The sequence below is a fragment of the Flagellimonas crocea genome (genome assembly GCF_033441595.1).
GTDB lineage: Bacteria > Bacteroidota > Bacteroidia > Flavobacteriales > Flavobacteriaceae > Flagellimonas > Flagellimonas crocea.
Map to the genome: position 1 here is coordinate 403,575 of NZ_JAUZVX010000002.1, position 115,343 is coordinate 518,917.

Here is a 115,343-nt window from a genome sequence, read left to right on the forward strand (position 1 = left end):
CAACCGGCAACAAAAATTGGCCAATAATCTTTTGGCGCTAAAGTCGCTCCGCACACAAATGAACCCCCACTTTATTTTTAACGCTCTCAATTCCGTGAATAATTTTATTGCCAAGAGCGATGAACGGAGCGCCAACCGGTTTTTGAGCGAGTTCTCCGTGTTGATGCGCAGCGTGCTCGAAAATTCTGAGGAAGACTTTATCCCGTTGGCCAAGGAATTGGAACTTTTGGAACTATATGTAAAACTGGAACATTCCCGGTTTTCGGATAAGTTTGATTATCAAATTGAGGTGGATGGCAAAATTGATATCGATGCATTCCAAATCCCACCGATGCTGTTACAGCCTTATATTGAAAACGCCATTTGGCACGGATTAAGGTATAAAGAAGAAAAAGGATTCTTGAAAATATTGGTGAGACAGGTCACCAACGACATGCTCGAGATACGTATTGAGGACAACGGTATTGGTAGAAAAAAATCGGCAACCTTGAAGACTGCCAATCAAAAGAAACAGAAATCAAAAGGAATGGGCAACATACAAAAAAGGATCCAGATCTTGAACGATATGTACAAGAACAGGGTCGAGGTATCCATTTCCGACCTCAATGGCGACCAAACAGGAACACGGGTATCCCTAAAACTCAAAAAACAATGATGAAACTTAAAGCGGTTATTGTAGAAGATGAAGCCAACAGTCGGGAAATCCTACGAAACTATTTGGCCAAATACTGCGAGAATGTCACATTGTTGGGAGAGGGAGCCACCATTCAAGAAGGGCTGGAGCAGATAAAAAAGCATGGCCCCGACTTGGTATTTTTGGATGTGGAGATGCCCTTCGGCAATGCGTTCGACCTGTTAGATCAAATCCCTGACCGCACTTTTGAGACGATTTTCGTGACAGCGTATAATCAATATGCGATGGATGCATTGAATCATCATGCGGCCTATTATTTGATGAAGCCTATCAATATTGATGAATTGATTAAGGCGGTTGACTACGTAAGAGCAATCAAAGAAAAGGAAAATGCCCTGGAAGGACAGGTGCTTCAAGCAAGGCCGATAAAGGCAGAGGGAAAAATAACTTTGCCCCAGCAGGATGGATTCCAAGTTTTGGATGTTGGGGAGATTTATTTTTGCAAGGCAGACGACAATTACACAGAAATCTATCTGGAAAAGAAAAAAATAGTGGTGAGCAAGACCTTAAAATATTTTGAGGAAGCACTGGAACCCTACTCTTTTGCCCGCATCCATAAATCCTATTTGGTGAACGTGGCCGAAGTAGTCAAGTACAAAAAGGGAAAGGGGGGCAGTGTGGTGCTCTCCAACGGCAAGGAACTTTCCGTATCCGCCTCCAAAAAAGCCGATCTATTGTCATATTTTCAATAAATTGACATTTAGACCAATTTGTAGGTCAGATTGATAAAATTTTCAAACTTCATCAACATGATTATAAAATCTGTCAGGGGCAAATCCCCCGAAATAGGAAAGGATTGTTATATAGCCGAGAACGCCACTATTGTGGGCGAGGTGACCATGGGCGATCAATGTAGTGTGTGGTTCAATGCCGTTATCCGGGGAGATGTCCACTTTATTAAAATGGGGAACAAGGTAAATGTCCAAGATGGTGCCGTAATCCACTGTACCTACGAAAAGTCCCCAACTACCATTGGCAACAATGTTTCCATTGGGCACAATGCCATTGTACACGGGTGCACCATTAACGATAATGTGCTCGTTGGAATGGGGAGCATCATCATGGACGATTGTTTGGTCGAAAGCAATTCCATTATCGCCGCTGGGGCGGTGGTTACCAAAGGAACCCATGTGCAGGCAGGAAGTATTTATGCCGGAATGCCCGCAAAAAAAATAAAGGATATCAGTCCAGAGCTTTCTTCGGGTGAAATAGATAGGATTGCCAACAATTATGTAAAGTATTCCAGTTGGTTCAAGGAAGACTAAAGATACAGTCTCCAAAAATCCAACAATTGAACTATCAAAAAACCCGCGAAATCCAACATTCCGACAATCCAACAACCCATAAATGCAATATTCCCTATTTTTGTCCCACTCAAAAAAACTAGATAACGATGAACGCATATATTTTTCCAGGACAAGGAGCACAATTTGTAGGAATGGGATTGGACCTTTACGAAAACCACTCCGAAGCACAGGAACTTTTTGAAGCCGCAAATGAGATCCTTGGCTTTTCCATTACCGACATTATGTTCGAGGGTACAGCGGAAGATTTAAAACAGACCAAGGTGACCCAACCCGCCATTTTTTTACATTCAGTGATCTTGAGCAAGGTCTTGGGCGATGGCTTTAAGCCCGATATGGTAGCTGGTCACTCTTTGGGGGAATTCTCCGCTTTGGTGGCCAATGGCACTTTAAATTTTAAAGATGGACTGAAGTTGGTCTCCCAACGTGCACTTGCCATGCAAAAAGCATGTGAGATACAGCCCAGTACCATGGCCGCAGTTTTAGGATTGGAAGACGAAACGGTGGAAAGAATTTGTGCGGAAGTGGACGGCATCGTGGTGCCTGCCAATTACAATTGTCCGGGTCAATTGGTGATTTCCGGGGAAGTGGATGCGGTAAACGTGGCCTGCGAAAAAATGAAGGAAGCCGGCGCAAGAAGAGCGTTGCTGTTGCCCGTGGGAGGGGCGTTTCATTCACCATTGATGGAACCTGCAAGGGAAGAACTTGCCGCAGCTATCGAATCCACGGCATTTAAAGTGCCGAGTTGTCCTATTTATCAAAATGTGACCACCACGGCAGTTTCGGATTCCGAGGAAATCAAAAGGAATTTGATATCGCAATTGACCGCACCTGTAAAATGGACGCAAAGTGTGCGCCAAATGGTCAAAGATGGGGCTGTATCCTTTGTGGAAGTAGGACCTGGCAAGGTATTGCAGGGCTTGGTGAAAAAAATCCATCCAGAGGTCGAAACCAGTTCTGCAACGGTTTCGTAGATTACAAAAACAGTTTATCCGAATAAACCTAGATTTAAACTAATTGGCAAGGAATGTTCCTTGCCTTTTTTGTAATATTGGTAGCCCCAAATCACCGACACCTACTTAGCTTCTAAACAAACTTGAAACTGATTGAATTGGTGATGTCAACCTTATCTCATAAATCCTCAAATAGCCATAGGATTTCCACAAATCGTGGAAATGTTTTTTTTGTTCTTTTCTTTTTGTTGGGGATTGGATTGGGGTTTGGGCAAACCATTAGCATAAACGACCCCGCTCCGGTTGCAGAGGGCGATGCCCTTACGGCGACGCTCACCTTCACGGTCAGTCTGGACGTTGCTGACCCTTTAAACGATACCACGGTCAACTATACCATAAGCGGCGGCAACGAGGATGGCACCACTGCGAACGTTGTGATCCCCGCGAACAGCACAAGTGCGACGATAGATGTCACCACCAACGGCGACACGGTGATAGAGGCCGACGAGACGGTGACGGTCACTCTGAACTCCACGGACAACGGTACCCTCAGTGCCACCGAAAATGTGGGCACGAGCAGTTTTACCGATGACGACTCGGTGGTAGTCTCGATAGACGACCCCGCTCCTGTCGGGGAGGGCGATGCCCTTACCGCGACCCTTACCTTCACGGTCAGTCTGGACGTTGCGGATCCTTTTAGCGATACCACGGTCAACTATACCATAAGCGGCGGCAACGAAGACGGCACTACCGCGAACGTTGTGATCCCCGCGAACAGCACAAGCGCGACGATAGATGTGACCACCAACGGCGACACGGTGATTGAGGCCGACGAGACGGTGACGGTCACTCTGAACTCTACGGACAACGGTACCCTCAGCGCCACCGAAAATGTGGGCACGAGCAGTTTTACCGATGACGACACGGCCTCAATAATCATCACCGAATCAGATGGAAATACAGCTACTTCGGAGGATGGAACCTCGGATACTTTTGATGTAGAGTTGGGAGCACAACCATTAACCGATGTTGTGATCAACGTGGTTTCCAGTGATACAGGGGAGGGCGATGTGAGCACTGGTCAGTTGACCTTTACCAACGCAAATTGGGATACCTCGCAGCAAATTACCGTCACGGGTATCGACGATGATATTATTGATGGTACACAACCTTATACTATTACAGTGAGTGTGGTTGATGCATCAAGTGATGATGAGTTTGATGGTCTTTCCGAAGTTGTATCCGCTCAAAATACGGACAATGATACAGCAGGCATAACCATATTGATATCAGATGGTAGCACCATAACCTCTGAAAATGGTGGCGCCGATACTTTTGATGTAGTATTGGATGCAGAACCGGCAACTGATGTGGTGCTTGATGTGGTATCGGATGATACAAATGAAGGTACTGTTTCTCCTGCAAGCTTGACATTTACTTCAGGAAATTGGGACGCTCCACAAACCGTTACGGTCACTGGGGTGGATGATGTAATTATTGATGGCAACCAACCCTATAATGTGAGCGTAACCGTGAACAATGGTTCCAGTGATGCCGACTTTAGCGGGCTTTCTGAAATAGTTTCCGTGGACAATACCGATAATGATTCCGCCAGCTTTACCATTGTTGAAAGCGACGGTTCCACCAATACTTCCGAGGATGAAACAACGGATATTTTTACGGTGGTGTTGAATGTTCAACCGAGTAGCAACGTAGTTTTTAATGTTGTTTCCCAAGATACAGGAGAGGCCACAGTGGCCCCATCTATTTTAACTTTTACACCAGCCGATTGGGATACCCCTCAACAGGTAACGGTAACCGGGGAAAACGACTTTATTATCGATGGCCCCCAAACTTTTGATATCAATGTAACCGTTGATGATGCCAACAGCGATGATGCTTTTGATACCTTGACAGATACCGTTTCCATAACCAATTCCGATGACGATGTAGCCGGGTTTACCGTTGCAGAATCCGATGGAAACACTTTGGTCTCTGAATCAGGAACAACGGACACTTTTACGGTTGTTTTAAATCGAGGAACCGTTTTTAATAATGTAATCATCGATGTTTCATCAGAAGATATTACGGAAGGAACAGTTTCTCCATCAACCTTGACATTTACCCCAGGAAACTGGAATGTTCCTCAAACTGTGACCGTAACTGGCGTTGATGACGTAGTTGTTGATGGACCAGTCGATTTTGATGTGGTTTTGGATGTGAATAACAGTAGCGCCGTCTCATATGTATTCCTTCCCGACCAAACTGTCAATGTGGAAAATACCGACAACGATAGTGCATCAGTAACTATCGCAAATGCAAATGGAAATGAAGATGATGGTCCTATAACGGTTTCAGCAACTTTGAATAACGCAGTAGATGGCGGTTTTTCCGTAAATGTTTTGTCCTCCAACGGTACGGCAACAACCGCAAGTTCCGATTACACCGCAGTCAACGAAATCTTGACGTTTGCAGGTACTGCTGGTGAAGTGCAGACTTTCGAGGTCCTTCCAACGGCCGATGCCCTTATTGAGACAAACGAGACAGTGATTATTTCCATGGGATCATTGTCCGGAACAACATTTACGGTCGATATTTCGGACACGGCAACCATTACCATTATTAATGACGATTCTTGTGCTGCAGGTGCGGCAACACCTATTTTAAATGATACGGGTAGGCAATTCTGTGTAGAAGTATTAGATGATTTTAGCCAAGAACTTGACGAATACGTGGATGGTGTCGCTCCATCTGGTTCACAATTGGTATGGAGTACCAGCTCCGATACCAGTCTATCGGGTGCTTATCTGAGCTCTAGTGTGGTCACGGGTACACAAGTGTCTGCTCAAGACACCTATTATGGATTTTACTACGATAGCCTTAACGATTGTGCAAGTCCAAACACAGTGGAAGTTGTCCTATCTGTAAACGAAGAACCCAATCCCGGAACCACTACGGCGGTCTCTCGTTGCTCTGATTCGGGAAGCGGAAACAACACGATTCTTGATCTTGACGATAGATTAACTGGTGAAGATGCCGGATTTTGGACGCTGACAAGCTCACAACCTGGGGCGTCAATAACCATTGATGACAGTAACATTGTAAATTTTGATGGACAGCCTTTGGGCAATTATACCTTCACCTATACCGCTACGGCCTCAGGAATTTGTGCCGATCAAACGGTGGATTTGATAGTTACCATAACCGACTGTTCCGGCCCTTGCGATGCTGGGGATTCTGCGCCCGTTTTTAATGGGGACGATACTACTATTGAATTTTGCGATGTAATCAGCACGGACTTGAATACCTATGTCAGCAGCACGCCCCCTGCCGGCACCTCCTTGATTTGGAGCACAAGCTCCGAACCTTCGGAAACCGGAGCTCATCTGAATAGCGGAAATGTGGTGGAACCAGGTACCTATTATGGGTTCTTTTACGATGAAACCAACGATTGTGGAAGTCCGGTATTGGCAATCACACTGGTACGTAATTTCACTCCAGTCATAGAAGGCACCGTTGGGGACACTTCCTGTGGGGCAAGTATTTTGAACTTAAGCGCGACCGCTTCGGTATCGGATGACAGCACTATTAGTTACAGATGGTACGATGCCCCTACGGGCGGAAACATTGTAGGTACCAGTGCTACGTATAACACCAACACGTTGAGCGAGACCACATCATTTTATGTAACGGCATCTGCCAATGGATGTGAATCCGAGAGGGTCGAAGTTGTAGCAACAATAAACGATACGCCTTCGGCCGGGACGGCTACAAATACAATAGCATGTAATGTTGCCGGAAATGGCGGGCCCAATGTAATAGATTTGGACAATACCCTCACCGGGGCAGACCCTGGATCATGGGCCATTGTTACGGACCCATCCGGTGGCACTTTGACCATTGGGGCTGAAAACAATGTAAACTTTGAAGGATTACCAGGCGGAAACTATGTTTTCGAATATACCACCACGGCGGAAGCACCTTGCAACCCGACCTCGGTTCAGGTAACCATTTCTGTGAGTGATTGTATCGTGGACACAGATGGTGACGGCCTTACGGACGGAGAGGAAACGAATCTGGGCACGGACCCCAACAATCCAGATTCCGATGGGGACGGGTTGACCGATGGAGAGGAAGTTTTGGTAGTGGATGATTCCAATACTGAAGCTGTTCCAGAGAATGCTACAGATCCATTGGATCCTTGCGATCCTTTCTTAACACCGGATTGTAATCCCTCGGATATTGATTTGGCCATTACCAAAGTGGTCGACGATGAAGAGGTCCTTCTAAATTCTGAGGTGACCTTTACCATCACCGTTCAAAATACTAGGACCATGGATAGGGTATTGGATATCGTGATTAGCGATGTATTGGAAAGTGGGTTTGTTTATGTGGACGATTTTGCTTCTAAGGGAGATTATGATGAAACCACAGGCGAATGGACCATTGCCGAATTGGATGCAGAAGAAACCGTTACCTTGGAAATTACCGTAATGGTCGTTGAGGCAGGAACCTTGCAGAATACGGCAAGTCTTTTATCATCCTTCCCCAATGATGAAATTCCCACTAACAACACTGCAACGGCAACGGTGTTGGTCAACCGTAGTGGATGCGAAGACCCAGGAACCATTTGTAACATATTTTCACCCAACGGAGACGGTGTCAATGATACCTTGAAATTGGTCGGTTCAGATGGTCTGTATGACCAAGCATCCTTGGAAATATTTGATCGCTACGGAAACAGTGTTTTCCAAATGGATGGCTACGATAGCTCATGGGACGGAACAGGCAAGAACGGGGATTTGCCCAAGGGCACCTATTTCTATATCCTGGACCTGAATGGCGATGGAACGGATGTGGTGAAAGGATGGATACAAATTGTAAGGAACAACTAAAAATGCCAAATAAAAAAGCTTTGCCTCTATACAGAATGTGGTTTCTAGGATTTTTGTTGACCGTGGGCCTTGTCCACGCGCAAAAGGAACCCCAGTATACCCAGTATATGTACAATATTGGAAGTTTTAACCCTGCCTACGTGGGCACTGTGGAGAGTCCTGAAATCATTGGTCTTTATCGCGCACAATGGGTGGATATCCCCGGAGCCCCCACCACCATACGCGCAGGGGCCAACATTCCTTTCACGAACAATAAAATGGGACTGGGCATCAATATTGTAAATGATGTCTTGGGACCATCTACACAGACTTATTTTGATATTGCATATTCTTATCAAATCCAGCTTTCCGAGGATACCAGACTATCCTTTGGGCTCAATGCCGGGGGATCATCCTTGAACATAGATTATTCCAAAGGTGATTTTGACGACCCTACCGACCCATCTATTTTGGGAGGGAACTATACCAATTTCTACCCAACTTTGGGAGCGGGACTTTTTATGTATCATGAAGAAGATTGGTATTTGGGAGTGTCCGCGCCCAATTTTTTGACCAATGCTTTGTACAATGACGAGGTGGCCACTATTGTGGAGGACAACATGCAGTTCAATGCCATCGGCGGTTATGTCTTTGAGTTGGGCGAGAAGACCAAATTTAAACCCGCATTTTTAGTTAACTATCTTCAGGGTTCTCCGGTTACAGTGAACCTATCGGCCAATTTTCAGTTTATAGATGCATTGACGATTGGGGCTTCTTACCGAATCGACAATGCCGTTAGTGGGTTGGCCGGATTTCAGATTTCCAATGGAATGTTCATTGGGTACTCCTACGATTACAATACCAATGGGCTGGGAGAATATAGCGGCGGTTCCCATGAGGCAATCCTAAAATTTTATATCGGAAGAGGCGGTTTTGGTTCCGGTAGTAAAAAATCAAAAGACAAAAAATCGATAAATAAAGGAAAACAGATTGATTCCCCAAGATTTTTCTAACATGAGCCATGTAAAAAAAATACAGCTGACACTATGTGCATTCCTTTTAGGGGTGGTGTTTTGTTTTGCACAAAAAAAGCGGTCGCAAGGCGATATCTTCTTCTTTCAGTATGAGTACCAAAAGGCAGTTGGTGCCTACGAAAGGCAACTTAATGAGGGTACCTTGACCAAACAGCAATTCCTGAATTTGGCGGATGCCTATTTCGAGACCAACAATTATAAAAAAGCATCGGAAGCCTATCAAAAAATATATGCCCAGGACAGCGTGATGGATGCCCACCATTACAATAAAATGCTGCAAAGTTTTTCCAAAACTACAGACGGTGTTGACGAAAGCGATTTCTTGAAAAACATGTCCTCCAGCTTTCCCAAGGAGCAAATGGAAAACATGGAATTCAACAACCAGTTGTTACAGGCCAACTCAACTGAGAGTCAATTGGATTACGAAATCTTCAACTTGGATATAAATAGTCCACAAACGGATTTTGCCCCAGGTTTCTACTCCGATAAACTGTTGTTTTCCAGTGGTAGGCAAGCAAACAAAAAATTGCGCTACGAACCCGGCAATGAAGGATATTTCAATATTTATGAATCAGGCATCCAACCTTCGGGGCAAGTCGGCACTTCAAAAATATTCGGTGCGTTACAGAAAACCGATTACCACAAGGCGACACCATCGTATTCGCCCGGCCTCAACAGTGTTTTTTATGTGCTGTCCAATACCCAAAACGGAGAATTGTCCTTTGATGGCAATGGAAAGAACGCACTGGCCATTGCAAAACAGGCTATTGGGGGGTCATATCAGTTGCTGTTAAAAGATTTGAGTACTTCTTTCTATTATCCTTTTTATGATGATGCTAGCGGTAAGCTTTATTTTTCGGCTGATTTTGAGGATAGTTATGGCGGTACAGATATCTATTATGTGTACACCAACGATGGACAGGTAATGTCCGCGCCCATTAATTTGGGACCGCGAATCAATTCATCTGGGAACGAGATTGCACCGTTTATTTTTGAGAACAGCTTTTATTTTTCCTCCGATGTGTTTTACGGTCTTGGGGGAATGGACATTTACAAATCCAATATAGAAAAAGAAGGATTTGGCATTCCGATCAATTTGGGTGCCCAGATCAATACCGAGTTCGACGATTTTGGGTTGATCATCAGAAATGAAGGTGATGGACTGCTGGGATATTTTACCTCCAATCGTCCAGGTGGCAAGGGAAAAGATGATATCTACGGCTTTAGGGTGGATCAGAAACCAGGTCTCAAGACCATTGTCTTTAAGGGTGAAATCGTAAATGCCCACAAAACCAACAACAGTGTTCCGAATACCACCATCGGCCTTTGGGATATGGAGGGCAATTTGTTGGCCAGGACCACCTCGGATGACGATGGCCAATATCGTTTGGAGATACCTTACGAAAAGGAATTGGTTTTGGAAGCTTCCAAAGAACGTTATTCGAGATTCATCAAGAAATTTACACAGGAGGAGTTGGATTCGCTTCAAAATAAATCGTTCGATGTTCCCATTTCCCTATATGATGACCTTGTGGAAGAGCGGGAAGGTCAAAAGGTGGTGAAAATGGATGATTTTTATTTTGCTACGGGCTCAACACAATTAACGGAAGAAATCAAAACGGAACTGGATAAAGTGGTCGATTTTGTGAAGGCATTCCCAGGGGCACAGCTTCGCATTGAAACTTATACGGACAGTAGGGGAGGCAGTAGCACCAATTTTAAACTTACACAAGGACGTTCCGATGCCATCAAAAAATATTTGGTAGCGAACGGTGTTCCGGCAAACGCCATTTTGTATACTATCGGATACGGAGAGGACAAAATCCTGAACAACTGTACCAATGGGGTATTCTGTCTGGAGACGCTCCACAGAAAAAACCAGCGCTCACTAATCGTGGTCCTTAATGATAATGTGCTGTTTGATTAAAGCTTATACCAACAGCATCCAGCAATAGTACAGGGCGAACAGCAATAAAAAAACCATTCCGCAATAGGTGAGCGCGCGTAAACCGATTTTTGGCCTGTGCCGTTCGGGCATGTCTTTTCCAGTAACTGCCTTCAGGTTCATCCATCCCAATAATGGGGCAAACACAAAGGAAACAAAAGTGGCAAGTGCGACCAGTTTTCCCATGTTGGCGCTAAATAGGGATATAACGATCCAATTGATCCACGCCATCAGGATAACCATCAATGCGAAGGCATGTTTTCTGTTATAGATATTTTTTTTCGGATACAGTTTTTGAAGCACATCCAAGCTTACCCTGGAGATGGCATCATGCGCGGTCATACAAGTACTGAACATGGTGGCAAATGCGGCAATAGCAATAAAAATATATGCCCAATTTCCGATATGTGCCGTGAAAATACTCACCAATTGGTCTGCAAAAACAACCGAGTTTACACTGAGTTCGGTGCCGGTCCCGTATAAGGTCATCCAGCCGATGATCATAAAGAAAACGGCCAATACCGCGGTAAGGATGTACCCTACGTTGAATTCTTGCAATGTGATCTTTAACGAAGGTTTTTGCTTCATCGTTTTCAGGTTTTCCATCCCCCAAAGGCTCACCCATCCCGAAGCTTCTACGGCGGTGGGCATCCATCCCACAAGTCCGATCAAAAACAAAATGCCCGCTTCATTGAAAATTTCAGGTCCTTGGTAGGATGCGCTGTCGGGGACAGGGCCTTTTTGCAACACCATTACGGTGGTTATCAACAGTGCAATAAAAAGTATGGCGATCACCGCCTTGAGCGAACGTTCCAAAAATTGATATTTCCCAATAATGAGGAGTAGACTGATGAAAACAAAGAGGCACAATGAGATGGCTCCTGCGCCTATGGAAGTTACATGGAACAGATTCATGAAAAGTCCCGCCGTTACCACATAGAGCGCTGCCAAAATGGTAAATGTGGAAATCAAGGTAACAAAGGCATAGATCCATAGATACCTTTTGCCCAAGTTCAGATAACCCTCGATCAGACTTTTCTCGGTAACCGTGGTGTAGCGAACGCCAAATTCAAAAAAAGGATACTTGAACAGATTGGCCAAAAGGATGGGAATTACCATGACCCATCCATATTGTGCCCCTGCTTTTGTGGAGAGGACCAAATGGGAGGTGCCAATGGCCATACTGGCGAACAAAAGTCCGGGACCCAGTGCTTTCAACAGTGCCTTCATGCAGCTTGTTTGTTAATTTTCAGGCAGGAAGATATGTTTTTTTGCTGAAAGATTTTTAGTTTCCTGCCTTGGTACCATCCGTTATTCCTTCCCTAAAAGTGATTTTTGGAACAGTTTGAAAATACGGGTGTATTCATCCGTCCAACTACTGGGCTCCACAAAGCCATGTCTCTCCACAGGGTAAACGGCCATTTCCCAATTTTCTTTGCCGAGTTCTATCAACCGTTGCGAAAGCCGTACCATATCCTGAAAATGGACATTGTCATCCACCATTCCGTGGAGGATCAAAAGGTCGCCCTTGAGTCCATCTGCAAAATAAATGGGGGAACTTCGTTTATAGGCCAAACTGTCGGTAGCGGGAGTATTTAGGATTCGCGCCGTGTAGCCATGGTTGTAAGCGGCCCAATCGCCCACAGAACGTATGGCCCCACCGGCACTAAAGGTATCCGGGGCATTGAACATGCCCATTAACGTGATGAATCCACCATACGACCCTCCATAAATTCCAATTTTGTCCGTGTCGATTCCATATTCATCTACCAATATTTTGGCGCCATCCACTTGGTCGGAAAGATCCTTGCCGCCCATGTGCCTATAAATACCGGTACGCCAATCCCTGCCGTACCCTGCACTGCCTCGGTAATCAATATCAAGAACCGTGTATCCATTGTCCACCAAAAGATTATGGAACATATATTCCCTAAAATAGGAGCTCCACCATTTGTGGGCATTTTGTAGATATCCGGCGCCATGGACAAAAATAACGGCAGCATTGTTTTTTACCGATGCGTCCGGTTGATAAAGTCTTGCATATACTTCTTCGCCATCGGAAGCTTTGAACGTGATGATCTCTGGGTCTTTCCAGTCGTAGGAATCAAAGGCATCCGTATTGGAACTGGTAATTTTTTCCGCTTGGACATTTTTACCGGATTCCACTGGATTGTTTTTAATGAAAAGCTCGGTGGGCTTGTTGGAATAGGAATATAATATGGCCATTTTTTCTTCATTGGGGGAGAGGACAACATCATTCCTGCCGACCATATTGGTCAATTGTTCCCATTTTCCTCCGTTGAGCGCCATAGTGTAAAACTGTCGGTCTCCCGGGTGCGTCTTATTTGAGGTAAAATACCAACGCTTCTTGTCCTTTGATAGGAATGCATCATAGATTTCAAAGGATCCAGAGGTCAGCGCCTTGGTTTTCTTGTTAGAGACATCCAGGGTGTATAAATGGGAATAGCCTGTTTTTTCGGACATGTACCAGATTTGGTCGCCGTTGGGCATCCAACCCAAATCACCACCGCCCCATCTGCCAATCCCTGGGCCGGCTATCCAGGCCTCATCATGCTGGCGGTCCAATTGTTCCACTTTTCCCGTTTTGGGATCTAGGAGAACGATCCACCGATCTTTATAATCGTTGGCCTGAATATCCAAAATGGCCTTGCTTCCATCAGATTTCCATGTAGGTCCATTAATATACCCGATACGATCTTTGTTTTCATAGGTTTTATCGGGGTAATCCTTGGTGTACTCGGGCACATAGTCCAGACCTTCCAAATTATCCAGTACCACCGGATAGTTTGTTCGGTTGTCCACATCATAAACGAACATTTCGTATTGCGTAGGTTCGTCCCCGACCTTGGAGCGCGTATTTTGATCTTCGGTGTACCCGGACTCTGTCACAAAATGGGGCACAATGGTTCCTTTGGAATTTGGACGGTCCATCAAAATGTAGGTGATGTAAGATCCTGTTGGGTCAATTTCAAGGCTAATTACCTGTTTTCCGTTGGTCTCGATTTCCAACGGTTCCATGGATTCCAATTTCTTGCTTATTTCTTCCCCTGCATCCCGTTTTGCTTTTCGTTCCTGCAGTACGTCAAAAATGTCCAATTGGTCCTGATAGAGCCATTCATCTTTGGAATCCCGTTTTGGTTCGGAATCTTTGGCCTTCACAAAATGGGTTTTCTGCTCCAATAGACCACTTGCAATGTTCCATGTAAAAAGTTCACCATCCTTTACAAAGGCCACACTTTTTCCATTATCGGTAAAATGTGGGCTGTTTTCGCGTTCTTGCGTCTTTGTGATGGGCTTTGATTTATAGTTTTTGATATCCAAAAGGAAGATATCCCCGTTCTTGGCATACACCCCTTGGCTTTTATCGTGATTGTATGTAATGTAGGATGATGGGAGGGCGTTCGCGGCCAAAAATCCTATCTTCTTGATTTCTTTGTTTGCAACGGAATAGGCATATATTGAGTCGCTCAAGGCGCCATCGGGATTCCAATCAAAATACAGTGTTTTTCCATCGGTTGACCAATACGGACTTGAAGGCCTGTGCCCGACAAAATCATCCCCTTGCATGATATCCTTAATTTTTAAGGAAGATATATTTCCTTTTTGGGCGAGGAGTGAATTACAGGTAATAAAAAGAATAAAGGCAATGGTAAAGAATCTTCCCATGATGGTTGAATGGTTTATGGTGGTTTGTTTTTCAAATATCGGGTATTTTGATGAGTTTTCCCCGAAGGTTTTAAAACCGAAAAAATTAAAAAAGTAGCTGCTTTTGTTGACAGAAAAAGTATCTTTAAAACGATTATAATTAAAAATGAATCATAAGTTCCCTCTTAATCGATTAGGTAATAAATTGATTCAAAACCATTTACAACTAAACCAAACCAAGATCAATGCAAATTATTGAAAATTCCACTGTTTATGATGCCATTATCGTGGGGTCTGGAGCAGGAGGAGGTATGTCCGCAAAGGTATTGTCGGAAGCAGGGCTAAAGGTTGCCGTGGTAGAGGCAGGACCTTTCTTTGATCCCGCTCAGCCTGAGTACCAAACCCAATTGAAATGGCCTTATGAAAGTCCCCGTAGGGGCGCCAGTACAAGGTTCCGACCCTTCGGGGATTTTGATGCTGCTTACGGTGGCTGGGATATTGAAGGGGAACCCTATACCCAAAAAGATGGAACAAAGTTCGAATGGTTCCGTTCGCGTATGTTGGGAGGTAGAACCAACCACTGGGGAAGGATTTCGTTAAGGTTTGGACCAAAGGACTTTAAGCACAAGGATGTGGATGGTCACGGCGAAAACTGGCCCATCAGCTATGATGATGTAAAGCCGTACTACGATAAGGTGGACAAGATGATCGGGGTGTTCGGTACCAATGAAGGGCTTCCCAACGATCCCGATGGCTTCTTTTTACCGCCCCCAAAACCAAGATTGCACGAACTTTTTTATATCAAAGGAGCAAGAAAGAGCAACATTCCCGTGTATCCATCGCGATTGTCCATGCTCACCAAAAAAATCAACGAGGACCGTGGGGTCTGTTTCTACTGTGGACAGTGTAACCGTGCATGTCAAGTATATGCCGATTTCTCCGCCGGGACTTGTTTGATCTTTCCTGCACAGAAAAATGGCGGACAGATAGACCTGTTTGTGAACTGTATGGTGCGCGAGGTGACCACGAACGATGAGGGAAGGGCCACTGGGGTATCCTACATCAACAAAGAAGATAGAAAAGAATATAAGCTCAAAGGAAAAGTGATCGTTCTAGGGGCTTCCGCCTGTAGTTCTGCAAGGATTTTATTGAACTCCAAGAGCAAACAGCACCCCAATGGATTGGGCAACAGCAGCGATATTGTGGGCAAGTACCTTCACGATTCTACTGGGGCCGATAGGGCCGCTTTTATTCCCGATCTTATGAACAGGAAAGTGTCCTACAATGAAGATGGCGTAGGGGGCATGCACGTATATTCCCCATGGTGGGGCGACAATTCCAAGCTGGACTTTCCCCGCGGCTATCATATTGAAGTATGGGGCGGTATGGGCATGCCCAGTTACGGATTCGGATTCAACGTCAATGAGTTCAATAAGTTCTTCGGTACCAAGGTCGGTGGTTATGGCGATATGCTGAGGAGCGATGCCAAGAAATACTACGGGGCCGTAGTGGGTATGGCCGGACGGGGCGAATCCATCGCAAGAAAGGAAAATTACTGCGAGATCGACCCGACCACCGTGGACGAATTTGGTATCCCAGTACTGAGGTTCCACTATAAATGGTCGCAGTACGAGATCAACCAGGCCAAACATATGCAGGATACCTTTGAGGAAATACTGATCAATATGGGAGGGGAGCCATTGGGCAAGAAACCGGATAAGGATACCAATTACGGATTGCACAACCCCGGTAATATTATCCACGAAGTGGGCACAACCCGAATGGGCGATGATCCAAAGACCTCCGTTACCAACAAATACCAACAGTTGCACGATGTGGACAATGTGTTCATCGTGGATGCCGGACCGTTTGTGTCACAGGCGGACAAGAACTGTACCTGGACCATTTTGGCACTCTCCATGAGGGCTTCGGAATATATTGTGGAGCAATTAAAACAACAAAATATTTAAGGACATGGACAGAAGAAAGAGTTTAAAATCGATTTTACTGGGTTCCGTGGCCGGTGGATTGGCCGTCCATGGCTGTAATCCTGCAACAGGGACGGATGAGTTGGTGGAGTCACCAAAAATCACCTATCCGGGAAGGGTTCCTTTGGAAACGGAATTGATCCAGGAACTCCAGGACGAACAATTTTTAAATCCGCACGAGGTTGAGACGCTTACCATTCTTTGCGACCTTATTTTACCGCCTTCGGAAGAATTCAAAGGTGCTTCGGATGCTGATGTGGTAGGTTTTATTGAATTTATGTCCAAGGACAATGAATCGTTTCAGCCGGATATTCGCGGGGGTATCATGTGGCTGGACCATAAGTGCAATACCGAGAACGGTGTGGAATTCAAAGCCGCTACCGAAGAGCAACAAAAGGCAATTCTGGACGGGATAGCATATTACGACCCCGAAGTGCCAAGCAATGAAAGACCTTTTGAAGTGAATTTCTTTTCTTTAGTCAGGAATTTGACAATGACCGGTTTTTACACCAGCAAAATAGGTATCGAGGAAATCGGTTATAAGGGGAATATGCCCAATGTATGGGACGGTGTGCCGGACGATGTGTTGGAACAACATGGGGTTTCCTATGATGAGGAGTGGCTCGCCAAGTGCGTGGACCAGAGCAAGAGGGGCATCATTGCCGAATGGGACGATGAGGGCAATTTGATCACATAATGATTCAATGAAGATTTAGAACAAAAAGGGCGGTGTCGAAACACCGCCCTTTTTTCATGATATTGGTCGTTATTGAAATTGGAACAGTTCAAAGAAAGGATATCCGTTTATCATCAATACGGTCGTCCAAGTCATCCAAAAACGCACAAGTAATATATTTGTATCAATGGACATCCAAGCACATCGACCCAATGCACATTTGCTGACCGTTTTCAGGGAATGCTATTATATCCACATGGACGGGAAAGGCGGTACGGGACAAATCCCAGTTATCGATGATTGTTGTTATGATATGGTTTTTTTTAAAGAAGCATCGGGAACATTCTATCATGGAAAGGGGCAGAAGGCCTCTCCCATTGCCCATACAGTTTTTACCATTCACAACGTAGAACCTCCCTACCGGATTGAAGCCAAGGAATCGCTTACCTTTTTTACCATAAAACTTCAGCCTTGGGCCAATTCCTATTTTTTTTCATCCTTGAAAAATAAGGGTGTGGTCGATATATTGGATTTTGATCCCAACTTGATCGGGTTTTACAATCGCGTTTTTGAAGAAAAGGCGATACCCCATTTGTTTGATATGGCGGAAGAACTTATGGCAAAACATATATTTCCGTTGACGCCCTCTATGGAATTGGTCCGGCGAATCTGTCATTATATTTATGATAGGCAGGGCAAGGTCACCGTGAACGAACTGAGCGAACACTTCAAGCGATCCAGACAATATTTGGGCAAAGTTTTTAAGAAAGAAGTGATGTACAGTTTAAAAAAATTCATTATCACCGTTCGCATTTTGGATTTGGTCAAGTTCAGAGCCAAGAACACTACGGTTTCTCTGACAGAGCTCAGTTACGAATATGGGTACTTTGATCAAGCGCATTTCATCAACGATTTTAAAAAGGTATGCGGGATAAGTCCATTGCAGTTTTTTAATGACCTGCCCGAATTTTTGCTGAGACACCGATGAGGTTTCCATTTTTACAATTTATTGGCTCCGTATTGTTGCTTCTTTGTACAAAAAAAGAACCCATGAGATCTTGTTTTCTTGTTTTTGTGCTGATACTCGGTTTTGGCTGCGCAAAAAATAATAAAGTTAGCGAAGGGACGCTTTCGCCCAAAATGCAATCCATAGGAGATTCCTTGAATACCTATTTTTCCAAACTCACCGAAATGGAAAAGTTCAACGGGGTGGTTTTGGCCTATAAAAACGATACCCTGCTTTTACAAAGGGCCTATAATCTGGACAATGATGTTAAAAGTTCCGCTTATGTAACGGATAGTACTCAGTTTGACATCCATTCCATCTCCAAATTGATGACGCTCTATCTGGTGGTCAAATTGGAGAACGAGGGAAAACTTTCGAGAAACCAAACCTTGGATGCCTTTTATGATGATTTTCCAAGGGGGGATCAAATCACTTTGAATATGTTATTGGAACATAGTTCGGGTCTGCCGAGGGAATTAATGGGTCTTGAGGGTGAAGAATATGAATTCACCTCGGACCAGATAGTGGAACTGGCCAAAAAACAAGAGGTCATATTCGAGCCCGGAACGGATGTGCAATATTCCAATGTGGGCTATGAGATTTTGTACAACATTGTATCCAAAGTGCACGGAAAGCCCTTTGCACAATGCGTGCTGGAAGAAGTTTTTGAGCCGATGGGAATGGAGGCTAGCGGCGCTCATTTTTTCACCGATGAAAACCGGGTCAGGAATCTGGCCAGAAACCATATTCTGAAAGATAGTCTGCTTACACAAGTGGATAATATCCAACGAGATGAATTCCGGACGGCACGCCTCTATTCCACAGTTGAAGATTTAAAAAAGTTTCTGGACCAGGTTTCCCGGGAACCATTTAAATCAGCCTTGGTAGATGAGAACGGCGTCATAGCCAAGGATGGTGGCTCCAAAGGAGCACGTGCCCAAGTGTACAGCGATTTGGAACATCATTTTCAATTTGTACTGTTGTCCAATTATGATGAAATGCCATTTTTTCAAACGATAGCGGATGTTGCCAAAATATTAAGATCGGAACCTGTGGAATTCCCTAAGGAAATCGACAGAAAATCCATGGCGCTGGATGTCGAAATCTTGAAACATTACGAAGGCTCGTACGCGTTTGCTGATTTTGATGGAATGGTTTTGGAAATTAGGGTCGAGGGCAATCAGCTTGCAATCTATCAGGAAAATCAGAAAATTGGCAAGCTAAAGGCGGAATCACCCACTGTTTTCTTTGAAAATCCCAAAGCGTCCGAATCCTTTGAGTTCATCAAAAATGACTCTGGAACCTATAATGCCCTCATGGGTTGGAAAGGGATTGCTGTAGAGGGGAAAAGGATTTCAAACTAGTAATCCACCTCTATATGAACCGACAGGTGACTAGTCGTCCAATTCGCTGTAAGGGACAAAAAGAATATTATAGGCTTTGGCGTAAACATAGGTGAACTGTGCCCCAAAGAAAAGAATTAGTGAAGAATAGGATACCCATAGCAGCACAAGCACAATGGTTCCGGCCGCCCCGTAGGTAGAACCTGGATTGGCCTCGCCAAAATAGAGCCCCAATAAAAATTTACCCAGAACAAAGAGTACTGCGGTAATGAATGCACCGAACCAAACGGCCCTCCATTTAATTTTCGCATCGGGCAAAAATTTGAACATGAGTGCGAACATCAAGGTGATAATTCCAATTGAAGAGAAAATATCCACAAAGTACGCAAAGTAAATGGCGACTTCTGTAATCAAGCTTTTAAGGTAATCGTTCAGGGCGGTAATGGCGGCGGTTACAATAAAACTGATCAGGAGCAAAAAACCGATGACCAATATAAAAGCCAGACTTTTGGCCCTTTCCGCTGCCAATTTCCACAAATTGAATCCCGGTTCTCCCTGTATGCGCCATATTTGGTTCAATGATATTTTTAATTGATGAAAGACCCCTGTGGCACCAAAAAGCAAGGTAGCGATTCCAATAATGGTGGAAATTAGGTTTTTATCCTTGTTTTGGGTATCCTGTATAATATCCTGAATCGTCTCGGCCGCATTAGGTCCAAGGGCAATCGAAAATTCGTTGGTCAACCGACCTTCAACAATGTCCACGCCCCAAATAGAGCCGACCACATTGATTATGATCACCAACAGAGCCGGAAGTGATAGAACGGCGTAGTAGGCGACCACAGCGCTCAATCGCCATGGGTTGGCTTTGCTCCAAGCTTTAAAGGTGTCCAGAAAAAGGTAGGGGAAATCTTTAAGTTTAAAGCTTTCGGAATATGTATGGCCCTCTTTCAAAATAATAGAATTCAATGAGTTTAAATGCTGATGAAAGAGGAATTTACTGGATAATCAAACTAAGAGTTGTTCGAAAAGCATTAATTGTTGACTGGATAGAAAACAAAAAACCCTATAAACAATGGGTTTACAGGGTTTTTCTGTACTCGAGGCGGGACTTGAACCCGCACGGGCATAATGCCCACAGGATTTTAAGTCCGGCGTGTCTACCAATTCCACCACTCGAGCTTGTCTGCCGTAGGCAGGGCAGGACTTAATTTTCAATATTTTTACTACTCTGGTTAAGGATCAAATTTTTTAGGAATTCCTTTCCGTACCCAGATTTTAATTTTTTCTCTTCAACTCTGGCCTCCAGTCTTGTTTTAAATTCTTTTTTAAAAATTAAAACAAATGGTCTATAAGGCTTAGTCGTTTTATTTTTGCCCAGATTGTGTTCTTTTATCCTTCGTTCAATATCGGAAGTAATTCCGACATAAATATAGTTTCTATCTAAACTATTCAAAGCATATGTATAGAACACAATCCTATTTTTACATGTTTGTCTACCAACCTGCCTGCCGGCAGGCCGGTTCCACCACTCGAGCAGGACTTGTATGTAAAAAAAAACTCCACCCGTGGTGACTGAGCGGAGTCGACGTTGAGCGAAAAACGGGATTCGAACCCGCGACCTCCACCTTGGCAAGGTGATGCTCTACCAACTGAGCTATTTTCGCAGTTTAAAAGAACGCTGCGCTTTTCCCAAGCGCGGATGCAAATTTATAATATTTCTATTAAAATGAAAGAATTTTTTTAGGAAGAAGCCTTTTTCTTTTTTCCCAGCAGTCTTTTGATCTCGTTCAATTTCATCAAAGCTTCCACAGGTGTCAGGGTATCAATGTCCAAATGCAAAATTTCCTCCTTGATTTCTTCCAGCAAAGGGTCGTCCAAATTGAAAAAACTCAATTGCATTTCGTTTTGGGAAGCCTGTAGCTTGTCGCTCACCTCTTCACTAGCATGCGATTTTTCCAGTTTTTTCAAGATTTTATTTGCTTTTTGGATGACCTGCTGTGGCATTCCGGCCATTTTGGCCACATGGATTCCGAAACTGTGTTCACTTCCACCGGGAACCAATTTCCGTAAGAAAAGCACATTGTCCTCCAATTCCTTTATGGAAACATTGTAGTTTTTGATGCGCGAAAACGTATTGGTCATGTCGTTGAGTTCGTGGTAGTGCGTAGCGAACAAGGTCTTTGCCTTGGCAGGGTGTTCGTGAAGGTATTCCGAAATGGCCCAGGCAATCGAAATCCCATCATACGTGCTGGTCCCACGCCCAATTTCGTCCAAAAGTACGAGACTGCGCTCCGAAAGGTTGTTGAGGATGGAGGCCGTCTCGTTCATCTCCACCATAAAGGTCGATTCGCCCATCGAAATGTTGTCGCTCGCTCCGACCCGTGTGAATATTTTGTCCACAACACCCAAATTGGCTTCTGTTGCAGGTACAAAACCGCCCATCTGCGCCAACAGGACAATCAATGCAGTTTGTCGCAAAAGAGCTGATTTACCGCTCATATTGGGTCCGGTGATCATAATGATCTGTTGCTCTTCCCGGTCCAAGAACACATCGTTCGTCACATAGGCATCACCAATCGGTAATTGCTTTTCGATAACCGGGTGCCTTCCTTCCTTTATATCGATATTGGTGGAATCGTTGATTACGGGTTCCACATAGTTGTTTTCTTTCGCCAGTTGGGCAAATCCGCAAAGGCAGTCCAATTGTGCGATCAAGTGTGCATTGAGCTGTACGGGGCTAATGTATTCCTGCATCCAGACGAGCAACTGTTCAAAAAGTTGCTGTTCCAATTGAAAAATGCGTTCCTCGGCACCCAAAATCTTGGATTCGTACTCCTTCAGTTCCTCTGTGATGTATCGCTCCGCATTGACCAAGGTCTGCTTGCGTATCCAAGTTTCCGGGACTTTATCTTTGTGTGTGTTCCGGACCTCAATGTAGTAACCGAACACATTGTTGGAAGCTATTTTTAAGGAGGTAATGCCTGTTTCTTTGGTCTCTCGCTCCAACATTTTGTCCAAATAGTCTTTACCGGAAAATGCGAGGCCACGGAGTTCGTCCAATTCTTCGGAATAGCCCTCTGCAATGGTGTTGCCTTTGGCAATGTTCACCGGAGCTTCTTCATTGAGGACTTCTTTTATTTTGGAACGGAGTGCATCACAATCGTTTAAGCGCTCGCCGATATTTTTTAGGGAGTCATTGGTGCTGTTTTGGGCCAATTGCTTGATGGGTACGACGGCCTCCAATGAATTTTTAAGTTGAACAACTTCTTTGGGATTGATTTTTCCTGTGGCCAATTTGGAAATCAATCGTTCCAAGTCGCCCATCTGTTTGATGTATCCCTGAATCTTGTTCAGCTGTTCACCTTCATTTTTTAAATGGGATACCACCTGATGCCTTTGTTGGATTTTTTCCACATTTTTCAGCGGAAGTGCCAGCCATCTTTTCAGCAAGCGTCCGCCCATGGGTGAAATGGTCTTGTCGATAATGTCCAACAAGGTCACCGCATTCGGGTGCGAGGAATGATAAAGCTCTAGGTTCCTGATGGTAAAACGGTCCATCCAAACATATTCCTCCTCGGCAATACGCTGTATTTTATTGATATGTTGTAGTCGGCTGTGCTGTGTTTCCGACAGGTAGTGCAGCACGGCGCCCGAGGCAATGATGCCATGGGTGAGATGTTCTATGCCAAAACCCTTTAGGGTTTTTGTCCCAAAATGATGGTTCAGACTCTCTTGTGCATAATCTTCCTGAAAAATCCAATCCTCTAAAAAGAAACTGTGGAACTGATTGCCAAAGCATTCCACAAAATCCTTTCGGTGACTTTTGGAGACCAAAACTTCATTAGGTGAAAAATTCTGGAGCAATTTGTCCACTTGTTCTGTTGACCCTTCTGAGGTTAAGTATTCCCCTGTGGAAATATCCAAAAAGGACACTCCCAATTTGTTGCGTCCAAAATGTACGGCACACAAAAAGTTGTTGCTCTTGGCAGAAAGGATGTCATCGTTTAGGGCAACGCCTGGGGTTACCAATTCGGTCACGCCCCGTTTTACAATGCTTTTCGTCTGCTTGGGGTCTTCCAACTGGTCGCAAATTGCCACGCGTTGCCCCGCCTTCACCAATTTGGGCAAATAGGTGTTCAACGAATGGTGTGGAAACCCGGCCAACTCCGTCTTATCGCCTCCATTGTTCCGGTGGGTAAGGATAATGCCCAATATTTTGGCTGCCTTCACCGCGTCTTCTCCAAAGGTCTCATAAAAGTCCCCTACGCGGAACAACAACAAAGCATCAGGATGTTTTACCTTGATGGCATTGTACTGTTGCATTAACGGGGTTACTTTCTTGTTCTTTTTATTGGCTGCCAAAGCGATTTAATTCTGTTACTTTTGCCCAAAATTGGGATGGAAACGAATATATTGTTTTCACCGACCATCAAAAATTTTTGTTGATATTTTTACCCCAATGTTTAAAAAATGAACCGAAAACTTGAAAATAGCGAGCTAGACCGATTGGATGTGGACAGTTTTAAGGAGGCTGAAAAATCATCCATCATCATTATTTTGGACAATGTTCGCAGTTTGAACAACATTGGCTCCGTATTCCGGACTGCTGATGCTTTTCTGATTCAAAAAATATATCTCTGCGGCATCACGGCCACTCCTCCGCATAAGGATATCCGTAAAACGGCTTTGGGTGCCACCGAAAGTGTGGAGTGGGAGTACCGAAAAGACACTTTGAAATTGGTTGAGGAATTAAAAGCCGATGGCGTGCAAATAGTCTCGGTGGAACAGGCTGAAAATGCCGTTATGTTGAATGACTATCAAGTGGATTCAGAGAAAACCGTGGCATTGATATTTGGAAATGAGGTGAAGGGAGTTTCTCAGGAAGTAGTATCGGCCAGCGATACCGTTTTGGAGATTCCGCAGTTCGGAACCAAGCATTCGTTGAACATTTCGGTAAGTGCAGGGGTAGTGGTTTGGGATATTTGGTCCAAAAAGAACGCGCTAAAATAAAAAAAAGCCCTGAAAAACAGGGCCGTATATAAAGTCTGAGTTAGTTAGTTTCTCTTTTAGAGGATGCTAATAAAATAAAACCATTCGTTATATCCAAACATTTTCCAAAAATTCTCTTAAATGTTTGATGAAAGCATATTCTCTTCGAGCCTTTGTAAAATGAATTCATAATCGGCCGGATTATTCACAAAATCGAGGTTTTCCATATCCAGGATCACACTGTTCTGACTGGGATGGCCCTTGATGAAGTCCATATATCCCCGGTTGATTTTCTCGAGGTAGGTCGGATCGATGTTCTGCTCATAATCGCGCCCCCTTTTTTTAATGTTGGCCAGTAATCGTTCCGTATTTTGATAGAGATAAAGGTAAATATCCGGCTTTTTTACCTCCTTGTACATAAAATTGAAAACCTTTCGGTATAGATTGAATTCTTCGTTTTGAAGGGTCACTTTGGCAAAAATGAGCGATTTGAAAATATCGTAGTCGCTCACCATAAAATTTTTAAAAAGATCGAATTGCGAGGTATCGTCCATAAATTGTTGGTACCTGTCCGCCAAAAACGACATTTCCAATGGAAATGCGTACCTCGACTGATCCTCATAAAACTTGGGAAGAAAAGGGTTGTCCGCAAAACGTTCCAATACCAATTTGGCATTAAAATCCTCGGAGATCATTTTGGACAAGGTGGTTTTTCCTGCGCCAATATTTCCTTCAATGGCAATGAACTGTAACTGCGAAAACAGTCCGGCCCTATCCTTGAAAAGCTGGTATTTGACCTTGGTGAGGCTCGTTTTGTCCCTGCATTCCTGTAACAGGTTTCTCGTGTCCTTATAAAGTACGGGGTGGTAAAATTGGGGCGCAATATCAGCCAAAGGCTTCAAAACAAAGTTCCTGTGCTGCATCTGCGGGTGGGGAACCACCAAATCTTCATTTTGGATGACTTCGTTTCCGTAGTAGATGATATCAATATCCAACGTTCGCGAACTATAACCGCCACCGACGGAACGTACTCTCCCAAAATCCTGCTCAATCTGTAGGAGGTTCTCCAACAATTCCTTTGGATGCAATGGAGTCAGTAGGGAAATTGCTATGTTCAGGAAATCATCGCCCTCAAATCCAATGGCCGGGTTCTCGTATACCGAAGATATGCCCAATATGGAACCCACCCTCTGTTGGATACGGAAAATGGCTTTTTGGAGGTTGGCATGGCGATTTCCCACGTTGCTTCCCAAAGAAAGATATACCTTTTGTTTTATGACCATAATCGAAAAAACAAAGTAAACAAAACAATACTACAATGGTTATATTTGATGCGTATTAAATTTTATTGAATGAAGTTTTTAAGAAACCTGTTGGCCTCAATTTTGGGGAGCTTGGTGGCATTTATGATCATTGTTGGAATGTTCTTCATATTTATGGCCCTGGTAGGAAGTGTGGATGATGGCGTTGTAGTGAAAAAAAACTCGGTTCTGGAGTTCAGTTTGGTCGCGCCCATCTTGGATTATACGGGAAAGGACGATACCGACCCCTTTGCTGGATTTTGGGGCGAAGAATTAGGTTTGGATGAAATCCTACATGCCATTAAGGTGGCCGAGGAAGATGAAAATATAGCCGGAATCAGTTTGACCACAGGATTTTTACAGGCGGGAATCGCACAGACCCGGGAAATCAGAAAAGCCTTATTGGATTTTAAATCCAGCGGTAAATTTGTTTTGGCCCATTACGATGTATATTCACAACGCGATTATTATCTGGCCAGTGCCGCTGATGAAATGTACATGAACCCGGTCGGGCTTTTGGATTTTAAAGGATTGGCCACGGAGGTGCTTTTTTATAAGGAGCTACAGGAAAAAACAGGAGTGAAAATGGAGGTTATTCGCCATGGGAAGTATAAAAGTGCCGTGGAACCTTTTCTGTCGGACACCATGAGCGATGAAAACCGTACACAGATCAAGGAACTGATCACTTCCATTTGGAGTGTAATCGTGGACGATATTTCGGAAACCAGAAACATAGCTCCCGAAAACTTGAACATCATAGCCGATACCCTTGGGGGAAAAACCCCGGAATATGCCGTTTCTTCAGGTCTGCTGGATGGTATCTTATACTATGATGAGTATGAGAATCTGCTCAAAGAAAGGGTAGGGGCGGAAGTGGATGACGAGTTAAATTATGTTGGACTTATGGACTATATACAAAAGGCGAACAAGCAAAAGATACGCACAGGGTCCGACCAAGTTGCGGTAATCTATGCTCAAGGCGAGATTTTATTTGGCGAAGGTGGCAAGGATTATATTGGACAGGGAATCATAGTCAATGCCTTGCAAAAAGCAGTGGACAACAAGAGTGTAAAAGCCATTGTTCTGCGTGTAGATTCCCCCGGGGGCAGTGCTTTGGTATCCGATATCATCTGGAGAGAGATACAATTGGCCAAAAAAGAAAAGCCCCTAGTGGTTTCCTTTGGAAATGTAGCCGCATCCGGCGGATACTACATTGGTGTGGCCGGCGATAAAATTTTTGCGGAGCCCACCACCATTACCGGCTCCATCGGAGTTTTTGGGACCATTCCCAACGTTCACGAATTTGCAGACAACATTGGTGTAAATGCCGAACAGGTGGGAACCAACAAAAACTCCGTGGATTATTCCTTTTTTGAACCTATGACGGACAGTTTTCGCAATGCCATGCAAGAAAGTATCAAGGAAACCTATCAAACTTTTCTCGATCGAGTGTCCAAGGGTCGCAATATGACCGTGGAACAGGTAAATGAAATTGCACAAGGCCGGGTTTGGAGCGGAGTGGATGCCAAGGCCCTTGGGTTGGTGGACGAGCTCGGTGATCTGGACGATGCCATTGCGGCAGCCGCCGAAATGGCCGACTTGGACTCCTACGGAATCCGGAAGTATCCCAAATACAAATCCGGTTTTGAAAAGTTCATGGAAAATTATGGTTCCGTAAAAACCAAAATAGGGGAATCCTTCATTAAGGAAGAAATAGGCTCGGAAGCCTATGACATCCTCAAGGAATTCAAACAATTTACCAAACAGGAAGGGGTTCAGGCCAAGATGCCGTTCCGTTTAAATATCAAATAAAAATCGGCCAAAACGATTCTGCAAAGAAGCATTGATGTAATATATGACGCTAAAGGATAAGAGACTTGCTTTTAAAATTTATCTGTATTTAGGGGCTTTGTTCATTACCTCTTTGGTGGTGTCCAACCTCATATTTCAAAAGTTCTTTTCTTGGAGTCCGTTCGGGGATGTTACCGTTTTTGGGGCACCTTTATTTGAGCTTTCGGTGGGCATTTTGCCCTATCCCATCACTTTTTTGATTACCGATCTGATCTCTGAGATATTCGGGCAAAAAAAGGCAAATCAAGTAGTGACCGCAGGTATTTTTGCTTCGTTTTTTTCCATGGGCATTATTTTATTGGCCAATTATTCCCCTGCCATACCCACGTCCCCAGTGGACGATGTAACATTTACCGCAGTTTTTGGATTGTCGCCGCTAGGCGTTTTGGCTTCCATGCTTGCCTATTTGGCCGCACAATATGTTGATATTACCATTTATCATTTTTGGAAAGGTGTGACCAAAGGAAAAATGCTCTGGTTGCGAAATAATTTTTCCACCTTCTCCTCACAGTTTTTGGACACCTTTACCGTGGTAGGGTTGTTGTGCATTTTTGGCGTTCTGCCATGGGACAAGTTCTATGGTCTGTTGATCAGTGGATTTATTTTTAAGGTGATGATTGCGCTGCTCGACACCCCTTTGCTCTATTTTTTCGTATATATCCTACGAAAAAGATTTAACTTAAAAATAGGAGAGGAAATTTCATTGGATTGATGCTTCTCCTTTAATTTGCTGTAAAACAAACATGTATGAAGAAAAAAGCCCTAAAAATTACCGGAATAACCCTACTTGTCCTACTAGCCATTATAATTGCGGTCCCATTGTTTCTTCAAGGGAAGATTGAAGAGATGATCAAAACAAAAGTCAATAACAGTATTAATGCCACTTTCGATTTTGAAGATGCAGACCTGAGCCTTTTGAAGAGCTTTCCATATGCGAACGTGGAGCTTACAAATCTATCTTTGGTAAATAAAGCCCCGTTTGAAGGGGATACCCTATTTGCTTCTTCAGAAATCGAACTTTCCATGTCGATAAAGGAATTGTTCAAATCTGCCGATGAGCCGATTGTGATCAAAACATTGAACATTGATAAAGCCAAGTTGCACATCAAAGCAGATGCAGAGGGCAATGCCAATTACGATATTGCCAAGGAGTCCAACGAACCCGCCTCCACATCATCGGAAGAATCGAGCAGCAACTTTACGCTGAATATGGATTCGTACGCCATTACCAATTCAAATATTACCTACGAGGATTTGGCGAGCGGCATGAAATTGGACATTTCCGAGATGAACCACTCTGGTACCGGGGACCTTTCCTTGGAAAAATCCGAGTTAAAGACTTTGACGGATGCCCTGGTATCCTTTGAAATGGATAGCACGCAATACTTGAACAGGAACAAGATCAATTTGGATGCCTTAATCGGAATCGACCTTACGGAAAACAAATACACCTTTTTGGAGAACAAGGCGCTCGTGAACCAATTGCCCTTGGTGTTCGATGGTTTTGTGAAGGTGAACGAGGACAATCAAGAAGTGGATATTACCTTTAAAACCCCATCTTCGGATTTTAAGAACTTTTTGGCGGTGATTCCCGAGGCCTATGCGGCCAATATCGAAAATGTACAGACCACTGGAAACTTTGAGGTGAACGGTGAGTTCAAGGGGATAGTGGACGACGAGCATATTCCAACCTTCAAAATTGCCATCAACTCGGAAAACGCTTCCTTCAAATATCCAGATTTGCCCAAATCGGTGCGCAATGTGTATATCGACACCGAAATCAACAACGAAACCGGTATCACGGAAGACACTTATGTGAACATCAACAGGCTATCTTTTCTTATTGATGAGGATAAATTTAACCTGAACGCTAAAATCCGGGAGCTTATGGGCAATACCAAAGTAAATGCCCATATGGACGGGAGAATAAATTTGGCCAACATTTCCCAGGCTTATCCCATGCCGGAAAATTACAATCTCAAAGGTATCCTGAATGCTGACGTGACCACGGCCTTTGACATGGCTTCTTTGGAGAAAAAACAATATCAGAACACCAAGACCAACGGAAAGGCATCGGTGTCAGGTTTTGAATATGCTTCGGAAGAACTCAAAAATCCCGTTGTGATCAATACCGCAGCGGTGACCTTTAATCCAAATACCGTGACCTTGGATGCGTTCCAAGGAAAAACGGGCAGTACCGATTTTGATGCAAAGGGAACCTTGACCAATTTGTTGGGATTCATGTTCAACGATGAAGATATTGAAGGCAATTTCACCCTCAGTTCCAACCAACTTGCCTTGAACGATTTTATGGTCGAGGAAACCGAAGAATCTGAAAATGAGGGGTCAGATCAAGAAACTGGCTCTACCACTTCGGGTGAGGAGCGCATCAAAATACCTTCGTTCTTGGATTGTACCATTGACGCTTCGGCCAATACGGTGGTCTATGATAACCTCAATCTTAAAAACGTTAAGGGAACATTGGTGATCAAGGATGAGACCGCTACGGTAAAGAACCTTACATCCAATTTGTTCGGAGGAACATTGGGCTTGAACGGTTCGGTATCCACCAAGCAAGAAGCTTCAACTTTCGATATAAATCTTGGAATGAACAATTTCAATATTGGCGAATCGTTTGCGGGGCTGGAACTTTTCAAGGTATTGACACCACTTGCAACCGCTATTCAAGGAAAGCTCAATTCCGATATTAAAATATCGGGCAACCTAAAAGACGATTTTACACCGAACTTGGCCACGATTTCGGGTAACCTTTTGGCGGAACTTCTAAATCCAACGGTAGATACAGAAAAAGCTCCCTTGGTTTCCGCATTGGATAGCAAACTCAGTTTTTTGAACACCAAGGAAATCAATTTGGATGGATTAAAGACGGCGCTGACCTTTGATAATGGTACGGTAAAAGTGAAGCCTTTTACCTTAAATTATAAGGATATAGCCATCAATGTGGATGGAAGCCACTCTTTTGATAAGCAATTGGATTATTCGGCCACCCTGAATGTTCCTGCCAAATATTTGGGCACGGAAGTCACTAAGCTGATCTCACAATTGAACGATGATAGCGTAGGGGAGGTAACCATTCCGGTAACAGCGAATATTGGCGGAAACTTTACGAATCCATCTGTGAATACCGACCTTACTTCGGGAGTAAAAACATTGACCTCGAAATTGGTAGAGATGCAAAAGCAAAAGCTGATGAACCAAGGCAAGGACAAGGTCAAGGATTTGTTGTCTGATGCATTTAAAAAAGACGGGGCGGATACTACAACTACCAAATCTGGTGGAGTGAAGGAAGCCATTGGAAATATATTGGGCGCTAAAAAGGATACAGCCACAACCGATAGTGTAAAACCCAAAAAAGAGGATGAGGTGAAAGAAGCGGCCAAATCCATTTTGGGCGGACTGCTCAAGAAAAAGAAAAAAGATACTGTGAATTAAAAAAAGGGCGGTTTTACCGCCTTTTTTTTATGGTTCAATTTCTGCTTCCAGCAGTTTTAAGATGTTGTCCAAACCTTCCATTAAAACAGTATAATGCTCCGTTGTGGACTGGCTCGTAATGATAAAGAGTAAAATATTGTTCTCAAAATCCACGGATTTTAAGGACGATAAATTGCTGATGGGCTTCTGTTGTTTTTGGATGCCCAATTGTGCGGACATTCCTGTATTTTCCAATATGGTCCTAATGCTGTGGCCCTCGGTTCTGAACCAATCCACAATATTGGTCCTTTGTTCGCCAAGAAATTTTTCTTGGTTGGCAATGTCATCAATGGTGGCGACCCAATTGGTAAGCCGTATACGCAACGTATCGTTTGTAATGTCCTTGAGGCTGCCCGAGTTGATCATTTCGAACAAGAGCGAATTGTTGGGATTGAAGAAAATATCGGAAGCAAAGGCATCGATGAACAATTTGGACAACTGCTTTTCCGGTGGATTTTCTTCCTGGTCCATTAAGTGTACAATGTCCTTGGCAGCTTCATAGCTTGCCCGGTTCACCCTCATCAGTTCCTGTAATTTTAGTTTACTTGTCTGGAATTCATCCTTCAGCCCCATCAGATAAATCTGCTCTTTCTCCTTTTTTATGCTGAGTTCGTTGGCATTGTCAATGGCAAGGGCAATCAGAATACCGATTACCACCAATACAATCTCACCAACGGCATAGAGAAGGTAATTGCTGATTTTTTTCTCTGCTATGAACTGCTTTCGGATATTTCTAAAAAACTTTAGCATATCAGGAGCTTTTTCTTTTTTTCGTCCATTTGTAGATGGCTTCTATCAAAAAACAAAAGGCAATGATGGATACTGCCGTAATGACTCCGATTTTGTTGCTGGAATATTGTTGTTGGAGTAGCACGACCACAGCAATCGCACATAAAATACAACCGATGACGGGTATTGCCTTTTTGCCCTTGGTATCGGCGGATAACTTAAAGCCCACATAATTTACAATTGCAAAAATGAGCAAAAAACCCACGCTACCTGCTGTTGATATGCTCTCCAGTTCCAAGGTGTTGGTCAGGGTCAATGTTAAAATTGCGGTTATAAGGAGACCGATGGGCTGGTTCCATAATTGATAGGTGAACTGATGCGGGAGCTCATCATCCTCGGCAATTTCATAACTTACCCTACTACCACCATAAAGTGAGGCATTGATGGCCGAAAAAGTTGAAATTAGGGCCGCGATGGTGATTATGGTGAAACCGGTTTGGCCCAGCATAGGCTTGGCGGCCTCGGCCAGAACATAGTCCTCCGCAGTTTTGATTTTATCAAAAGGAAGAGATCCTACTGTTACCACAGCAATGACGATATATAGCAAGATCACAAAAATGATGGATATGTAATAAGCCCTAGCAATGTTTTTCTCTGGATTTTTAATATCGGGAGCTGAGTTGGCTATGAGCTCAAAACCTTCATAGGCTACGAAAATTACCATTCCACCGGTTAATATCTGCAACGGGGCCTCCCATTTCTCCGGGGACAATTGCTCCAGATTGGGATTGCCCACCAAACCGTAAATTCCAATCCCTATAAATCCCAATAGGATTACGAGTTTTATAATCACGGCATAGGATTCAATTTTCCCAACGACCTTTATACTGTAATAATTGATGATGGAAGCCAATATAATGATGCCGCTCGCATAAATATGGAAATCCATTTCGCCGCCCGTAAAAGCAAACAGGTTTGGGGCGTACGAGCCAAAGGCCGAAGCGTACAGGGAGAGCATAATGATGTAACTTACCCACAGCAGGTTATTTATTCCACCACTGAATATGGTTTCCCCAAAACCTTGGTTGATAAATTTTACGGTACCGCCCCTATCCGCAAATTTATTTGAAAGTTTTACATAGCTGTACGAGGTGATGAGTGCCAACATACCGGCAAAAAGGAAGGCCAAGGGAGTTCCTCCCCTTGAAAGTGAAACGGCCAGTCCCAAAACGGCAAAAATACCTCCTCCTACCATACCGCCAACACCGATGGAGATGGCGTCCCTAAGTCCTATTTTATCGCTCATTTTGAATTTGGTTCAGGAAAAGGACCATTGTCCTTACTTTTGGTTTTATTTGAAATCAATGCCTACAAAGTAACCTTCACTTCCCCGCACATTGAAAACGGTGTTGTCCTCAAAAATAAGATATTGTCCTTTTATGCCTTTTAAAACCCCTTTATAGCTTGGTGTTTTCTCTAAATTAAGGCTATTCACCTTGTCCGGATATTGTAGGACGGGGAATTCCAAGTGGGTCTCTTCCTTATCATTTAAAAAATATTCGATGGCCTCTTCGGGAATGCTTGCTTTTAGTTTGTTGCGCCATTCCACTAAGTCTACGTCCTCAATATCGTTTTGGAGCATTTTCCTCCAACTGGTTTTATCGCTGACAAAATCTTTTAAAGCCACTTCCGTAAGACCTGCCAAATAGCGATTGGGCACCTCCACAATCTCTATGGCCTCATGTGCTCCTTGATCTATCCAACGGGTAGGAACCTGCGATTTTCGGGTAACACCTACTTTAATACTGCTCGAGTTGGCCAAATACACAATGTGTGGCTGTAACTGCATTTTTTTCTCATACTCGAGGTCTCGGTCCTCTTTGTCCAGATGTGCCGTGCTCAGCTCGGGTTTCATGATCCAATCTCCGGCACGGGGCGTTTCATAAAAACATGATTTACAAAACCCCTGTCTATAAATGGGCTTGTCCTCCCCGCAGTTCAAACATTGGTATTTGATGAAATCTATCTGAAGTTCCCTGTTCAGAGCTTGGTTCATGTTGATAAAATCGTTCTCAAAAACCAAAAAATATTGAATGGGGCTTCCAAATTCCGTTTGCATTTTTTTCAGGACTCCTTCGTATAGCATATTAAAATGAATGTAATTAACTTATTTGAAAATGACTGTTAGAAAAGCTATTTTAGCTGACGTACCAACCTTAAATTTCTTTGGTTAAATATACCTAAAATGCCAATACCTTTATTCAACTCCATTGCTTCTTGGTTATTGAGAAAGCGCTATCATCAGATAGAACTTTTCCTAAAGTATCCTTTGGATGTACAGGATGAGGTATTGCGGCAGTTGGTGGATTTTTCCAAAGATACCATGTTGGGAAAACAGTATGGTTTTGATGAGCTGCCAAAGTATGATGAATTCAGAAAAAGAGTGCCCATCGTCACTTATGAGGACATTGCGCCACTCATTGAGCGTACAAGAAGGGGGGAGCAGAACCTTTTTTGGCCCACTACCATAAAATGGTTTGCAAAAAGCAGCGGTACCACCAATGCAAAGAGCAAGTTTATTCCTGTGAGCATGGAGGCCCTGGAGGATTGCCACTATAAATCCAGTAAGGATTTGTTGTGCCTATACCTGAACAATAACGAGAATTCACAATTGTTTACCGGTAAAAGCCTTCGTTTGGGAGGCAGTAAGGAGCTCTACGAGGACAACGGTACTTTTTTTGGGGATCTTTCCGCAATCTTGATTGACAATATGCCACTATGGGCAGAATACAGCAGCACGCCGAGCAATAAAGTTTCTTTGATGACGGAATGGGAATCCAAGTTGGAGGCCATTATTGAAGAAAGCATACGAGAGAATGTGACCAGTTTGGCAGGTGTCCCTTCTTGGATGTTGGTATTGCTGAACCAAGTCTTGGAAAAAACGAGCAAAAACCATTTGTTCGAGATATGGGAAAACTTGGAAGTTTATTTTCACGGTGGGGTCAGTTTTACGCCCTATAAGAATCAGTATAAAAAATTGTTGCCCCGTAAAAAGTTCAATTACTACGAAACCTACAATGCTTCGGAAGGATTCTTTGGCATACAGGACCAAAACAATTCCGATGAGTTGCTTTTGATGTTGGATTATGGGATATTCTATGAATTCATACCTGTTAATTCCAACGGAGAAGGGGAGGAGGCCATTCCTCTTTGGGATGTTCAGGTGGGAGTGAACTATGCCATGGTCATCACGACCAATGCAGGATTATGGAGATATAAAATTGGTGATACCATCCGATTTACTTCCAAAAATCCTTATAGGATAAGGATTACCGGTCGTACCAAGCACCACATCAATGTTTTTGGTGAGGAATTAATCATTGAGAATGCAGAAGAGGCGCTCAAGCAAATTTGTATGAAAACCGAAGCGGAGATTATGGATTATACGGCGGCTCCCATTTTTATGACAGATAAGGAAAAAGGAGCGCACGAATGGATCATTGAATTTAGAAAACCGCCAGAGGATGTTGCCTATTTTACCGAAGTCTTGGACAATGCACTGAAAGCCCTAAACTCTGACTACGAGGCCAAGCGCTACAATAACATCACCCTGAAAATGCCAAAGGTGCACGTGGCCCGCAAAAACTTGTTCCATGATTGGCTCAAATCCAAGAACAAATTGGGCGGACAGCACAAGATTCCACGCCTATCCAACGACCGTGATTGCTTGGAGGAATTGTTGAGGATGAACATTAAATAACCCACATTATTTTAATAAATCCGTTCTATTTGCGTTTTACGAAAACGTTTTCGTAACTTCGGACCATTCATCGTGGAAACATTTCTTTTGAACAAATAAAAAAGGTTTTGCGACGTTAATTGATGAAATTCCCCCCTACAAATCTTTTATAAACACTAAACCAATAGATATCATGGCAGAAAAACTCGTTGTTATTTCAGATAAATGGGGAGCTAAAAAGGGACTTTGGATAGCTTCTTACTTTGGCTACCTGCAACAGTATTACGACATTGTGTTCTATGATTGCCAGCAACTTGGAAACGTTGATGTTTCCATATCTTCCGAAGAGAACATAGATAGGGCTTTTAAGGAAATCGGAATAGACAGGGCCGTATCCAATTTGATCAAAAAGGAAACCAGACCAGCCCACTATTTGGCGTTTGGCACGGGTGCCACAGTGGCCTACAAAGCTGCTTTAAAGGGTCTGTCCGCCAAATCCGTTACCGCAATTTCCGCTATTGGATTGGAAACGGAAGAAGCGGTGGGCGATGTTGATGTTAAATTGATCTACGGTGAATGCGATAAAGGAAAACCGGGATTGCAATGGGCAAACAAGGTAGCGGCCAATATTGAGGTTGTACCCAATTTTGGACATACGCTATATTCGGATGAAAAAATAATCTCCCAAGTAAGTTTGGAGCTTTTGGAAAATATTACCAAGAAAGTAGTCTAAGATTTTAAGAGACTGCTTTCAGCTTTTTAACGGTTTCGTAGGATAATTTTTTCTCGGCATAGCTCTTCGTGACCTTGAACTCCGTTTCATCACTGCTCGGCAAGGTAAACATGGCATCGGTGAAAACGGCCTCACATAATGAGCGCAGTCCCCGTGCACCAAGTTTGTACTCAATGGCCTTCTCTACAATGTAGTCAAGGGCTTGCTCCGTAATAGTGAAATTAATGTCGTCCATAGCAAACAGTTTTTCATACTGCTTGATGATGGCATTTCTTGGTTCCGTTAAAATCGCGCGCAGTGTTTTGGCATCCAATGGATTCATGTGCGTTAATACGGGCAACCTTCCTATGATTTCAGGAATTAGACCAAACTCTTTCAGGTCTTTTGGTATAATATATTGGAGTATGTTTTCTGAATCCAGGTTTTCCTCAGCTTTGGAAGCGCTGTAGCCCACTGCTTGCATGTTCAGGCGTTTGGTGATGATTCGTTCGATACCATCAAAAGCACCACCCGCTACAAAAAGGATGTTTTCGGTATTCACCTCGATGAACTTTTGATCGGGATGTTTACGCCCTCCTTTTGGCGGCACGTTTACCGTGGTTCCTTCCAAAAGTTTCAATAGGCCCTGCTGTACTCCTTCCCCGGATACATCTCTGGTAATGGAAGGGTTGTCGCTCTTACGCGCTATCTTATCTATTTCGTCGATAAAAACAATGCCGCGTTCCGCTTTTTCCAAATTGTAATCGGCTGCCTGTAGCAAACGTGTCAAAATGCTTTCCACATCTTCGCCCACGTAACCTGCTTCGGTTAAAACGGTAGCATCCACAATGGCCAATGGCACATTGAGCATTCTGGCGATGGTCTTGGCTATTAGGGTTTTACCGGTACCGGTTTGCCCCACCATTACAATATTGCTTTTTTGGATTTCGATATCGTCATCTTTGCCCTTGGTCTGCAATAATCTTTTGTAGTGGTTATACACGGCTACCGACATCACCTTCTTGGTTCTTTCCTGCCCAATAACAAATGTGTCCAAAAAGGAATGGATTTCCATGGGCTTTTTCAACACCAGTTCGGAAGAAAGATCTTGGTTCTTCGATTGTTTGGACTCTTCAGCTACAATGCTGTGGGCCTGTTCTATACATCTGTCGCAAATATGCGCATCAAGACCGGCAATCAACAAGTTGGTTTCCGGCTTTTTCCTTCCACAGAAAGAACATTCCAAATTTTCCTTTGCCATATTATTTTAATCTTCAACCAACAATAACGTAAAAAAAATGGAAATGTTCTACGTTAAGTAGCTGTTTTTTAATCAATTGGTTTGGGTTATTACTTTTCTCTAACTAAAATTTCGTCGATCATGCCATATGCCTTGGCTTCTTCGGCCTTCATCCAATAATCACGATCACTGTCCTCATAAACCTTATCAAAAGTTTGACCGGAATGTTTGGATATGATCTCGTAAAGCTCATCCTTGATCTTAAGGACTTCTTTGGCCGCAATTTCGATATCACTGGCCTGACCCTGGGCCCCGGAGAGTGGTTGGTGGATCATTACCCTTGAATGGGGAAGCCCACTGCGCTTGCCTTCGTGTCCTGCACATAGCAGAACAGCGGCCATAGAGGCGGCAATTCCAGTGCAAATGGTGGCTACATCAGGTTTTATGAACTGCATGGTGTCGTAAATGCCCAAACCGGCATAAACGCTTCCACCGGGAGAGTTGATGTAAATTTGGATATCCTTGGAGGCATCGGCACTTTCCAAGAAAAGCAATTGTGCCTGTACAATGTTTGCGACCTGATCGTTTATTCCAGTACCCATAAAAATGATCCTGTCCATCATCAACCTGGAGAAAACATCCATGGCAACCGCGTTCAATTGCCTTTCCTCGATAATGTTGGGGGTCATGTTCATAGGATACATGGCACTCATGATTTTATCATAGTACATGCTGTCTATACCGTGGTGCTGGGTAGCGTATTTTTGAAATTCTTTTCCGTAATCCATAGGAATTAACTCGATTTATCTTAAAAAAAAGGTGCCGAAAACTTAGCTTTCCGGCACCGTAAAGATACTTAATTTTCTTTAAGCAAGACCTTAGCTATATGCTTCCTTGATGAAGTTGTCATAGGAGACTTCTTTCACCTTAAGGTTTGCCTTTTCTTTATAAAGGTCCAAAAGTTTTTGGCTCATCAATTGCTCGGAAAGTCTTTTGACTTCGTCCTGATTGCTCATTACCCTGGCTGCAATACTTTCCAGTTCCTCTTCTTTTGGGTCTAGATGGCCGTATTGTGCCATTTGTGATTTGATGAATCCTTTGGCAAATTCCTTTAGTTCATCAAACTGTACCTGAAGGTTGTTCTCTTGGATGATCTTGCCTTCGATCAATTGGTAACGAAGTCCTTTTTCGGATTTTTCGAACTCTTCTTTGGCTTCATCCTCGGTAAGCGGGTTCTCACCACTTATCTGTATCCATTTTTTTAGGAATTCCGCAGGAAGTTCAAACGTGGTCTCATCGATAAGTTTCTCCGTGATGTCGTTCAACAATTTTTGATCGGATTGTTGTTCGAACTGCTTTTCGGAATCTTCCTTGATCTTGTCCTTCAATTCTTTTTCGGAAGTTACTTTTCCTTCACCGAACAATTTGTCGAACAGTTCTTGGTTCAGGGCAGCGGGCTCCCTTTCGTTGATTTCTTCAATGGTAAAGGTGACATCGATTTTAAGGTCATCCGCCTTGTCGCGGGCAATGCCCAAGGCACTTGATAGGAAATAATCTTCCTTAAAGAGTCCTTTGGTGGATAGGGTCACGGATTCGCCCACTTTTTTTCCTACAAGGGCATCAAGAGCTTTTTTGCTTTTGATCTTGTCCAGTTCTATGGTGGTTTTATGGTCGATTTCCTCTTCTTCATTGGCAAAGAATCCGGTTACTTCGTCCTTTTTTCCTATTTCATTCTTGGAGATCAGTTTTCCGTATTGCTTTTGAATACGTTCCACTTGCTCGTCGATCATTTTTTTATCGGCAACGATTTTGTACTGGGTCACCGGTTTTTTGGTTTTGAGGTTTACATCAAAACTTGGTGCCAATCCCAATTCAAATTCGAAATCAAGGTTGTCCTTGTCCCAATCAAAATCATCCTGTTGTTTTGGGAGTGGATTTCCCAGAACGTCCAGTTTTTCTTCGGTAAGGTATTTGTTCAGGTTATCTTGGAGAAGTTTGTTTATCTCATCCACCAAAACAGCCTTGCCGTATTGTTTTTTGATAAGTCCCATGGGAACTTGTCCTTTTCGGAAACCAGGAATGTTGGCCTGCTTCCTATAATCCTTAAGGATTTTCTCTACTTTGTCCTGATAGTCTTCTTTGCTTATGGCAACCTTTACAACGGCATTAAGATCGTCAATCTGCTCTTTGGTTATATTCATCTCCTATCTAATTTGCTTTCTAAAAATGGGATGCAAAAGTAACGCTTTTTTGTGTTGTCGCCAACTTTTTAAACTGTTGGTTTTCAAACTAAACGATTTCTACTGATCTTCTTTTAAAATGCCGTGCAAAATTGCCTGTAAAAAAGAAAGCAAAAGACTAAAAATGATGGCCCACCAAAAGCTGGTCACCTGAAAACCATCGATGAGATTGGAGGTAATCAAGATAATAATCGCGTTGATCACCAAGAGAAAGAGTCCAAGGGTTAAAATGGTAATGGGCAGGGTAAGGATCACCAGGATCGGTTTGACCAGGAAGTTGAGGATACTGAGCACGACGGCCACAATGATGGCCGTGAACATGGAATCAACCCCTACGCCGGGAAGCACATAGCTGAGGATTACAACGGCAAGGGCATTGAGCAATAGTCTTAAGATAAGTTTCATAGTATTTATTGAATAGGTTCTTTACTAAAAAAGGCACCGAATTTCGGTGCCTTTAAGATAAGAAAATAATGTTTGTCTAGTCAATATATAGTCCTGTGTAATCCAAAGGATTGACACCGGGCAAATTCGAATTGTATTTTGTATTGATGGCTTCGATGAAGGCATTGGCCACAATGGCATAACCTCTTGGCGAGGGGTGGACCCCATCCAAGGAGAACCCTCCACCTGTGGCGAATGTGGCAGTTACAACACTACCGTCTGCTTGTTGGAATCCCGTGGTGTTGAGTTGGTTCAAAAGTGAATTGGCATCCACAAAGGCAAGGTCATAAGCGGTTGCCAAACCAGCAATGGTTTGGTTGTATGCTGTTAGAGCAGTCTCAATGGTCGTTTGCTCTTCTGGTGTCAACACCCACTTGTCCGCCAAAGGAACCGCAACACCATTTATCGATGTTGGGTTATTTGGGTCGGCAAGCGTACCTATAAAAGTTCTGGAAGTAAGCACCATTAAGTCGTCTGCTGTAGCTTGTCTCATGTTGATCAATGCTGGGTTGAACCCTGTCAAATCCGTTAAATCTTCATCAATGATAACTACGGCATTGCCTTCACCAGCGGAAAACGAAATGGTCCGTTTGGCCAATTCATCTTCGGTAATTATGCTAAGTTGTTGCAACTGCAACAAACCGGCATTGTACGCTCCATAAGCTTCGGCGCTGTTCAGATAAGCTGCCGTTGCTGCATCCAATGGAATTGGGTTGTGCGGTACTGTGGTGAAATAAGGAATGTCGGTAACATTTGGCAAATTGGCGATTACGCCATCGGCTCCATTGGCGGTCATGGCCTGAAGCATAGCGTCCAAAGACCCAGCAAAAACATTGGGGTCGGTAATGTCGTTTCTGGAATAGGAACTTGGGTCCAGATTTCCGGCTTGGTCTACTCCCGTACCTCCTCCGGTTGCGTAGAGCAAAATATCATTGGCTCCGGCCCATAGGGTGAAAAATGTAGCTCCCTGAGCAGCAGCATCCCCAATTACAGTGGCGGATTCGGACGATGAGAATCTTGCAAAATAAGGGTTTGCCGTTCCCATGGCCACGCCTGTAACGCTACCATACCCGGGTGCCAACAATTCATAACTTTTAGCTCCGGGAACACCCATGTTGTTGTAGGTGCCGGTCAATTTGTTTGAAATTTCAGTGGAGCCTTGCCCTTCAACTGGAACTGGGCTTGGACTTTCGCCCAAAAAAGACAATATCAATCTGTTACTGGATACTGGAGTTCCTTGAAGCGTCATTCCTCCCAAATTGTCGGCCATAAAAGGGATTTCAAAATTTCCTCCCCCGGCCAGGGCAAAATTAGCGGCAAGCATATTCGGGAAAGAGGCTTCCTGTCCTGCCCTAAAAAGAGCATTGTCCGAAAAACCTGCGGTCAATGAATTTCCTATGGCCACGTAGTTCGTAAAATCTGCAGTTCCTGAAGTATATTCCACTGGATCTGGTCCAGTCGTTTCGGGTGGGGTTGTATCATCTTCACATGCAATCAAGAATAAGCCTAGAAACGGGAGTAAGGCATACAACTTTTTCATATCAAAAATCTGTTACAGTTAGTTTATGTTAATTGTTATGGTAAGAACCAGAATTAACCAAATCTATATCAAATTTGTCATACAGACAATTAAATGGGTGAAAAAATTATGCATGCATAATAAAATATGCCAAATTTTAAGAATTTAGGAACTCTAGGCTTTTTTGGAAAAACTGTTTTGGATTCTCCGCATGAAGCCAATGCCCCGATTTTTCTATGGTTTCGACCTCGGCTTTTGGAAAATGTCTTTTGATTTCGGGGAAGTCCTGTGGCTGGATATACTCAGACCTATCACCACGAAGAAATAGGGTTGGACCGTTATAAACGGCATTTGAAAAGATATTTTCGCCGATTTCCTCCATTCGGTCCTTCAATACTTCAAAATTGAAACGGAAACCCAGTTTTTCCTTTTCGACCCAATATAGGTTTTTAAGCAAAAACTGCCGAATACCCCTTTCCTTGATATGTTTTGACAATTCCTCGTCTGCTTCACGTCTATCGGATATTTTATCAAAATCCAGTTGGGAAAGCCCGTTGAGGATAAAATCGTGGTGGGGCGGATAATATTTTGGTGCTATGTCCGCTACGATCAATTTGGTTACCCTATCGGGATGCGAGGTTGCCAATTGCATGGCGGTCTTGCCTCCCATGGAGTGTCCCATTACCAAGGAGGAATTTATGTTATGATGATCCATGTAATTGATGACGTCATTACTCAGTAGATCATAATTAAACTCTTCCGAATGAAAACTTTTACCATGGTTTCTTTGGTCTATCAAATGGACTTCAAATCCATTTTCGGAATATTGGCTCCCGAGGGTCTTCCAGTTGTCGGACATGCCCAAAAAGCCATGTAGGATGATGAAGGGCCGGCCTTCGCCCAATATTTTTGAATGTAGTATTTCCATTATTTTAATCGGTGTAAGTACATGTTCACTACATTTTCAAGGCCAAGATAGAGCGATTCACAAATCAATGCATGCCCTATGGATACCTCCAAAAGGTGTGGGATATGTTCTTTGAAAAATTTAATGTTGTCCAAGCTAAGGTCGTGCCCCGCGTTGAGTCCCAGTCCTACTTGGTGTGCCATTTCGGCAGCTTTTACAAATGGTGCGATTCCACCTTCTTTGTTGCCTTTGGAAAATTCATGTGCAAAGCTTTCGGTGTAGAGTTCCACACGGTCCGTACCTGTTTCTGCCGCGCCCTTTACCATTGCGGGATCGGGGTCCACAAAAATTGACGTCCGGATTCCATTTTCCTTAAAGGTTTTGATCACATCGATCAAAAAATCCTTGTGTTTGATGGTGTCCCAGCCTGCATTAGAGGTAATGGCATCTTCGGCATCGGGCACCAAAGTCACCTGTGTGGGCTTTACCTCTAGCACTAAATCAATGAATTTTGGAACAGGATTGCCCTCAATATTGAATTCCGTGGTCACCACTTTTTTGAGGTCGCGTGCATCTTGGTAGCGGATGTGCCGTTCGTCGGGTCTTGGGTGGATCGTGATGCCCTGCGCACCAAAAGATTCAATGTCCTTGGCGGAAGCTATCAGGTCGGGCACGTTGCCTCCCCTAGAATTTCGCAAAGTGGCCAGTTTATTTATGTTGACACTCAACTTTGTCATGGAGTTCTTTTTTAGATTGTCAAAAATAAGAATTCGGCATGCCTTTTGCCATTTTAAATTAGTATTTTGCACCTAATTGAAATGTTATGTACATCCAAGACAAAATAATCAACACGGTTCCTGTTTTTGAAGTATCCGAAACCTTGAAGGATGTTATCACCTTTTTTAAGGAGACCACATTTTCCCATGTCGGGATTGCGGAGAACGGTACTTATTTGGGATTGCTTTCCGAAAACGATTTTGCCTGTTTTGAACCTGAAAAGAAGATTGACGATTTTCGGTTTGAAATGGAGGACTTTTTCGTGACCAAGGAAACGGCGTGGTTGGATGTATTGGAAATGTTCTCCAGGAACGAGGCGAACATACTCCCCGTATTGGACGAAAACCGTTTGATCCTGGGATACTACGACCTCGAAGATGTGGTCGATGTTTTTATAGACACACCGTTCTTTAGGGAACCAGGAGCTATTTTGGTCGTTTCTATCGGGATAAAGGATTATTCGTTCAGTGAGATTGCCCAGATCGTGGAAGGAAACAATGCCAGATTGTTGGGGGCGTTCATCACGGAGTCCGAGAACGACATTGTTCAGATCACCCTAAAAGTGGGCACGCAGAGTTTGAACGAAGTCGCACAGACGTTCAGGAGGTACAACTACACCATCGTTTACGGAAACAGCGACGATCAATTCCTGGAGGATCTAAAGCAGCGTTCCGACTATTTGGAAAAATATCTTAACGTTTAATATGAAAGTAGCCATATACGGTCAGTCTTTTCAAAAAGAGGACCAGCTCTGTGTAGAGGAACTTTTGGACGAATTGAAAAAGCTGGATGCTACCGTTTACGTTGAGGAAAACTTTAATAAGCTCGTGGCCCAGATTACCAAGGAGCAGGTCAAGGGAACTTTTACCCAATCCAAAGGATTGGATTCCACATTTGATATGTTCGTGAGTTTTGGGGGCGATGGCACCATGTTGCGTGCCGTTACCTATATCAAGGACTACGGAATCCCAATTGTAGGTGTGAACACGGGCCGTTTGGGTTTTTTGTCCACCTTTAAAAAAGAAAATGTACGAAGGCTTGTCACCGAGTTTGAAGCTGGACATTATACCATAGAGCAGCGGACCTTGGTAGAGGTGGAGCTCAATTCGGACCTTGATGAGTTTGACGGGCTTAATTTTGCACTCAACGAAATAACCGTCAGCCGAAAGGATACCACATCCATGATCACGGTGGAAACTTGGTTGGACGACGAATATTTGACTTCCTACTGGTCCGATGGACTTATCGTATCAACACCTACCGGGTCTACTGGATATTCCCTGAGCTGCGGTGGTCCAGTCATCGCACCTTCTGCAAAATCATTGGTACTTACGCCCATTGCGCCGCATAACCTTAATGCCAGGCCCCTCGTCATTTCCGATAATACGCAGATCAGGCTAAAGGTCTCGGGCAGGGAGCAGAACCATTTGGTTTCTTTGGATTCACGCATTGCCGATATTCCCAACGGAAAGGAAATTCGAATCAAAAAAGCGGACTTCACCATTAAAATGATCGAGTACAAATCCGAAAGCTTCCTTAAAACATTGCGCAATAAACTACTTTGGGGGGAAGATAGACGCAATTGATACCATCAAAAACAATAAAAGGAGCGAAAAACTGTTTATCAAGGGAGAACAATTCTAAACATATATCTATTGACCCTCCTTTACTCTTAATTCTTGAAACTTTTTGGATAGTATGCGGATAGTTTTGGCTATTTTTCTATGTTGTGTGGTCAATGTAAGCGCACAGACCTACGAGATAGGCGTTTTTGCTGGTGGAGCCAACGTAATAGGCGATGTGGGAAGAACCAATTATGTTTTGCCTTCGGGCCCGGCATTTGGCGGTATTTTTAAATGGAACAAGGGAAAACGATACGCCTGGCGTGCAAGTGTGCTCTATGGTTCGGTGACTGCCGACGATAACAAATCAAGCATGGAATCCAGACAAGAGCGCGGTTATGTGGTCGATAATTCCATATTGGAGTTCTCCGCAGGACTCGAAATCAACTTTGTTGAATATAACCTTCATAAGCTCGGACCCGCCTTCACACCTTACCTATATACAGGTATTACTTACTTTCGATACGATTTTAATTATATTGATGCCCTTCAAATGCAGGATATTAACCAAAAAGAAGGTAGTTTTGCAATTCCAATAACGGTTGGGGCTAAGTATCGTTTAAATCAATTCTTGATTCTTGGAGCCGAAATTGGGGCCAGATATACTTTTACGGACAATTTGGACGCAAGTAACCCAGAAGGTTCCAATTTTGAGCAATTCCGATTCGGGAACATATTGAGCGACGACTGGTACGTTTTTACAGGTATTACATTGACATATACCTTTGGACGTAAGCCTTGCCAGGATTGTTTTCAATAAAATGCACACACTAGAAGACGTAGATAAGGAGAAATTACCGCGGCATGTGGCCATAATCATGGACGGCAATGGCAGATGGGCCAAACAGCGCGGCAAGATGCGAATGTTCGGACATGAGAACGGGGTAGAGGCCGTTAACCAGACCGTAGAAAGTTGTGCAAGGCTCCAAATTCCCTTTTTGACACTCTATGCATTTTCAACAGAAAACTGGAAACGCCCCAAAACGGAGGTGGATACCCTAATGCGGCTTTTGGTCAACGTCCTTAAAAAGGAGCTGAAGACCTTGAACAAGCACAATATTAGGTTACGGGCCATCGGAAGGATCGATACATTGCCCGAAAAAGTCCATAAAGAGCTTAGCGAAGTCATGTCGAAAACCGAAAATAATTCGGGCATGACCCTAACGCTTGCATTGAGCTATGGCTCGCGGGAAGAGATAAAAACAGCCGTTCAAGAGATTGCGGCCAAAGTTAAAAATAACATAATTTCCCCCGAAAATATTGACGAAACAGTTATAAATACACATCTTTACGCGCACTTTTTGCCTGATGTAGACTTACTTATCCGCACCAGTGGGGAATGTAGGATAAGTAATTTTTTACTTTGGCATATAGCATATGCCGAATTATATTTTATTGATGTATTTTGGCCGGATTTTAGAGAAAACCATTTGGTAGAGGCCATATTAAGTTACCAAAATAGAGAACGACGATTTGGAAAAACTAGCGAACAACTTAACTAAGGGTATCAACTTCATACTTTCAACCCTTATTATTCCATTACTTTTATTTTCGGCCCAAGGCCTTGCTCAAGAGACCTCTTTTGAAGAGGGCAAGCAATACATATTGGGCGGATTGACCGTAACCGGCCTACAGAGCTATAATGAGCAGACCGTGAAAAGCTATACGGGCCTGCGTGTGGGGCAGCCCATTAAGGTGCCCGGGGACGAAATAAGTGCAGTGATCAAAAAATTATGGAACTTAGATTTGTTCAGTAATGTGGAAATGTTCTACACCAAAATCGAGGATGATAAAATATTCTTGGAACTGAATATTACCGAGCGGCCAACACTGAACAATGTTACCGTTTATGGCGTCAAAAAGCGTAAGGTTGAGGATATCATTGACGATACTGATCTTAAGAAAGGAAAAAAGATAACAGAGAGTTTGATTGCCAACACCAAGAACTACCTTCAGAACAAATATAAAAAACAAGGCTATCTCAATGCCAAGGTAAGTATTGCCACCACCGCCGATACCACAGGGACCAATGTACAGAACATGGTGGTCAATGTAAACAAAGGGGACAAGGTAAAGATAAAGAGCATCAATTTTGAAGGGAATGAAAAGCTTTCCAACAAAAGGCTGAGAAAATCCCTGAAAAACACCAAAAAGAAGAAATTTTACCGCTTTTGGAAGAAATCCAAATTCATTGAAGAGGATTATGAGGAAGATCTTTCAAATTTGGTGGACACCTATGCTGAAAGAGGTTACAGGGATGCTAGGATACTCTCTGATACTTTTGTAAAGCTGGATGAAAAAAACATCGCCCTTACCATTAAAGTGGAGGAAGGGGACAAATATTATTTCGGGGATATCGACTTTGTCGGAAATTCAGTTTACACGGATAGACAGTTGAGCCAAGTTTTGGGAATCAAAAAGGGAGATACCTATAATGGCGTATTGCTCAAGGAGCGCGTTGCGGATGCTTCTGACCCCGATGCAAACGACTTGACCAACCTTTACCAAAACAACGGATACCTGTTCTCCAGTATTAACCCTGTTGAGGTTTCGGCCGTGAACGACACCATTGATTTTGAAATTCGGATCATCGAGGGAAAAGAGACATTCTTGGACCATGTAACGGTTTCAGGTAACGACAAAACCAATGACCATGTTATCTATAGGGAAATAAGAACAAGGCCCGGACAAATCTATAGCAAGCAGAATATTGTAAGGACCATTCGGGAATTGGGCCAGCTTGGCTTTTTTGATGCCGAACAGATTGTTCCGGACATCCAAAACCCCGACCCCAATGCAGGAACAGTGGACGTGAATTATAGTTTGGTGGAATCCGGCTCCAGTCAAATAGAGCTTCAAGGTGGTTTTGGAGGAGGAGGGTTTATCGGTACCCTGGGACTGTCCTTCAGTAATTTCTCCTTAAAAAATATTTTCAATAAAGAAGCCTACAAACCGGTACCGATGGGTGACGGACAAACCTTTGCCCTGCGTTTGCAGGCCAGTAGAACGTTCCGTGTGTATAGTTTGAACTTTTCCGAACCATGGTTGGGCGGTAAAAAGCCAGTAAGGTTCAATCTGTCCCTATCAAGAACACAGCAGTTTGCAACGGGCTATAACCAAAATGGAAGATTGGATGTGGATAAATCCAGGGGGTTCGCCATCACGGGGGTTTCCGCCGGATTGGCCAAAAGAGTGCAGTGGCCCGATGATTTCTTTACCTTGTCCCACTCGGTAACATATCAGTTGTACGACTTTAATAACTACAATAGCGGTCTGTTCAATTTTGGTAACGGTAGTTCCAACTCATTGAGCTATACCTTTGGAATTTCCAGAAGTTCCCAGGGTCCAAGTAGAATTTTCCCAATGTCAGGTTCCAATTTTGAACTTACGGCGAAATTCACTCCTCCTTACTCTCTATTTAGCAGTAAGGACTATAAGCAGTTGAGCAATGACATTGACTCAACTACCGAACGGTTGTTCGAGCTTCAGAGTATTGATAATAGGAATGCTGAGCAAGAATTGGAGTTAAATCAATTGGGCAGGGAGTTGGAAAGTATGGAAGAGGAAAGATTCAAACTGTTGGAGTACTACAAGATAAAGTTCAAGGGAGACTGGTACACCCGCATTGTGGATAAACTTGTCCTGCGTACCAATGCTGAATTTGGATTTTTAGGTGCCTATAATCATGATATTGGAGATGTACCCTTTGAAAGATTTTATGTGGGAGGAGATGGACTAGGTAACTTTACGTTGGATGGTAGGGATGTAATACAATTACGTGGTTACGAGAACCAGTCTTTGACCCCATACAGTAATAACCCCATTACAGATAGGTTGGAGCAAGATGGAGGTACAATTTATAATAAGTTCTCATTGGAACTTCGTTATCCCCTCACTTTGAAGCCTTCAGCGTCCATTTATGCCCTGTCATTTTTGGAAGCAGGGAATGCCTTCAACAATTTTAATGACTATAATCCGTTTGAGTTAAAAAGATCTGCCGGAGTGGGGCTACGTATTTTTATGCCGGCATTCGGACTCTTGGGAATCGATTTTGGTTACGGCTTCGATACAGACGCCCGTCCAGGATCTGTCGGACCAAGTGGCTGGCAAACGCACTTCATCATCGGGCAGCAGTTTTAATCCAGAAAAAAATCGTGAAGGCTAATTTGTAAATCGTTCATTATAAATAAATTAGTAATTTTGGCACGATATTTTCTATGTAAAATGCGGAATCAAAGATGAATACCAAAGTTCTTTTATCATTAGTTGTTTTGATGTCGTCCCTATACGGGTTTTCCCAGCGCGGTGTGCGCATAGGATATGTGGATATGGAGTATATCCTCGAAAATGTGGAGGAATACAGGGACGCTACCGAGCAGTTGAATGCAAAGGCCCTAAAATGGAAGCAGGAAATCGAATTGAAGCAAAGTGTCGTTGATCAAATGAAAAAAGATCTAATGGCCGAAAAAGTGCTCCTTACCGATGAACTGATCTTGGAGCGTGAGGAGGAAATCCAGATTTTGGAAAAAGAAATGCTGGATTATCAACAAAACCGTTTTGGGCCGCAGGGGGATCTGGTCTTGCAAAAGCAGCTTTTGATACAGCCGATACAAGATCAAGTGTTCAATGAAGTCCAAAAAATAGGAGCAAATAAAAGATACGATTTTATTTTTGATAAATCCGCAGATGTTGTAATGTTGTACTCCGAAAAAAGACACGATATCAGTGACTTGGTCTTAAGGGAGATAGGACGCACACGAAAAATAAGTGCATCCAATAAAAAAGAAGAGGAACAAAGCCGTTTGGAACAGTTCCAAGAAGAGGAAGATGACATTAGCGATGCCCTAAGGGAAAGACAGGAACAAGCAGCCGAGGCCCTAGAGGAAAGAGAAAAAGCGGCCGACGAAAGAAGGGCCGAAAAATTGCAGGAAAGGGAAGAACGGAAGAAAGCATACGAGGCAAGAAGAAAAAAATTACTGGAAGAGCGCGAAGCCCAGCGAAAAGCCAAATTGGAAGAGCGAAAAAAAGCGCAAGAACAACAAAAGGATTCAATAGGATAATGTATATTGAAACACTAAATTTAAAGTCAAAATAGTAACGTTGAGAATCATGAAAAATGTAAAAAGGATTGCAGTGGCCCTAGTATTGTTTGTTGCGGCTACGGGTTTTGTAAATGCTCAGAGCAAGATTGCGCATATTAATGTACAGCAATTGTTGTCTGAAATGCCGGAGATGAAGGCTGCGCAAGCTGAATTGAAGAAATTGCAAGAAACCTACAGAGCAGATCTACAAAGCTCCATGACCGAGCTTCAAAACAAGTATACCCAATACCAAAATGAGGCCACTTCCAAAACAAGGGAAGAAAATGAGCAAAGAGCGGTAGAGCTCCAAGGGTTTGAAAAGAATATCCAAGATGCCGAACAAGCTGCCATGCAGGAAATGCAAAAGAAACAGCAGGAATTGTTCGCCCCTATCTCTGAAAAAGCGAAGGCGGCCATCGAAAAAGTGGCAGCGGCGAAAGGTTACGATTACGTCATCGACGCTAGCCCGGGATTGAGCCTTATCGTTTCCAAAGGCCCAGACCTTTTGCCAGAAGTAAAGAAAGAATTGGGCTTCTAAGCCTTTTATTCAACATATTCAAAAAGCCGCTTTTATTAAAAGCGGTTTTTTTTGTGCCATATTCGTTTAAGAAGTTATTTTTAAGCATGCCAAGACCAATAGGAATTTTTGATTCAGGGGTAGGTGGGACTTCCATCTGGAAAGAGGTGGCCAAAATGCTTCCTCAAGAAAGCACCATATATTTGGCCGATAGCGCCAATGCCCCCTACGGCGAAAAATCAAAAGAAGAGATTCAGCGGCTGAGCATCAAGAATACGGAGTATTTGCTCAGTTCGGGCTGCAAAATAATCATTGTGGCCTGCAATACCGCCACCACAAATGCCATCGACTACCTACGTTCCCATTTTAACGCTCCCTTTATTGGTATCGAGCCAGCTATAAAACCCGCAGCATTGCAAACCAGAACCAAAAAGGTGGGGGTTTTGGCTACCAAGGGCACCTTATCCAGCAGTTTGTTTCACAATACCTCCAAGCTCTACGCAGAGGGAATTACCGTTCTTGAAAAAGAAGGAAAAGGATTGGTGGAACTTATAGAAGCTGGCAAAATCGATTCTTTGGAGATGAGAAGCTTATTGAGCAGTTTTTTGCAACCGATGCTCGACCAGAATATCGATTGTTTGGTACTGGGCTGCACCCATTACCCATATCTGATCCCGGTATTGAAGGAGATGATGCCGGACCACGTGACCATTATCGATTCGGGAGAAGCGGTCGCACGGCAGACCAAGGCCGTTTTGGAGAAAAATAATTTGCTTACGGATGGTGACTCCCAACCCGAACATATCTTTTATAGCAATGCCGATGTAACAGTTCTTAAAGACTTGATAGATCAACCCTCCGCGCAAGTTTCCTATCTGGATTTCTAATCGAATAAAACGGTCATTCCCAAGATTCCGATAGTTATGGCATCGGGATAAAAACTTATTTTCTCTGGTATGTGAGGTATGTAAAATCGTACTTGTGCCGCTCATCCTTTGGATGATATTCCTCCTTTAACAGTTCCCATTGTTCCTCATCGATTTCTGGAAAAAAGGCGTCCGCTTCAAAAGTGCCGTGCACACGGGTCAGTTCTATGTGGGTGGCGCGGTCCATGGATTGTTTGTAGATCTCGCCCCCGCCAATAATGTAGGCTGTTTCGTTGTCCTTTACCAGGTCAAGGGCTTCCGTTAAGGAATGGACAATGGTACAGGGGAACTTTGGGGTATAGTCCTCGTCCCGGGTAATGGCAATATGCGTGCGGTTGGGCAAAGGTTTTGGGAAGCTTTCCAAGGTCTTTCTGCCCATAATGATCTTATGTCCCGATGTCAGGCTTTTAAAACGTTTAAAATCATCCGGTAAATGCCATACCAAGTCGTTGTCCTTGCCAAGGGCATTGTTTTCGGCCGCGGCCGCAATAATGATCAATTTTCTCATTGATCTTTTTTTTTATTGATGTTGGAAAGCGGAAAGTCTGTTTCTATTTCCTTTTGGATTTCGCTGATACGCTTTTTTTGAAGGTTTACCAATCGCTCGCGTTGCTGGCGTTCCCAATCTTGCCCCATAAATTTATGTGTAACAAAAACATTAAAGGCATGTAGGGCAACCAAAAAGGCCCAAACTAATACGATCCAAATGGACCAATCGTACCCTTCCCCATACTTGAGGACCTTGTTGGCAAGGATCAAAAAAATACTTCCGATCAAAAAAATCACAAAATGGGAGAATAGCCTTTTCTTTTGTTTGATGCGTTTGTGCGCATTTTCCAAAAGTTCGTGCTGCTCCAAATCTATTTCCGACTTCTTCTTTTTACCAAATGACAACATGGAATGGCTATCTTTATCAACAAAGATAACTGAATTGTACCCAAAAATCCTGTAATGCAAAATCTAAGAAAAAAATTCCCTGTTCTTAATCAATGTATTTATGCCAATACAGCCTCTGCCGGCCTATTGAGCGAAGATTTGATGGAGTGGCGCCAGGGCCACGACCTTGATTACCTTATCGGCGGCAGCGAAATGAAGAACAAGGGCTTTGCCCATATGCCCGAAATAAAAAAGGTAGTGGGGAAATTTTTTAATTGCAAGGACGAAAATGTAGCCCTGGTCCCTAATTTCACCTTGGGGTTTAACTTGTTGTTGGAAGGATTGCCCAAGGATAAAAAAGTATTGCTGGTCAATAAGGATTACCCAAGTGTCAACTGGCCGTTCGAGACCAGAGGTTTTGAACTCGACCATGTGGATGCCGATGAACATATGGAAGAAAACATCCATGCCAAGGTAAAGAAGGGTGATATTGATGTTCTCGCCCTCAGTTTGGTGCAATGGGTAGATGGGGTCCGAATCGATTTTGATTTCCTAAAAAGTCTGAAGAAGGAGTTTCCCAACTTAATGATCATGGCCGATGGCACACAATATTGCGGCACCGAGCCTTTTGATTTTGAGGCTTCCGGAATCGATATTTTGGGTGCAAGTGCTTACAAGTGGTTATTGGCAGGATACGGGAATGGCTTTTTCTTGGTGAAGGATGCGGTCATGGACCAATTTGAGCTACGGGGCATTGGGAACGGCTCTGTGAACAACGATGCTTCCAAACGGAACAGCATCACGTTCTGTAAGTTTTTGGAACCCGGCCATCTGGATTCCTTCAATTTTGGGAGCTTGGAGTTTGCACTTGATTTTCTGGATGACTTTGGTCTGGAAAATGTACAGGCCCAGCTGCAAAAACTCTCTAAAAGAGCGTTGTCGGTATTTTCGGAATTGGACCTTTTGCAGCCATCCATCACTAAAAGAAAAGTGCACAGTACCATTTTTAATATAAAGGGGGACGAGAAGCTTTTCCATAAACTACAGGAGGAAAACGTGGTCGCTTCGCCCAGGGGCGGTGGTATCCGTTTAAGCTTCCATTTTTATAATACAGAGGAGGAAATAGATGTAATTGCCACACTTCTAAAACGCTGGTCCTCAAAATAATAATTGGTAAAAAAGGGCAATCTTCTTTGCTAAAAGTGATCTTGTGGTTAGGCAGATTTTATCAAATTGATAAATCGATTATAACTAATTGTAAATAAGATGTTTTATGTATTGCTTTGTACCTGAATTAAAAAAAATTGGTACCATGGCAATTAAAAAACAATACCTAAAAAGTAAGCCCGTTTGCAAGGTAACTTTCACGGTTCCTGCAGATGAGGCAGAGACAGTTGCAGTAGTAGGGGACTTCAACAAATGGAATCCCAAAAAGAGCGGCTTAAAGAAATTGAAGAACGGAACTTTTAAAGGTACGTTTGAACTACCTGTGGAGAACAGCTACGAGTTTAGATATTTGATAGACGGCAACTATACCAACGATGGTGAGGCCGATCGTTACCAATGGAACGATTATGCCGGAACCGAAAATGCCGTTCTAGAAGTTTAAAAACACTATCCGCCGTCCGCTTGCCCCAAAGCTGATGGCGGCTTTTCTCAACTGCTTTCTTCATCACCCTGAACCTGTTTCAGAGTCCCATAAGATTTTGGTATTATTGGATGAGATGCCAAAACCTGCCTTTGCCGGCAGCCAGGCGAGTTCAGCATGACGTACCAAAAAATTATTCTGTCCAGTAATCCAACACCGTGACATCTGCAATGTGTGGGCCGGCGATGTCGCCAAAAGCCACATGGTCGGGGTGGGTGAGGTAAGTGTCACGATCAGCTTCGCTGTCAAAAGTTAAAAGAAAACAATGGGTAAGTCCTTTGTTCAGGTTCTCCGGGCTGTTGTTTGTGCCCCACTCGTATCCTTTTATTTCGGAAATTTTTGATGGCAATGCATTAAAGGCTTCTTCCACTTGTTGTATTTCTTCTTCGGATGAGGTCTCCTTAAATTTGAATAATACTACGTGGCGCAATTTTGGTGAATCGATGGCTTCGGTTTCTTTCACGGTCTTTTCTTCCTCTTTTTCGGTGGTTTCATTTTTGGCTTGCTCGCCACAACTGGCGAACAACAATGCGGCAAATAGGGTGATAATGGGTTTCATGGGCTTAATATGATTTAATTCAAATGTACAATTTTGAATAGATTCATCTGGTTTCTGTTTCCATCTCTTCCTTAGCGTCACCCTGAACCTGTTTCAGGGTCTCACGAATTTTTATAGTGACTAATGAGATGCTGAAACCAGTTCAGCATGACCATTCGGCTTTTGGTATATGTATTGGTTTTGGTAAACTGAGGTCATAATTTGTTATGACACTTTATTTATTTGAGTAGATTACATTTGAATCATGACCGAAAGCGAGAGAAAATTTTTGGACTTGTTTGAAGATGCTTATGCATCTCCTTTAGATCTGGCCAAAGAATTGGAGTTGGGAATTGACATGCTTTTTTATTTGGAAGAAGGAGTCTTTTTGAGAAGGGAAATCCAAAATGTGGCCGCTGCTTTGCGGGGTATAAGTACGGTGTTGAAGAGTTGTGATTGGCACGAGCCAAGAGGCTCGCGGTAGCAGGGGCCATTAGGCTCAAACTAGTGCCGTATTTTAATTAGTTTCTTTAATTCGCTAATACTAAGAGTGTCTAGTTTACGGTGTAGCATTCTATGACAATTGGCGCAGACCAAAGCTAAATCATTCATTTTAGTAATTGTTTCTGCTTCTATTTCGGATAATGGTTTTTTGTGATGACATTCTATAAATCCCTCTCCCAATTCACCATACATTTTAAAGAAATCAAATCCACATACTTCACAATCCAATTTTCCATGAATTTTTAAATAGCCATCTTTTTTCTTTTTGTTGAGCTTTGAATTGCGTTCTCGATACTTGTGTAATTTATAGATTACTTTACCTTCTTTTACTTCTGGCTCGTCATCTTCTTCGTAATTATCAATTTGGTACAAGTTTCCTGTCAATTCTGAATTGGAAACAGTATTTTTTATTTGATTTGCGATTCTATGTAACCCATTTACATCATCTTCAAATTCAAAGAAAATTTTTTCATCCAACTTGCTATATCTATCCATTCCTTTGCCCTCATATTTTGGGTCAATTGCCTTAAAGTTGTTTAGTTTCATGGATACGCCATTTGGATTTCTAAACTTCGTGCTGTCTATTCTTTCTTTGTGGATTGGAAGTTTGTTTAGTATTTCGGAAACAGCAATTACTTTGGGGTTTTTACTGTCCATTTCTCTTGACTCAATATTGTGATATAGGTCGAGAGCGAGAATGATTTCATCTCGATGCCATTTAGGAGGTTTCATATGAGGTTTTATATACAACCCAAATTACTAAAAGTAACTCTAGCTATGTCCTCAAATCTATGAAAAACTAATTAACACTATGAGTTCAATATCGCAACCACTCCTTTGAGATGCGGATGTGGTCAGTTGTTCAGGATCTATTCAGCCAAAATTGTCAACCTTCATGTTCAATGCGCATGGTTAACGACCTATAATACTGGCATATTTGATTATTTTAGGATCTGTATTGTTACTATATGAATGGAATTTTACAGTAAACATTAAATGCTGCAATTGTTTTTCTCTTGTCCAAACACCTGAATTTGTCATTATTTAATTTGGCTTATTTTTAGGTTATGAACTTGGTAATCACAGATTAATTCGTTCAAAAGACTTTTCGTTATATCAGAACCTCCAGGTAATATATGCATGAAAATCTCAACTCTGTCATCCACAGTAAGAGTGTTCAGCTTTTCGTCATCGCGAAAGAATTGCATAAACACTTCTCGTGTCATCTCTTTATATTCACATTTCATCAGTTGTAAAGGATTTCAGTTTAAACCAAACTGTATTTTTCAATAAATAAGAATCAATAGTGCATTAATGCAAGTTAATTGTGTCTTTTCAAATTACTTCCCATTAAATTCACACCGCAACCACCCCCTTAATATGAGGATGTGGGTCATAGTTCAATAGCTCAAAATCATCAAAGGTAAAGTCAAAAATATCCTTTACTTCGGGGTTCAATTTCATGGTGGGCAAGGGGCGCGGGTCACGGCTCAATTGCAGTTCCACTTGCTCCATGTGATTGTTATAAATATGGGCGTCACCAAAGGTGTGGATAAAGTCTCCCGGTTGATAGCCACAAACTTGGGCCATCATCATGGTAAACAGAGCGTAGGACGCAATGTTGAACGGCACTCCCAAAAAGATGTCCGCACTACGCTGGTACAATTGGCAAGAAAGTTTGCCATCCGCCACATAAAACTGGAAAAAGGCATGGCAGGGTGGGAGTGCGGCCTTACCGTTCGCCACATTTTCGGAAAACGATACCGATGTATCGGGCAGCACGCTGGGGTTCCAAGCGGAAACCAACATTCTACGGCTATTGGGGTTGTTCTTCAAGGTTTCGATAACTTCCTTGATCTGGTCGATTTCCTCGCTGTTCCAATTCCGCCATTGGTGTCCGTACACAGGACCAAGGTCGCCGTTTTCGTCCGCCCATTCGTTCCAGATACGCACGCCGTTCTCCTGCAAATAGGCAATATTGGTGTCCCCCTTTAAAAACCATAACAATTCATGGATGATGGATTTGAGGTGCAGTTTTTTGGTCGTTACCATGGGGAATCCTTCGGAAAGGTCGAACCGCATCTGGTAGCCAAAAACGCTCAAGGTTCCTGTTCCCGTGCGGTCCCCTTTTTGGTTCCCGTGCTCCAATACGTGCTTTAAAAGGTCGTGGTACTGTTTCATGCTGTCTGTTCCGTTACTAATGTCATTTCGAGTGGTTTTCCGCTAGCGGAAAATTGTATCGAGAAATCTTATCCGATTAAACTTTGGTCATCTCGACATCCCTTCGACTACGCTCAGGTTAACAGCTCGATATGACAAAAAATCAATCCATCGAAATTACTTCAATAAGTGTTTTTTGGAAACAAAAAGGCAAAAGACTTATGAAGAGTTTATTAACTGTGAGGAGGTGAAGGGTAATGGTAAAAGGGTTAAGGGTAAAGGGTCAATGGTTTGACCTGATATATTTTATCAGGGACGCCATGCCTCTTTGCAGTTTTTGAATGTTTTGGATAGCGGATTCTGCTTTTTCAGGAGTGAGAAATTCTAAATCTTCACAAAGTATAATATGTGATTCGAGTTCATACGCCGAACCTAAACTGATTTGAAGGAATCGAACAAAATCTTTTTGGGAATGCTTACTGCACCCTTCGGCAATGTTGGCTGGAATGGAAATAACGCTTCTTTGAATTTGTGGAATCAATCCAAATCGTTCAGAATCTGGGATAAATTGGGTAAGCTTGTATGTCTCTTTCACTAAAACCCTTCCATCTTTCCAAACATTCAACTCTCTAAAGTTTCTCATAACTATGTACGTTTATAAACTTTGAGGTTGAATTCTATATTTTATTCTCCTGACTGCTAAAAGGACCTTTCATCCTTTACCCAAAACCTTTTACCTTTTTACCAATAGCCTTTCTCCTGACTATCCTAAAATCGTCCCAGCAATGGTCGCGGACAACAATGAGGCCAATGACCCGCCCAAAACCGCCTTCATTCCAAAAGAGGAAAGTACTTTACGTTGACCGGGCGCCAATGACCCTATACCTCCAATTTGAATACCGATGGAGGCAAAGTTGGCAAAGCCACAGAGCATGTAGGTGGCCATGATTACGGATTTGTTGTAAGTGAAGTGCACTCCGCTTGCCACATTTTTAAGATCGGCCAATTGAATGTACCCGACAAACTCACTAGCTGCTAGTTTGATCCCTAGCAACTGGCCCATAAGCATCACATCCTCATTGGCAACACCGATAAGCCACATGAGCGGTGCAAATATGGTTCCCAGGATGGCCTCCAATGAGAATTCCGTGTAAGGTGAATTGGCAGCAATCCAACTATTGATCGCAGTAATATCACCGACCCAGCCCAAGATTCCGTTGATCATGGCAATAAAAGCCACAAAAACCAAAAGCATGGCCCCGACGTTCAAAGCAAGTTTAAGGCCTTCGGTAGTTCCGTTGGCAATGGCATCCAGAATGTTGGCGCCTATTTTTTCGGAAGACACCTCCACATCGGTGTTGACCTTCTCGGTCTGTGGATACAATATTTTTGAAATAACGATTGCTCCTGGTGCGGCCATTACGGATGCAGCCAAAAGGTGTTTGGCGAAGACCAAGCGAAGTTCTGGGTCATCTCCTCCTAAAAACCCAATGTAAGCTGCCAAAACGGCTCCAGCAACGGTGGCCATGCCACCTACCATGACCAAGAGGATCTCGGACTTGTTCATTTTTTCCAAATAGGCTTTGATGAGCAGGGGTGCTTCGGTCTGTCCGAGAAAGATATTACCTGCCACGGAAAGGCTTTCCGCTCCCGATATGCCCAAACTTTTGGAAAGCAGCCATGCCATCCATTTTACCACGACTTGAATCACTCCCAAATAATAAAGTACCGAGGTCAACGCCGAGAAAAATATAATGGTGGGCAATACTTGAAAAGCGAATATGTAGCCAAAGGTATCCATGTCGACCACGAGTCCCTCAAAGAGAAACTGGCTTCCGGCACGGGTAAAATCCAATATGCTGACGAAAACGCTTCCGACTTGTTCAAAAATATATTGTACAAAAGGGACTTTGAGGACCCCAATGGCTATCAGCACTTGCAGTGAAAGTCCTATTCCGACGGTTTTCCAGTTGATGGCCTTTCTGTTGGAACTGAACAAAAATGATATCAGAATAAGCACCGCCATCCCGAGGGCACCACGTAAAAAGGTGATAAAGGTAAACCCTTGGTTGGGTATGATCTCTGCCGTGTCCTGTTGGGTAACGGTTTCCGTAATCGTGGAACCAATAGCAACGTTAAGGGAGTCTGCGGGCAATGAATTTTGGCCGAAAGCGACCGAACAAATGAATAGAAGTATCAGTAAACCTAGGGTCTTTTTCGCCATGTACTTGGTTTATTTGCGCTTGGAAATTTCATCCCTTAATTTGGCTGCCTTTTCGTAATCCTCGCTGGCCACCGCCTTATCCAATTCGGCATGTAGCTCCTGCAAGGACATTTCCCGGTATCCATGTGCATCCGACCCCGATTCTATCTCAACAGCTTCTCCTTCTTGCAGGATTTCGTCGACCATAATGCTGTCGTCCTCGTCCTCTTCCTTTTCTTTGGAAGAGAATTTTAGGAATATCCCGGCTTTGTCCAAAATAGTTTTATAGGTAAAAATTGGGGCATTGAACCTTAGTGCCAAGGCAATGGCATCGCTGGTCCTGGCATCGATGATCTCTTCGTGATTATCGCGCTCACAGATAATACTGGAATAAAACACGCCATCTACCAATTTATGGATGATGACTTGCTTGACAACAATCTGGAACCTGTCCGCAAAATTCTTGAACAGGTCATGGGTCAAGGGTCTGGGCGGTTTTATCTCCTTTTCCAGTGCAATGGCAATGGACTGTGCCTCAAATGCGCCGATTACAATGGGAAGTTTTCTGTCTCCTTCCTCTTCATTTAAAATAAGGGCATATGCGCCATTTTGTGTTTGGCTGTATGAAATACCCTTGATTTTTAATCGTACTAAACTCATATATCTCCTCCTAAAGCAAAAAGGCCGTTCAAATAAGTGACTTTGTCAGATATCTGAACAGCCCCTTGCAATGGGCAAATTAACAAAAAATTAAGCGTTTTGGGCTTTAAATTCCTTTAATTTTTCGATGAGTTCTGGCACTACTTCGAAGGCATCCCCTACAATTCCGTAATCAGCGGCCTTAAAGAAAGGCGCTTCGGGATCATTGTTGATGACCACTTTTACTTTGGAAGCATTGATTCCGGCCAAATGTTGAATGGCCCCGGAGATTCCGATGGCAATGTAAAGATTGCTCGCAACCGGTTTTCCAGTTTGCCCTACGTGCTCGCTGTGCGGTCTCCAGCCCATATCGGAAACTGGCTTGGAACAAGCTGTTGCCGCTCCCAGAACATCGGCCAATTTCTCGATCATTTCCCAGTTTTCAGGTCCTTTGAGTCCGCGACCTCCGGATACCACAATGTCGGCGTCTGCAATGGTGGCTTTGCCCACCACGCGATCAACCTCCACGGATTTCACACTAAAGGCATTGTCGCCGAAGGATGGGCTAAATTCCCCTACTGAAGCGGAAACGTTATTTTCCACTACCCCGAATGCGTTACTGGATAAACCGATGATTTTGATGTCCGAGGAAACCTCGGTCATGGCAAACCCTTTGTTACTGAAAGCGGTTCGCTTGACCACGAAGGGCGAAGTGCTCTCGGGCGCCGCAACAACATTGGGCACATAGCCGGCATTTAGTTTGGCCGTAAGGATGGGGGCCAAAAATTTGCTGTCCGCGCTGGAACTCAATATAATTACTTTTGCATCCTCCGCTTGGGCCGCTTGGGCCAATGCATCGGCATAGGCCTTAGCGTTGAAGGTGCCCAGGGAATCATCGGTAATCTTTAGGACCTTGGATACGCCATAAGTTCCCAATGAGTCGTCGTTATCGGAATTAAAAGTAACCGCCGTAACCGTAGTCCCTAAATCTTGGGCCACTTTATGTGCGTAAGAGGCCACTTCAAATGCATTTTTTTTGAATTTTCCCTTAAGGGATTCTGTATATACTAATACTGACATAATTTCTTAATCTTGTTTAGATAACTTTTGCTTCGTTGTGCAGTAGTTCGACCAATTCTCCAACATTGCCGGAATCGACCAGTTTAACCGGTCCTTTGGCCGCAGGTTTTTCAAATTTTTGATCTTGGGTCGGTTGGGGCGCTTCAACAGGTTCCACGATATTCAATGACTTTTTACGTGCCATCATGATTCCCCTCATATTGGGAATGCGAAGGTCGCTTTCCTCTACCAAACCTTTCTGTCCACCGATTACCAATGGGAGCGAAGTGCTTATTTTTTCTTTACCACCATCAATTTCACGAACTGCGGTTGCATTGGTTCCATCTATTTCCAAACCTATACAGGTATTTACAAAGTTCATGTCCAGCAAAGTGGCCAATATACCCGGCACCATGCCGCCATTGTAGTCTATGGATTCCCTTCCGGCAATGATGAGGTCGTACCCTCCATTTTTGATGACTTCTGCCAGTTGTGTGGCAACAAAAAAACCGTCCTTTGGTTCGGCATCCACCCTAATGGCCTCATCGGCCCCAATGGCCAAAGCTTTTCTGATCGTAGGTTCGGTCTGAGGGCCGCCTACCGTGGCCACATGTACCTCGGCGCCTTGTTTTTCCTTGAACCACATGGCCCTAGTAAGTCCGAACTCATCATTAGGATTGATAACAAATTGAACCCCGTTTGTGTCAAACTGGGTATTTCCTTCCGTAAAATTGATTTTGGAAGTAGTATCCGGTACGTTGCTAATGCAAACTAAAATCTTCATATATACTTTGGGTTTATATCTCCAAATATAGTTATAAAATCCGAAATTTATTATGCATGCATAATAAATTTTGTTCTTTTTTTTAGTTTTAGCCCAAGTAAGTTTCGGCTAGTTTTTGCTATTTTTGCTAGCGCTTTTAGGCAGACTATAAATATTTAGTACGATTCAATGAAAACATTACAGTTTAGGGAGGCAATAGCCGAGGCTATGTCCGAAGAAATGCGAAGGGATGATACCATTTATTTAATGGGTGAAGAGGTTGCCGAGTACAATGGTGCTTACAAGGCCTCAAAAGGCATGTTGGACGAATTCGGGCCAGAGCGCGTTTTGGACACCCCAATTTCAGAACTTGGCTTTGCCGGTATAGGGGTAGGTTCCGCAATGAACGGCAACAGGCCCATTATAGAATTCATGACATTCAATTTCTCCTTGGTGGGAATTGATCAAATTATAAACAACGCCGCCAAAATCCGTCAAATGTCCGGTGGGCAGTTCAATTGCCCGATCGTATTTAGAGGCCCTACGGCTTCTGCGGGACAGTTGGCCGCTACGCACTCCCAAGCTTTTGAAAGCTGGTTTGCAAACACTCCTGGACTTAAAGTGGTGGTTCCATCGAACCCAGCGGATGCAAAAGGTTTGTTGAAATCCGCAATCCGTGATGATGACCCTGTAATTTTTATGGAATCAGAGCAAATGTACGGTGACAAGGGTGAGGTGCCCGAAGGAGAGTACACCATTCCATTGGGAGTGGCAGACATCAAAAGAGAAGGTACAGATGTGACCATTGTTTCCTTTGGAAAAATCATCAAAGAAGCTTACAAGGCGGCGGATGAATTGGAAAAAGAAGGGATAAGCTGCGAGATCATCGATTTGAGGACAGTTCGTCCTATGGACCATGAAGCTATTTTGACTTCTGTAAAAAAGACCAACAGAATGGTGATTTTGGAAGAGGCTTGGCCTTTTGGAAATGTGGCCACCGAAATTATTTACCACGTTCAGGACAAAGCATTTGATTATTTGGATGCCCCAATCGTAAAATTGAACACTGCGGATACCCCCGCACCATATTCTCCAGTACTTTTGGCTGAGTGGTTACCCAATCATGAAGATGTCATTAAAGCTGTTAAGAAAGTGTTATATAAGCTCTAGAATCATATTTGTAAAGTTATATTAGCCCCGTCAACATTGTTGATGGGGCTTTTTTAGGGAATATGTTTTGATTACAAATTAGTTTGAACCAAATTTGACCTAACGTTAAATGGGGATGAATCTGTATGTTTATTCCTTATGTCCCTTACATCTGCCTATGAAAAGAATCCTTTCCGTTTTTTTTCTATTATTTATTACCTGTATCACAGCACAGACGAAAATCGAAGGTGTAGTTTCCGATGACACCGGAATGCCGATTGCCTTTGCCAATATTATTTTTGTAAACTCTTCCGAAGGAACCATTACTAACGACAATGGTCACTTTTATATGGAGTCCGACGAGACCTATGATGCCATCAAGGTATCCTTTATCGGCTATGAGACCATTGAGATCCCCCTTGGACAAAAGGTGACCTACGGAATGGAAATTGTGCTAACGGAGTCTACCGAGCAGCTTCAAGAAGTGGTGGTCTATACCGGAAAGCAATCCAAAAAGAACAATCCCGCTATTGATATTCTCCGAAAAATATGGGCCAAGAAACGGGAAAACGGTGTCCGCAAATTCAAGCAATACCAATACGATAAGTATGAGAAAATTGAATTTGACCTCAATACCATTGACAGCGCCCTGATAAAAAGTAAGTTGTTCAAAGGATTGGAATTTATGTTCGAAGATCTGGATACTTCCCGTATCACTGGAAAAACGTATCTGCCTATATTTTTGAACGAAACTTTTTCCAAAGTGTATGGCGATAATATCATGGACAAGGAGAAAGAAGATGTTTTGGGCAATAAAAACTCCGGTTTCAGTGGCAATCAGGCCATAACCGCGTTTGTAGAGGACCTCTATTCCGATTACGACATTTACAATAACTACCTCAAATTTTTCGATAAGAGTTTTACCAGTCCATTGTCCAAAACGGGCATCGATGTGTATAATTATGTATTGTCGGACAGTACTTTTATCGATAACAAGTGGTGCTACAACATTATATATTACCCCAGACGAAAGAACGAACTCACCTTTAAAGGGGATTTTTGGGTAAACGATACCACCTTTGCCATCAAAAAAATCAATCTTCAGGTTACCAAAAGTGCCAATATCAACTGGGTAAAGGAAATTTACATTGAGCAGGATTTTGAGGTGGTCAGTGATTCGGTCTTTTTGCTGAAGCGTGATTACATGCTGAGCGATTTCAGTTTCTCCAAAAAAGAGGAATCCCGAGGTGTTTATGGCAAACGAACCACCGTTTTTGATAACTATAACTTTAACAATCCACGGTCCGAAGATTTTTACAAGGCCGTATCGGATCCCTACGACCCACGGGTGTTCTCGCAGGATAGTATTTTTTGGGAAAATGCCCGTCTAGAGCGTTTGAACGAGGACGAATCGGGAATTTTCAAATTATTGGATACCTTAAAAACAGTGCCCAAGTTCCGAACCTACTACGACATTGTCAGTATTCTAGGGTCGGGTTACGTCGAAATCGATAAATGGAATGTTGATATCGGCGACATTTACAGCACTTTTGGTTATAATGATGCAGAGGGAATAAGACTCAGAGGTGGCGCAAGGACCTATTTTGGCCAAAACGATCTATGGCGATTGGAAGGATACATGGCCTATGGCTTTAAAGACAAAAAATTTAAACATGGTTTTTCGGGCAAGTTCTTGCTCGATCGAAAGAACAGGCTCATCGTTTCGGGAGGAAACCGAAGGGATATCGAACAGTTGGGATTAAGCTTGACCAGCACCAACGATGTCATGGGAAGGAGCATAGCCTCCTCATCCCTGGTAACCGTGGGTTCCAATAACCGTTTGACCAATATCAACCTTTCCACCTTGAGCGTGGAAATGGAACCGATAAAGAATTTCAGAATTGATGTTGGCGGGTCGTTTAGAACGCTCAGTTCTGCATTGCCCGAAGCATTCAGTTTGGATTACGTAGATCCCGATTCACCTATGGGCATCTCCTCTGAAATAAAACAGTTCGATCTTAGCACAACTTTGATCTATACCCCAGGAAAGCGGACTATAGGTTATGGTGTGGAGCGTTCCAATATCAATGACGATTATAGCACCTTGGTTTTAAAATACACCAAAGGTGTGGATGGTTTTCTGGAAAGTGATTTTGATTATGAAAAAATTCAATTTTCCTATCAGCAGCCGTGGCAAATTGGAGGTTATGGCAGGTTGACCAGCAGTGTGGAACTCGGCAAGACCTTTGGTGCCGTGCCTTTGGGATTGTTGAGCGTAATCCCAGGCAACCAGACACTGTTTTCCCTGTACAATGTTTTTCCCAATCTGGATTTTTACGAATTTGTGACCGATACCTATGCCACCGTGCATCTGGAACACAACTTCAACGGACGTTTGTTTTCACGGATTCCATTGTTACGTAAGCTGAATCTAAGGGAAATTGTTGGGGTAAGAGGGGCCTGGGGGCAACTGTCCGAAGAAAATATTGCCCTGAGTGCACCTACAAATATCCCTTTAATGGCACCCGATGACCAGATCTATTGGGAATATTCGTTTGGTGTTGGGAACATCTTCAAAATTCTTCGCATAGACTTTAACTTTAGGGGGAACTATCTCCAAAATCCGGATGCAAGGGCATTTGGAATCACAGGAACCTTTGGATTTAATTTTTAATTCATACGAAACAGTCCAATTTATGCGGGCTATTCCAGTTGTACTGGTTATTTTTGCAGAATAAATATATCATTAACATGGCAAAAAAACCACGTATTACCTTTGATGTACTTGTGGAAATTCCAAAAGGAAGTAGAAATAAGTATGAATACGATTTTACCCTCAACAAAATTCGATTCGATCGAACGTTATTTTCTTCAATGATGTATCCTGGCGATTATGGGTTTATTCCAGAGACATTGGCTTTGGATGGCGACCCGTTGGATGTTCTGGTTCTTTGTACCGAGCCCACGTACCCCATGGTCGTTGTGGAAGTAAAGCCTGTTGGGGTATTCCATATGACAGATGAAAAAGGTCCTGACGAAAAGATTATATGCGTTCCGGTCTCCGACCCAATTTGGAGTAAAAGGGACGATATCAGTGAATTGAACCCGCACCGTCTCAAAGAGATCGAACACTTTTTTCAAGTGTATAAAGACTTGGAAGAGAAGAAGGTAGATACCGGGGGCTGGGGAGATGTGAATGAAGCCATACAAATCTATCATGAGTGTGTTCAACGCTACGAAGATAGCGACCACAAAAAAAGAAGGGAATATACCATATAGATTACATAAATATAACTTTAAAAAAATGCGCTTTTAATAATTAAAGGCGCATTTTTTTTATTACTTCGTATTTTACTACATTAGCGAGCATTAAAAAATTCTAAACTATCTAACCTATGGATTTAATCGTAAAATTTTTGCCCGTATTTGGTGTCTTGGGCCTTCTTTATGTATTCATCAAGAACATGTGGATTTCCAAACAAGAGGTCGGTACCGAAAAAATGGCAAGAATAGCCAAAAACATTGCAGATGGTGCAATGTCCTTCTTAAAGGCCGAGTATAAAATATTGAGCATTTTTGTGGTTTGTGTAGCCGTTCTGCTCTTCTTTAAAGGAAGTAACGAAGTTGGCTCCAATGGTATGGTGGCAGTTTCCTTTATCGTTGGAGCTATATGTTCCGCCCTTGCCGGGTTTATCGGAATGAAGGTTGCTACCAAAGCCAACGTTCGCACGACCAATGCAGCAAGAACATCATTGGGCAAAGCGCTCGAAGTAGCCTTCGCAGGTGGGGCAGTCATGGGCCTCGGTGTGGTCGGTCTCGGAGTGTTGGGGCTGAGCGGACTCTTCATGATCTATAGTGGTCAAGGTTGGGAAATCGCCGAAGTATTGAACGTGCTCTCCGGTTTCTCTCTTGGTGCTTCATCTATAGCTTTATTTGCCCGTGTGGGCGGAGGTATCTACACCAAGGCAGCCGATGTGGGTGCCGATTTGGTCGGTAAGGTCGAAGCGGGAATTCCCGAGGACCACCCTTTGAACCCTGCAACCATCGCGGACAATGTTGGTGACAATGTTGGGGACGTTGCCGGTATGGGAGCTGACCTTTTTGAATCTTACGTAGGTTCCATTATTGGTACAATGGTATTGGGCGCCGTATTTGCTGGGTTGCCCGAATTCCAAAATGCGTTCGATGGCCTTGGGGCCGTATACTTGCCTTTGGCATTGGCTGAAGTCGGAATCGTGATGTCCATTATAGGTACCTTTTTTGTAAGGGTAAAGGATGGTGGTAACCCTCAGACAGCCTTGAATATTGGTGAATTTGGATCAGCAGGTTTGATGTTGATCGCTTCCTATTTCATAATTACAGGAATGCTGCCCGAATCTTGGGTCGAAGGAGGAAAGGAATTTACTTCCATGGGAGTATTCTGGGCAACTATTGCTGGTCTGGTAGCTGGACTTCTAGTCGGAAAAGTAACAGAATATTATACAGGAACCGGAACAAAGCCTGTGAATTCCATAGTGCGACAGTCAGAAACTGGAGCGGCAACCAATATCATTGCCGGTCTTGGAGTAGGAATGATGTCCACAGCTATTCCAATTATATTGATTGCAGCGGCCATATTGGTTTCCCATCATTTTGCAGGATTGTACGGAATTGCAATCGCCGCAGTGGGAATGTTGGCCAATACAGGTATTCAATTGGCTGTTGATGCCTACGGACCTATTTCGGACAACGCAGGTGGTATCGCCGAAATGGCGGAACTTCCCAGTGAAGTTCGAGAAAGAACGGACAAATTGGATGCTGTAGGAAACACTACCGCAGCAATCGGTAAAGGATTCGCCATTGCGTCCGCAGCATTGACCGCATTGGCGCTTTTTGCAGCCTTTATGAAAACGGCCGGGGTTACCTCAATTGATGTATCCCAACCCGATATTATGGCCGGACTCCTGCTTGGAGGTATGTTGCCATTCGTATTTTCGGCACTATCCATGAATGCCGTAGGTAGGGCTGCCATGGCCATGATTGAAGAGGTGCGTCGACAGTTCAGGGATATTCCACAGTTGAAAGCGGCCTTGGAGGTGATGCGAAAATATGATTCCGATATTTCGAAAGCATCTGCCGAGGACAGAAAGATATTTGATGCTGCCGATGGTTTGGCAGAATATGAAAAGTGTGTGGCCATTTCAACACAGGCTTCTATAAAAGAAATGGTATTGCCGGGATTGTTGGCCATTGCCGTTCCTGTGGCGATTGGTTTTATAGGCGGCGCTGAGATGTTGGGCGGACTTTTGGCAGGGGTGACCACCGCTGGTGTGCTTATGGCCATATTCCAATCCAACGCTGGTGGTGCATGGGACAATGCCAAAAAGACCATCGAAAGTGAAGGACGTAAAGGTAGCGACGCACATAAAGCCGCAGTGGTAGGTGATACCGTAGGTGATCCTTTTAAAGATACTTCCGGCCCTTCTTTAAATATTTTGCTTAAATTGATGTCCGTAGTGGCTTTGGTAATAGCGCCAAGCTTGGTGAGTCTTTCCCCTGCGGATGAAATGAGTATGGTAAGGGCGGATGGCACCATGATTACAATTTCCGAGGATGGGATGAAAGAGACCAAAACCATTGAAAAACAAATTAGGGTCGAAATCAGCAACACGGAAGATGGGACATACAAAGCCATTGTTACCACAAGTTCCAATATTAACGGAGAGGTAGTTGAAGATACTGAGGAGCTTATGGCCGATACCAAAGAAGAATTGGAAAAAAAGATACAAGAATACAAGAGTGCTGAGGCAAAGAATTAGCTCTCGCTTTACGATAATGAAGCTGAAAAAACCACGCCAAACGGCGTGGTTTTTTTATTTGAGTTAAAAAAAAGTTTGAAAACGTTTATGAATTTTCCTTAACCCAATTAAATTTTGGATAATGGATTATTCGGACTTAACTACTTTAGGGATAGCCTTTGGCTTGGGTCTGCTGGTAGGGTTACAACGGGAGCGTACTGACAATAAAATGGCAGGGATACGCACCTTTACACTTATTGGTGTGCTGGGTACCGTGACCGGTTTTATGACCCGTGATTTCGATAATCCGTTTATCCTCCCAACTTTTGGTATCGCAATAGCAGCACTGCTTGTCATGGCAAATGTTGTAAAACTTAAAAAATTCGATGAAGCCGATGTAGGACAGACCACTGAGGTGGCAGCTCTGCTCATGTTCGCCCTTGGAGCATATCTCGTACTGGGCAATCAGGTTATAGCCATCATTGTTGGTGGTGCAATGGCCATACTTCTCTATATCAAGGATAAAATGCATGGGATTATTGATAGGCTGAAGAAAAAGGACATTTCTGCCATTATGACCTTTGTGGGAATTTCGTTGATAATTCTACCTATTCTGCCCAATGAAACCTATGGTCCCCTTGATGTGCTTAATCCGAACAATATTTGGTTGATGGTGGTGCTCATTGTCGGAATTAGTGTAACCGGATATTTTATCTACAAGTTTGTGGGGAAGAAGGCCGGTATTGTTTCCAATGGGATTTTAGGAGGTATGATCAGTAGTACGGCCACCACAATAAGTTATGCAAGAAAGACCTCTAAGGTCAAATCCATTAATAAAATCGCGACATTTATAATAACCGTAGCCTCTGCCATTTCATTGGTGAGGGTGCTAGTAGAGGTAGGTGTTGTAATACCTGAAAATTTACCTCAAATAATTTTACCCCTGATGGTTGAGTTTTTGGTTTTATTGATCATTAGTATTGTTCTATTTTATCTCATTAATAAAGAAGAAAAGGATGATACCATGCCAGAACCTGAAAATCCAGCCCAATTCAAAAGCGCCTTGATTTTTGGATTGCTGTACGGATTTATTTTGTTGGCCGTAGCTTTTACCAAAGAAGAGTTCGGTAACAACGCTCTCTATGCAGTGGCTATTATTAGTGGCCTCACCGATGTGGATGCCATCACCCTTTCCCTCTCCCAATTGATCAAAGGAGGAGGCTTGGATACGTCATTGGGCTGGAAACTGATTCTTTTGGCTACGTTATCCAATTTATTGTTCAAGGGTGTAATGGCAGCAGCTTTAGGTACAAAAAGATTGGCCAAACTAATTGCAGTTTGTTTTGGAATCTCTATTTGCTCTGGACTGCTTATTATATGGTTATGGCCCGAAAGCTGGCATTTTTAAGCTTACCCGAAAAGTCATGATCAATTTAATTTGAATGTAATGGGAATGGAGTAGGGCACCTTAACCGCTGTGCCACGCTGTTTTCCTGGGATCAACCTTGGTAACTTAGAGATGATTCGGGCTGCTTCTTTTTCAAGGCTTTCATGTGGTCCACGAAGTCTGATATTCCCGATGCTCCCGTCCGTTTGCACTGTAAAAATTACACTTACCCGACCTTCAAGTCCCATTTCTTGGGCAACTTCGGGATACCTGAAATTCTTCCGAATATGTTTTAGCATTTGTTCTTGGAAGCATGCCCTTTTGGTTTTTTCATCCTTTTCATTTTCACAACCAGGAAAAATGGGGGCGTTCTCAATCAAAATAAACGGTATCTCCTCTGGAATATCGTCTTCCGCCACAGCAACATCTTCAACTTTGGCAATTTCGGTATCCTGATTAGTATCAGAAGCTTCTATCACAGTTTCCTCTATCTTCTCATCATTATCCTTGATTTCAATTTTCGGAGGGGTCTGGATTTTGGGCTTGGGAGGGTCCGGTAATTTTAATTTAAGAATGGTAGCGTCTTCAATCAATTCTTCATCAACCTTTAGGTTGCCAATGTCCCAAGAATCATCTTGATGATAGGTTTTCCATTCCAACGCCAAATAGGCCATCAAAAGTACCAGTGTCATTCCTACAAAAAAGTAGAGAAGGCTGTTTCGTCTCAAATCAAGTTGTGGATTTTTTTTTGGTTCCATAATTTTCAAATTTTTGGCCTGTACAGGCGTAGTTAATAGCTATGGTAAGCTACTTTGAAAATGGACCGAAATAAAACGCCAATGAGTGAACAGGCTATTTGATCGAGGGAAATGTCGACATATGGTTAATCCATCAATGTTTGATAGACCAAAGCCCTTAATTTTCCATGATCGTCAATGTCGCCTGAAGGAATCAGTTGGGTAAAGTAGACCACCAACATTTCCTCCTCGGGGTCTACCCAGTAGTTGGAATGGTAAGCTCCGCCCCAACCATATTCACCGACCGACCCGAGAAGGCCTCTATCTCCCAAATCTTCTACAACAGAAAAGCCCAAACCAAAACCAGTGCCACCTGCCCAAGGAAAAGTGGCCCCGCCCAAATGGTCTACAGTCATAAGTTCAACGGTTTTTGGGGAAAGAAGCTGTTTTCCGTTGAAAGCGCCTTTGTTCAACATCATTTGAAGGAATTTGGCGTAGTCCGAAGCCGTGCTCAACAACCCTGCTCCGCCTGAAAAACTTTTTTGCGGTCCGTTGACATAAGCTCCTTGCCCTACCATACCCCCAGGATTTGGTGCACGCACCAGACCATTTTCGGTAGAGGAATATACTGTAGCCAATCGTTCGGTCTTCTCTTTTGGTAGATAAAAATGGGTGTCGTTCATGCCCAATGGGTCAAGAATGTTCTCCTTTAAAAAAACATCCAATGATTTTCCCGATGCCACTTCGATAACTGCACCCAAAATATCGGTGTTATAGCCGTAAACAAACGCTTCGCCGGGCTGCGATTCAAAAGGTAGTTTTGCCATTCTTTTTACGGTGGCCAATATGGGCTCATCCCTATCGGCAAAATACCAGCCTTGTATTCCAGCTTTTTTCCATAAATCGGCAGCAATGCCCTCTCCATAGGACACACCAGAGGTATGTGTGAGCAAGTCCCGAATGGTTATCGGTCTATTGGCGGGTACAATATCATAAGAACCATCATCCTTGCGAACGGCTACCGTGGTTTCCATGAACTCGGGGATATATTTTCCAACGGGATCTGTGATCAATAAGTTGCCTTTTTCTTGCAACATCATTATTCCTGTGCTTACAATGGCCTTGGTTTGGGAGGCAATCCTAAAGATGGAATTTTTCGTCATGGGAACATTGTTTTCCAGGTCGTTTTTTCCAAAAGATTCAAAATAGGCAATCTTGCCTTTTCGTGCTACCAAGATCACGGCACCGGGCAATTCATTATCATTTATATATTCCTCGAATGTTTTGGACAATGTCTCCAAGCGGGAGGTGGACATCCCCACCTCATCGGGAGAGACTTTGACCAATTGCTGGGCGGTTACGGTAAATTGTAAAAAGAAGTAAAAAAGAAGAACGGAAAATCTAAAAGGGAATGCAGTTTTCATGATGGGTTGAGCAAAATGTTTCTTTATCATTTCTGAAGTTCCAGAAGTTCCAATGCCTTTTTTAACTCCTCTTGTAATTCATCATAACCGATGATGCGACCAATACTTACATACTCCAAAAAGTGGGTTCGTAGATTTTGGTACAGGGTTTCCTTGATTTGATTTTGCAATTGGATAACCTCCTTGGTTTGTTCCATACTTTCCAATTGCTTGTAAAGTTTTAAAATATCTGAATTCATGGTATCAGGTTTTCTTTATTATTTATTATTCTGTTGAAATGGATATTAATCCAATTCATATAAGAAGAATATAAATCAAGCAAAATACACCAAATCCTTTGGGAAAATACTTGATGAACTTAAAAAAACGGAAACAATTCAATTTTAAGTTTCAATTTTCTGCATTTTTAAATTCTTGATTAAAAACAAATATAAAGTTCTGTTTTATTCAAACAATCCATGGATTTCCCCGTCAATTCGGTTGATAACCTCCCCTAAATCTTCGGGATTGTCCACAAAATCAAGGTTGTCCACATCAAAGATGAGCAATTTGCCCTTTTTGTAGGTGTTTACCCAAGCTTCATAGCGCTCGTTCAGGCGGCTCAAGTAGTCAATGGAGATTGAGTTTTCGTACTCACGCCCGCGTTTATGGATTTGATTGACCAAATTGGGGATGGAACTGCGTAGGTATATCATTAAATCCGGCGGTTGCACCAAGGATTCCATCAGTTCAAAGAGCCCTTTGTAATTTTCATAATCCCGATTGGTCATGAGTCCCATCGCGTGGAGGTTAGGGGCAAAAATATGGGCGTCCTCATAAATGGTACGGTCCTGGATTACACTTTTGCCACTTTCCCTGATCTTTAAAATTTGACGGTACCTACTGTTCAAAAAGTAAATTTGAAGGTTGAAACTCCATCGCTCCATCTGGGTATAAAAATCGTCTAGATACGGGTTGTCCACCACATCTTCAAAATGGGCCTCCCACTTGTAATGTTTTGCAAGTAAATTGGTCAACGTAGTTTTGCCGGCCCCGATGTTGCCTGCCACAGCAATATGCATAAGATGTCAGTGTTTTTTGTGTTTGTACCAAGGGAATGAAATCGTCGCAATATACAAAGTATATCCTCTTAGAGAAAAAAAACTAGTTCAATGGACTTTGATGGGTCGCTCTAAAAACAAAGTTTTGAAATATCAACCAATTATGTACTTTTGCCCTTCAAAATGAGGAAAGATTTGACTGATTGCAACCTCTTTTCCTGAATGAAAATCAGGATCAAAAAATGCTAAAGCAGTTTCACCGTACCGCATACGGGCGTCCCGAAAGGATGTAGACTTCTAGAGCCCCTTCTGTCAAATCTTTATTAAAATATATAAGTATAATGGCGTATTTATTTACATCAGAATCCGTTAGTGAGGGACATCCGGACAAGATTGCGGATCAGATCAGTGATGCATTGTTGGATAATTTTTTGGCCTTTGACCCTGAGAGCAAAGTGGCCTGTGAAACTTTAGTGACCACAGGACAGGTAGTGTTGGCAGGAGAGGTAAAGAGCCATACCTATGTAGATTTGCAGAGTATTGCACGGGATGTGATCAATACGATCGGCTACACCAAAGGTGAATATAAATTCAGTGGAGATTCCTGCGGGGTAATTTCCTTGATCCACGAACAATCACAGGACATTAACCAGGGTGTTGACCGTGGTTCAAAAGAAGAGCAAGGTGCTGGCGACCAAGGTATGATGTTCGGTTATGCTACCACTGAGACGCATAACTATATGCCCTTGGCGTTGGATATTTCCCATAAGATCTTGGAGGTGTTGGCTGATTTAAGAAGGGAAGGTAAAAGGATTCCTTATTTACGTCCCGATGCCAAAGCTCAAGTTACCATTGAGTATTCCGATGACAATGTTCCGCAACGGATTGATACCATTGTGGTCTCCACCCAGCATGATGAGTTTGACGAGGATGACGTAATGCTGGCCAAAATCAAGGAGGATATCGTTAATATTCTGATTCCAGAGGTAAAAAAATTGATGCCCGAGAGTATTCAAAAATTGTTTACCGATAATATCAAATATCACATCAACCCAACAGGAAAATTTGTGATAGGCGGGCCACATGGAGATGCGGGCCTTACCGGAAGAAAGATAATTGTGGATACCTATGGTGGAAAAGGAGCCCATGGAGGAGGTGCCTTTAGTGGAAAGGATCCGAGCAAGGTTGATCGTAGTGCTGCATACGCTGCGCGCCATATGGCCAAGAACTTGGTTGCTGCGGGTGTGGCCAATGAGATTTTAGTGCAGGTGAGCTACGCCATTGGTGTCGTGGAGCCTACATCCATTTTTGTCGATACTTATAAATCTTCCAACGTTAATATGACTGATGGCGAGATAGCAAAAAAGGCATCCGAACTGTTTGACATGCGACCTTTTGCCATCGAGGAACGCCTAAAGTTGCGTAACCCCATTTATTTAGAAACGGCCGCCTACGGTCATTTGGGCAAACAACCCAGAACCGTGACCAAGGTTTTTGAATCACCCTATAATGGTCGTATTGAAAAAGAAGTGGAACTCTTCACTTGGGAAAAATTGGATATGGTGGACAAGGTGAAGGCCACCTTTGGACTTTGATTCATCAAAAATAAAATGATAAAGGAGCTTTCATGAGGCTCCTTTTTTTATTGGCATACTCCCGTGAACTTTAGTAGCTTTAGCTAATCAAAAAAGAGTGAAATGAGAAGTTCCATTAAAATCCTGTTTTTAAGTCTTTTAACGTTGACGGTGGCCGTCAGTTGTAAAAAAACCGTCAAGACCGAGGTCCAAGAGATGGATACCTACGTGGCAGACAATTACACCAAAAAAGAGGTGGACATTGAAATGAGGGACGGAATTACCTTGCATACGACCATTTATTCACCCAAGGATACTTCCAAAAAGTACCCGATTATCATGCAGCGGACCCCTTACAGTTCCCAGCCTTATGGTGAGGGGAATTTCAGGACAAAAATAGGCCCGAACGAACATTTGATGAAAGAAGGGAACATTATCGTGTACCAAGATGTGAGGGGAAGATGGCTTAGCGAAGGACATTACGAAAATATGAGGGCCTACATTCCTAACAAGACCTCGGATGAACAAGTGGATGAAAGTTCGGATACCTACGACACCATTGAATGGTTGGTAAACAACGTGGAAAACAACAATGGCAATGTGGGAATCTGGGGGATATCTTACCCAGGGTATTATGCCACGTACGCCACCGTGGATGCCCACCCAGCCTTAAAAGCGTCTTCCCCTCAGGCCAGTATAGGGGATTTCTTTTTTGATGATTTCCACCACAACGGCGCTTATTTGTTGAGCTATTTCAGGGCTACTTCACTCTTTGGAACCCCTCGCCCCAATGGAGACCAACCTATTGATACGGCATGGTACACGCTTCCAAACCTGCCAACAGAAGATCAGTATCAGTTCTTCTTGGATGCAGGGCCGTTGAAGAACCTGGATTACTTTTTTGAATATGAAACGGCCGATACGCCCACCATGCGTCCAGAGGGAGTAACCGATGATTTCTTTTGGAACGAACTCAAAGAACACCCGAATTATGATGCCATGTGGCAGAGCAAAGGCTTGATCCAGCATTTGAAAGATGTGAAGAGCAGTGTGGCCACTATGGTTGTAGGCGGTTGGTTTGATGCGGAGGATTTATATGGCCCATTGGAAACGTACAAGAATATTGAAAAATATAATGAAGACAACTACAATACCATGGTATTTGGACCATGGGACCATGGTGGTTGGGCTCGGGATAAAGTCCGTAATGTAGTGGGCAACTACTATTTTGGGGATTCCATTTCGTTGTTTTTCCAGAAAGAAATCGAGACCAAGTTCTTTAACCACTTTTTGAAGGGTGAGGGTGATATGGATTCTGGTCTTCCCGAAGCTTACGTGTTTGACACTGGTAAAAAAGAATGGAAAAAATATGATGCATGGCCTCCAGAAAATGCGGCCAAACAGACCATGTATTTATCCGATGACCAAGAGCTCACTTCGGAACCCAAAGAAATTACTGGAATTCAGTTCGTGAGCAATGTAAAAAAACCAGTTCCGTATTCGGAAGATGTGAAGACCGTTTTCACCCCGAGAAAATACATGACGGACGATCAGCGCTTCGCAGCGCGTCGTTCCGATGTATTGGTTTTTGAAACCGATGTGATGGAAGAAGACCTGACCTTGGCAGGGGATATTTTGGCCCATTTAAAAGTGGCCACAACAGGTACAGCGGCCGATTGGATCGTAAAAGTAATCGACGTGCACCCAGCCGATGCAGAAACCAATGAAGAAATGCAGGACCATCTTAAAATGAGCAATTATCACTTAATGGTTCGCAGCGAAGTGCTACGCGGTCGATTCCGAAACAGTTTCTCCGACCCAGAACCTTTTGTGCCCAATCAAAAGACCGATGTGGACATCAAGCTACAGGATGTGTTCCATACCATCAAAAAAGGGCATAAGTTGCAGATTCAGGTGCAGAGTACGTGGTTCCCGCTCATCGATTTGAACCCACAAACCTATGTGGACAACATCTTTAAGGCTGACGAATCAGATTTTAAGACACAGACCCATACCGTTTTCACCGATTCCAATATTGAGTTTACGGTGTTGAAATAAAAAATTGAACTTCGCGAGGCGAGCTGATTAATGAAAATTTTCCAAAAGATTAGGAAAATCAATCTTTCCATCAGTATATTTGTCCCACGAAGTTCAAACATGTATTGTCAGTTATCAAGAAAGGTGGAGGGAATAGACCCGTTGAAGCCTTAGCAACCCTTGACTCCCGTCATGAAGGTGCTACATTCTATCCCAAGTGGGAATAGATAACATCACAGGTAGTTTCTGCCCCTCTTTCTTATAACCTTACTATTTATTAATTGTTGACCCACAGGGTCTATTATTGCATATATGGATTTAAGGCATTTGGCCATATCGGATTTTAAGACATTGAGCGGTTCCGTTCAAGAGATAAAGCTGTCGTACCAAGTTTTTGGAAAACCCTTGCATACGGCACCCATTATTTTGGTGAACCACGCGCTTACGGGTAATTCCAACGTGGCAGGGAAAGATGGATGGTGGTCCGATTTGATCGGTGACGGAAAATGTATCGACACCGAGAAGTATACGATTTTGTCCTTCAATATTCCAGGAAATGGTTTTGATGGATTCATTATCGAAAATTATAAAGATTTTGTAGCTGGGGATATCGCCAGAATATTTCTTTGGGGATTGAAGGAATTGGAGATTGATAAACTCTTCGCCATCATCGGTGGTTCCTTGGGAGGTGGAATTGCTTGGGAAATGACGGCCATCAATCCAAAAATTACGGAACATTTGATTCCTGTGGCATCCGATTGGAAATCCACGGATTGGTTGATTGCGAACTGTCAGATTCAGGAGCAGTTCTTGGTCAACTCCAAGCAACCCGTACACGATGCCCGCATGCATGCCATGCTTTGCTATCGTACACCAGAATCCTTCAAAGAAAGATTTAAGCGGAGCACCAATGAAGAACTCAAGGTGTTCAACGTGGAGTCCTGGTTGATGCATCATGGCAAAAAATTACAGGAGCGTTTCCAATTGTCCGCCTATAAATTGATGAACCAGCTTCTAAAATCCATCGACATTACGAGAAATGGAGAGGAAGCCTTCAAGGCATTGCAAGAAAGTGATACCAAAATCCATATCATCGGGGTCAATTCCGACCTATTTTTTACAGCAGAAGAAAATAAGGAGACCTTTAAACGGTTGGCCCAGGCCAATACCAATGTCACCTATGGTGAAGTGCAATCCGTGCATGGTCATGATGCCTTTTTGATGGAGTTTGAACAATTGGAAAAATTGTTGGAGACCGTTTTTCAAAAGAATACCGAACGTATCAAGATATTGAAGTTCGGAGGAAAGTCTCTAGCAAACGGTGAAGGCATTGAGCGCGTTTTGAACATCATCCGTAAAAGGTATGAGGAAGAAGAGCACTTTGCCGTAGTGGTATCTGCTCGGGGCAAAGCGACCGACCAATTGGAAAATCTGTTGGAGAAAGCGGCCAAAGGAGTTGATTTTAAAGCTGATTTGAAAAAGTTCGCGGACTATCAAAAAAATAATTTTGATGGTGTAGATATTGATGAAGAACTGTCCGCCATCGAAAAAATATTGAACGGGGTTTCCTTAACGGGTGATTACAGTCTCAAGACCAAAGATGAGGTATTGTCCTTCGGGGAACTGTTGTCCGCCAAATATGTAACGGCAGCCCTGAATGCCTCTGGATTGCAAGCAAAGCTTTTGGATTCCAGAAAATTGATCACTACGGATGACAATTTCAGCAATGCCGAGGTGGACCAAGGAACATCCAAAGAAAATGTGCTTCGATATTTCCATGAATTGGAAAAGAATACCATTCCTATTGTCACTGGGTTTATTGGTTCCAATCGTGATGGCTCAACCACCACTTTGGGCAGGAACGGCAGTAATTATTCCGCTGCTTTGCTGGCCAACTTTTTGGATGCTGGCGAGTTGATCAATTACACCCATGTCGATGGCATTTTTACCGCCAATCCAGATTTGGTGGCCGATGCAAAGTTGATTGATGTCATATCGTACGGTGAGGCCAACGAGTTGGCCAATTTTGGGGCCAATATATTGCATGCGAAGACCATAATTCCATTGATAGAGAAAAATATTCCGTTGCGCATCTGCAACACTTTCAACGATGACAACGAAGGCACTTTGATAGGTCCAAAAACGGACAATGGCGGCATTAAATCCCTTTCGGTGCTGGAAAATATGGCCTTGATCAATTTGGAGGGTAGGGGATTGCTCGGTAAAGTCGGTGTGGATATGCGGATTTTTAGAGCTCTTGGTCTTAATGGCATCAGTGTGGGTATCGTGTCGCAGGGATCTTCGGAAAGAGGCATCGGTCTGGTGGTGGATGTGAGCAAGGCCGACAAGGCCAAAAAAGTGCTTGACCAAGAATTTGAAACGGATTATTCATCAAAGGATATCAACCAAATTTCGGTGGTCAAGGATGTTTCCGTAATCTCCATTGTGGGAATGGATTTGAGCAGTTTCCATAAGCCCTTCAATGCATTGGCCAAGAACCAGATTACTCCATTGCTGTTCAACAATACCGTCACAGGGAAGAACGTGAGTATGGTGGTGAAGAAATCGGATTTGAACAAGGCCATCAATGTGATCCACGGACAAATTTTTGGAATCGCGAAGAAAATCAACCTGGCACTATTTGGCCACGGAAATGTTGGGGGCACTTTGATCAGTCAGATCTTGGATTCAAAAAATAGTATTGAGAACCGAAAAAGCATCGATTTAAAAGTGTTTGCCGTAGCAAACTCGCGAAAGGTGCTTCTGGATGCCACAGGAGTAGGCGCTGATTGGAAGGAACGTTTGGAAAACGAAGGTCAGCCCTATCAAATTGAGGACATTACCGCATTTGCCAAAAAGCATCATTTGGAAAACTTGATCGCTGTGGACAATACGGCCAGCAAAACATTTGTGGAGCAGTACGAACCTTTGATCGGGCACGGTTTTGATTTGGTTTCATCGAACAAAATCGCCAATACGTTGAGTTTTGAGAAATACAAATCGGTTCGAAGGTGCTTGGATAAAAATCAAAAACAATACCTCTACGAGACCAATGTGGGTGCAGGGCTACCGTTGATCGATACCATCAAACTATTGCATCTCTCGGGGGAGAACATCACCCGAATCAAAGGAGTTTTCTCGGGATCGTTGAGTTATATTTTCAACACTTTTTCCGAGAAGGACGTTTCCTTTTCAGAAATTGTAAAGGAAGCCATGCAAAGTGGGTTTACCGAACCTGACCCAAGAGAAGACCTATCGGGCAACGATGTGGGAAGGAAATTGTTGATCTTGGCCAGGGAATTGGACCTTCAGAACGAGTTTTCGGACATAGACGTGCAAAACCTGATACCCGAAGAGTTACAAACCTTGGATTTTGAAAAGTTCATGGAACGAATCGGGGAGATGGATAAAATGTATGAGGAAATCAAGGAGAGCCAAGAATCTGGTCACGTGCTTCGCTATGTGGGTGATCTGCACGGAGATTTGCAGCAGGACAAAGGAATTTTGGAAGTGAAACTGGTCTCTGTGCCCAAAGAAAGCGCATTGGGCCAGGTAAAAGGTTCCGATTCCATTATTGAGATTTACACAGAATCCTACGGAGAACATCCATTGGTGATTCAGGGAGCTGGTGCGGGTGCCGCTGTAACGGCAAGAGGTGTATTTGGTGACATTTTAAGAATAGCAGAAAAAATATAACTTCGACTACGCTCAGTTACCGAATTCTGCCTCTGGTAGCTGAGCGGGGTCGAAACAGCTTGTTAAAAAGAATCGTAACGGTGGCTGAGCGTAGTCGAAACAGCTAATTAAAAAAATCGTAACGGTGGCTGAGCGTAGTCGAAATAGCTTGTTAAAAAGAATCGTAACGGTGGCTGAGCGTAGTCGAAGCCACAATAATCATTTAATGAAAGGTTATGTCTATATTTTGGAATGTTCTGATGGAAGTTACTATACTGGGAGCACCGTTGAATTGGAAAAGCGTATAAATCAGCATCAAGATGGAAAGGGTGCAAATCATACCAAAAAAAGACTGCCCATTAAGTTGGTATATGTGGAGGAGTATCTGAGTATTGCGAGGGCCTTTGAACGAGAAAAGCAGATTCAAGGATGGTCAAGAGCAAAAAAGGATGCATTGATAAATGGGGAATTCGATTCGCTCCCAAATTTATCGGAGTGTAAGAACGATACAAGTTTTAAATATTACAAAGAGGAAAATTAAGTGGCTTCGACTACGCTCAGCCACCATGTAAAGCAAATAAAATGAAAGGCAAAAAATTCGAGACACAGGCAATAAGAACGCAAATGGAGCGTAGTCAAAATTTGGAGCATTCCAGCCCCATTTATATGACATCCAGTTTTGTTTTTGAAGATGCGGAGGACATGCGTGCATCCTTTGCCGAAGAAAAGCAGCGGAATATTTATTCCAGATATTCCAATCCCAATTCCAACGAACTTATTGAAAGGGTCTGCCAAATGGAAGGTGCGGAAAATGGTTTTGCCTATGCCTCTGGAATGGCGGCCGTTTTTTCAACCTTGGCGGCTTTGTTGAATGCGGGCGACCATGTGATATCTTCCAAAAGCATCTTTGGTTCCACACATACCCTGTTCACCCAGTTTTTTCCAAAATGGAACATCGAAACAAGCTATTTTGACGCTAACGACCTGTCTCAAATAGAGGGATTGATTCAGCCCAACACCAAAATTCTTTATGCGGAAACACCGACCAACCCAGGAGTCGACGTGTTGGATTTGGAAGTGCTGGCGAAGTTTGCCAAAAAGCACGGCCTTATTTTTATTGTTGATAACTGTTTTGCAACGCCCTACTTGCAGCAACCTATAAAATTCGGTGCCGACTTGGTGATTCATTCAGGAACCAAATTGATGGATGGACAGGGAAGAGTCTTGGCAGGAATTACCGTCGGAAGCGGGGAATTGATGGATAAAGTATATCGTTTTTCTCGAATTACGGGCCCTGCGTTGTCGCCTTTCAATGCGTGGGTGTTGTCCAGAAGCTTGGAAACCTTGGCGATTCGAGTGGACAGACATTGCGAAAATGCCTTGAAGTTGGCAACCTATCTGGAAGGTCACGACAAAATCCAGTGGGTTAAATATCCTTTCTTAAAATCACATCCCAAGTACGACATTGCCAAAAAGCAAATGAAGGCAGGTGGTTGTGTGGTGGCATTTGAGGTAAAAGGGGGCTTGGAAGCAGGTCGGGAATTTTTTGATAGCATTAAATTGTTGTCTTTGTCCGCCAACTTGGGCGATGCGCGTAGCATTGTGACCCACCCTGCGTCCACAACACATAGCAAGCTGACCACAGAGGAACGCAATGCCGTTGGAATTTCTGATGGAATGGTTCGCGTTTCAGTAGGTTTGGAACATATTGATGATATTATTGCGGATATTGAGCAGGCGTTGGGCTAATCTTTCTACAAGTTGGTTTTGAAGGTGGATTGCTAAATTTCCCTATCTTCGTATGATGCTCTCCAAGAAGACAAAATACGGACTTAAGGCACTTACCTATCTGGCAAAAGTCAAGGATAGGGAACCTGTGCAGATTGCGGAAATTGCCAAGTGCGAGAATATCTCCCAAAAGTTTTTGGAAAGTATTTTGCTTTCCCTTCGCCGAAACGGATTGCTGGGGTCTAAAAAAGGCAAAGGCGGAGGTTACTATTTGATCAAAGAGCCAAATGAGATTCATATGACCACCGTGATGCGAGTTTTGGAAGGTCCTATCGCCATGGTGCCCTGTGTAAGCTTGAATTTCTACGAAAAATGTGATGACTGTCCAGATGAAGACGAATGCTCCGTGCACAAATTAATGCTTCAGGTAAGGGACAGTGCACTCGATGTTTACCGAAACAATACCTTGGCAGATTTGCTTTAAGCATTCATTTCAATACACCTTTTAAGGTTTAAAATCTTCAAAATCCGACCCTAAAATTCGATAATCTACTAAAACTATAGGGTAAAAGTAAATTTATGATTCATTTTGCTTTTCATTCTGAAAAATAATTTTACTTTTGAAATTCCTACCAATTCAGTAGGATAATAAAAGTTTAAAAATGATTACCGATCAGTTGATTATAAAAGGCGAAAAACAGCAAAGTACCTACACCAAGGATACCGCATCCGAGAGTCCAAAAAGGAGTATAGCAAAATCTATCAGTTGGAGGATAGTTGGAACTGTCGATACCATTATCATATCATGGCTTGTAACAGGAACATTGAGCTTGGCATTTTCAATTGGTTTGGTGGAGCTGGTCACCAAAATGGTGCTTTATTTTTTTCACGAAAGAATCTGGAACTCCATAAAATGGGGTAAATAAAAGTTAGGGCAATGGCATTGACACAAGAGGAAATACAGAATTTAAACCGCCAATTCAAGGGCATTCCACCAGAGGAAATCATCTCATGGGCCATTAACCATGGAAAAAAACCTGTCGTCACCACCAATTTTAGGCCATACGAGGTTGCAATTCTGCACGCGGTGACCGAGGTGGACAAAAGCATTCCTGTAATTTGGTGCGACACGGGGTACAACACCCCACAGACCTATAAACATGCGGAGGAATTGATTGCCCGTTTGGGACTCAACGTTAAATTGTACGTCCCCAAGCAAACGAGTTCCCATCGCGATGCCGTTATGGGAATCCCTCAAATAGACGACCCGTTGCACCAAGAGTTTACGGAGCAAGTAAAGTTGGAGCCTTTCCGAAGAGCTATGGAAGAGCACAAACCCGATGTATGGTTTACCAACCTGCGCAAAGGTCAGACCGCCCACAGAGATTCCTTGGATGTGTTGAGCATGAGCAAGGATGGCGTATTAAAGGTCAGTCCATTCTATCACTGGAGCGATACCCAATTGGATGCCTATTTAAAAGAGCGTCAATTGCCTAACGAACATAAATATTTTGACCCGACAAAAGTATTGGCGAACCGTGAATGCGGTCTGCACACCTAAATAATATGAATTATCACCTGAGTACAGGGTGATGGATATAAAAAGATATAGCCTTGAGCACACTTGCAGAAGAAATTAAAAAACCAGAGACCTTGAACGGGGTGGAAAGACCTACGGCAAATGCTCTGGAGCATGAAGCCATTTACATTATTCGAGAAGTAGCCGCACAGTTTGAAAAACCCGTGTTGTTATTTTCTGGAGGAAAAGATTCAATCACCTTGGTACGTTTGGCCCAAAAAGCATTTTGGCCAGCCAAGATTCCTTTTCCCTTGATGCATATAGATACAGGCCATAATTTTCCCGAAACCATAGAGTTTAGGGACAGATTAGTGGAAGAACTCGGAGTGGAACTAATCGTAAGAAACGTTCAGGATTCCATCGACGAGGGAAAAGTGGTAGAAGAAACAGGAAAGTACGCCAGTCGCAACATGCTTCAGACCACGACCTTGCTCGATGCCATTGAGGAATTCAAGTTTGATGCTTGCATCGGTGGTGCAAGACGCGATGAGGAAAAGGCAAGGGCCAAGGAACGTATTTTTTCAGTGCGTGACGATTTTGGTCAGTGGGACGAGAAGAACCAACGACCTGAATTGTTTGATATGCTCAATGGAGAAATCGAAATTGGTCAGAATGTAAGAGTATTTCCGATCAGCAACTGGACGGAATTGGACGTTTGGAGCTATATCCAAAAAGAACAAATCGAGATTCCATCCATCTATTTTGCGCACAAGAGAAATACCTTCCTTCGGGATGGATTGATCTGGTCAGCAGAAGACGATGTGGTATTTAGGGCCGATGACGAGCAAGTAGAGGAAAGAATGGTTCGCTTTAGAACCGTTGGTGATATGAGCTGTACCGCAGCTGTCGAATCCCATGCCGATACCATCGATAAAGTGGTGGCTGAAATCAGGGATTCCAGAATATCCGAAAGAGGCGCCCGTATCGACGATAAGCGTTCCGAGGCGGCCATGGAAAAACGTAAACAGCAAGGATACTTTTAACAGGAAGAAAGACAAATGGAAGTTTTAAAAATAGCAACAGCAGGAAGTGTAGATGACGGTAAAAGTACCTTGATAGGAAGACTGCTTTACGATACAAAATCAATGACCGACGATAAGTTGGAGGCCATTGAACGAACAAGTAAGCAAAAAGGATACGACTACCTCGATTTTTCCTTGGCAACCGATGGATTGGTGGCCGAAAGAGAGCAGGGCATCACAATCGATGTGGCTCATATCTACTTTTCAACACCGTCAAAAAGTTACATCATTGCCGATACACCAGGCCATGTGGAATATACCCGAAACATGGTGACGGGAGCATCGACTTCTCAAGCATCGATTATTTTGATAGATGCACGAAAAGGTGTTATCGAGCAGACACACCGTCACTTTTTTATCAATAATCTACTTCGTATAAAGGACGTGATCGTGGCCATCAACAAAATGGATCTTGTCGATTTCTCCGAAGAAACCTATAACAAAATCAAAGCCGATTTTGAGGAGTTGATGAAAAAGAGGGACTACCAAGATCAGAACATAACCTTTATTCCCGTAAGTGCTTTAAAGGGGGACAATGTTGTGAACCGTTCCGAAAATACACCTTGGTACAAAGGGCAGACTTTATTGGAGCACTTTGAAGCATTGGACCAGAAGGATATCTACAATACAGGTACCCCTCGTTTCCCAGTTCAGTACGTCATCCGACCCAAAACGGAGGATTTCCATGATTTCCGTGGATTTGCAGGAAAGGTGTATGGTGGCGAACTCAGCGTTGGGGATGAAGTAGTAGTCCTGCCATCGATGACGCGTTCCAAGATCAAGGACATTTATTTTTATAATAAGCAATATAAGACAGCTCCCCGAAGATCTTCTGTCACCATTACCTTGGAAGATGAGGTCAACGTAAGCAGGGGCGACATGTTGGTCAAGGTCGGCGATCTACCGACCATTGACAAACAATTGACAGCAACGGTATCTTGGATGGACAGTGCCAATTTTACACCTGGCGGAAAGTATGTGCTTCAGCATGGGGTGAACAAGGTTCTGGCCAAAGTGGACGCCATAGAACACAAAATTCACCCAGATTATTCAGGAATTGAGGAAAATGTCACCTCTCTTCAGATGAACGATATCGCCAAAGTGCGTTTAAGGTTGAACAAACCTATTTTTTATGATAGGTTCAAGGACCACCGTACCAATGGCTCTTTCATTATAATCGACAGCCGAACAAACAATACGGCGGGCGTAGGATTTATTGAATAAAATTTTCCCGCCCTGGCGGAGAAAAAGGGGAATCATTTTAAATTAACCCTATAAAATAGATAGGAAAACTAGATTATGCAAAGCTTTAGAACAGAGATAGAAAACCCGATCGTAGAAAAGGACATCATCGAGTTGGAGAAAAAAATCCGCCAGTTCAAAGGTGGTGAAATGGATGAGGAAAAATTCCGTAGCCTTCGATTGGCACGTGGAGTTTATGGTCAGCGTCAACAGGGCGTGCAAATGATTCGGATCAAGTTGCCCTACGGAAAGGTCACCTCCAATCAGTTGTTGAGAATCGCGGATGTTTCTGATGAATATTCCCGTGGACGTTTGCATATCACAACCCGTCAGGATATCCAGATTCACTATGTGGATTTGGAGCGTACCCCTGAGCTTTGGGCACAATTGGAAAAGGACCAGGTGACCTTGCGAGAAGCCTGCGGAAATACAGTTCGTAACGTAACCGCAAGTGAAACTGCAGGAATCGACGTAGACGAACCTTTCGATGTTTCTCCCTACGCGCAAGCGGTTTTTGAATATTTCCTTAGAAACCCTATCGGACAGGAAATGGGAAGAAAATTCAAGGTTTCCTTCTCTGCAAGCGATGCGGATACGGGACTATCTTATATGCACGATCTTGGATTTATTGCCAAGGAAAAAAATGGGGAAAGAGGGTTTAAAGTTATGTTGGCAGGTGGATTGGGTTCACAGCCTCGACATGCCGATGAATTGTACAGCTTTTTGCCTACGGATAAAATTATTCCTTTGATGGAAGGTGTCATCCGTGTGTTTGACAGATATGGGGAGCGCAAGAGTAGGGCAAAGGCCCGTATGAAGTTTTTATTGAAGGATTTGGGGCTTGATGGTTTCAAAGAATTGTTAGAAGAAGAACAGACCGCAATTCCCCATCAAACCTATCCCATCAATATTGAAGATTATCCAAAAGTAAAGGTTGCCGAGGTGGAAACTCCAGAAGTTTCCATCGAAGATCAAAACGCTTTCGAAGATTGGAAGTCTACCAACTTGGTGCCTCAAAAGCAAGAAGGCTACGTGGCCATCGGAATTAAAGTGCTTTTAGGTGATTTTTATACCGATAAGGCCCGTGAACTGGCTAAATTGGTGCAGGATTATGCCGCTGGGGAAATACGTTTATCACTTAGACAAAATATATTGATTCCCTACGTAAAAGAAGAGTTGGTGCCCTTCTTTTATCAGGAATTGAAAAAGCTTGGCTTTGCCGAAGCAGGATATAACAAAGCATTGGACATCACCGCATGCCCAGGGACCGACACTTGTAACCTTGGGATTGCCAGTAGTACGGGAATCGCCGATGAGTTGGAAAGAGTCATCAAAGCGGAATACCCTCAATACATCAAAAACCCAGATGTGGTCATTAAGATTAGTGGATGTATGAACGCCTGCGGTCAGCATAACATGGCACACATCGGTTTTCAAGGAATGTCTGTGAGAACCAAGGATAAATTGGTGGCACCAGCCCTTCAGGTGTTGTTGGGAGGTGGAAACTTTGGAGATGGCAAAGCACGATTTGCCGATAAAGTGGCCAAGATTCCAAGTAAAAGAGGGCCACAGGCGTTGCGTCTAATTTTAGATGATTTTGAGGCCAACGGAAATGGAGCTTCGTTCACTGAATATTATGAGGAAAAAGGACAAATTTATTTCTACGATTTCTTGAAGCCGTTGACTGATGTGGATAATCTTACCCAAGACGATTTTATCGATTGGGGCAACGAGGAAAAATATGTGAAGGAAATCGGAGTAGGAGAATGTGCAGGTGTAATCGTTGACCTTGTGGCAACCCTTTTCTTTGAGAGCCAAGAAAAAATCGAAAATGCGGAGGAAGCAATCAAAGAAGGCAAGTGGGCCGCAAGTATCTACTATTCCTACCAATCCATTGTGAACTCTGCCAAGGCATTGTTGACAGCGGAAAAAGTGAAGACCAATACCCATGCGAGCATCATTAAGGATTTTGATGAATTGTATGTGGAAACTGGAAAAATTGATTTTGAGGGCGGGTTTGATAAAATTGCCCTTCAGTTGAACAAGAACGAACCATCCGAAGCATTTGCCAAAAGCTATCTGGAAGATGCCAAGGCAGTTTTGGAAAAATTGGAAACGTTCAGAAAAATGGAGTTGGAACATGCGTAGAGGAAAATTAACTGTAGTGGGTGCTGGCCCAGGCGATGTGGATTTGATCACGCTGAAAGGGATAAAGGCATTACAAAATGCAGATGTGGTTCTGTATGATGCACTGGTATCACCAGAGCTTTTGGAGTATGCACCAGTCGCCGAAAAAATATTTGTGGGCAAACGCAAAGGATGCTACTCCTATCAACAGGAGCAAATCAACGATTTAATCGTGGAGCGAGCTACCAAAGGCATGCACGTGGTACGGTTAAAAGGCGGAGACCCTTTCGTGTTTGGCAGAGGAGCCGAAGAAATGGAACACGCTGCAACATTTGGAGTTGATGTGGCCGTAGTGCCTGGAATTTCATCCTCCGTGTCCGTTCCCGCATCACAGAACATTCCCGTAACAAAAAGAGGTGCGGCCGAAAGTTTTTGGGTGATTACAGGAACCACAAAGGAGCATAAGTTATCATCCGACGTGTCATTGGCCGCAAAATCCAACGCGACCGTTATCATCCTAATGGGTATGTCCAAATTGCGTGAGATTATGGAACTTTTTAAAAACGAAGAAAAAGAAAATACACCAGTGGCCATCATTCAAAACGGTACCACTGAAAACGAGAAGATTGGAATTGGCACTGTTGCTTCAATTGAGCACAAGGCAAAGGAGCAGCAGCTGTCAAATCCAGCTATCATTGTAATTGGCGAAGTGGTAAACCACCGTCAACGTGTATTGGATATTCAAAGAGAATATCAGTTTCAAGGAGAAAAATTGCAAGAAAGAGTTTAAAATCAGTCAGGTCTCACCAGATGGGGCCATATAAAAGTAGAATTATGATCAAAACAGATATCATTATAATCGGAGCGGGACCTACGGGTTTGTTCACTGTTTTTGAAGCAGGATTGCTCAAATTAAAATGTCATTTAATAGATGCCTTGGCGCAACCGGGAGGACAATGTTCAGAGATTTACCCAAAGAAACCCATCTATGATATTCCTGCTTATCCAGAAATTTTAGCAGGTACCCTGGTGGACAACCTTATGGAACAAATCAAGCCATTTGAACCTGGTTTTACTTTGGGAGAGCGAGCCGAAACCTTGGACAAACAAGAAGATGGTTCCTATATCGTTACCACGAACAAAGGCACTCAACACCACGCTCCCGTGGTTGTTATAGCTGGTGGACTTGGTTCTTTTGAACCTAGAAAACCGATAATTCCAAATATCGAGTTGTTCGAGAGCAAAGGTGTGGAATATATGGTCAAGGACCCTGAACAGTTCCGAGATAAGAAAGTGGTGATTTCAGGTGGAGGTGATTCTGCATTGGATTGGGCCATTTTCTTGGCCGATGTTGCTTCCGAAGTTTCTTTGGTACACAGAAGAAATGAGTTCCGAGGAGCCTTGGACTCCGTAGAGAAAGCACGGGAGTTGGCCAAATTGGGCAAAATTCAACTTTATACTAAGGCTGAGGTAAAGGAAATTCACGGTAAGGATGATTTACATGCCGTAGTCATAAAGTACAATGATGAAGAAAAGGAATCTGCCTATGTAGAGACCGATTTCTTTATTCCGCTTTTTGGACTTTCACCAAAATTGGGCCCATTGGGCGATTGGGGATTGGAAATCGAGAAGAATGCTATCAAGGTAAACAATGCCAAGGATTACCAGACCAACCTTCCAGGGGTTTTTGCCATTGGAGATGTAAATACCTATCCAGGTAAACTTAAGTTGATTCTGTCAGGATTCCATGAGGCGGCCGTAATGTGCCAGTTTGCCTATCAGATTATCAATCCAGATAAAAGATTTGTGATGAAGTACACCACGGTTGGCGGAGTTCAAGGATTTGACGGTTCCAAGAAAGAAGCCGAAAAAGAAGTCGTACAGAGCATCAATTAATAGAATTTGTTTTTAGAAGAGAAGACACCTTCCGAAAGTGATTTTGGAGGGTGTTTTTGATTTTGGACTATATTTGATTTTTACAATAAGATGTCCGAACCATTTACACTCACTGATTTTTATGGAAAGCTAAGTCTTCCCATTCCTGAAAATATAGGGAAGGATATTGGCCATTTCAACGTTTTTAATATTGCAGAGTACCGCAACAGGTTGAACAATGGTGAAATGCGATACGACCGACGATCTTACTATAAAATAAGCCTGATCAACGGAAAGAATAAAGCGGAATATGCAGACAAGGAAATCTTTATCAACGACAAGGCTTTGCTGTTCGCTTCTCCAAAAATCCCTTACCACTACGTACCTCAAGATGTAAATCAGTCAGGATACTTTTGTGTATTTACAGAAAGCTTTTTATCCAAGGATAAAAGCGGAATGATTTTAGAAAAACTGCCACTTTTTCAACCAGGGGGATATCCGATTTTCAACATTTCCGACGAGGAATATGCCCAAGTTGAACAATTGTTCCAAAAAATAGACAGGGAATTGGCCTCGGACTACCACTTCAAGTTTGATTTGATTCGCGCCTATGTGATGGAGTTGTTGCACGTTGGGCAAAAACTCCACCCCGTACAGCCAACCGAAAATCGTGGAAATGCTTCTGTACGTATCACCGATTTGTTTGTAGAACTGTTGGAACGCCAGTTTCCTGTGAATTCCCCTGCACAACGACTATCACTAAAGACCGCAGCGGATTTTGCGGAGCGTCTTGCAGTGCACGCCAATCATCTGAACAAAGTGTTGAAGGAGACCACAGGAAGCACCACTACCACAATAATACATGCAAGAGTATTCGAAGAGGCGAAGATATTATTGAACAACACCGACTGGAACATTTCCGAAATTGCTTTTAGCCTAGGTTTTGAGGAAGTTGCCCATTTTTCAAATTTCTTTAAAAAACATGCGCAACTATCACCATTAAAGTTTAGAACCACCATTAAGGTTTGATTTTTGCAAAAAACGGATTGATGAATGCAATCCAATATGAATGTGCGTCGCTAATTTTGTTTTGAATTCAAAAATCAATTAACATGAGCACAGCAAAAATAGCATTGATTACAGGTGGAAGCCGTGGACTTGGAGAGAATATGGCCATCAACATGGCCCAAAAAGGATTGAACATCCTATTGACTTACCAAAGTAATAAAGAAGAAGCGGACAAAACAGTGAGAGAAGTTGAAAAGCTTGGTCAAAAAGCCTATGCATTACAACTGGATGTAGCCAAAAACAAAACTTTTGATGCCTTTGTGGATGAGGTCAAAAATGTGCTTAAATCCCATTTTGATGCTACAACATTGGATTATTTGGTCAACAATGCTGGTATCGGGATCAATTCACCCATTACCGAGACCACGGAACAGGATTTTGATACTTTGGTGAACATTCACTTTAAAGGTACGTTCTTCCTCACGCAGAAACTTCTCCCAATCATGGCAGATGGTGGAGGCATAGTGAACATTTCAAGTGGATTGGCCCGCTTTTCGTTTCCAGGATATTCCGTGTATGGTTCAATGAAAGCAGCAATTGAAACGCTGACACGATATCAGGCCAAAGAACTGGGTTCACGCCAAATAAGGTCCAATGTTGTCGCACCAGGTGCCATTGAAACCGATTTTGGTGGCGGAACCAACAAAAACGATGAAGATAAAAGAACCGCAATTGCCAATTTTACTGCTCTTGGAAGAGTGGGTATCCCAAGTGATATAGGTGGGGTAGTAGCATTTCTTTGCACTGACGATGCCAAATGGGTAAATGCCCAACGCATTGAAGTTTCTGGAGGAATGATGGTATAAGAACATAACAGAACATTGAAGAAAACGGGTTGAGCGATCAATCCGTTTTTTTATTGTTGTATTTCTAAAAATTCAAGGGCATTTTTTGCTTTTCGTTTACGAGTGCCGTTTCTTTGCAGTTCAGTTCATTAATAAATTGAAAGTGTTATCAAGAAAGGTGGAGGGATTGGACCCTGCGAAGCCTTAGCAACCCTCGACCTCGAGAAGGTGCTACATTCTACCCTTGTCCTGAAACAGTATCGGGAAGGTACGGAGCATAATCCTGCCAAAGGGGAAGGATAACGTATAGAATACTTCGCAGTATCTTCCAAACATTTCTTGATATCGTTACATCCTTTTTTGAAGGGAAATTGTACTATGGAAAATATTGAAGACATATTGAAGAAACGGATTTTGGTGCTGGATGGAGCCATGGGCACCATGCTGCAGCGCTATAAATTCCAAGAAGCGGATTTTAGGGGGGAGCGATTCAAAGATTGGCCAAGTGACCTGCAAGGAAACAACGATTTGTTGTCCTTGACACAGCCAGAAGCTGTTAAGGAAATCCATCGAAAATTCTTGGAAGCAGGGGCCGATATTATTGAAACCAATACATTTTCGGGTACCACCATTGCCATGGCAGACTATGACATGGAAGAATTGGTATACGAACTGAATTACGAATCCGCCAAGATTGCAAAGCAAGTGGCCGAAGAATTCACGAAAAAGAACCCAAGCAAACCAAGGTTTGTGGCGGGAAGCATTGGTCCCACCAATAAAACCGCCAGTATGTCCCCAGATGTGAACGATCCTGGATTTAGGGCCATTTCTTTTGATGAACTCCGTATCGCATATAAACAACAGATTGAGGCCCTGCTCGATGGTGGAGCTGATATTTTATTGGTAGAGACCATTTTTGATACGCTGAACGCCAAAGCGGCACTTTTTGCAATTGAAGAAGTGAAGGAAGATAGAAATATAGAAGTACCCGTAATGGTCAGCGGAACCATTACCGATGCTTCGGGAAGAACACTGTCGGGTCAAACAGCAGAAGCCTTTTTGATATCCATATCGCATATCCCGATTTTATCCGTGGGATTCAACTGTGCATTGGGTGCCAAGCAATTGGTTCCCCATTTGGAAGTAGTTTCGGCAAAATCAGAATTCGCCATTTCGGCCCACCCAAATGCGGGATTGCCCAATGCCTTTGGCGAGTATGACGAAACCCCAGCTCAAATGGCAGCACAGATTAAGGAATATGTAGAAAAAGGATTGGTAAATATTGTAGGGGGTTGTTGCGGAACCACTCCAGAGCATATCAAGGCCATCGCCGATATCGTAAAGGATTATCAACCAAGAAAACTTCTGACCACAGCATAGTTTAAGTTTATGGCAACGAAAAACGAACAACGATACTTAAAACTGAGTGGCCTCGAGCCTTTGGTCGTTACCCCCGAAAGTAATTTCATCAATGTGGGGGAACGCACCAATGTGGCAGGTTCCAAACGGTTTCTTAGACTGATCAAGGAAGAAAAGTTCGATGAGGCGCTCGATATTGCCCGTGAACAAGTGGAAGGTGGCGCCCAGATCATAGACATCAATATGGACGATGGTCTGATAGATGGCAAGGAAGCCATGGTCAGGTTTCTCAATTTGATTGTCTCCGAACCCGATATTGCCCGAGTACCCATCATGATCGATAGTTCCAAATGGGAAATTATTGAGGCAGGACTTCAAGTGGTGCAAGGAAAATGTGTGGTAAACTCTATCAGCCTAAAAGAAGGAAAGGAAGAGTTTGTGCGCCATGCCAAGTTGATTAAACGCTATGGTGCCGCCGTTATCGTCATGGCCTTCGACGAGGTGGGCCAAGCGGATACTTACGAACGTCGTATCGAAATTGCGAAACGTTCCTACGATATTTTGGTAGAGGAGGTGGACTTTCCACCAGAAGATATCATTTTTGACCTGAATATTTTTCCCGTTGCTACGGGAATGGACGAGCACAGGAACAATGCCATCGATTTTATCGAAGGAACGCGCTGGGTGCGCGAAAATTTGCCCTATTGTAGTGTAAGTGGCGGAGTGAGCAATGTTTCGTTCTCTTTCAGGGGAAACAATCCAGTGCGGGAAGCCATCAATTCTGCTTTTTTGTTCCACGCCATAAAAGCTGGAATGAATATGGGCATCGTGAACCCAACTATGTTGGAGGTTTACGATGATATCCCCAAAGATTTGTTGGAACATGTAGAAGACGTGTTGCTCAATAGGCGCGAAGATGCCACCGAACGCCTTTTGGAATTTGCCGAGACCGTGGTGGGCAAGGAAAGGGAAAGTAAGGTAGACCTCTCTTGGCGCGAGGAGCCACTCCAAGACCGTATAACACGGGCCTTGGTCAAAGGGATTGACCAATATATTATAGAAGATGTGGAAGAAGCCCGTCAAAAGGCCGCAAAACCTTTGGAAGTAATCGAGGGCAACCTAATGGCAGGCATGAATGTGGTCGGGGATTTGTTCGGAAGTGGGAAAATGTTCCTGCCACAGGTGGTGAAGTCCGCCCGAGTAATGAAAAAGGCAGTGGCCTATCTTACGCCATATATTGAAGCAGCAAAGGATGAAAAGTCCAAACCAGCTGGTAAAATATTAATGGCGACGGTAAAAGGAGATGTCCACGATATTGGAAAGAATATTGTGAGCGTTGTCCTGGCCTGCAACAATTATCAGATTGTGGATATGGGCGTGATGGTACCACCAGAAAAAATCATCAACAAGGCCAAGGAAGAAAAAGTGGATATCATCGGTTTGAGCGGATTGATTACCCCTTCTTTGGATGAAATGGTGTTTTTGGCCAAGGAAATGGAGCGTCAAAACTTCGATGTACCCCTATTGATAGGTGGTGCGACGACCAGTAAGGCGCACACCGCGGTTAAAATAGACCCTCAGTACAGTCAGGCGGTTGTACACGTGAACGATGCCTCTAGGGCCGTAACCGTAGTGGGCGATTTGCTTCAGGATGAGACTTCTACCAAGTATAAAAAGGACATCAAGCTGGACTATGAAAGTTTCAGGGAGAAATTTTTAAAGCGTGGAAAGCAAAAGGAGTATTTGACCTTGGAGGAAGCCCGAAAGAACAAATTGCAAATCGATTGGAATCCATCGGACATCAAAAAACCGAACCAGTTGGGCATAGAGGTTTGGGATGATTTTGACCTGACCCAATTGGAGGAATTCATCGATTGGTCGCCGTTCTTCCGAAGTTGGGACCTGCACGGTAAGTATCCCGATATTTTGACGGATGAGGTCGTCGGGGAACAGGCCAAGGAGCTTTTCAAGGATGCCAAAGTACTTTTAAAGCGTATTTTGGATGAAAGATTATTGAAAGCCAAGGCCATTTTCGGACTGTTTCCTGCCAATCAGGTGGGTGAAGATGATATTGAAGTGCACTTGTCACCTCGAGCGCAGTCGAGAGGTGGTGAGGATGTTGACGGTACTTCAGATTTCTCGACTGCGCTCGAAATGACAGAGGAGACAAAAACCTTCATTTTTAGGACCCTACGCCAACAATTGAAAAAACGCGAAGGGGTGCCCAATATCGCTTTGGCTGATTTTATTGCGCCAAAAGATTCAGGAATTCAGGATTATATCGGCTGTTTTTGTGTAAGCACGGGATTTGGTACGCAGGAATTGGCCGCCGAGTTCGAGAAGAACCACGATGATTACAATTCCATTATGATCAAAGCCTTGGCGGATAGGTTTGCGGAGGCTTTTGCCGAATATCTCCACAAAGAGGTACGAACCAAATACTGGGGTTATGCCGTTGATGAGGATTTGGACAACACTGAACTGATTAAGGAAAAATATCGTGGAATCCGACCTGCTCCTGGTTATCCCGCGTGCCCCGACCATTTGGAAAAATTGACCATTTGGGAAATGATGGACGTTGAGGACAATATAGGGGTGAAATTGACCGAAAGTTTGGCCATGTGGCCTGCCGCAAGTGTAAGTGGATACTATTTTGGTCACCCCGAAACCAAGTATTTTGGATTGGGAAAAATAGAACAGGACCAAGTACAGGATTTTGCCGAAAGAAAAAACATGAAACTAGAGGAAGCCCAAAAGTGGCTAGCACCTAATATTGTAGATGAATAACCGATGAAAATTACCGATCACATAAAAAAAGCAAACGGGGAAACGCTTTTCAGTTTTGAAATTGTGCCGCCCGTAAAGGGGAAAAGTATTCAAGAACTCTATAATAACATAGACCCTTTAATGGAGTTCAAACCTCCTTTTATTGATGTGACCACTTCAAGAGAGGAATACGTTTACAAAGAAAAAGATGGGCTGTTGGACAAAAAATTGACCCGTACCCGTCCTGGGACCTTGGGCATTTGCGCATCATTAAAACACAAATATGATGTGGATACCGTCCCCCATGTGCTTTGTGGCGGATTTACCAAAGAGGAGACCGAGTATCTTTTGGTGGATTGCCAGTATCTGGAAATAGAAAATGTTATGGCCCTTCGCGGTGATGCCCGAAAAGAGGAGAAATATTTTACTCCCACCAAAGGTGGGCATCAATATGCTACGGATTTGGTGAAACAGATCCAAGATATCAACGAGGGCAATTATCTGCACGATACCATTGAGTCGAGCGATTTGAGCAGTTTTTGTATCGGTGTGGCAGGCTATCCAGAAAAGCATATGGAGGCCCCATCCTTGCAATCCGACCTAAAACGGTTGAAACAAAAAGTGGATTTGGGAGCCGACTACGTGGTGACCCAGATGTTTTTTGACAATCAAAAATTCTTTGCCTTTGTGAAAGCTGCCCGCGAAATGGGAATCAATGTGCCGATAATTCCTGGGATAAAACCGATAGCTGTTAAAAGACACCTCCAGGTGTTGCCACATGTTTTCAGTATAGATCTTCCCGAGGATTTGATCAATGCGGTCGAGGCATGTAAGGATAACCAAGCTGTACGTCAAGTTGGCGTGGAATGGGCCATTCAGCAGTCCAGGGAATTAAGGGAAGCAGGCGTGCCAGTGCTCCATTATTATTCCATGGGCAAATCAGATAATGTGAAGGCCATTGCCAAGGAACTTTTTTAATTTCCTACTTTAGTGCCCCATGAGGTACCTACTTAGCCTAGTGTTGTTTTCAATTTCGTACTTTGGGATTTCCCAAACCAACGAAGTGCCCAAAAAATACGTTTTGGACGTAACCCAGTTCTATGGCTCCATCCTTTTGCACAATCCCGACATTTCCCACTTGATCACCAATCATCCAGGAGGCATTATTTTAGGGGTGAGCCGAAAAACGTACGGGCATAAGGAATGGGAAGCCGATTTTGGTTATCCCGATACGGGTTTCACTTTTGCTTATCAAAACACCAATAATGCTACCCTCGGAGAACATTTTGGGTTGTATGGTCACTATAACTTCTATCTTCTGAAAAGAAATGTACAGTTGCGGGTGGCACAGGGGTTGGCGTACAATACCAATCCGTATGATAAGGAAGAAAATTTTAGGAACAACGCCTACGGAAGCCATATTTTGAGCAGCACCCTATTGATGCTGAATTACCACAAAGAGAATATTGTGGCAGGATTGGGCGTGCATGCGGGGTTATCCTTTATTCACTATTCCAATGCCAATTTTAAGGCGCCCAATACATCCACCAATACGTTTGCATTCAATTTGGGTCTGAACTATACCTTGGATAGCGATACTAGCTACGAATATTTAAAACCGAAATCGACGGGGGAAATTACAGAACCAATTCGATATAATTTGGTATTGCGTGGTGGTGCCAACGAAAGCGACGTCATCAATATGGGGAGATATGGATTTGCCATTGTTTCTGCATATGCCGATAAGCGTCTGGGCAAACGTAGTGCCATTCAATTGGGCACCGATGTTTTCTTTTCCAACTTTTTGAAAGAATTGATTCGATATCAATCCATCGCTTTTCCCGAATTGGACGTTGCTCCTGATACCGATTACAAACGGGTAGGGGTATTTTTGGGCCACGAACTTTTTGTGAACAAAATGAGCGTGGTGGCACAATTGGGATATTATGTGTATTACCCTTTTGATTTTGAAGGAAGAATGTACAATCGGATCGGGATGAAACGTTATTTTGGCAATAAGATATTTGGGGCTGTGACCTTAAAATCACATGGGGCTAAGGCGGAAGCTGTTGAATTTGGAATAGGGGTAAGATTATAGTATTAAGATTTTAGATGCTAGTATTGAGAAAATTTTATAAGAAAGTAGTTGTCACCTCGAGCGCAGTCGAGAGGTACCTTACGTTGGCTATTTCTCTAATTCTGATTTCCTGCAATGGTGATAATGTTCCCGATTGTTTCCAAAATGCTGGTGATACAGTAAGGCGACCAGTTGATGTTTCTGAATTTAACACGGTCACGGTTTTTGAAAACCTGAAGGTGGTCTTGAAACAGGGTGATGAACAACAGGTGGAAGTGGAAACAGGGGAATATCTTTTGAACGATGTTTCTGCGGTAGTGGAGGATAACCGTCTTGTGCTACGTAATGAAAACAGTTGCAACTTTGTTCGGGATTACGGTTTGACCACCGTATACATTACTTCACCTAACATTACTGAAATCCGAAGCGGCACGGGATTATTGATTTCCAGTGATGGTATTTTGGAATATCCAAGTTTGAATTTGATAGCGGAAAGCTTCAACAATCCTGAGACGGAAACCACGGATGGTTCTTTTGATTTAAGCCTGAATTCAACTACGGTAAGGATTGTTGTGAATGGGATAGCCTATTTCAAACTACGGGGCAGTGCAGAAAACTTTAATGTAAATGTTGCGGCTGGTGATTCCAGAATTGAGGCTGAAGCACTGGTTTCAGAAAATGTGACGATAAACCACAGAGGTTCCAACGATGTTTTTGTAAATCCGCAGCAACGATTGAGCGGGGTTGTTCGTGGAACGGGAAATGTGATCAGTGTAAATACCCCTCCCGAAGTGGATGTTGAAGAATTGTTCACGGGCAGGTTGATTTTTCAGGACTGATTCACGCCCAAAACAATGACGTTATTCCTCATCAACTTTAATAATTCTCGCTAATTTCGGGGTTCAAATCTAATTTTGGTAAATCTTCTCGCACATATCAAAAATCTATTTTCTCCGTTTCCCAAGGTCGAATCAATCGAGGGCCAAATGGGATTGGAAAGGGCGAATACACTTTTTCAAAATCTGGTAGCGGAGAAAAAAGTGCCAGGTCTGGCCGTTACGGTATTAGAGAATGGTAAAAAAGTGCTTCAAAAAGGGTATGGTTTTGCTCATATTGATAAAAGAATCAAGGTCCATCCGAAGCATACGATTTTCCGAATCGCGAGTATTTCCAAATGCATCACAGGATTGGCCTTAGGCAAAATGGTTGAGGATGGTATGTTGGATTTGGATGAATCCTTCTACGCCTATGTGCCTTACTACCCTAAAAAGAAATATGATTTCACGCTTCGGCAATTGGCAAGTCACACTGCTGGCATTCGAGGATACCGAGGTAAGGAATACGCTCTGAATCACGATTACTCTATCAAAGATGGAATCAGAATTTTTAAAGACGACCCTTTGTTTTTTGAACCTGGCACAAGCTATCTCTATAATAGTTTTGATTTTGTATTGCTGTCCTTGGCCATGCAGGAAGCTTGCGGTATGTCATTTGAGGAATATGTAAAAGAGAATATTTTGATGCCCTTGGGATTGAAAAATACCTTTTCTCCAGAAGATTTCGATGCGGGCTCGAGCGCAATCCGCAACAAAATCCAATTCTACACTAAAAGGACTGTATGCTTTGCTGAAGCCGTTGAAGTAAACAATACCTACAAATTGGCAGGGGGAGGCTATTTGTCCACCTGCGACGATGTTGCCCAACTGGGGCAGGCGATTTTGGGGCGAAAATTACTGAAAAGCGAAACCTATGAGCAGTTGCTTGCCTCTCAAATTGTAAATGGTAAACCTACACACTACGGTCTTGGCTTTCAGGTGAGCCAAGATGCAAACGGCAGGAAGTTTGTTGGGCATGTGGGTAACAGTGTGGGAGCGTACACCAATCTTTTTATATATCCCGAACAGGAAAAAGTGGTTGCCGTTCTAATTAATTGCACGGACCCCAAAGTTCAACCGATTTTGGATGAGGCTATCGATGCTTTTTTTGAGAATCCAATTTAGACTTGACTAGCCAATTGTTCCTCAATCTCCTCCGCATACTTTTTACAAAGGTCAAAAGTTTCGGTTACATCTTTCATGGTTGTTCTTGGGTTGATGAGGCACATTCGGAGAACAATCTGCCCGTTTAAAATAGTGGTAACGAGCATGGCTTTTCGCGAATCCATTATCTTCCCAGAAATGTATTGGTTGATTTTGTCCAATTCCTTTTCAGAGTATTTTTTGTTGATGGGGTTGTACCTAAAATTAATGACCGCCAAAGTGGCTGGGAAAACCACTTCCCAACTTTTGCTGCCACGAAGCATCGTTTCCACTTCTTCTGCAAGGTCGATATTATACGTGATGGCATCTCGGAACTCCTTTAAACCAAAAGTTTTTAGGGACATATAAAACTTCAATGCCCGAAACCTTCGGGTCAGCTGAATGCCATGATCATAAAAGTTGATTTCAGAAGTATTCCCTTCGATATCTCTTAAATATTCGGGCTTCTCCGTAAATGTATTACTCAGGTTTTTGTGATTTCTCACCAAGAGACACCCCATTTCGTACGGTTGGAAAAACCATTTGTGCGGATCAACTGTAAGGGAATCGGCTTTTTCAATGCCTTTCATGGCTTGCTTGCCCTTTTGGGACAAGATGGCTGCTCCGCCGTAGGCACCATCAATATGGAACCAGATATCTTCTTTCTTGCAAATTTTACCCAGTTCCACCAATGGGTCTACGGTTCCTGTATTGGTTGTTCCTGCGGTGGCAATCAAACAGAACGGATAAAGGCCTTCCAATCGGTCTTTGGCAATACAGTTCTTCAATTTGTTTACGGAAAACTTGAGTTCGCTGTCAGTAGGAATAATTCTGATTTGTTCTTTTTTAAATCCCAATACTCGAATGGCCTTGATGTTGGAAGAATGCGCTTGATCGGATAGATAGATAACGGCCTTGGAAAAATCGTCCCCGCATTTTATTCTTCTTGCAGTGACTACGGCGGTTAGGTTGGCCATAGAACCTCCACTGGTAAAAATGCCCCCTCCTTTTTTCTTTGGGAAGCCAAAAATTTTCAACAACCACTGAATGGTTACGATTTCGAGTTCTGCAGCGGCTGGACTTGCAGCCCATCCACCAGAAAAGATGTTGTATCCCGTGGCCAGAGCATCGGCCATTACACTGACATAATTACTCGGCCCAGGTACAAACGAAAACGACCTCGGGTGGGCCATATTGGCGCTATTGGTCATTACCTTATCCAGAACAAAATTGAGCACCTGGCTTGGGTCGGAACCTTTTTCTGGGGCCTCCTCCAAGAACAAGGAATCCATTTCTTCTCTTGAACCAAGAGCTACGGGCAATTTTTCGTGTTGGGTGGCATGGTGTTCCACAATGGCATCAATGATTTGATATCCATAGCTTTTCATTTCTTCTTTGGAGAGTTCCAATCTGGCGTTGCTCTTCATGATGAGGTGCTTTATCTTCTGAAGTGCAAAAATACCATAAATGTTATGGTTTTACAGGGGAATGGGGAAGGAGTTTCCCGTGGGTGAAAAATCTAGGCCTTTGAAGTAAGCTCGGTAAAAAGGCTTTCCAGGTTTCTGTTCTTTCTACTTAATTGAAGCGTCTTTAGTTTGTTATCGTGGGCAAAATCAAAAACAACGGGTCTCATATCTTTAGAAGTGCTAAAAGTGATTTCATATACGAATCCACCTGTATTTTTTACGGTAGAAACATTGGGCATTTGCTGCAATAATTGCTCTTCTACACGATAATCGAATTCCACCTCGATGATTTGTTCCTCTGCTTCACGGAGTTCTTCCAGTTTTTTATCGGCCACCAGCTCTCCTTTGTTAATGATGATCACTCGGTCGCAGACAGCCTCGACTTCCTTCATAATATGTGTGGAAAGCAAAATGGTCTTCTCTTTTGCGATTTCTCGTATCAGTTTCCGTATCTCGATCAATTGGTTGGGGTCGAGTCCCGTGGTGGGCTCATCAAGTATCAAAACTTCTGGGTCGTGCAACAGGGCAGCGGCTAGCCCAACGCGCTGACGGTATCCTTTGGACAACTGTCCGATTTTTTTGTGGCACTCGGGAGACAAACCCGTTTGTTCGATTACATCATTTATTTTGGATTTGTCCACTTTGTAGACATCGGCATTAAAGGCCAAGTATTCCTTAACGTACATTTCCAAATATAGCGGATTGTGCTCTGGAAGGTATCCGATGCTTTTCTGAACATCTTTTTGAGCTTGTAAAACATCGAACCCGTTTACGGTTGCTTTACCCTCATCCGCCTTGTAATAAGTGGTCAAAATCCGCATCATGGTAGATTTGCCAGCGCCATTGGGTCCTAAAAAACCGACCACCTCCCCTTTGTTGATGGTAAAGGAAACATTGTTCAATGCCTTCTGGGAGCCAAAGTTCTTTGTGATGTTCTGTACAGTGATGGACATTCAAAATGGATTTAATCATTCCAAAAATACACTTTTACTCGTTCTAATCCTTGGTTTCAAAAAACAAGGATTTGGTAAAATGATTCTTTTGAGAAATCTCAAAAAGGCAAGAATTCTTAAAAAACCATGGTTTCTATAAAATTATACGCAGCAAAAATGCAGTTTTTGAAAAAAATCAAAAAAAATTTAGGAATGTCTGTGTGTTTCCAACCGAATACCTAAATTAGCCGACAATTAACAACGAGATGACAAACACGTATTTCTGGAACCGTTTTTATTTTTACTTCTTTTTTGGGAGAGAAGCGGGACTATTATAGATACGTTTAAAGTATAACCAATTTATAAAGTCCCGATACATCGGGGCTTTTTTTTTGCAATGGAATTAAAAGTTGCCATACAAGGAATAAAAGGGTCCAACCACCACCAAGTGGCCAAGGATTTTTTTGGTGAGGACATAGAACTGTTGGAATGCAGTTCTTTCGATGCTGTTGTGGACAGTTTGATGCACGGAATCTCCGATAAAGGAATCATGGCCATTGAAAACTCGATAGCGGGTTCCATTATTCCCAATTACAATTTGGTTTACCACAACAATATTCACATTATCGGAGAACACTATCTGAGTATTCACCACAACCTTATGGTTTTAAAAGGGAGAAGCTTTGAAGATATTGAAGAAGTTCATTCCCATCCGATGGCGTTGTTGCAATGCAAGGAGTTTTTTAAGGCGCATCCACAAATCAAATTGGTAGAAAGTGCGGATACTGCGGAGACCGCCAAAAGAATCAAAGAAGGTAAGTTGGCTAATATTGGTGCAATTGCTCCAAGAATGGCTGCAGAATTGTATGATTTGGATATTATTGCTACTGAAATCCAGACCATTGAGAATAATGCCACACGATTTATCATTCTAAAAAAGCAGAACAAGGTGCTTCCGGAAGAAGAAATCAACAAGGCGTCGTTAAGGTTTATAACCGATCATAAAAGAGGGAGTTTGGCCACGGTACTGAATGTGATGAGTGATTGCAATATGAACCTGACCAAGATTCAGTCCTTGCCCGTGATCGAGACTCCTTGGAAGTATGCCTTCTTTGTAGATGTTACATTTGATAGTTATGAGCACTTTGCCAAGACAAAATCGTTGTTGCAGATCATGGCAGAGGATTTCAGGGTCTTGGGCGAATACAAAAATGCATTGTTGCAATGATTACAGCAAATCGATTAAATAGCGTACAGGAATACTATTTCTCCAAAAAATTAAGAGAGGTCAGGGGATTGATGGCCCAAGGCAAACCAATTATCAATATGGGAATTGGCAGCCCCGATCTTGCGCCATCGCCACAGGTGTTGGCAACCCTTCGGGACTCCATCATCGATGCCGGTGCCCATCAGTACCAGAGTTATCAGGGATTGCCGCAACTTCGGGAAGCCATAGCCGATTTCTATGTTCAAAAGTTTAATGTATCGGTCGACCCCGAAGCGGAAATTTTGCCACTTATGGGCTCCAAGGAGGGCATTATGCACATTAGCATGGCATTTTTAAATGAAGAGGATGAGGTATTGCTGCCCAATCCTGGGTACCCTACCTACGCATCTGTAACCAACTTGGTGGGGGGAAAACCTGTTACGTATGACTTGAAAGCTGAGAATGGGTGGTTTCCAGATTTGGAGGAACTGTCCAAAAAAGATCTGTCCAAAGTAAAGTTGATGTGGGTAAGCTACCCCCACATGCCAACAGGGGCAACGGCGACCACAGAGCAGTTGGAATCATTGGTAGATTTCGCCAAGAAGAACGATATCCTTTTGGTGAACGATAATCCATACAGTTTTGTCCTTTCCAATAACCCAACCAGTATTTTGTCCATTGAAGGAGCCAAGGATTGCACATTGGAGCTCAACAGCTTGAGCAAGACCTTTAATATGGCAGGTTGGCGTGTAGGGATGGTGCTTGGCAGTGCAGAACATATCAACGCGGTACTGAAAGTAAAGAGTAACATGGATTCCGGAATGTTCTACGGTATTCAAAAAGGAGCGGTGGCCGCATTGCAAAGTGGCCCGGAATGGTTCGAAGCATTGGATAAGGTGTATGCTACACGACGAGAGTTGATGTTCCAATTGGCGGATAAATTGGGATGCACTTATGATAAAAATGCCGTGGGCATGTTTGTTTGGTGCAAATTGCAGGAGGGAGCAGACACATCCGAAGCATTTATTGATAAGGTACTATACGATAAGGATATTTTTATTGCCCCCGGGACCATATTCGGTAGCAATGGAGAAGGCTATATTCGGTTTTCCCTTTGTGTGAAGGAAGAAAAAATCAAAGAAGCCATAGAAAGATTTTAGATTATGAAAGTAGTCATCATAGGTGTTGGATTGATTGGCGGTTCTTTTGCCAAGGATGTAAAAAAGTTGCATCCGGAAGCGGAAATTATCGGCGTGGACAAAAGTGATGCCCATTTGGACGAGGCATTGCAACTTCAAATTATAGATGCGAAGGGCAACTATGAAAGTTTGGCAACGGCTGATATGGTCTATGTGAGCATCCCTGTGAATGTTTTGGTGACCGAACTATCAAAAATTTTGGAAGCTGCCGGGGAAGAAACCGTGGTGATGGATGCGGGTTCTACGAAACGCCTGATCTGCGACCAAGTTGCCGATCATCCCAAGAGAAGGAATTTTATGGCCTGTCACCCGATTGCAGGTACCGAGTTTTCAGGGCCCACCGCGGCATTGGAAGGACTGTATGCCGGCAAGACCATGATTATATGTGAAGTGGAAAAAACGGCCTTTAAGCTTCAGGAAAAAGCCTTGGCGATTTTTCAGGAAATTGGCATGCGAATTCGGTACATGAATCCGGAAGCGCATGATAAACATATCGCTTACGTATCACATTTGTCACACATAAGCTCTTTTATGTTGGGAAAAACGGTTATTGAGAAAGAGAAAAATGAGCGTGATATTTTTGACATGGCGGGAAGTGGTTTTGAGAGCACCGTTCGTTTGGCGAAAAGCTCTCCGGATATGTGGACGCCAATTTTTGAACAGAACAAGGACAATGTGGTGGAGACATTGGAAGAATATATCCAGAACCTGACCACCTTCAAACAATTGATCATAGACAACGATTTTGAAAATGTCCACCTAGAAATGAGTAATACCAATAAAATAAAACAAATACTAAAAGGAATACCACTTACAAAAAAATAGAGAGTAATATGGAAAACAAAAAGGAAATGAGGAAATGGTTGGATGACATGAATTTGGGTCATCCCTTGGTAATTGCAGGTCCATGTAGTGCCGAAACCGAAGATCAGGTGCTGAAGATAGCGCATGAACTAAAAGATACCGATGTAAATTACTACCGCGCTGGAATCTGGAAACCAAGAACTCGTCCTGGAAATTTTGAGGGAGTAGGGGCCATTGGATTGAAGTGGTTGCAAAAAGTTAAGGAAGAAACTGGCCTAAAAACCGCTACCGAGGTGGCCAATAGGGCACACGTTGATTTGGCCTTGGAATACGATGTAGATCTATTATGGATTGGAGCACGTTCTACCGTAAGTCCATTTATTATCCAAGAAATTGCCGATGCCTTGGAGGGTACCGATAAAATTGTATTGGTAAAAAATCCTGTGAACCCAGACCTTTCGTTGTGGTTGGGCGCCGTGGAACGCTTGTACTCCGCCAACATCCAAAAATTGGGAGTCATCCATAGAGGTTTCTCCACCTATGAAAAAACGAAGTACAGAAACATTCCGGAATGGCAATTGGCCATCGAGTTGCAAACCAAGTTTCCTGATCTTCCTATCATTAATGATCCTAGCCACATTACTGGTAAACGTGATATGATTTTTGATGTATCCCAAACCGCTCTTGACTTGAATTTTGATGGTTTGATGATCGAAACACATTACGATCCGGACAATGCTTGGAGTGATGCTGCACAGCAAGTAACCCCAAAAACATTGGTTCAGATTATGAAAGATCTTCGAATTAGAAAGGAAACGGATGAAGAAGCCGAATACAACAGCAAGTTGACCAACCTTAGGGCACAGATTGATGTGCTGGACAATCAATTGATTGATTTGCTTGGAAAAAGGATGAAAGTTTCCGATGGTATCGGTGAATTGAAAAAACAAAAGAACGTTGCTGTACTTCAGAGTAATCGATGGAACGCCATTTTGGGCAACATGATCTTGGAAGGAGAGCAAAGAGGCTTGAGCGAGGAATTTATCCTGAAAATGTTCAAGGCCATCCACCAAGAATCCATCAACCACCAAGAAAAAATAATCAACGCGTAACAAGATTTTTTAATCTGGTTTTAAAAGGACTATTTGCAGTTTCACTATTTTGGAGCTGTAAATAGTCCTTTTTTTGTTCAAACTGTAACAAATGACAAAAACCTTCATCTTTCAAAAGTAAAAACACTCTATCATGAAAAAAATATACACACTTAGTCTTCTTTTACTTCCCTTGGTCATGTTTTCCCAGCGAATTATTGACAAGAATGTGGGGGATTTTAACGAAATCAAGGTTTTTGACCTTATCGAGGTCAATTTGATCCAATCCGATGAGAACAAGATACTGATCAAAGGTTGGAACGTGGACGACATCAAATGGACCAATAAAAATGGCGTGTTGAAACTTCGAATGCAATTGGACAAAAAATTCCAGGGAGAGGATACCATGATCGAAGTCTATTACACTAATTTGGATGTTATAGATGGTAACGAAGGTGCCCAAATTACCTGTAATGAAATGGTGCAGAAAAGCAGAATTGAGGTAAGAGCGCAGGAAGGATCTATGATCCGTATCGGAATGGACGTGGATTATGCGGACATAAGGGCCGTTACCGGCGGAATCGTCGAGGCCTCAGGTCTGGCAAAGAACCAGACTGTTGTGATCAATACTGGGGGTATTTTTGAAGGAAGGGAATTAAGAACTGCCACAACCGATATTAAAATATCTGCCGGGGGTGAAGCCGATGTGTTCGCTTCGGAACTTGTGGATATCAATGTAAGGGCAGGTGGTGATGTGTACGTATACGGAAATCCGCAAACCGTGCATAAAAGAACCTTTGTTGGAGGCAGGATCTACATCAAAGATTAATGAAGCTTGTTGCCATAAAAAAGCCCTCCAAAAAAGAGGGCTTTTTTGTTTTGTGAGTTGGGATAAATTTACTTTTTAAAGATGTATCGGGTAATAAAAATCCCTTGCCCGTCACCTTTTCCGCCTTCACTTTCAACACCACTTACCACAAATGCCAGTTCCCATCCATTGGAAACCATATCGTTGATCATGGAAGTGATCACGGCATCATTGGCCGCGATGTTCTGAAAACGGATACCACCAATGTTGTAAAAGTTCAAAAGTTTGGTTTCTTCAAAATTCTTTACACGGATTTCACTCCTGTCAGCTTTGTTCCTGCTATTGTCATCTTCCGTCTGAACGCTGGTGAACTCCTTGTAGTCCTTGTCTTCCAGAGCGTTGATAATCCTTGATCTTCCAAGACCATTGGGAACAATGGATTCCACACTGGTAATAACTTTAAACTGTTGTGCGCTCATGGCAGCCGTTGCAACGAGAGTGACCACTGCGGTCAAAATGATTTTTTTCATAATAGATTAAGTTAATGATTGTTAAAAACGTTAACAAAGATATAGGACGGTAAAGAAGGATTGTTGTTACTTTGCAATCAAAATATAAACAAAAATTGGACGGAACTGTTTATAAATCAACTGGGAGCTGGTATACCGTGAAATCCACGGAAGGGGAGTTTTATGAATGCCGCATAAAAGGAAAGTTCCGTACCCAAGGAATAAAGAGCACCAACCCGGTGGCAGTTGGCGATCACGTAAAATTTGACTTGGAGACCATTGGGGACGAGACCGTTGGGATAATCCATGAGATAGGCGAACGCAAAAACTATATTGTCCGTAAGTCCGTAAAACTGTCCAAGCAGACCCATATCATCGCTTCCAATCTAGATCGTGTCTTTCTTTTGGTCACCTTGAACAACCCGCCAACATTCACCAGTTTTATCGATCGCTTTTTGGTTACGGCAGAAGCTTACGAAATCCCGGTTGTGCTTCTTTTCAACAAGATGGACGTTTACTCGGAAGAAGAGAAATTGGAAGTCGATTATTTGATTCACTTATATACCAAAATTGGTTACCAATGCTTTCCCATAGAAGCAAAGCAGGGAAAAAACGTGGACAAAGTAAAGGAGTTGATGATTGGGAACACCTGCATGTTTGCCGGTCACTCCGGAGTCGGAAAATCGACCCTTGTCAACGCGTTAAATCCCGGTTTAGAGTTGAAGACAGCCGAAATTTCAGAACAACATATGCAGGGACAGCATACCACAACGTTTGCTGAGATGTACGACCTTACATTCGATGCACGCATCATTGATACCCCGGGCATTAAGGGCTTTGGTATCGTGGACATGGATAAATATGAAATCGGGGATTACTTCCCGGAGTTTTTTGCCTTGAAATCAGAATGCAAATTCAATAATTGCCTGCATTTGGACGAGCCACATTGTGCGGTAAAAGAGGCGTTGGAAAACGATGAGATAGGAGCCAGCCGTTACCGGAGTTATGTTCAAATGTTAACGGGCGAGGAAGATAATCCATACAGGGAAAGATAGATGAGAACCGTATTACAAAGAGTTTTAAGGGCAAGTGTTACCGTGGAAGGGGAGTTGATATCCTCCATTGGACAAGGACTTTTGGTCTTGTTGGGCATTGAAGATGCGGATTCCGTGGAGGACATTGAATGGTTGACCAATAAAATTGTAAATCTCCGCATTTTTAATGATGAAAATGATATGATGAACCGCTCCTTGTTGGATGTGGATGGTGAAATTATTGTGGTGAGTCAGTTTACCTTGCATGCACAGACCAAAAAGGGCAATCGCCCCTCTTACATAAAGGCTGCCAAACCTGATATAGCGATACCCCTCTACGAGGAATTTGTTCAGAGAATGGAACAAAGACTTGGAAAGAAGGTGGGTACTGGGGTTTTTGGCGCGGATATGAAAGTAGAGCTACTGAATGATGGTCCAGTAACGATTACTATTGACACAAAAAACAAAGAATAATTAAGTTTTGTGGAAATCAATTTACTTTTTTGTAAGAAATTTGGTATTTTTCATATTCAACCGAATCATTTTTTCACAAACTACTACGCGTTATATTTAATACAATATGTCTTTCTTTAATATTTTAAATAGTGATTTGTATATTAAAAGTTGAAATAAAATTGAGATGATCGCTAAACCAAAAATCTATTGAATATGTCCTTTAGAAGCATATGGATATTAAGTGTTTTTGTTTCGGTTATACTGGCTCTTCAAGTAGTAAATGCCAAAGAGATAGAGTTCGGAAAAGTATCCAAAGAGGAAGTGTTGGCTGATCAGCATACATATTATCCAGAGGCAAATGCAGCAATCCTCTATAAAAGTGACTTGGTACACTTTGATTTTCATGATGAAAGCGGTTGGCGAATTGTTAGGGAAGTTTTTCTTAGGATAAAAATTTATAATAAGGAAGGACTAAACTGGGCATCGCTGCAAACATCTCTTTTAACAAATAACGATTATAACCAGAATATTTCCGAAATCAAAGGATTTACTTTTAATAGCCTACATGGAAATATAGTTAAGACCAAACTAAAAGATGAAGGTGTTTTTAGAGAAAAAGTAAACGATGATCAAGAAAAGGTGTCCATTACAATGCCAGATGTAAAGGAAGGGAGTGTTCTGGACATTGGATATAAAATACAATCATCGGCATTTTGGAATATTGATGAGTTTTGGCTTCAATTTGATATTCCAGTAGACTTTGCTTTAGTGCAATTAAAGATTCCAGAGTACTTTATCTATAAACAATACAACAGGGGTTATTATCCTATTGAGCTTGAGCAATCTCAGGAAAATAGGTCAATTAAGGTAACTCCCCAGACTTATGATTTTAAACGGCCAGTAAATGTTACAATAGGAAAGGAAACTTTAAACTTTGTGGATAACATTTTTAGTTTCACGGCTTCAGGCCTTCCTGGTTTGGTCCCGGAGTATCAGGCTCTTGATATAAACGACCATAGATCTTCCATCAAATTTGAATTGACATCCACCAAGTTTCCTAACGAGCCGCATAAAAACTATACTTTAACATGGGAAGATGTGGCCAAATTGATCTATGAGTACGATGGCTTTGGAAAGGAATTGAATAGGAAAGACTACTTTGAAGATGACATCAAAAATGTAATTCTTGGTACAACAACGGAAATGAAAAGGGCCATGGCCATCTATAATTTTGTGAAGTCCAAAATGAATTGGGACTACAATTTTGGTATTTTGTGCAGCAGCAAGGGGATTGATCAAGCATATAATGAAGAAAAAGGAAATGTAGCCGATATCAATTTGATGCTTACAGCAATGTTCAGATATGCAGGGTTGAAAGCTGATCCAGTCTTGATTAGTTCCAGGACAAATGGAATCCCTCTTTCGCCCACCGAAGGCGCTTTTAATTATGTGATTTCAGGACTCCAATTGCAAAATGATTTAATACTCTTTGATGCGACCGAGAAACTTGGCTATCCCGACATCATTCCCTTGCGTGCAGTTAATTGGGTTGGAAGACTTATCCGTGAAAACGGTACAACCAGAGAGGTGATCCTTGAACCAAATAGGAAATCTTTAATTGTTGGATTTACTACTGTTGAACTTAAAGGGGACGGTTCTATTGTGGGGAAGTGCCGAAATCATATTACAGGATATTTTGCCCTCTATTCAAGAAAGAAAAATAGTGGGGGGCCAAAGGATTCATATCGTATTGAAATGGAAAAAAAATATCCTAGTCTGGAAATCTCGGATTTTGAGGTATTGAACCAGGATGATGCATCCAAACCATTGGTACAAATCTACAATTATATCAAAGAATCTGCTTTTGAGGAAATTGGCGGAAAGCTTAATTTCACTCCGCTTTTCCATCTAAGTTCGAAAAATAACCCATATAAAGCAGAGGAGAGAAATTTGCCAATCGATAAAATTTTCACCCAATCTTTCAAAAACACTGTCACGATTAAGATTCCAGATGGTTATTTCGTTGAGTCGACACCTGAGAACATGGTAGCAGTCTTACCTAAAAACATAGGAAGTTTTACATATGAGGTATGGGTTGAGGATGATATAATAAAAGTTAAATCAAAAATCGAATGGAACACCGCCGTGATTCCCCCAAATTATTATTCTAACTTAAAGGAGTTTCATAATCAGATAATTAAAAAAGGTTCTGAGCAGGTAGTTCTTGCAAAATTATAAATCCAGAATGGTCTGTTTAAAACTACTTTATTTTTTATAGGAGATATTTATAGCAGTTTACTTATTACTTTAGTAATGTTAATCAAAACCGGCACAAGGTGATAATAAAAGATGCACAAAAAGCAGTAGACGAATGGATAAAGAACCATGGGGTACGTTACTTTAACGAACTGACCAATATGGCTCAACTTACCGAAGAAGTAGGGGAAGTGGCCCGTATTATTGCCCGTCGTTATGGTGAACAGAGCGAAAAGGAATCCGATAAGGCCAAGGATCTGGGCGAAGAACTCGCCGATGTGGTTTTTGTGGTGCTTTGCTTGGCCAACCAAACAGGAATAGATCTTCAAGAAGCTTTTGATAAGAAATTGGACCTTAAGACCAAACGAGACCACGACCGTCATCAAAATAACAAAAAGCTGAAATAAAGTTGTCTGCCTAAAGGGACATTAGGCCTGTTTTTTCTAGTTTTGACAATTCATCCAATACCATACCGAATTGAGACTCCAAGTATCATCTCCCCGAGATAAAACAATACATAAAACGATTGCCATTACAGGTTCCAAAAGCGAAACCAATCGCTCACTTTTGTTACAGGCCCTTTTTCCTAATATTAAAATTGAGAATCTTTCCAATTCCGATGATGGCGAGGTAATGCAGAAAGGATTGGCCAAATCAATGGGAGAAGTGGATATCCATCATGCAGGTACCGCCATGCGTTTTTTGACGGCCTATTTTGCTTCGCAGGAAGGAAAACAAGTGATTTTGACAGGTTCTCAGCGAATGCAGGAGCGCCCCATAAAAGTATTGGTCGAAGCACTGCAATCACTCGGAGCGGATATTCAATATGAAAAGGAAGCGGGTTATCCGCCTCTAAAAATATCTGGAAAGAAACTAGAAAAAAGCAAAGTGTCGCTTCCAGCGAACATCAGTAGCCAATATATTTCCGCTTTGTTGTTGATAGCTCCCAGTTTGGAAAATGGTCTGGAATTGGAATTGGTCGGAAAGATAACATCTGTCCCCTACATCAAAATGACCTTGGCCCTTTTGGAACAAATCGGAATCAAAACTTCTTTTGAAGGGAATAACATCAAGGTTTTCCCTAAAACAGCTGTGGAGAATTCCACGTTGGTCGTGGAATCCGACTGGAGCTCGGCAAGTTATTTTTACAGCATCGCAGCGATGTGCGAAGAAGGCACAGAAATCCAATTGTCGTCCTACAAGAAGAATTCATTGCAGGGGGATAGTGTGTTGGCGGAAATCTACAAGGATTTTGGTGTGGAAACCACCTTTTCCAACAACATCATTCTTCTCAAAAAAACAGCAGGGGCGAGCTCAACCCATTTGGAATACGACCTTTCCAACGCGCCCGATATCGCGCAGACCATTGCTGTGACATGTCTTGGTTTGGGGATAGGATGTCATCTAACGGGATTGCATACGTTGCCCATCAAGGAAACCGACCGTTTGGCAGCATTGCAGACCGAACTGGGCAAGTTTGGGGCCACAGTGGATATCGATGCTGAAAGTTTGACTCTTAAAGCACAGTCAATTTTAAACACAGGAGTTGCCGTTGACACCTACAACGATCACAGAATGGCAATGGCCTTTGGCCCGTTGGCCCTAAAATCGGATTTTGTGGTGAACGACGCCGAAGTGGTCTCCAAATCCTACCCCGATTTTTGGAAAGACCTAAAAACACTCGGATTCGACATCCAAGAATTGTAAATGGCATTTAATCATCAAATTACTTGACATCCGCTATCGCGAGGTTGTATATTTGCCCTTCTTTAAAAAAATCGAAAAAAAGTCCAGATGAAATTATCAAACTTCAATTTTGAATTGCCTAAAGAGTTATTGGCAGAATATCCTGCGGAACACAGGGACGAATCCAAACTAATGGTGGTTCACCGTGACAGCGGAAAAATTGAACATAAAATGTTCAAAGACCTAGTTGATTACTTTAATGAAGATGATGTAATGGTCTTGAACAATACCAAAGTGTTTCCTGCACGACTTTTTGGGAACAAAGAAAAAACGGGAGCTAGAATCGAGGTCTTCTTATTGAGGGAACTCAACCAAGAGCAACGTCTTTGGGATGTGTTGGTAGATCCAGCAAGAAAAATCCGTATCGGTAACAAACTTTATTTTGGAGAAGATGAGAGTTTGGTGGCCGAAGTAATCGACAACACCACATCAAGAGGTAGAACGTTGCGTTTTCTTTACGATGGTTCCTATACCGATTTTAGAAGAAAACTAAGGGAATTGGGCGAAACGCCACTTCCTAAATACATTAAAAGAGAGGTAACCCCCGAAGATGAGGAACGTTACCAGACCATTTATGCCAAGCATGAAGGAGCCGTAGCTGCCCCAACTGCAGGATTGCACTTTTCCAAGCACTTGTTGAAGCGTTTGGAGATCAAAGGAATCAACTTTGCGGAAGTAACCCTTCACGTTGGTTTGGGAACCTTCAACCCTGTTGAGGTAGAGGATTTGTCCAAACACAAAATGGACAGCGAAGAGTTGGTGATCGACGAAAAGGCGACCGAAATTGTAAATACGGCCAAATCAAACAAAAGAAAGGTCTGTGCAGTGGGAACAACGGTTATGCGTGGATTGGAAAGTGCCGTATCTTCCGAACATACATTGAACACTTTTGAGGGGTGGACCAATAAGTTCATCTTTCCTCCATACGAGTTCAGTATTGCCAACTGTATGATTACGAACTTCCACTTGCCAAAATCAACTTTATTGATGATGGTCTCTGCATTTGCAGGTCACGATTTGATCAAAAAGGCATACAAGCAGGCCATTTTGGAAGGCTATCGCTTTTATTCCTACGGGGATGCGATGTTGATTCTATAAATTATTTTGGATTTATTCTTAGTGAAACTTTCGTCAACCTGAACTAGTTTCAGGTTCTCATAAAATAGTGATGAGATTCCGAAATAAATTCGGAATGACGCAATGAGGGTTTACCAAGTACAACAAGAAAACAATTTCATAAAAGAGAAATCCCGTTCGCTATTAGGCCAGCGGGATTTTTTCTTGCTTATCTTTAAATGGTGGAAATCAAAAAAAAGGACATACGAGCATTGACCAAGGAACAACTTCGCAACTTTTTTGTGGAGCAGGGTGACAAGGCATTCCGCGGAAACCAGGTATATGAATGGTTGTGGCAGAAATCTGCCCAC

At 43.0% G+C, this 115,343-nt stretch carries 99 protein-coding genes, 2 tRNA genes and 2 riboswitches (2 of these 103 cut by a window edge); of the genes, 66 read left to right on the top strand and 35 right to left on the bottom strand.

Annotated features, from left to right (window positions below; genetic code table 11):
- The 7 genes from SD449_RS07005 to SD449_RS07035 all read left to right on the top strand — a co-directional run.
- Positions 1 to 655, top strand: partial view of a tetratricopeptide repeat-containing sensor histidine kinase gene (locus SD449_RS07005; protein ID WP_318309564.1) — the final stretch only. The gene continues 1,562 nt to the left of window position 1, outside the view; 655 of the gene's 2,217 nt are visible here — the last part of the coding sequence; the start codon falls outside the window, past its left edge; the stop codon is at positions 653 to 655.
- Positions 655 to 1,386 (top strand): LytR/AlgR family response regulator transcription factor, encoded by a 732-nt coding sequence (locus SD449_RS07010; protein WP_318310237.1) that lies wholly within the window; start codon positions 655 to 657, stop codon positions 1,384 to 1,386. The genes SD449_RS07005 and SD449_RS07010 overlap by 1 nt, the downstream gene beginning before the upstream one ends.
- A gap of 57 nt (positions 1,387 to 1,443) precedes the next feature.
- Positions 1,444 to 1,959, top strand: a complete 516-nt coding sequence (locus SD449_RS07015) for a gamma carbonic anhydrase family protein (protein ID WP_318309565.1) — start codon at positions 1,444 to 1,446, stop codon at positions 1,957 to 1,959.
- Between the two features lie 128 nt (positions 1,960 to 2,087).
- Positions 2,088 to 2,972, top strand: a complete 885-nt coding sequence (gene fabD, locus SD449_RS07020; protein WP_318309566.1) for an ACP S-malonyltransferase — start codon at positions 2,088 to 2,090, stop codon at positions 2,970 to 2,972.
- A gap of 122 nt (positions 2,973 to 3,094) precedes the next feature.
- Positions 3,095 to 7,846 (top strand): T9SS type B sorting domain-containing protein, encoded by a 4,752-nt coding sequence (locus tag SD449_RS07025; RefSeq protein WP_318309568.1) that lies wholly within the window; start codon positions 3,095 to 3,097, stop codon positions 7,844 to 7,846.
- A 2-nt stretch (positions 7,847 to 7,848) separates the two neighbouring features.
- Positions 7,849 to 8,838, top strand: coding sequence for a PorP/SprF family type IX secretion system membrane protein (locus SD449_RS07030; protein ID WP_318309570.1), 990 nt, complete (start codon positions 7,849 to 7,851; stop codon positions 8,836 to 8,838).
- A 1-nt stretch (position 8,839) separates the two neighbouring features.
- On the top strand, positions 8,840 to 10,786 hold the full coding sequence (locus SD449_RS07035; RefSeq protein ID WP_318309571.1) for an OmpA family protein: 1,947 nt from the start codon (positions 8,840 to 8,842) through the stop codon (positions 10,784 to 10,786).
- 3 nt (positions 10,787 to 10,789) lie between these two features.
- On the opposite strand, the gene SD449_RS07040 is transcribed toward SD449_RS07035, so the two are convergent.
- Together SD449_RS07040 and SD449_RS07045 are read right to left on the bottom strand one after the other, a co-directional pair.
- A complete protein-coding gene (locus SD449_RS07040; protein WP_318309572.1) occupies positions 10,790 to 12,034 on the bottom strand; it encodes an NRAMP family divalent metal transporter in 1,245 nt (414 codons plus the stop codon).
- 81 nt (positions 12,035 to 12,115) lie between these two features.
- Entirely contained in the window at positions 12,116 to 14,491 is a 2,376-nt protein-coding gene (locus SD449_RS07045; RefSeq protein ID WP_318309574.1) for a prolyl oligopeptidase family serine peptidase, read from the bottom strand.
- 224 nt (positions 14,492 to 14,715) lie between these two features.
- On the opposite strand from SD449_RS07045, the gene SD449_RS07050 reads away from it, so the two are divergent.
- The 4 genes from SD449_RS07050 (at position 14,716) to SD449_RS07065 (ending at position 19,504) form a co-directional block, all read left to right on the top strand.
- Positions 14,716 to 16,440: a GMC family oxidoreductase gene (locus SD449_RS07050; protein WP_318309576.1), complete on the top strand. Its 1,725-nt coding sequence runs from the start codon at positions 14,716 to 14,718 to the stop codon at positions 16,438 to 16,440.
- Positions 16,441 to 16,444: 4 nt separating this feature from the next.
- Positions 16,445 to 17,155, top strand: a complete 711-nt coding sequence (locus tag SD449_RS07055; protein ID WP_318309577.1) for a gluconate 2-dehydrogenase subunit 3 family protein — start codon at positions 16,445 to 16,447, stop codon at positions 17,153 to 17,155.
- A gap of 166 nt (positions 17,156 to 17,321) precedes the next feature.
- The gene (locus SD449_RS07060) at positions 17,322 to 18,122 is read left to right on the top strand and encodes a helix-turn-helix transcriptional regulator (RefSeq protein ID WP_318309578.1); all 801 of its coding nucleotides are present in this window, start codon (positions 17,322 to 17,324) and stop codon (positions 18,120 to 18,122) included.
- A gap of 62 nt (positions 18,123 to 18,184) precedes the next feature.
- Positions 18,185 to 19,504, top strand: coding sequence for a serine hydrolase domain-containing protein (locus SD449_RS07065; RefSeq protein WP_318309580.1), 1,320 nt, complete (start codon positions 18,185 to 18,187; stop codon positions 19,502 to 19,504).
- Between the two features lie 30 nt (positions 19,505 to 19,534).
- Here SD449_RS07065 and SD449_RS07070 read toward each other — a convergent pair whose 3' ends face one another.
- From SD449_RS07070 to mutS, 5 genes are all read right to left on the bottom strand, one after another.
- Positions 19,535 to 20,452: a YihY/virulence factor BrkB family protein gene (locus SD449_RS07070; RefSeq protein ID WP_318309582.1), complete on the bottom strand. Its 918-nt coding sequence runs from the start codon at positions 20,450 to 20,452 to the stop codon at positions 19,535 to 19,537.
- A 128-nt stretch (positions 20,453 to 20,580) separates the two neighbouring features.
- Positions 20,581 to 20,665: transfer RNA gene (locus SD449_RS07075), tRNA-Leu, on the bottom strand.
- 25 nt (positions 20,666 to 20,690) lie between these two features.
- Positions 20,691 to 20,957, bottom strand: coding sequence for a GIY-YIG nuclease family protein (locus tag SD449_RS07080; protein ID WP_318309584.1), 267 nt, complete (start codon positions 20,955 to 20,957; stop codon positions 20,691 to 20,693).
- Between the two features lie 120 nt (positions 20,958 to 21,077).
- Positions 21,078 to 21,150, bottom strand: a tRNA-Gly gene (locus SD449_RS07085).
- Positions 21,151 to 21,226: 76 nt separating this feature from the next.
- Positions 21,227 to 23,809 carry a DNA mismatch repair protein MutS gene (mutS, locus tag SD449_RS07090; protein WP_318310238.1) on the bottom strand — a complete coding sequence of 861 codons (2,583 nt, stop codon included), beginning with the start codon at positions 23,807 to 23,809 and terminating at the stop codon, positions 21,227 to 21,229.
- Between the two features lie 147 nt (positions 23,810 to 23,956).
- On the opposite strand from mutS, the gene SD449_RS07095 reads away from it, so the two are divergent.
- The gene (locus SD449_RS07095; protein ID WP_318309586.1) at positions 23,957 to 24,496 is read left to right on the top strand and encodes an RNA methyltransferase; all 540 of its coding nucleotides are present in this window, start codon (positions 23,957 to 23,959) and stop codon (positions 24,494 to 24,496) included.
- A gap of 116 nt (positions 24,497 to 24,612) precedes the next feature.
- Here the strand turns inward: SD449_RS07095 and folK are convergent, their stop codons facing one another.
- Entirely contained in the window at positions 24,613 to 25,758 is a 1,146-nt protein-coding gene (gene folK / locus SD449_RS07100) for a 2-amino-4-hydroxy-6-hydroxymethyldihydropteridine diphosphokinase (RefSeq protein WP_318309588.1), read from the bottom strand.
- A 69-nt stretch (positions 25,759 to 25,827) separates the two neighbouring features.
- Here folK and sppA point away from each other — a divergent pair, with 69 nt between their 5' ends.
- From sppA to SD449_RS07115, 3 genes are read left to right on the top strand one after another with little or no spacing between them, the layout of a single operon-like run.
- Complete coding sequence (gene sppA, locus SD449_RS07105) at positions 25,828 to 27,588, top strand: signal peptide peptidase SppA (RefSeq protein ID WP_318309590.1); 1,761 nt, start codon at positions 25,828 to 25,830, stop codon at positions 27,586 to 27,588.
- Positions 27,589 to 27,631: 43 nt separating this feature from the next.
- Entirely contained in the window at positions 27,632 to 28,339 is a 708-nt protein-coding gene (locus SD449_RS07110; RefSeq protein ID WP_207033818.1) for a queuosine precursor transporter, read from the top strand.
- Positions 28,340 to 28,374: 35 nt separating this feature from the next.
- Entirely contained in the window at positions 28,375 to 31,080 is a 2,706-nt protein-coding gene (locus tag SD449_RS07115) for an AsmA-like C-terminal region-containing protein (RefSeq protein ID WP_318309593.1), read from the top strand.
- 27 nt (positions 31,081 to 31,107) lie between these two features.
- Here SD449_RS07115 and SD449_RS07120 read toward each other — a convergent pair whose 3' ends face one another.
- Genes SD449_RS07120 through SD449_RS07130 form a run of 3 tightly spaced genes read right to left on the bottom strand, consistent with a single transcriptional unit; the run spans position 31,108 to position 33,994 of the window.
- Positions 31,108 to 31,869 carry a DUF6090 family protein gene (locus SD449_RS07120; protein WP_318309594.1) on the bottom strand — a complete coding sequence of 254 codons (762 nt, stop codon included), beginning with the start codon at positions 31,867 to 31,869 and terminating at the stop codon, positions 31,108 to 31,110.
- A 1-nt stretch (position 31,870) separates the two neighbouring features.
- Positions 31,871 to 33,154: an APC family permease gene (locus SD449_RS07125; RefSeq protein WP_318309596.1), complete on the bottom strand. Its 1,284-nt coding sequence runs from the start codon at positions 33,152 to 33,154 to the stop codon at positions 31,871 to 31,873.
- Between the two features lie 45 nt (positions 33,155 to 33,199).
- On the bottom strand, positions 33,200 to 33,994 hold the full coding sequence (locus SD449_RS07130) for a DUF2797 domain-containing protein (protein ID WP_318309598.1): 795 nt from the start codon (positions 33,992 to 33,994) through the stop codon (positions 33,200 to 33,202).
- Positions 33,995 to 34,093: 99 nt separating this feature from the next.
- On the opposite strand from SD449_RS07130, the gene SD449_RS07135 reads away from it, so the two are divergent.
- On the top strand, positions 34,094 to 35,608 hold the full coding sequence (locus SD449_RS07135) for a GH3 auxin-responsive promoter family protein (protein ID WP_318309599.1): 1,515 nt from the start codon (positions 34,094 to 34,096) through the stop codon (positions 35,606 to 35,608).
- A 172-nt stretch (positions 35,609 to 35,780) separates the two neighbouring features.
- The gene (locus SD449_RS07140) at positions 35,781 to 36,320 is read left to right on the top strand and encodes a hypothetical protein (RefSeq protein ID WP_318309601.1); all 540 of its coding nucleotides are present in this window, start codon (positions 35,781 to 35,783) and stop codon (positions 36,318 to 36,320) included.
- A 4-nt stretch (positions 36,321 to 36,324) separates the two neighbouring features.
- On the opposite strand, the gene clpX is transcribed toward SD449_RS07140, so the two are convergent.
- The 7 genes from clpX to SD449_RS07175 all read right to left on the bottom strand — a co-directional run bounded on the left by clpX (position 36,325) and on the right by SD449_RS07175 (position 43,386).
- Positions 36,325 to 37,560: an ATP-dependent Clp protease ATP-binding subunit ClpX gene (gene clpX / locus SD449_RS07145; protein WP_318309603.1), complete on the bottom strand. Its 1,236-nt coding sequence runs from the start codon at positions 37,558 to 37,560 to the stop codon at positions 36,325 to 36,327.
- Between the two features lie 89 nt (positions 37,561 to 37,649).
- Entirely contained in the window at positions 37,650 to 38,327 is a 678-nt protein-coding gene (clpP, locus tag SD449_RS07150) for an ATP-dependent Clp endopeptidase proteolytic subunit ClpP (RefSeq protein ID WP_318309605.1), read from the bottom strand.
- A gap of 90 nt (positions 38,328 to 38,417) precedes the next feature.
- The gene (gene tig / locus SD449_RS07155; RefSeq protein WP_318309607.1) at positions 38,418 to 39,740 is read right to left on the bottom strand and encodes a trigger factor; all 1,323 of its coding nucleotides are present in this window, start codon (positions 39,738 to 39,740) and stop codon (positions 38,418 to 38,420) included.
- Positions 39,741 to 39,839: 99 nt separating this feature from the next.
- Positions 39,840 to 40,184, bottom strand: coding sequence for a phage holin family protein (locus tag SD449_RS07160; RefSeq protein WP_318309608.1), 345 nt, complete (start codon positions 40,182 to 40,184; stop codon positions 39,840 to 39,842).
- A gap of 76 nt (positions 40,185 to 40,260) precedes the next feature.
- Entirely contained in the window at positions 40,261 to 41,763 is a 1,503-nt protein-coding gene (locus SD449_RS07165; RefSeq protein WP_318309609.1) for a G-D-S-L family lipolytic protein, read from the bottom strand.
- A gap of 136 nt (positions 41,764 to 41,899) precedes the next feature.
- Positions 41,900 to 42,670, bottom strand: a complete 771-nt coding sequence (locus tag SD449_RS07170; RefSeq protein ID WP_318309611.1) for an alpha/beta fold hydrolase — start codon at positions 42,668 to 42,670, stop codon at positions 41,900 to 41,902.
- The gene (locus SD449_RS07175) at positions 42,670 to 43,386 is read right to left on the bottom strand and encodes a pyridoxine 5'-phosphate synthase (protein ID WP_318309613.1); all 717 of its coding nucleotides are present in this window, start codon (positions 43,384 to 43,386) and stop codon (positions 42,670 to 42,672) included. The genes SD449_RS07170 and SD449_RS07175 overlap by 1 nt, the downstream gene beginning before the upstream one ends.
- An 86-nt stretch (positions 43,387 to 43,472) precedes the next feature.
- On the opposite strand from SD449_RS07175, the gene SD449_RS07180 reads away from it, so the two are divergent.
- From SD449_RS07180 to murI, 8 genes are all read left to right on the top strand, one after another.
- Complete coding sequence (locus SD449_RS07180; protein ID WP_318309615.1) at positions 43,473 to 44,129, top strand: CBS domain-containing protein; 657 nt, start codon at positions 43,473 to 43,475, stop codon at positions 44,127 to 44,129.
- Position 44,130: 1 nt separating this feature from the next.
- Entirely contained in the window at positions 44,131 to 45,012 is an 882-nt protein-coding gene (locus tag SD449_RS07185) for an NAD kinase (protein ID WP_318309617.1), read from the top strand.
- 112 nt (positions 45,013 to 45,124) lie between these two features.
- Positions 45,125 to 45,808: a type IX secretion system protein PorG gene (porG, locus tag SD449_RS07190; RefSeq protein WP_318309618.1), complete on the top strand. Its 684-nt coding sequence runs from the start codon at positions 45,125 to 45,127 to the stop codon at positions 45,806 to 45,808.
- Position 45,809: 1 nt separating this feature from the next.
- Positions 45,810 to 46,550, top strand: a complete 741-nt coding sequence (locus SD449_RS07195) for an isoprenyl transferase (protein ID WP_318309620.1) — start codon at positions 45,810 to 45,812, stop codon at positions 46,548 to 46,550.
- The gene (bamA, locus tag SD449_RS07200; protein WP_318309621.1) at positions 46,522 to 49,188 is read left to right on the top strand and encodes an outer membrane protein assembly factor BamA; all 2,667 of its coding nucleotides are present in this window, start codon (positions 46,522 to 46,524) and stop codon (positions 49,186 to 49,188) included. Before SD449_RS07195 ends, bamA begins: the two co-directional genes overlap by 29 nt.
- Before the next feature lie 98 nt (positions 49,189 to 49,286).
- On the top strand, positions 49,287 to 50,108 hold the full coding sequence (locus tag SD449_RS07205; RefSeq protein ID WP_318309622.1) for an OmpH family outer membrane protein: 822 nt from the start codon (positions 49,287 to 49,289) through the stop codon (positions 50,106 to 50,108).
- 49 nt (positions 50,109 to 50,157) lie between these two features.
- Complete coding sequence (locus SD449_RS07210) at positions 50,158 to 50,667, top strand: OmpH family outer membrane protein (RefSeq protein WP_318309623.1); 510 nt, start codon at positions 50,158 to 50,160, stop codon at positions 50,665 to 50,667.
- Between the two features lie 86 nt (positions 50,668 to 50,753).
- Positions 50,754 to 51,533, top strand: coding sequence for a glutamate racemase (gene murI, locus SD449_RS07215; RefSeq protein WP_318309624.1), 780 nt, complete (start codon positions 50,754 to 50,756; stop codon positions 51,531 to 51,533).
- A 55-nt stretch (positions 51,534 to 51,588) separates the two neighbouring features.
- Here murI and SD449_RS07220 read toward each other — a convergent pair whose 3' ends face one another.
- Together SD449_RS07220 and SD449_RS07225 are read right to left on the bottom strand one after the other, a co-directional pair.
- Entirely contained in the window at positions 51,589 to 52,080 is a 492-nt protein-coding gene (locus SD449_RS07220) for a dihydrofolate reductase (protein WP_318309625.1), read from the bottom strand.
- A complete protein-coding gene (locus tag SD449_RS07225) occupies positions 52,077 to 52,469 on the bottom strand; it encodes a 2TM domain-containing protein (RefSeq protein ID WP_318309626.1) in 393 nt (130 codons plus the stop codon). Before SD449_RS07225 ends, SD449_RS07220 begins: the two co-directional genes overlap by 4 nt.
- Before the next feature lie 54 nt (positions 52,470 to 52,523).
- On the opposite strand from SD449_RS07225, the gene SD449_RS07230 reads away from it, so the two are divergent.
- Together SD449_RS07230 and SD449_RS07235 are read left to right on the top strand one after the other, a co-directional pair.
- Complete coding sequence (locus tag SD449_RS07230) at positions 52,524 to 53,615, top strand: aminotransferase class V-fold PLP-dependent enzyme (RefSeq protein ID WP_318309628.1); 1,092 nt, start codon at positions 52,524 to 52,526, stop codon at positions 53,613 to 53,615.
- A 145-nt stretch (positions 53,616 to 53,760) separates the two neighbouring features.
- The gene (locus SD449_RS07235; RefSeq protein ID WP_108244834.1) at positions 53,761 to 54,057 is read left to right on the top strand and encodes an isoamylase early set domain-containing protein; all 297 of its coding nucleotides are present in this window, start codon (positions 53,761 to 53,763) and stop codon (positions 54,055 to 54,057) included.
- A gap of 172 nt (positions 54,058 to 54,229) precedes the next feature.
- Here the strand turns inward: SD449_RS07235 and SD449_RS07240 are convergent, their stop codons facing one another.
- Positions 54,230 to 54,655, bottom strand: a complete 426-nt coding sequence (locus SD449_RS07240) for a Dabb family protein (RefSeq protein ID WP_318309631.1) — start codon at positions 54,653 to 54,655, stop codon at positions 54,230 to 54,232.
- Positions 54,656 to 54,899: 244 nt separating this feature from the next.
- Between SD449_RS07240 and SD449_RS07245 the strand changes: the two genes are divergently transcribed.
- Positions 54,900 to 55,118 (top strand): hypothetical protein, encoded by a 219-nt coding sequence (locus tag SD449_RS07245; protein ID WP_207033764.1) that lies wholly within the window; start codon positions 54,900 to 54,902, stop codon positions 55,116 to 55,118.
- Between the two features lie 20 nt (positions 55,119 to 55,138).
- On the opposite strand, the gene SD449_RS07250 is transcribed toward SD449_RS07245, so the two are convergent.
- From SD449_RS07250 to SD449_RS07280, 7 genes are all read right to left on the bottom strand, one after another.
- Positions 55,139 to 55,870, bottom strand: a complete 732-nt coding sequence (locus SD449_RS07250; protein WP_207033762.1) for an HNH endonuclease — start codon at positions 55,868 to 55,870, stop codon at positions 55,139 to 55,141.
- A 624-nt stretch (positions 55,871 to 56,494) separates the two neighbouring features.
- The gene (locus SD449_RS07255; RefSeq protein ID WP_318309634.1) at positions 56,495 to 57,319 is read right to left on the bottom strand and encodes a thymidylate synthase; all 825 of its coding nucleotides are present in this window, start codon (positions 57,317 to 57,319) and stop codon (positions 56,495 to 56,497) included.
- Positions 57,320 to 57,581: 262 nt separating this feature from the next.
- On the bottom strand, positions 57,582 to 57,941 hold the full coding sequence (locus SD449_RS07260) for a four helix bundle protein (RefSeq protein WP_318309636.1): 360 nt from the start codon (positions 57,939 to 57,941) through the stop codon (positions 57,582 to 57,584).
- A gap of 120 nt (positions 57,942 to 58,061) precedes the next feature.
- Positions 58,062 to 59,522: a NupC/NupG family nucleoside CNT transporter gene (locus SD449_RS07265; RefSeq protein WP_318309638.1), complete on the bottom strand. Its 1,461-nt coding sequence runs from the start codon at positions 59,520 to 59,522 to the stop codon at positions 58,062 to 58,064.
- Positions 59,523 to 59,531: 9 nt separating this feature from the next.
- Positions 59,532 to 60,161, bottom strand: coding sequence for a bifunctional nuclease family protein (locus tag SD449_RS07270; RefSeq protein ID WP_318309640.1), 630 nt, complete (start codon positions 60,159 to 60,161; stop codon positions 59,532 to 59,534).
- A 90-nt stretch (positions 60,162 to 60,251) separates the two neighbouring features.
- Entirely contained in the window at positions 60,252 to 61,220 is a 969-nt protein-coding gene (locus SD449_RS07275) for an electron transfer flavoprotein subunit alpha/FixB family protein (RefSeq protein ID WP_318309641.1), read from the bottom strand.
- Between the two features lie 16 nt (positions 61,221 to 61,236).
- Positions 61,237 to 61,983: an electron transfer flavoprotein subunit beta/FixA family protein gene (locus tag SD449_RS07280; protein ID WP_318309642.1), complete on the bottom strand. Its 747-nt coding sequence runs from the start codon at positions 61,981 to 61,983 to the stop codon at positions 61,237 to 61,239.
- A gap of 168 nt (positions 61,984 to 62,151) precedes the next feature.
- On the opposite strand from SD449_RS07280, the gene SD449_RS07285 reads away from it, so the two are divergent.
- The 5 genes from SD449_RS07285 (at position 62,152) to SD449_RS07305 (ending at position 70,296) form a co-directional block, all read left to right on the top strand.
- A complete protein-coding gene (locus tag SD449_RS07285) occupies positions 62,152 to 63,132 on the top strand; it encodes a pyruvate dehydrogenase complex E1 component subunit beta (RefSeq protein ID WP_318309643.1) in 981 nt (326 codons plus the stop codon).
- Positions 63,133 to 63,289: 157 nt separating this feature from the next.
- On the top strand, positions 63,290 to 65,785 hold the full coding sequence (locus tag SD449_RS07290; protein ID WP_318309645.1) for a DUF5686 family protein: 2,496 nt from the start codon (positions 63,290 to 63,292) through the stop codon (positions 65,783 to 65,785).
- A gap of 77 nt (positions 65,786 to 65,862) precedes the next feature.
- Positions 65,863 to 66,390 carry an inorganic diphosphatase gene (locus SD449_RS07295; RefSeq protein WP_318309646.1) on the top strand — a complete coding sequence of 176 codons (528 nt, stop codon included), beginning with the start codon at positions 65,863 to 65,865 and terminating at the stop codon, positions 66,388 to 66,390.
- 116 nt (positions 66,391 to 66,506) lie between these two features.
- Positions 66,507 to 68,909 carry a sodium-translocating pyrophosphatase gene (locus tag SD449_RS07300; protein WP_318309648.1) on the top strand — a complete coding sequence of 801 codons (2,403 nt, stop codon included), beginning with the start codon at positions 66,507 to 66,509 and terminating at the stop codon, positions 68,907 to 68,909.
- Positions 68,910 to 69,030: 121 nt separating this feature from the next.
- Positions 69,031 to 70,296 (top strand): MgtC/SapB family protein, encoded by a 1,266-nt coding sequence (locus SD449_RS07305; protein ID WP_318309649.1) that lies wholly within the window; start codon positions 69,031 to 69,033, stop codon positions 70,294 to 70,296.
- Positions 70,297 to 70,316: 20 nt separating this feature from the next.
- On the opposite strand, the gene SD449_RS07310 is transcribed toward SD449_RS07305, so the two are convergent.
- The 4 genes from SD449_RS07310 to SD449_RS07325 form a co-directional block, all read right to left on the bottom strand.
- On the bottom strand, positions 70,317 to 71,033 hold the full coding sequence (locus tag SD449_RS07310) for an energy transducer TonB (protein ID WP_318309650.1): 717 nt from the start codon (positions 71,031 to 71,033) through the stop codon (positions 70,317 to 70,319).
- 125 nt (positions 71,034 to 71,158) lie between these two features.
- Positions 71,159 to 72,436 carry a serine hydrolase domain-containing protein gene (locus tag SD449_RS07315; RefSeq protein ID WP_318309651.1) on the bottom strand — a complete coding sequence of 426 codons (1,278 nt, stop codon included), beginning with the start codon at positions 72,434 to 72,436 and terminating at the stop codon, positions 71,159 to 71,161.
- A 26-nt stretch (positions 72,437 to 72,462) separates the two neighbouring features.
- Positions 72,463 to 72,675 (bottom strand): hypothetical protein, encoded by a 213-nt coding sequence (locus SD449_RS07320; RefSeq protein ID WP_166246919.1) that lies wholly within the window; start codon positions 72,673 to 72,675, stop codon positions 72,463 to 72,465.
- A 204-nt stretch (positions 72,676 to 72,879) separates the two neighbouring features.
- Entirely contained in the window at positions 72,880 to 73,497 is a 618-nt protein-coding gene (locus SD449_RS07325) for a deoxynucleoside kinase (RefSeq protein WP_207033740.1), read from the bottom strand.
- A 320-nt stretch (positions 73,498 to 73,817) separates the two neighbouring features.
- Between SD449_RS07325 and metK the strand changes: the two genes are divergently transcribed.
- The 21 genes from metK (at position 73,818) to SD449_RS07430 (ending at position 100,390) form a co-directional block, all read left to right on the top strand.
- On the top strand, positions 73,818 to 75,071 hold the full coding sequence (metK, locus tag SD449_RS07330; protein WP_318309655.1) for a methionine adenosyltransferase: 1,254 nt from the start codon (positions 73,818 to 73,820) through the stop codon (positions 75,069 to 75,071).
- Between the two features lie 102 nt (positions 75,072 to 75,173).
- The gene (locus tag SD449_RS07335) at positions 75,174 to 77,108 is read left to right on the top strand and encodes a CocE/NonD family hydrolase (protein ID WP_318309656.1); all 1,935 of its coding nucleotides are present in this window, start codon (positions 75,174 to 75,176) and stop codon (positions 77,106 to 77,108) included.
- A 108-nt stretch (positions 77,109 to 77,216) separates the two neighbouring features.
- A riboswitch (SAM riboswitch) is annotated at positions 77,217 to 77,321 on the top strand.
- A gap of 78 nt (positions 77,322 to 77,399) precedes the next feature.
- Positions 77,400 to 80,783: a bifunctional aspartate kinase/homoserine dehydrogenase I gene (thrA, locus tag SD449_RS07340; protein ID WP_318309657.1), complete on the top strand. Its 3,384-nt coding sequence runs from the start codon at positions 77,400 to 77,402 to the stop codon at positions 80,781 to 80,783.
- Between the two features lie 205 nt (positions 80,784 to 80,988).
- A complete protein-coding gene (locus tag SD449_RS07345; RefSeq protein WP_318309658.1) occupies positions 80,989 to 81,303 on the top strand; it encodes a GIY-YIG nuclease family protein in 315 nt (104 codons plus the stop codon).
- A gap of 41 nt (positions 81,304 to 81,344) precedes the next feature.
- On the top strand, positions 81,345 to 82,511 hold the full coding sequence (locus SD449_RS07350; protein ID WP_318309660.1) for a trans-sulfuration enzyme family protein: 1,167 nt from the start codon (positions 81,345 to 81,347) through the stop codon (positions 82,509 to 82,511).
- 55 nt (positions 82,512 to 82,566) lie between these two features.
- Positions 82,567 to 82,974: an RrF2 family transcriptional regulator gene (locus SD449_RS07355; protein ID WP_318310239.1), complete on the top strand. Its 408-nt coding sequence runs from the start codon at positions 82,567 to 82,569 to the stop codon at positions 82,972 to 82,974.
- Positions 82,975 to 83,152: 178 nt separating this feature from the next.
- Positions 83,153 to 83,416, top strand: coding sequence for a DUF2061 domain-containing protein (locus SD449_RS07360; RefSeq protein ID WP_207033728.1), 264 nt, complete (start codon positions 83,153 to 83,155; stop codon positions 83,414 to 83,416).
- Positions 83,417 to 83,427: 11 nt separating this feature from the next.
- On the top strand, positions 83,428 to 84,051 hold the full coding sequence (locus SD449_RS07365) for a phosphoadenosine phosphosulfate reductase domain-containing protein (protein WP_220113655.1): 624 nt from the start codon (positions 83,428 to 83,430) through the stop codon (positions 84,049 to 84,051).
- Between the two features lie 101 nt (positions 84,052 to 84,152).
- Positions 84,153 to 85,052, top strand: coding sequence for a sulfate adenylyltransferase subunit CysD (cysD, locus tag SD449_RS07370; RefSeq protein ID WP_207033842.1), 900 nt, complete (start codon positions 84,153 to 84,155; stop codon positions 85,050 to 85,052).
- Between the two features lie 15 nt (positions 85,053 to 85,067).
- On the top strand, positions 85,068 to 86,315 hold the full coding sequence (locus tag SD449_RS07375; protein ID WP_225603491.1) for a sulfate adenylyltransferase subunit 1: 1,248 nt from the start codon (positions 85,068 to 85,070) through the stop codon (positions 86,313 to 86,315).
- 75 nt (positions 86,316 to 86,390) lie between these two features.
- On the top strand, positions 86,391 to 88,481 hold the full coding sequence (locus tag SD449_RS07380) for a HEPN domain-containing protein (RefSeq protein WP_318309663.1): 2,091 nt from the start codon (positions 86,391 to 86,393) through the stop codon (positions 88,479 to 88,481).
- Positions 88,474 to 89,250: a uroporphyrinogen-III C-methyltransferase gene (gene cobA, locus SD449_RS07385; RefSeq protein WP_318309664.1), complete on the top strand. Its 777-nt coding sequence runs from the start codon at positions 88,474 to 88,476 to the stop codon at positions 89,248 to 89,250. The genes SD449_RS07380 and cobA overlap by 8 nt, the downstream gene beginning before the upstream one ends.
- Before the next feature lie 44 nt (positions 89,251 to 89,294).
- A complete protein-coding gene (locus SD449_RS07390; protein ID WP_318309666.1) occupies positions 89,295 to 90,356 on the top strand; it encodes an NAD(P)/FAD-dependent oxidoreductase in 1,062 nt (353 codons plus the stop codon).
- Between the two features lie 90 nt (positions 90,357 to 90,446).
- Complete coding sequence (locus tag SD449_RS07395) at positions 90,447 to 91,364, top strand: helix-turn-helix domain-containing protein (RefSeq protein ID WP_318309667.1); 918 nt, start codon at positions 90,447 to 90,449, stop codon at positions 91,362 to 91,364.
- Between the two features lie 83 nt (positions 91,365 to 91,447).
- The gene (locus SD449_RS07400) at positions 91,448 to 92,209 is read left to right on the top strand and encodes an SDR family NAD(P)-dependent oxidoreductase (protein WP_318309669.1); all 762 of its coding nucleotides are present in this window, start codon (positions 91,448 to 91,450) and stop codon (positions 92,207 to 92,209) included.
- A gap of 142 nt (positions 92,210 to 92,351) precedes the next feature.
- Positions 92,352 to 92,472: riboswitch (SAM riboswitch) on the top strand.
- A gap of 94 nt (positions 92,473 to 92,566) precedes the next feature.
- Complete coding sequence (locus tag SD449_RS07405) at positions 92,567 to 93,568, top strand: homocysteine S-methyltransferase family protein (RefSeq protein WP_318309670.1); 1,002 nt, start codon at positions 92,567 to 92,569, stop codon at positions 93,566 to 93,568.
- Positions 93,569 to 93,577: 9 nt separating this feature from the next.
- Positions 93,578 to 96,334, top strand: a complete 2,757-nt coding sequence (metH, locus tag SD449_RS07410) for a methionine synthase (protein ID WP_318309671.1) — start codon at positions 93,578 to 93,580, stop codon at positions 96,332 to 96,334.
- Positions 96,335 to 96,337: 3 nt separating this feature from the next.
- A complete protein-coding gene (gene metF / locus SD449_RS07415) occupies positions 96,338 to 97,291 on the top strand; it encodes a methylenetetrahydrofolate reductase [NAD(P)H] (protein WP_318309672.1) in 954 nt (317 codons plus the stop codon).
- 19 nt (positions 97,292 to 97,310) lie between these two features.
- Positions 97,311 to 98,411 carry an acyloxyacyl hydrolase gene (locus SD449_RS07420; protein WP_318309675.1) on the top strand — a complete coding sequence of 367 codons (1,101 nt, stop codon included), beginning with the start codon at positions 97,311 to 97,313 and terminating at the stop codon, positions 98,409 to 98,411.
- A gap of 14 nt (positions 98,412 to 98,425) precedes the next feature.
- Positions 98,426 to 99,229, top strand: coding sequence for a head GIN domain-containing protein (locus SD449_RS07425; RefSeq protein WP_318309676.1), 804 nt, complete (start codon positions 98,426 to 98,428; stop codon positions 99,227 to 99,229).
- 147 nt (positions 99,230 to 99,376) lie between these two features.
- On the top strand, positions 99,377 to 100,390 hold the full coding sequence (locus SD449_RS07430; protein WP_318309677.1) for a serine hydrolase domain-containing protein: 1,014 nt from the start codon (positions 99,377 to 99,379) through the stop codon (positions 100,388 to 100,390).
- Here the strand turns inward: SD449_RS07430 and SD449_RS07435 are convergent.
- Together SD449_RS07435 and gldA are read right to left on the bottom strand one after the other, a co-directional pair.
- Positions 100,387 to 101,835: a pyridoxal phosphate-dependent decarboxylase family protein gene (locus SD449_RS07435; RefSeq protein ID WP_318309678.1), complete on the bottom strand. Its 1,449-nt coding sequence runs from the start codon at positions 101,833 to 101,835 to the stop codon at positions 100,387 to 100,389. The two genes, SD449_RS07430 and SD449_RS07435, sit on opposite strands and share 4 nt — an antisense overlap.
- A 92-nt stretch (positions 101,836 to 101,927) precedes the next feature.
- Positions 101,928 to 102,827: a gliding motility-associated ABC transporter ATP-binding subunit GldA gene (gldA, locus tag SD449_RS07440; RefSeq protein ID WP_225603510.1), complete on the bottom strand. Its 900-nt coding sequence runs from the start codon at positions 102,825 to 102,827 to the stop codon at positions 101,928 to 101,930.
- A gap of 376 nt (positions 102,828 to 103,203) precedes the next feature.
- On the opposite strand from gldA, the gene SD449_RS07445 reads away from it, so the two are divergent.
- The 5 genes from SD449_RS07445 to SD449_RS07465 all read left to right on the top strand — a co-directional run bounded on the left by SD449_RS07445 (position 103,204) and on the right by SD449_RS07465 (position 107,936).
- Positions 103,204 to 104,034, top strand: coding sequence for a prephenate dehydratase (locus SD449_RS07445; RefSeq protein WP_318309680.1), 831 nt, complete (start codon positions 103,204 to 103,206; stop codon positions 104,032 to 104,034).
- Positions 104,031 to 105,173 (top strand): pyridoxal phosphate-dependent aminotransferase, encoded by a 1,143-nt coding sequence (locus tag SD449_RS07450; protein ID WP_318309682.1) that lies wholly within the window; start codon positions 104,031 to 104,033, stop codon positions 105,171 to 105,173. The genes SD449_RS07445 and SD449_RS07450 overlap by 4 nt, the downstream gene beginning before the upstream one ends.
- A gap of 3 nt (positions 105,174 to 105,176) precedes the next feature.
- Positions 105,177 to 106,037, top strand: coding sequence for a prephenate dehydrogenase (locus SD449_RS07455; protein ID WP_318309683.1), 861 nt, complete (start codon positions 105,177 to 105,179; stop codon positions 106,035 to 106,037).
- An 8-nt stretch (positions 106,038 to 106,045) separates the two neighbouring features.
- The gene (locus tag SD449_RS07460) at positions 106,046 to 107,128 is read left to right on the top strand and encodes a bifunctional 3-deoxy-7-phosphoheptulonate synthase/chorismate mutase type II (protein WP_318309685.1); all 1,083 of its coding nucleotides are present in this window, start codon (positions 106,046 to 106,048) and stop codon (positions 107,126 to 107,128) included.
- A 133-nt stretch (positions 107,129 to 107,261) separates the two neighbouring features.
- On the top strand, positions 107,262 to 107,936 hold the full coding sequence (locus tag SD449_RS07465) for a head GIN domain-containing protein (protein ID WP_318309687.1): 675 nt from the start codon (positions 107,262 to 107,264) through the stop codon (positions 107,934 to 107,936).
- A gap of 68 nt (positions 107,937 to 108,004) precedes the next feature.
- On the opposite strand, the gene SD449_RS07470 is transcribed toward SD449_RS07465, so the two are convergent.
- A complete protein-coding gene (locus SD449_RS07470) occupies positions 108,005 to 108,445 on the bottom strand; it encodes a hypothetical protein (protein ID WP_318309688.1) in 441 nt (146 codons plus the stop codon).
- A 95-nt stretch (positions 108,446 to 108,540) separates the two neighbouring features.
- Here SD449_RS07470 and rsgA point away from each other — a divergent pair, with 95 nt between their 5' ends.
- The 7 genes from rsgA to rlmN all read left to right on the top strand — a co-directional run.
- The gene (rsgA, locus tag SD449_RS07475; protein ID WP_318309689.1) at positions 108,541 to 109,479 is read left to right on the top strand and encodes a ribosome small subunit-dependent GTPase A; all 939 of its coding nucleotides are present in this window, start codon (positions 108,541 to 108,543) and stop codon (positions 109,477 to 109,479) included.
- Positions 109,480 to 109,932, top strand: a complete 453-nt coding sequence (dtd, locus tag SD449_RS07480; RefSeq protein WP_318309690.1) for a D-aminoacyl-tRNA deacylase — start codon at positions 109,480 to 109,482, stop codon at positions 109,930 to 109,932.
- Between the two features lie 195 nt (positions 109,933 to 110,127).
- Positions 110,128 to 112,152: a transglutaminase-like domain-containing protein gene (locus SD449_RS07485; protein ID WP_318309691.1), complete on the top strand. Its 2,025-nt coding sequence runs from the start codon at positions 110,128 to 110,130 to the stop codon at positions 112,150 to 112,152.
- A 98-nt stretch (positions 112,153 to 112,250) separates the two neighbouring features.
- On the top strand, positions 112,251 to 112,577 hold the full coding sequence (locus tag SD449_RS07490; RefSeq protein WP_318309692.1) for a nucleotide pyrophosphohydrolase: 327 nt from the start codon (positions 112,251 to 112,253) through the stop codon (positions 112,575 to 112,577).
- A gap of 70 nt (positions 112,578 to 112,647) precedes the next feature.
- Positions 112,648 to 113,877, top strand: a complete 1,230-nt coding sequence (locus tag SD449_RS07495; protein ID WP_318309693.1) for a 3-phosphoshikimate 1-carboxyvinyltransferase — start codon at positions 112,648 to 112,650, stop codon at positions 113,875 to 113,877.
- Positions 113,878 to 113,964: 87 nt separating this feature from the next.
- The gene (queA, locus tag SD449_RS07500; RefSeq protein ID WP_318309694.1) at positions 113,965 to 115,014 is read left to right on the top strand and encodes a tRNA preQ1(34) S-adenosylmethionine ribosyltransferase-isomerase QueA; all 1,050 of its coding nucleotides are present in this window, start codon (positions 113,965 to 113,967) and stop codon (positions 115,012 to 115,014) included.
- Positions 115,015 to 115,211: 197 nt separating this feature from the next.
- Positions 115,212 to 115,343, top strand: the beginning of a protein-coding gene (rlmN, locus tag SD449_RS07505; RefSeq protein WP_318309695.1) for a 23S rRNA (adenine(2503)-C(2))-methyltransferase RlmN. Its footprint extends 912 nt past the window's final position; 132 of the gene's 1,044 nt are visible here — the first part of the coding sequence; the start codon lies at positions 115,212 to 115,214; its stop codon lies beyond the right edge, outside the window.

Excerpts from the sequence above, each read along its gene's own strand:
- SD449_RS07010 (WP_318310237.1), top strand. The coding sequence starts at position 655 with ATGAAACTTAAAGCGGTTATTGTAGAAGATGAAGCCAACAGTCGGGAA.
- SD449_RS07015 (WP_318309565.1), top strand. The coding sequence starts at position 1,444 with ATGATTATAAAATCTGTCAGGGGCAAATCCCCCGAAATAGGAAAGGAT.
- fabD (WP_318309566.1), top strand. The coding sequence starts at position 2,088 with ATGAACGCATATATTTTTCCAGGACAAGGAGCACAATTTGTAGGAATG.
- SD449_RS07030 (WP_318309570.1), top strand. The coding sequence starts at position 7,849 with ATGCCAAATAAAAAAGCTTTGCCTCTATACAGAATGTGGTTTCTAGGA.
- SD449_RS07035 (WP_318309571.1), top strand. The coding sequence starts at position 8,840 with ATGAGCCATGTAAAAAAAATACAGCTGACACTATGTGCATTCCTTTTA.
- SD449_RS07040 (WP_318309572.1), bottom strand. The coding sequence starts at position 12,034 with ATGAAGGCACTGTTGAAAGCACTGGGTCCCGGACTTTTGTTCGCCAGT.
- SD449_RS07045 (WP_318309574.1), bottom strand. The coding sequence starts at position 14,491 with ATGGGAAGATTCTTTACCATTGCCTTTATTCTTTTTATTACCTGTAAT.
- SD449_RS07050 (WP_318309576.1), top strand. The coding sequence starts at position 14,716 with ATGCAAATTATTGAAAATTCCACTGTTTATGATGCCATTATCGTGGGG.
- SD449_RS07055 (WP_318309577.1), top strand. The coding sequence starts at position 16,445 with ATGGACAGAAGAAAGAGTTTAAAATCGATTTTACTGGGTTCCGTGGCC.
- SD449_RS07060 (WP_318309578.1), top strand. The coding sequence starts at position 17,322 with ATGGACATCCAAGCACATCGACCCAATGCACATTTGCTGACCGTTTTC.
- SD449_RS07065 (WP_318309580.1), top strand. The coding sequence starts at position 18,185 with ATGAGATCTTGTTTTCTTGTTTTTGTGCTGATACTCGGTTTTGGCTGC.
- mutS (WP_318310238.1), bottom strand. The coding sequence starts at position 23,809 with ATGCAACAGTACAATGCCATCAAGGTAAAACATCCTGATGCTTTGTTG.
- SD449_RS07095 (WP_318309586.1), top strand. The coding sequence starts at position 23,957 with ATGAACCGAAAACTTGAAAATAGCGAGCTAGACCGATTGGATGTGGAC.
- folK (WP_318309588.1), bottom strand. The coding sequence starts at position 25,758 with ATGGTCATAAAACAAAAGGTATATCTTTCTTTGGGAAGCAACGTGGGA.
- sppA (WP_318309590.1), top strand. The coding sequence starts at position 25,828 with ATGAAGTTTTTAAGAAACCTGTTGGCCTCAATTTTGGGGAGCTTGGTG.
- SD449_RS07110 (WP_207033818.1), top strand. The coding sequence starts at position 27,632 with ATGACGCTAAAGGATAAGAGACTTGCTTTTAAAATTTATCTGTATTTA.
- SD449_RS07115 (WP_318309593.1), top strand. The coding sequence starts at position 28,375 with ATGAAGAAAAAAGCCCTAAAAATTACCGGAATAACCCTACTTGTCCTA.
- SD449_RS07120 (WP_318309594.1), bottom strand. The coding sequence starts at position 31,869 with ATGCTAAAGTTTTTTAGAAATATCCGAAAGCAGTTCATAGCAGAGAAA.
- SD449_RS07125 (WP_318309596.1), bottom strand. The coding sequence starts at position 33,154 with ATGAGCGATAAAATAGGACTTAGGGACGCCATCTCCATCGGTGTTGGC.
- SD449_RS07130 (WP_318309598.1), bottom strand. The coding sequence starts at position 33,994 with ATGCTATACGAAGGAGTCCTGAAAAAAATGCAAACGGAATTTGGAAGC.
- SD449_RS07135 (WP_318309599.1), top strand. The coding sequence starts at position 34,094 with ATGCCAATACCTTTATTCAACTCCATTGCTTCTTGGTTATTGAGAAAG.
- SD449_RS07140 (WP_318309601.1), top strand. The coding sequence starts at position 35,781 with ATGGCAGAAAAACTCGTTGTTATTTCAGATAAATGGGGAGCTAAAAAG.
- clpX (WP_318309603.1), bottom strand. The coding sequence starts at position 37,560 with ATGGCAAAGGAAAATTTGGAATGTTCTTTCTGTGGAAGGAAAAAGCCG.
- clpP (WP_318309605.1), bottom strand. The coding sequence starts at position 38,327 with ATGGATTACGGAAAAGAATTTCAAAAATACGCTACCCAGCACCACGGT.
- tig (WP_318309607.1), bottom strand. The coding sequence starts at position 39,740 with ATGAATATAACCAAAGAGCAGATTGACGATCTTAATGCCGTTGTAAAG.
- SD449_RS07160 (WP_318309608.1), bottom strand. The coding sequence starts at position 40,184 with ATGAAACTTATCTTAAGACTATTGCTCAATGCCCTTGCCGTTGTAATC.
- SD449_RS07165 (WP_318309609.1), bottom strand. The coding sequence starts at position 41,763 with ATGAAAAAGTTGTATGCCTTACTCCCGTTTCTAGGCTTATTCTTGATT.
- SD449_RS07170 (WP_318309611.1), bottom strand. The coding sequence starts at position 42,670 with ATGGAAATACTACATTCAAAAATATTGGGCGAAGGCCGGCCCTTCATC.
- SD449_RS07175 (WP_318309613.1), bottom strand. The coding sequence starts at position 43,386 with ATGACAAAGTTGAGTGTCAACATAAATAAACTGGCCACTTTGCGAAAT.
- SD449_RS07180 (WP_318309615.1), top strand. The coding sequence starts at position 43,473 with ATGTACATCCAAGACAAAATAATCAACACGGTTCCTGTTTTTGAAGTA.
- SD449_RS07185 (WP_318309617.1), top strand. The coding sequence starts at position 44,131 with ATGAAAGTAGCCATATACGGTCAGTCTTTTCAAAAAGAGGACCAGCTC.
- porG (WP_318309618.1), top strand. The coding sequence starts at position 45,125 with ATGCGGATAGTTTTGGCTATTTTTCTATGTTGTGTGGTCAATGTAAGC.
- SD449_RS07195 (WP_318309620.1), top strand. The coding sequence starts at position 45,810 with ATGCACACACTAGAAGACGTAGATAAGGAGAAATTACCGCGGCATGTG.
- SD449_RS07205 (WP_318309622.1), top strand. The coding sequence starts at position 49,287 with ATGAATACCAAAGTTCTTTTATCATTAGTTGTTTTGATGTCGTCCCTA.
- SD449_RS07210 (WP_318309623.1), top strand. The coding sequence starts at position 50,158 with ATGAAAAATGTAAAAAGGATTGCAGTGGCCCTAGTATTGTTTGTTGCG.
- murI (WP_318309624.1), top strand. The coding sequence starts at position 50,754 with ATGCCAAGACCAATAGGAATTTTTGATTCAGGGGTAGGTGGGACTTCC.
- SD449_RS07220 (WP_318309625.1), bottom strand. The coding sequence starts at position 52,080 with ATGAGAAAATTGATCATTATTGCGGCCGCGGCCGAAAACAATGCCCTT.
- SD449_RS07225 (WP_318309626.1), bottom strand. The coding sequence starts at position 52,469 with ATGTTGTCATTTGGTAAAAAGAAGAAGTCGGAAATAGATTTGGAGCAG.
- SD449_RS07230 (WP_318309628.1), top strand. The coding sequence starts at position 52,524 with ATGCAAAATCTAAGAAAAAAATTCCCTGTTCTTAATCAATGTATTTAT.
- SD449_RS07235 (WP_108244834.1), top strand. The coding sequence starts at position 53,761 with ATGGCAATTAAAAAACAATACCTAAAAAGTAAGCCCGTTTGCAAGGTA.
- SD449_RS07240 (WP_318309631.1), bottom strand. The coding sequence starts at position 54,655 with ATGAAACCCATTATCACCCTATTTGCCGCATTGTTGTTCGCCAGTTGT.
- SD449_RS07245 (WP_207033764.1), top strand. The coding sequence starts at position 54,900 with ATGACCGAAAGCGAGAGAAAATTTTTGGACTTGTTTGAAGATGCTTAT.
- SD449_RS07250 (WP_207033762.1), bottom strand. The coding sequence starts at position 55,870 with ATGAAACCTCCTAAATGGCATCGAGATGAAATCATTCTCGCTCTCGAC.
- SD449_RS07255 (WP_318309634.1), bottom strand. The coding sequence starts at position 57,319 with ATGAAACAGTACCACGACCTTTTAAAGCACGTATTGGAGCACGGGAAC.
- SD449_RS07260 (WP_318309636.1), bottom strand. The coding sequence starts at position 57,941 with ATGAGAAACTTTAGAGAGTTGAATGTTTGGAAAGATGGAAGGGTTTTA.
- SD449_RS07265 (WP_318309638.1), bottom strand. The coding sequence starts at position 59,522 with ATGGCGAAAAAGACCCTAGGTTTACTGATACTTCTATTCATTTGTTCG.
- SD449_RS07270 (WP_318309640.1), bottom strand. The coding sequence starts at position 60,161 with ATGAGTTTAGTACGATTAAAAATCAAGGGTATTTCATACAGCCAAACA.
- SD449_RS07275 (WP_318309641.1), bottom strand. The coding sequence starts at position 61,220 with ATGTCAGTATTAGTATATACAGAATCCCTTAAGGGAAAATTCAAAAAA.
- SD449_RS07280 (WP_318309642.1), bottom strand. The coding sequence starts at position 61,983 with ATGAAGATTTTAGTTTGCATTAGCAACGTACCGGATACTACTTCCAAA.
- SD449_RS07285 (WP_318309643.1), top strand. The coding sequence starts at position 62,152 with ATGAAAACATTACAGTTTAGGGAGGCAATAGCCGAGGCTATGTCCGAA.
- SD449_RS07290 (WP_318309645.1), top strand. The coding sequence starts at position 63,290 with ATGAAAAGAATCCTTTCCGTTTTTTTTCTATTATTTATTACCTGTATC.
- SD449_RS07295 (WP_318309646.1), top strand. The coding sequence starts at position 65,863 with ATGGCAAAAAAACCACGTATTACCTTTGATGTACTTGTGGAAATTCCA.
- SD449_RS07300 (WP_318309648.1), top strand. The coding sequence starts at position 66,507 with ATGGATTTAATCGTAAAATTTTTGCCCGTATTTGGTGTCTTGGGCCTT.
- SD449_RS07305 (WP_318309649.1), top strand. The coding sequence starts at position 69,031 with ATGGATTATTCGGACTTAACTACTTTAGGGATAGCCTTTGGCTTGGGT.
- SD449_RS07310 (WP_318309650.1), bottom strand. The coding sequence starts at position 71,033 with ATGGAACCAAAAAAAAATCCACAACTTGATTTGAGACGAAACAGCCTT.
- SD449_RS07315 (WP_318309651.1), bottom strand. The coding sequence starts at position 72,436 with ATGAAAACTGCATTCCCTTTTAGATTTTCCGTTCTTCTTTTTTACTTC.
- SD449_RS07320 (WP_166246919.1), bottom strand. The coding sequence starts at position 72,675 with ATGAATTCAGATATTTTAAAACTTTACAAGCAATTGGAAAGTATGGAA.
- SD449_RS07325 (WP_207033740.1), bottom strand. The coding sequence starts at position 73,497 with ATGCATATTGCTGTGGCAGGCAACATCGGGGCCGGCAAAACTACGTTG.
- metK (WP_318309655.1), top strand. The coding sequence starts at position 73,818 with ATGGCGTATTTATTTACATCAGAATCCGTTAGTGAGGGACATCCGGAC.
- SD449_RS07335 (WP_318309656.1), top strand. The coding sequence starts at position 75,174 with ATGAGAAGTTCCATTAAAATCCTGTTTTTAAGTCTTTTAACGTTGACG.
- thrA (WP_318309657.1), top strand. The coding sequence starts at position 77,400 with ATGGATTTAAGGCATTTGGCCATATCGGATTTTAAGACATTGAGCGGT.
- SD449_RS07345 (WP_318309658.1), top strand. The coding sequence starts at position 80,989 with ATGAAAGGTTATGTCTATATTTTGGAATGTTCTGATGGAAGTTACTAT.
- SD449_RS07350 (WP_318309660.1), top strand. The coding sequence starts at position 81,345 with ATGAAAGGCAAAAAATTCGAGACACAGGCAATAAGAACGCAAATGGAG.
- SD449_RS07355 (WP_318310239.1), top strand. The coding sequence starts at position 82,567 with ATGCTCTCCAAGAAGACAAAATACGGACTTAAGGCACTTACCTATCTG.
- SD449_RS07360 (WP_207033728.1), top strand. The coding sequence starts at position 83,153 with ATGATTACCGATCAGTTGATTATAAAAGGCGAAAAACAGCAAAGTACC.
- SD449_RS07365 (WP_220113655.1), top strand. The coding sequence starts at position 83,428 with ATGGCATTGACACAAGAGGAAATACAGAATTTAAACCGCCAATTCAAG.
- SD449_RS07375 (WP_225603491.1), top strand. The coding sequence starts at position 85,068 with ATGGAAGTTTTAAAAATAGCAACAGCAGGAAGTGTAGATGACGGTAAA.
- SD449_RS07380 (WP_318309663.1), top strand. The coding sequence starts at position 86,391 with ATGCAAAGCTTTAGAACAGAGATAGAAAACCCGATCGTAGAAAAGGAC.
- cobA (WP_318309664.1), top strand. The coding sequence starts at position 88,474 with ATGCGTAGAGGAAAATTAACTGTAGTGGGTGCTGGCCCAGGCGATGTG.
- SD449_RS07390 (WP_318309666.1), top strand. The coding sequence starts at position 89,295 with ATGATCAAAACAGATATCATTATAATCGGAGCGGGACCTACGGGTTTG.
- SD449_RS07395 (WP_318309667.1), top strand. The coding sequence starts at position 90,447 with ATGTCCGAACCATTTACACTCACTGATTTTTATGGAAAGCTAAGTCTT.
- SD449_RS07400 (WP_318309669.1), top strand. The coding sequence starts at position 91,448 with ATGAGCACAGCAAAAATAGCATTGATTACAGGTGGAAGCCGTGGACTT.
- SD449_RS07405 (WP_318309670.1), top strand. The coding sequence starts at position 92,567 with ATGGAAAATATTGAAGACATATTGAAGAAACGGATTTTGGTGCTGGAT.
- metH (WP_318309671.1), top strand. The coding sequence starts at position 93,578 with ATGGCAACGAAAAACGAACAACGATACTTAAAACTGAGTGGCCTCGAG.
- metF (WP_318309672.1), top strand. The coding sequence starts at position 96,338 with ATGAAAATTACCGATCACATAAAAAAAGCAAACGGGGAAACGCTTTTC.
- SD449_RS07420 (WP_318309675.1), top strand. The coding sequence starts at position 97,311 with ATGAGGTACCTACTTAGCCTAGTGTTGTTTTCAATTTCGTACTTTGGG.
- SD449_RS07425 (WP_318309676.1), top strand. The coding sequence starts at position 98,426 with ATGCTAGTATTGAGAAAATTTTATAAGAAAGTAGTTGTCACCTCGAGC.
- SD449_RS07430 (WP_318309677.1), top strand. The coding sequence starts at position 99,377 with ATGGGATTGGAAAGGGCGAATACACTTTTTCAAAATCTGGTAGCGGAG.
- SD449_RS07435 (WP_318309678.1), bottom strand. The coding sequence starts at position 101,835 with ATGAAGAGCAACGCCAGATTGGAACTCTCCAAAGAAGAAATGAAAAGC.
- gldA (WP_225603510.1), bottom strand. The coding sequence starts at position 102,827 with ATGTCCATCACTGTACAGAACATCACAAAGAACTTTGGCTCCCAGAAG.
- SD449_RS07445 (WP_318309680.1), top strand. The coding sequence starts at position 103,204 with ATGGAATTAAAAGTTGCCATACAAGGAATAAAAGGGTCCAACCACCAC.
- SD449_RS07450 (WP_318309682.1), top strand. The coding sequence starts at position 104,031 with ATGATTACAGCAAATCGATTAAATAGCGTACAGGAATACTATTTCTCC.
- SD449_RS07455 (WP_318309683.1), top strand. The coding sequence starts at position 105,177 with ATGAAAGTAGTCATCATAGGTGTTGGATTGATTGGCGGTTCTTTTGCC.
- SD449_RS07460 (WP_318309685.1), top strand. The coding sequence starts at position 106,046 with ATGGAAAACAAAAAGGAAATGAGGAAATGGTTGGATGACATGAATTTG.
- SD449_RS07465 (WP_318309687.1), top strand. The coding sequence starts at position 107,262 with ATGAAAAAAATATACACACTTAGTCTTCTTTTACTTCCCTTGGTCATG.
- SD449_RS07470 (WP_318309688.1), bottom strand. The coding sequence starts at position 108,445 with ATGAAAAAAATCATTTTGACCGCAGTGGTCACTCTCGTTGCAACGGCT.
- dtd (WP_318309690.1), top strand. The coding sequence starts at position 109,480 with ATGAGAACCGTATTACAAAGAGTTTTAAGGGCAAGTGTTACCGTGGAA.
- SD449_RS07485 (WP_318309691.1), top strand. The coding sequence starts at position 110,128 with ATGTCCTTTAGAAGCATATGGATATTAAGTGTTTTTGTTTCGGTTATA.
- queA (WP_318309694.1), top strand. The coding sequence starts at position 113,965 with ATGAAATTATCAAACTTCAATTTTGAATTGCCTAAAGAGTTATTGGCA.